Below are 114,593 nucleotides of genomic sequence, written 5' to 3' on the forward strand. Positions count from 1 at the left end.
TCGCCCGGCGCCAGTTCATTCACACGGCGACCGCCGATGCGCAGCTCTCCACTGGTGATCGTGTCCAGGCCGGCGATCATCCGCAGCAGGGTCGACTTGCCACAGCCCGACGGGCCGACAAACACGCAGAACTCCCCTTCGGCAATGTCCAGCGACACTTCATGGACCGTGGGCACACCGCCTTCGACATAGGTCTTGCCAATGCGGTCGAGTTGAACCGATGCCATGTCTTCAGCTCCCCGCCAGCGGCGATACGCGGTCCGTGCGTGACAGGCTCAGCTGCGCTGCGCGCAGCACGGCGCCCCCACCGGCTGCACGGGCGGCGGGTTCGAGGAACACCGGCAGGTCCGCAGCGATGGGCAGCAGGTCGATCTCCAGCGTCGGCGCCTGACCGGCCCCGACCCAGCGGTCGATCGCGATCCACCAGCGGCTGCCGTCGCAGAAGCGGTCGTCCACGATCTGGCCGTCCACCCGCAGGCGGGCCACGTCGCCGACCAGGTCCAGCGTCAGCCAGAGGCGCTGCTCCGGTGCGCTGCGCCAGGCGTCGAGCGCGGCCGGCGGCAAGGTCAGGGTCCAACGGGCCTCCGCCGCATGCGCTGCTTCGTCCGGCACGAGGGGCACCGGACCGTCGCGCCAGCTGATGTGCGGCCCCCACTGGATCTGCGGCGGCTGTCCGGGCGCCTGGGCCAGAGACGGCTGCAAGGTCCAAGTGCGCGCGGACTCCGCCGCCCACGTCCACGCCGCCCAGGTGACCCCGGCGGTGTGACGCAATCCACCCAGATCGTCCGCCGGATAGATCCACAAGGCGCCAGCTTCGCTGGCCGACCGCTGCAGGCGCAAAAGGCGAGGCGCTTGCCCGCCAGCGGACGCATCCGCCGGTGTGTTCGCGTCCTTGTTTGCCGCTTCGATGAATGCGGCGTGGCTGCTGCGGACCAACCGGGGGCGTCCGCCCAGCGTCACCCACTGAGTTTCCGCAGCCATCGCCTGCGACAGCACCAGCACGCGATGCACGCAGCCGTCCTCGGCCGTCACTTCCAACAACTGCGGCGCCTCCATGGCCACGAGACGCACGCGGGTCGCGCCGTCGTCCAGCGTCTCCACCTTCGCACCGAAGGCCTTGACGGCGGAGAGGCCCGCCGCGTCGAACACCACCTCCGCCGCCACACCTTCGATGGCAAAGCCCACCCAGGTGACCGAGCCGTCGGTGTCGGTCCAGCGCGTCAACGGCTGCACCGTCGCCTGCCGCATGCGCAGCGATCCAAGCCGCTGACCCACCGGCCAGATGAAAGCCATACCGGGCTGCAGATCGACACTGCCGGTGGATGGCAGACGCAGACTGTCGCCGCCGGCCGTCTGCAGCCTCCAGTGGCGGCCCGGCATGGCCGGCAGCGGATGGTGCCGCACATGGTGATTCACAAACACAAAACCTTCCAGCGACGCGGCCTGCGCACCGACCGCCCGCACGGACACCCGTGGATGGCTGCGATCCGCCGGATCCAGCGGACCCGCCTCTGGCAAAACGGCCACCAGCGGCGCCAGGGTGTCGCCAAACGCCTGCATGAACTGATGCAGCAGACGCAGACGGCCCCACGACGGACGCACCTGCCCGTACTGGCCCAGCGGCGCATGGAAGTCATAGCCCCACTGCGGCACATCGTTCGGATAGCCACTGGCCTGGGTCTCGTTCAGCGGCCCGGTCTCGCAGACCGGATTGGTGCCGCCGTGGTACATGTAGTAGCCGTAGAGATTGGCGCCAGAGCCCAGTTGCACCAGTGTCGTTGCATAGACGTCTTCGGTGCTGATCACGGGACGGCGGTGGTAGCTCTGATGCATGCCGCCACCCGCTTCCGCCAGGCAGAACGGATAGTGTTCGGTGTCGATCAGGCCGGCGGCGGGGGTGCCGTCGACATTGCCCATTTCGCCGATCACGCGGCGGGTGTTGAACAGGAACACACCCGACGGCGGCAGCGCCTCGCGCGAGCCCTGCCAGAAACCATCGGCATAGGCGCCGGAGACCGGCAGCACCTCGGTGGGCGGGATGTCCAGCGTCGGCCATCCGGTGACGGTGTAGATCGGCACCGTCATGCCGGCCTCGATGGCCAGGCGCTTCAACTCGGCGATGTGCTCCTTGCCGGCGCCGGGCCCGGTCAAGCCGTATTCGTTCTCCAGCTGCAGGCCGACGATCGGCCCGCCGTCGCACCACAACTGGCCCTGGATTTGCGCGCCGATCTGATCGTAGAAGCGCTTCACATGCCCGAGGTACACCGGATCATTGCAGCGCAGCGGACCTGTTCCGGGCAACCAGTCGGGGAATCCGCCCAGCCGCACTTCCGCATGCACCCAGGGGCCTGGACGCAGGTACACCAGCAGGCCGGCTGCCGCCGCCAGCGCGATGAAGCGCGACAGGTTGCGCTGCCCCTGCCAGAGCCACTGCCCCTGGACAGGCTCGTGGTGATTCCAGATCACGTAGCTGGCGACGATGTCCACGCCGCCGGCCTTCATCTTGGCCAGCTCGGTCGCCCATTCAGATTCCGGGAAGCGGCTGTAGTGGAACTCGCCCATCACCGGCATCCAGGGCCGACCGTCCAGGCTGAGATACCGGCTGTTGACCTCCATCCGGCGGGTGGGATGCTGATGGTGGCCGAGGTTCAGGAAGCCGGATTCAGGCGCAGCCAGGGTGGCCGGCACAGGCACGACCACCGAAAGGGATGTCTCACTCACGTGTTTTGAGCTGCCCCCAAAACTTGGGTCTGGCAGGTTAAGCGATTAATTCGAAGAAGTAGACCAAGCGGACCGACCCGGGGCAATGAGGGTTAGCACCAAGAAGCGACGGGAACCAACGGGTATGAAAGCGCTGAAAACCCCGCGTGAATGGCGCAGAACGCCCGTGGTTCCGGCGCTGGCGATTGTACGCGGCTGAGCGCGGCCGTATCCCGGCGCCCTGACGCAGGTGCGCAGTCTGTACCTCACTTGTCGTTGACATCGCTCCGGCTGCTTGCTCCAATCGAGTTAATCGCTTAACTGAGCTTCCCACTCAGCTTTTCACTGAGCCACACATGTCTTCCAGCCCTCCTGCGAACCCGATGAATGCGCCCCTGCGCCTGGGCGTCTGCTACTACCCCGAGCAATGGCCGCGCGAGCGATGGGCCGAAGACGCCCGCGCGATGCGTGAGATGGGTCTGAGCACCGTCCGTATCGCCGAATTTGCCTGGTCGCGCATGGAGCCCTCCGCGGGTCGATTCGAGTGGGAATGGCTCGACGCTGCCATCGACACCCTGGCGTCCGCCGGACTGCAGATCGTCCTGGGCACACCGACGGCCGCGCCGCCGCAGTGGCTGGTGGACGCCCATCCGGACGTGCTGCCGGTGGATGCCCACGGACGTATCAAGGCCTTCGGTGCGCGTCGCCACTACTGCTTCTCCAGCCCCTCGATGTGGGCCGCCAGCGAGCGCATCGTCACCGCAATGGCCCAGCGGTATGGCCAGCATCCGGCGGTCGTAGCCTGGCAGACCGACAACGAGTACGGCTGTCACGACACCACGCTCTCCTACAGCCCCGCTGCCCTCAGTGCCTTCCGGCGCTGGCTGGCCGAGCGCTATGGCAGCATCGAGGCGATGAATGAGGCCTGGGGCACCGCCTTCTGGGGCGTACAGTTCCTGAGCTTCGAGCATGTCGGCTTTCCGGTGGGGCAGCCCACCAGCGCCCTGCCGACCCATGCCATGGACTTCCGCCGCTTCACCTCCGACCAGGTGGTGCGCTACAACCGCATGCAGGTGGGGTTGCTGCGCCGCCATGCGCCGGGCCGTCCGGTGCTGCACAACTTCATGGGCCTGTTCGGGGAGTTCGACCAGCATGAGATGGGCCAGGACCTGGACATCGCCGCCTGGGACAGCTATCCGCTGGGCCACGTCGACACCGCCGCGACCTTCCTCTCCGAAACCGAGCGCCAGCAATGGGCCCGCACCGGCCATCCGGACATCAGCGCCTTCCATCACGACCTCTACCGAGGCATTGGCCATGGCCGCCTGTGGGTGATGGAGCAGCAGGCCGGCCCGGTCAACTGGGCAGACTGGAATGCGCTGCCGCTGCCGGGCATGGTCCGCGCCTGGACCTGGGAGGCCTTTGCGCATGGGGCCGAGCTGGTGTCTTACTTCCGCTGGCGCCAGCTGCCGTACGGCCAGGAGCAGATGCACTCGGGCCTGCACCGGCCCGATGGCGTGCGCGACGTGGGCGGTGAGGAAGCCGCGCAGGTCGCGAAGGAGATCGACCAGCTCACGGCGGCGCTGTCCGCGACGATGCTCGATACGGCCCGCGCCGACGTCGCCCTGGTGCTCGACTATCCGTCGCTGTGGATGGCCCAGATCCAGCCGCAGGGCAAGGACATGGTCGGCTTCGGCGTCGCCATCCGCTATTACAGCGCGCTGCGCCGGCTGGGGCTGAATGTGGACGTGGTGAGCCCGGACGCCGACCTGTCGGCGTATGCGCTGGTCGTGCTGCCGCAATCGCTCCATGTCTGCGACAGGCTGACCGAGCGGCTGCAGGACTGCCGCGGTGTGATCGTCGCCGGCCCCCGGGCCGGCAGCAAAACGGCGGGCCTCGCCATTGCCACCCCACTGCCCCCGGGCCCGCTGCGCTCCCATCTGCCGGTGCGGGTCCGCGCGGTGGAGTCGATGCGACCGGGCCGCGCGTACGCCGTCCGGACCGACGCCGGCGTGACCGTGGGCCACAGCCTGCAATGGCGCGACCTGATCGACCTTGACCCCACCCCGCAAGGACAGGAGGTGCAAGTGCTCGAGCGCTGCGAGGACGGCTGGCCCGCCCGCGTGACGTCGGGCCGCACCGACCTGCATGCCACGCTGGTCAACGACGACCTGCTCCAGCAGTGGATGCAGGACGCCGCCCACCGGGCCGGACTGCAGACGATGGCGCTCTGCGCACACGCGCCGGGCCTGCGCCTGCGCCGCCGTGGCGCCTTGCAATTCGCCACCAATCATGGCCCAGGTGCCGCGAAGCTTCCTGTGCCGGCGGGTGTGCCACTGGTGCTGGGCAGTGCGACACTCCCGCCGGGCGGCGTGGCTGCCTGGGTGGTATCGCCCTGATGTGCTTGTCCCCGCAGCGTTGAGGCCGCACCGCCCCTCGACTTCGATCCGACCCTTCTTCTGATCACGATGTCCTTCGACCGCAACCAACATTCGCACCGCCGCTACAACCCGCTCGCCGGACGTTGGGTGCTGGTATCTCCGCAGCGCAGCCAGCGGCCCTGGCAGGGTCAGACCGAAAGCCCGGACACGGCGGTGCGCCCGTCGCATGACCCGTCCTGCTATCTGTGCGCCGGCAACACCCGCATCAATGGTGAGAAGAATCCGGACTACACCGGCACTTTTGTCTTCGAGAACGACTTCGCCGCGCTCATGGCCGATGTGCCGGCGCCGGACGGCCTTGGCGCGGACGCGAACGGCGGTCTGTTCCAGGCGATGCCGGCCCGCGGCACCAGCCGGGTGATCTGCTTCTCGCCCGACCACAGCCGCAGCCTGCCGGAACTGGACGACGCGGCGCTGCGCGGCGTGGTGGATATGTGGTGCGAGCAGACCGAGGAACTGGGTCAGCGCTGGCGCTGGGTGCAGGTCTTCGAGAACAAGGGCGCGATGATGGGCTGCTCCAACCCGCATCCCCACGGCCAGATCTGGGCCTGCGACTTCATGCCCGAGCTGCCGAACCGCGAAGACCAGCAGCAGCGCGACTGGCTGCAGCAGCGCGGGGAGCCGATGCTGCTGGCGTTGGCCCACGCCGAAGCGCAGCACGGCGAGCGCGTGGTCGTGCAGAACGACGACTGGCTGGCCATCGTCCCCTACTGGGCCGAATGGCCCTTCGAAACCCTGCTGCTGCCGCGCTTTGCGGTGCAGCGCCTGCCGCAGCTGACCGCACAGCAACGCCAGAACCTGGCCCTGGCGGTGCGCGAGCTCACCACCCGCTACGACAATCTTTTCCAGTGCAGCTTCCCGTATTCGATGGGCTGGCATGGCGCGCCGACCGGCGCCGAGGGACTGCAGGGCGCCGGCACGGCAGGCGACCCGAATGCCCACTGGCAGCTGCATGCCCATTTCCATCCGCCGCTGCTGCGCAGCGCCACGGTGCGCAAGTTCATGGTCGGCTTCGAGTTGCTGGCCGAATCGCAACGTGACCTCACGCCCGAGCAGGCCGCCGCACGGCTGCGCGAGCAATCCACTGTTCACTATCGTCAGCGCTGATTTCCGATGGTCACCTCTGCTTCCCCCTCCGCATCGTCCTCGTCCGCGCTCTCCAGCGCGGCATCGAGCGCTCTGCCCTCCCCGCTGCCGCCCACGGCCGAAGCGGTGGTGCGCGCCTATACCGAACGTCACGGCACGGCGCCCACGGTCCTGGCGCGCGCGCCCGGCCGGGTCAACCTGATCGGCGAGCACACCGACTACAACGATGGTTTCGTGCTGCCCGCCGCCATTGATCGCGACACCTGGATCGCCGCCGGCCCGCGCACCGACCGCGACGTCGATGCCCTGGCGCTGGATGAATCCGGCGCCGAGGACCGCTTCACCCTGAGCGCCACGCCGCCCCACTTCGAAGGCGGCGGTTGGCGGGACCATGTCCGCGGCACGCTGGCGCAACTGGTGCCGCTGATGGCGCAGCCGGTGGGCCTGAACCTGGTGATTGCCGGCGACGTGCCGATGGGCGCGGGCCTGAGCTCATCCGCGTCGCTGGCGCTCGGACTGCTGCGTGCCGCCCAGCAGATCACCGGCGATTCGGCACTGAACGGCAAACAGCTGGCGCGGCTGGCCCAGCAGGCCGAGAACCGCTTTGTGGGCTGCCAATGCGGCATCATGGACCAGCTCGCCAGCGCCGAAGGCCGTCCCGGCCATGCGCTGCTGATCGACTGCCGCTCGCTGGACACCCGCCCCGTCTCGTTGCCGGCAGGCACGACGCTGCTGATTGCGCATTCACGCGTCAAGCGCGGTCTGGTCGATTCGGCCTACAACGAACGCCGCGCGCAATGCGAGCAGGCGGCCCGCGCGCTGGGCGTGCCGGCGCTGCGCGATGCGACGCTGGAGATGCTGGCGGGCGTGCAGCTGGAAGACAAAGTGTTCCGCCGGGCTCGCCACATCATCACCGAGAACACCCGCGTGCTGGAGGCCACCGAGGCCTTGCAGGCCGGTGACCTGGTACGCCTGGGCGCGCTGATGAAGCAGTCTCACGCCTCGATGCGTGACGACTTCGAAATCACCGTCCCGGCCGTGGATCAGCTGGCAGCTTTGCTGCAGGACGTGGCCGGCGACCAGGGCGGCGCCCGCATGACCGGCGGCGGCTTCGGCGGCTGCTGCATTGCGCTGCTGAAGAAGGAACTGGTGCCGCAAGCCCTGGAGGCTCTGGAGCGCGGTTACCGCTCGCCGGAAGGTCTGCCGGCGCTGGTCTACCTCTGCGAAGCCGGCCCGGGCGCCCAGGCGCAAGCCTGGCCGGTAGGCACGGCCGCAGCGGGTACGATCGCGGCATGACAACACTGGTTGAGGTGGCGCGGGCCGCCGGGGTGACCGCGGCCACGGTGTCCAATGTGCTCCGCAATCGCGGCAAGGTCGGCGAGGAGACCCGTCGCCGGGTGCTCGCGGCCGTGGAAAGCATGGGCTACCGGCCCAACCTCATGGCCCGGGCGCTGGTGGAGGGCAAGCCCCACACCATGGCCCTGGTGGTGAGCAGCATTGCCAACCCGTTCTATCCGGAGTTCGCGCTCGAGGTGGAACGGGCCGCCCGCAAGCTCGGCTACTTCCTGCTGGTCTGCAACACCAATGACGATCCGGCGCAGGAGCGCGCCTATCTGGATGCAGTGGGCGGCGCCCTGGCCCAGGGCGTGATCGTCATGAATGCGGACTTCGTCCAGCTCGACGCCCTGCAGGACCTCCGACGCCGCGGCGTGCCGGTGGTGCTGTGCATGTGGGAGCGTCCGCAGGAGCCGCCGCCCCTGCCCTGCGTGGCGGTGGATCTCTACCAGGCGGGCGTGCTGGCGGCAGAGCATCTGCTGCGCCTGGGGCACAAACAGCTGGGCGCCGTCTGCGGCAGCGAGCCGACGGGCAACCATCAATGGCGGCTGCGCGGCTTCATCGACACGGTGCAGAAGGCAGGTCTGGACTTGCCGGCCAGCCACCTGCGTTATGGCCACGACACCATCGACGAAGGCCGCAATGCGGCGCACAGCCTGCTGGCCGGCGTGCCGGGGCTGACGGCGGTGTTTGCCACCAATGACCTGCCTGCCCTCGGCGTGCTGCAGGCCGCAGCGGAACTCGGGCTGGAAGTGCCGCGGGACCTGTCCGTCATCGGCGTGACCGACATTCAGCTGGCGCATCAGATGCGGCCAGCGCTGAGCACCGTCGCCATGCCCACGGCAGAAGCGGCCATGCTGGCGGTGCAGATGCTGCAATCCGAAATCACGGCCCAGCCCGATCATCCGCTGCCGATCTCCATCACCGAGCCGCCCCGGCTGGTGGTGCGGGCCTCCACGGGCAAGCCGCGGGCGTGAACCCGCGGCCGCCGCGCTCAGTAGTAGCGCGGGATCGGTCCCTTTTGCGGCGTGGTGTCGCCTTCCAGATCCACCATCACCTTGTCCGCGAAACACCAGCCCCAGCCCTCGGGCGGGTCATAGCCCTCGATGATCGGATGCTGGGTCTCATGAAAATGCGCCCGCGCATGCCGGTGCGGCGACTCGTCGCAGCAACCGACATGGCCGCAGGTGCGGCAGATGCGCAGATGGACCCATTCACTGCCCAGCTTCAGGCATTCCTCACAGCCTTTGGCGCTGGGCTCGACCTGCCGGATACCGGCCGCATGTGCACAGCGGTATCCCATGATCAGCTCTGGTGCGAGACGCGGCTGGCCTCGAAGAGGAACCAGGTGCGGCGCTCGGATTCGTCAATCCAGTTCTCCAGCAGGCTGGAGGACGCGATGTCGCGATGTTCGTCCGTCACGTTGTGGGCTTCGCGCAGGCGGGCGGCCAGTTGCTGGTTGTCCTCGCGCAGTTCGGCCAGCATGTCCAGCGGGTCGACATAGTCGGCGTCGTTGTCCTGGATGCGCTGCAGGCGGCTGATGTGGCCGATGGAACGCAGCGTCGTGCCGCCCACCTTGCGGATGCGCTCGGCCAGCGGGTCGGTCATCGCGTAGAGCTGGTCGCCCTGCTCGTCGAGCAGCAGGTGGTAGTCCCGGAAGTGCGGGCCGCTCATGTGCCAGTGGAAATTCTTGGTCTTGAGGTAGAGCGCAAAGACGTCCGCCAGGATGCCGTTCAGGGCGGCGCCGATGTCGGCAGTGGCGTCGGAAGGCAGGTCGCTCGGCGTGGCGAGCGGCGCCTTGCGGCGGGTTTTCAGGTCAGACTTCTTGGTGTCGCTGAGTTTGGCCATGACGGACTTTCGGGTTGAGGCACCGGCACCCCATCCGCGCAGACCGCGAGGCGGGTGCCCGTACCAGTGGCTCTTGAACATCGGACGTGCCGACGGTCTGGCGGATGTTGCCGCCGCCGGCCGCCCGCCAACACTCCCATTCGGAGGATGGGCACATCGACGAGGCACGCAAGCGATGGCAAGCGGCGCTCCAGGGGACACGTCAAGGAAGCGGCCAAAAAAATAACCGCCGCCCGGCATGACACCGGGCGGCGGCCCTCACGCGCGCTCTAGCGCGACGGGGTTACTTCCAGGGTGCGGTCTGCAGGGCCGGGTCGTCCACCAGGCCCAGCGAGCCCGACACCTTCTTGCCGATGCTGCCGGGCGAGGCCAGCGGCGCACTGCCGCAGCTGCCGGAAGCCGTCTTCAGCGCCTGCCAGAGCATCGCGCCGTCACGGGCATTGCGGTTGGACAGCGTGCTGCCGGTCACCGCGTTCAGGTAGCGCTCCACCGAATACGGCTGGTTGATGTTGGCGCCGTAGCTGTTCTGCAGAATGACCGAGCCGGTGCATTGCGCGTCCTCATTGTTGACCACCAGCTGACCGCCCGCCCAGCCTTCCGGTGCCGTCTCAAAGCCGATCGACACGATGGTGCTGCTCGGGAACAGCTTGCGGTATTGCTGCCACGCGGTCACGCCGTCGTAGTGTTCATAACGAGCGTCGTAGCTCATGATGTTCACCAGGTTGAAGGCATTGGCCAGCGCGGGATAGCTGTTCACCAGCTGCCGCTCCAGACCGGCCTTGCCGCCCCAGTAGCTCACGCCGACGCCCGCGCATTGCGCGTCATTGGCGGTGGCGGCGGTGCAGTCCGCCCCGGTCGACCAGGCGGCCACGCTCAGGATGCGATTGCCGCCGGCGAGGTCCACCGCCTTGCGCATGGCCTTCACCGCACCGGCATAACCGTCCAGCCCTTCGATCTCATAGTCCACATCCAGACCGTCGAAACCGACGTCCTTCAGGATGTTGGCCAGCGCCGTGATGGTCGGTCCGCTGCCGGCATGACCTTCCGCCGACAAGCTGCCCCAGCTGTTGTAGGTGGCACCGCCCACCGCCAGCAGCACCTTGATGTTGCGAGCATGCAGGACGTCGATAGCAGCCTTGATGTCCGACGGACGGCCGTTGAAGTTGATGCCGGTGCCCGACCAGTTGTTGGCGCTCATGCCGCCCCAGCTGAAATTGGGCTGCGCAAACGCCGCCACCACATGGGTGTAGTTCGCCGGGATGCGGGCGAAGTTGCTGGCCTTGAACACCTGGTTCTTGTCCATGCCGGTGGCATCGAACCAGTTGTCACTCCACGAGGGGTAGTAGACGGTGTACACGCGGCCCGATTGCGATGCGGACTTGGCGGCCGGGTCGGTCAGGTCGGGGGACGGCGAAGGCGCCGGGCTCGGCGAAGGACTCGGGCTTGGCGAGGGGCTGGGGGACGGACTCGGCGACGGCGACGGCGACGGCGACCCCGAGCAACTCCCCACCACGGTCCACGGCTGGCCAGAACCGGCAGCGCCGCTGCTGGTGGTGGGGTTGTTGTTCTGGGTCCACCAGTTGGCCTTGTAGTTCGTGGTGGCCACGCTGGCGAGGTCACCACCGTTGTAGGTCTTGCTGCTGGACCACACCGGAGCGCAGCTGCCCGAGGGAGACGGGCTGGGGGACGGCGACGGCGTGGGGCTCGGCGTAGGGCTGGGCGTGGGACTGGGCGTGGGACTGGGGGTGGGACTGGGGGTGGGCGATGGCGACGGTCCCGCCGTGGCGCCCAGATCCGTCCACAGCGCTGCATTGGTCGGGTTCCAGCCGGTGCTCGCGTAATCGGTCTGGTTGACCAGTGCCCGATACAGCTTGCCGTTGTAGCTCACCACGGTGCCCGCGGCGTAATACACGTCCGGCGCCCACGCGGCGTAGGACTGCGCGCCGGCGTGCAGCGCAAACGCCGCTGCGCTCAGCACGGCCAACTTGCGCAGCTCGCGCAGTGGAATGCCGTAGCGGCTGGATGAGGAGAGGGAAGGCTTCATTCAAGTGCTCCTGGTAGACGACGTCAGCGGCCGCGCCTCCACGCCCTCGCGGAAGAACGGCCTGCTGGGCGTCGCTGCCCGACGCGCGCCCAGATGGCCAAGGGGTTTCAATGGCCTAGTGGTATTTTGTTGGTCTTTTGTTTGCCTCAGAAAGGCAATACCACTTTGCTCCCAGTTGCAAGCACTGTGATGAGGGAAATCCCGGATTCGTGTCAGCAATCGTTGCGGGACGGCGGCCATTGCTCCAGCCCCGCCATGCTTTGCATCACCTGTTACGGACGCAGAAAAGAACGGGGCCCCCGAAGGGACCCCGTTCGTCCGAGCTGAAACCGGCCGCCCGCGCGGCTGCGGTTCACGCCCTCACGCGCTGAGCCGAAGCTCAGTAGCGGGGCGTATGCGTCGTCTCGAACTCCGGCGCATATCCCGAGTCGCTCCACATCTTCTGCAAAGAGCCGTCTGCCTGGGCCTGTGCCAGCTCATCCATGACCTGGGCACGGGACTTGCCACCCGCAGCAGGCGGCGCAAAGGTCAAGTCGCGGGACGTGTCCATACTGACCGACACGTCCACATCACCCTGGGTGTTGGAATAGCGGACGGGCAGACCCATCGCCTCATCGAAATCAGGCGCGTAGCCGGCCTCGCTGTTGATCTTGGCGAGGGAGCCGTCTGCCTGGGCCTGCTCCAGCTCGGCAACGACTTGTTCACGGGACTTGGGGCCCGAGGCGATCTCTTCCTCGACCTGCGCGAAAGCGGGAACGCTGATCGCGGCGGCCAGGGCCAGAACACCCAGGGGAGCAGAGATTTGAGGGAATCGACGCATGAAAATTCTCCTTGTTGAAAGTCGGTCCATGGCGGTCGTTGCCGGAGGCTTCGACCGTTGCGGCGGTGTTTTTCAACGCCATGGAATGCACTCTAGTCCCCGCGTCCCGACGACAGCCCAACCGCAGGATTACGTTTTGGTCATCTACGCCGGAGGCGCATGCACGTGACGGCCGAGCTGCGGAATGCAGAGTCGTCCTCCCCCGGGGAGACGCCTGCCCATCGCCGACAACGGGCCTGGTTGCGCTGGCGCATTCCCGACGGTGTCGGCCCTCGCCTCTCGCTGTGGCTTGCAACGCAGACGTTCACTGGCCTGGCGTTGATGTCACTGGCCGTGTATCTGCTGACGGCCTCCGACCTGCGCACCCGCCAGGACGAGACGCTGCAACAGAACCAGGCGCTGTTGCAGCATCTGCTGGACGAGCATGAAACCCTGCCTGCACCACAGCTGCGCAAACGCCTGGATGAGTTCCTCGACGTGCACCGGGACCTTCGCCTGACGCTGCGGGCGGACGACGGCAGCACTCTGTACGACCGGGCCGTTCACACCGGCGCCCGTGGCCTGGACGTTCGCACCGACACCGGCCGCACCCTGGACTTCCCTACGACACAAGGCCCGATGGCGACGCTGCGTCTGGACACCCGCGCCGACGACGAATTCGTCAGACGTCTGGGCATGACGCTGATGGCGGCCTCGCTGATTGGCGCGCTGCTGGTGTCGGCGGGCAGCATGGTGCTGGTGCGTATGGCACTCGCGCCGGTCCGGTCCCTGGTGGACCAGACCCGGCGGCTGGCCGCCCATACCCTGCACGAACGACTGGACGGCAGCGATCAGCCGGAAGAACTGCGACCGCTGGTGCAGCAGTTCAATGCACTGCTGGAGCGGCTCAATCGCAGCTATACGCAGCTGGAAGGCTTCAACGCGGACGTCGCGCACGAGCTGCGCACACCCCTGGCCACCTTGATCACCGCCACCGAACTGGCGATGCGCCAGCCCGGTGTGCCCCCTGCGACGCTGGATCAGCTCGGCTCCAATCTGGAAGAGCTGCGGCGCATGGCCGGCATCATCAATGACATGCTCTTCCTCAGCCATGCCAACAGCGGCGCCACCGCACGCCGGCAGCGGGTGCAGAGCCTCGCCGCCCTGGCGCGCGATGTGGCCGACTATCACGAAGCCGCCATTGCCGAAGCCGGGCTGCATCTGACGGTGGACGGGGACGCGGCGGGCGACGTCGATGCCGCCTTGCTCAAACGGGCCTTGTCCAATCTACTCGGCAATGCCACCCGGTATGCGCACACCGGCAGTCTCGTTCGCATCTGCATTGAAGCGATGGGCGGCGGCTTGCTGCGCATGTCGGTGACCAATGTCGGTCCGCCGATCCCGCGCGAGCATCTGCCTCGACTCTTCGACCGCTTCTACCGGGCCGATCCCTCCCGCACGCGGGGGGCCGATCACCACGGGCTGGGGCTGTCGATTGTGGCGGCGATTGCCCGCATGCATGGCGGCGCGCCCTTCGCCACGTCCACACCGGATCAGACCCGCGTGGGGTTGACGGTGATGGGCGGCGAGCTGCCCACCTCGCCCCGGCGGCGCTGGCGCAGGAGGCGTCTCTCTCCTTCGCCGTCTCGATGAGACCTACACTGCGCCGCGCTGCGAAAGCCCGCCGGCGTCCCCTTCTCCCACCCGACGCGCCCGACGCGCCCGAGCGCATTCCCTGTCTGCCCGCCTCCCCGCCCCACCATGACCGACCGACTGCTTCAATTGACCCAGCACCCCTGGGGCCGCCAACTGCTGACCACGCTGGGCTTGCCCCAACCGCGCCGTCTGCCCCGACGCGACGGCCCCTTCATGCCGGAGGAACTGGCCGGACGGCCGGTGCACCTGATCGGCATTGGCGACGCGCCGCTGCTGAGCGTCCTCACCCAGACCGTGTCGGCCGAAGGCGCCACGCTGGTGAAGGACGCGCAATCCGCAGCGTCCACCCTGATCGTGGATGCGACGGCCGTGGCGACGCTGGAGCAGCTGCGGGACGTGTTCCGGCAGGTGCAGGCGTCGCAGGCGCGGCTGAACACCGGCGCGCGCGTACTGATCTTTGCGGCCCGACCGGAGACCGCCGGGAACGCACGTGCCAGCGCGCTGGCGCAGGCGCTGCAGGGCTTCGTTCGCGCCATGGCCAAGGAGATGGGTCGCCGGGGTGCCACCGTCAACCTGCTGCACATCGACCGGGGCACCCAGCCGTTGCTGTCGGGTGCGCTCCGCTTTTTTGGAGGCGACCGATCCGCCTATGTGTCCGGACAGGTCCTGCACTGGCGCAGCGATGCCGCCGCGCTGCACATGCCGGATGTCGCGCCGGCCCGGCGTCTCGCGGTCGTCACCGGCGCCGCTGGCGGCATTGGCGCCGCCACTGCCCGCCGGCTGAATGCGGACGGCTTCCGGGTGCTGTGCGTGGACGTTCCTGCGGCGTCCGACGCACTGCAAACCCTGGCGGCTCAGATTCAAGGGGAAGCATTGCCGCTGGACCTGACCGCCGAGTCCACACCCGCGGCGCTGACGGCGGCAGTGGCCGCGCACGGCCTGCTGGACCTGATGGTGCACAACGCGGGCATCACCCGGGACCGCACCCTCTCGCGCATGAGTGCCGCGGAATGGGACGCGGTGATGAGCGTCAATCTGGCCGCCATTCTCGCCATGGATGAAGCGCTTGACGCCCAGTCCCTGTGGCGGGACGGTGCCCGGGAGGTCTGCCTGTCCTCCATCAGCGGTCTGGCGGGCAATGCAGGCCAGACCAACTACAGCGCCAGCAAGGCCGGCGTGATCGGCTATGTGGCCCACCGCGCGCGTGAGTGGCGCGAGCAGGGCCGGACCATCAATGCAGTCGCGCCGGGCTTCATCGAAACGGCCATGACCCGCCGCATGCCGATGATGATTCGGGAAGCCGGCCGACGTCTCAACGCATTGAAGCAAGGCGGACAGCCGGAAGACGTGGCGGAAGCGATCGCGTTCCTGGCGTCACCGCAGGCGCAGCCGCTGTCCGGCGCGGTGCTTCGGGTGTGCGGGCAGTCATTGATCGGCGCCTGAGTCCCCCTTCCCACACGCATAGACCACCCGGTGCGCTTCCGTCGGCACCGGCACCTCCCACTTGCGCAGCATGCCCAGCAGCGACTTGTTGGACAACGAGGTGTCCCGCCGATGATTGCGCCGCAGGAGTTCGGTCCGGGACTGTTCGAGATAAACGATCTCCACCTCCGCGCCATAGGCAAACAGCAGGTCCAAGGTCTTGTCGCGCATGGACTGACTGAGGTGGGTGGCATTCCAGACGAATGGCGAGCGGCTGCGCAGCAGTGCCTTGGCCTTGTCCACCGCCGCATGGGCCACCATGCCTTCATTGCGTCCATGCGCCAGGCCCAGCTCGGCACGCGCATCATCAAAAGACACCACCGGCAGGCCAGGCCGGTGCACCGCCACCCAGGAGTCCTTGCCTGAGGCGGGTAAGCCGCACATCACCGTCACCCGCGACCCGGGCTCCTGGAAGAGCGGGTAATCCGGATGCACATCGGCGCCGCGAAAGTAACTCACCCTCGTATGCGCGTCGGCAAAGGCGCGCGCCTGACCATAACAGCCCTCCTCCCGCGCCAGCTCACGAAAGAGCTCGATGTTGTCCAGCAAGCGCGAGGAGTCCTCGCAGAGACGTCCACGCATGTCGGCCTCCGCCAGCGTCGCCAGCACAGGCAGGCTCAGCCGACAGGACAGCTGACGCACGATGAACTCGGGCGGCCGCGGCCCGCGCAGATCCGCCATCGCGTAGAACGGCAACTGATGCACGGCAATCAGCCGGCACACCGCCTCGCGCTGCGCAAAGGGCATGCCGCTCTCCCACAGCAACCCACGCGCATCGATGGCGCCCATGCGTGAATGGCCCGGCTGTCCGATGGCGCCTGTGACCGGATCCACCACCGTGGTCGCGTGTTTGGACACGTCATGCAGCAAGGCGGCAAAGAACAGCGTTTCCTGATCTTCGCGGCTCGCGGCGCGATAGTCGGTCAGGTGCAGCAGCTCGTCCAGCACCATGAGGGTGTGGGTCCAGACGTCGCCTTCGCCGTGATGGCGAGGATCCTGCGGTGTGGTTTTGGCGTGTTCCAGCACCGGAAAGGCGGCGAGGCAGGCCGCTTCGTCCGGGGCCTTTCCGGCGGCGGGCACCAGGGCCCGTAGCTCATTCCAAGGGGACATGATCGTCTCCAGTTCATTCTTGATGAGGCGTGGGGAGTCCGGGCTCAACGTGGCGCGCAGTCCCTGCCCCTGACGGTGTTTCGGGCCAGCGCGACCAATGCGTCCAGAGAGGTCAGCGTCACCAGCCCAAGGTCTTCCCAGCTCAGCGTCGGCCGCTCGGCATACAGGTCGGCGCCGTCGGCCAATGCGTTCGGCAGCAAGGGTCGCTGCACATGGTGGTCGCCCGCATCCAGCAAGGTCTGCGTGAAGGAGGGCCGCACCAGCTTGTAGCGCCCCAGCACCTTCTCATCGTCTTCCACCTTCAGGTACAGGCCTTCGGAGGTGTCATGCCGGTCGGTCTGTTGCCAGGTCAGCGCCAGTGGCAATTGCTGGCGCGCAACCGCGGCTTCGAATGCCTCCCGCCATTGCGCCGACCTGGCCAGGGATGGACGCACCAGCGCCTGCAACTGCGCCAGTCGCGTCGGCATCGGACCGGCATACAGCACCGGCACCGACATCACCGGCGATCCGGAGAGCAAGGCCTGCCGGCGCGGCGTCGACAGGAAGTGCCCCGTCTGCCGGTCGTAGATGTCGAACTCCTGAAACCAATGGGGCAGCCGGTCATACCAGATGCTGTGTTTGGCGTAGAGCCATTCGCCGTACATCACATAGCGATCTTCCAGCCGCGACAACAGCCGGGCCTCCTGCGCCGCGGCAAAGCGCTTGAAGAGATTGAACTGGCGCTCGCCATATCCGCCGCTGAGGTAATGCCCCCGCGACTGCAGCAGCAGCTCGCCGCCCGCCGTGAAGGACAGGCCGGCATTGGCCCCATCGAGTTTTTCCTCGATCACGACGTGACAACCGGCCAATGCCGTCAAGGGGGTCTGATCGTGGTCGGAGTCTCCGTCCTGCAGACGGCTGCCTGCGAGATGCGCGGTGCGGGGATACCGCAGCAGCGGCAAGGAATGAAGGTCGTGCGAATGCATCGTCGTCAGCCGTCGCGTTCTTGGCGCGGACAGGCTCATTCTGGGAACAGAACCGACGAACGTGTGGGGCGCAGACAGGTCACCGCCTCCAGGCTCAAAGCCGGAAGACAGAGTCGCGGGAGAAAGAAGCGGGAGGTTCAGGCTTCGTCCGCTTCATGGCAAGCGGGCGGGAAACAGGAACGTGTGCCGCGGCCTTCATGGGCGCAGACGGCGCCGACACGATGGCTGCCACGATGGCTTCAAATGGCAGTCGTCGGCGATTAGCGGGTGACGGACATGCGGGGCACGGAGCGCTCCAGGCAAGGTAAGAGGGCGAAAGCGCGCGATTGTTCATAGGAATGCGCGCCGCGTCAATACGAGAGCGGCGCCGGGCCGCGCTCACTCACGCCCTCAGCGCCGGAATGCGCGGCATCAGGAAACCGCAGCACTAACACCATCCGCCCGGGCACCGGCTGCCGGACCTCCGCGCTGCCCCCGTGCAGAGCCATGATCGCCCGCACAATCGCCAGGCCGAGTCCGCTGCCGCCGGCATCACGGTGGCGTGACTCGTCGGCCCGGTAGAAGCGGTCGAAGAACCGCGCCACCAGCTCCGCGGCCACCGGTGCCCCTTCATTGACGACCTCCAGCACCACCCAGCCCTGCCCCTCCGCGGTGTCCTCGCGCCGGGCACGAAGATCGACCCGACTGCCCGGCCGGGCATGCCGCAAGGCATTGGAGATCAGATTGGCCAATGCGCGGCGCAGCAATTGCGGCTCGGCTGACAGCGCAGCGTCTCCGTCGACATGCAGCTGCAGATCACGCTCCTCGGCCAGATCCGAAAAGTAATCCACTTGACGCGCCAGCTCCGCACCCGCGGACAAGGCCTCCTTCGGCAGATCGCCGGACAGCGCCTGATGCTCGCTGCGCGCCAGGAACAGCAGGCTGTCCACCATCCGGTTCAAACGATCCAGCTCCAGCAACTGGGCTTCCATCAGCGCGGCATATTCCGCTTCGGTCCGGGTGCGGCTCAACATCACCTGGCTCTGACCGGTGAGCGTGGCCAGTGGCGTCCGCAGTTCATGGGCGAGGTCGGCGGCGAACTGATTCAGCTGCGCGTAACCCTGCTCCAGCCGCGCCAGCATCTCATTGAGGCTCTCCACCCAGGCTTGCAACTCCTGCGGCGCATCGGCCGGCTGCAGCCGCAGGCCGAGGCTGCCGGGGCCGATGGCGGCGGTCTGCGCACGCAGTCGGCGCAGCGGGGACAGGCCCTGCCAGATCAGTGCGAGCACGAGACCCGCGGCGAGCAGGCCGGCCGCCAGGCTGGCCGCAGTGATGCGCAGCCGATAGTCCGCCAGCAGGGCGCGCCGCTCCGGATACAGCCGAGCCAGTCGGACCTCGACGTCCTTGTCTGCCAGTCGGGCCCAGGCATTCAGTCCGGCGGCGGGCACACCGTCCGGCGTGGTCCAGTGCGTCAGATGCTGCAGGCCGGGCTCTTCGCTCAGCAAGAGCGGCGCCGTGGTCAGCAGCGGCAGGTGCGGCGGATTGATGGACAACAGCACAGCGCCCCCCTGCCCTGGAGCCTCACGGATCTCGATCAGCGCATTGCTTTCGCCGCTCATGGTGTCCCGCAGATAGTCGGCCTGCTGTGCCAGCAGCTCGGCGGTGCCACTGCGGCTGAGCAGTTGCCGCAGCTGCCGCATCTTGCCCAGCAGCTGCACGTCATCCCGGCGCACCAGTTGCTGTTCAAAGGAGGTGAACAGATAGCCGCCCAGCAGCGCACTCGCCCATGCGGCCACCAGCGCGCCGGACAGGCCCAGCCGCCAGCTCAGGGACTTCGGCCCCTTCATTCCCGCAGCTCGCAGACATAACCCATGCCGCGCACCGCATGGATGAGGCGGCCGGGCACCGGGTCGTTGATGCGCAGCCGAAGCCGGCGCATGGCGACATCCACCACATTGGTGTCGCTGTCGAAATTCATGTCCCACACCTGCGAGGCGATCTCGCTGCGGGACAACACCTCGCCCTGCCGACGCATCAGCAGATGCAGCAGATTGAACTCGCGCGCGCTCAGGTGCAATCGCTGTCCGGCGCGGGTGACGGTGCGGGCCGGCACGTTCATGCGCAGATCATCCATTGCCAGCACATCGTCTTCCCGTTGCGGACCTCGCCGCAGCAGGGTGCGAATGCGGGCGAGCAGCTCGGCGAAGGCAAACGGCTTCACGAGATAGTCATCCGCGCCGAGCTCTAGCCCCTGCACCCGGTCGGCCAGCGCATCCCGCGCGCTGAGGAAGAGCACCGGCACCTGGCGCCCGGTGGCCGTCTGGCGCAGGCGGCGCAGCACCGTCCAGCCATCGAGTCCCGGCAACATCACGTCCAGCACGATCAGGTCATAGGGCTGCGCCATCGCCAGGTGAAGTCCCGTGTGGCCGTCTGTGGCCACATCCACGACAAAGCCGGCTTCTCCCAGCCCCTGCTTCAGGTAGTCGCCCGCGCGGGCTTCGTCTTCCACCACCAGAATGCGCAACTCAGTCTCCTTGTGTGCCAGGGCGTGAGAATGCCTGAAGCGCACAGGAGGGTCGATGGCAAAGATGTCATCGAAGCGTCAGCGTCCGGGCAGCGCCGCCTTTCTACAGTGGCGGCATGCCTTCTCACTTCATTTCCGCTTTGTTGCTCGCGGCCAGCGCTGGTGCCGCCGCTGCCGCCGCTGACGCGCCCTTGACGCTCGATCAGGCCGATGCCCTGGCTCGCGCCGCCCGCGTGGCCTGCCACTCGCTGGAGCGCGATGTGGCGGTGGGCGTGGTCGATGCCAGCGGTCAGACCCTGCTGCTCAGCCGCAGCGCCACCGTCGGCCCCCACAACCTGGAGGCCGCCCGTCGCAAGGCGTTCACCGCCCTGTCCACCCGGCAGGCCACCCTGGCGCTGGGCCGTCAGGCCCGCAGCCAGCCGGATACGGCGGCGCTCCAGTACCTGCCTGAGCCGTTGCTGCTCGGGGGCGGAGTGCCCCTTCTGCATGGATCGACGGTGTGGGGCGCGGTCGGCGTGGCCGGTGGCGGCGGACCAGACAACGATGACCGCTGTGCACAGGCAGCCGCAGCCGCGCTGCCCGCCGTGCTGAAGGCGGCGCCCTGAGGCCGTTGCTTCGAACCCCTGCCCACCCCTTTTCTGGAGTTAGATATGCGTCTCTCGTTCGTCGTTTCCACTCTCCTGGCTGCAGGCCTCATCGGCGCTTCGCTTCCTGCCTTGGCGCAGGACACGGGGGGAGCCCAGACACAGCCGCAAACGCCGACACAAGCGCCGGCGCAGAACCCGTTGAGCGTCCATGTGCTGGATCTGCAGACCGGGCAGCCGTCGCCCGGCATCCATGTCGACCTGGAGCGGCGCGGAGAACGTGGTGAATGGCTGCCTCTGGGCAGTGGCGTCACGGATGCGCAAGGCCGCATCCGCGCGCTGGTCCCTGCCGCTGCATTGAGCCAGTGGGTGGCGGGCGATTACCGCGTCATTTTCCGGACCGGAGAGTTTTACGCCAGGCAGCGTCTGTCCAGCTTCTTCCCGGAGATTCCGGTGGTGTTCCATGTGGAGAGCGCGCAGCAGCACTACCACGTGCCGCTGCTGCTGAGCCAGTACGGATTCTCGACCTATCGCGGCAACTGAAGCACTGAGGTGCTTCGTTCACCGAGGGCAAGACGCCGTCCAACAGGACGCCGATGACCTTGCGCAAACGCAAGGTCATCGAAGGAACGGACGTCTGGCGCCTGGCTTAGATATAGCCGAGCAGCAGCAGGACCAGCAGGATCACCACCACCAGACCCAGGCCGCCGCTGGGGCCATAACCCCATTGGCGGCTGTGCGGCCAAGCCGGCAGCGCGCCGATCAAGAGCAAGATGAGGATGACGAGCAGGATGGTGCTGATCATGGGTGGACTCCGTTTGAGTTGTGGATGAGTTCGGGGATCCCTCCGGGACCCCCACCGCCCTTGGGCAACGGCTGTGCCCAGTCCCCTGACTGTGGGAGGCCCCTCGCAGGCGCGAGGTTTGCCCATTCAGCGGCATGGCCACACACGCTTCCCGCGCCTCCCGCGCTTCCGCACGTCCGCAATCCCTGCCCTCCGCCCGTCAATTGCAACAGCAGTTGCGGCGCTTCGGCTTGCAGGGGTGGCGACCGGGGCAGGAGGAGGTGGTGGACCGAGTCTTGCGCGGGCTCAACACCTTGTCCGTCATGCCCACCGGTGCGGGCAAGTCTCTCTGCTTCCAACTGCCGGCCAGTCTCATGGCGAATCGCACGCTGGTCGTCTCACCGCTGATTGCGTTGATGCAGGACCAATGCGAGCGCCTCAATGCATTGGGCGTTCCGGCGGTGCAGTTGCACAGCAACCTCGACGCCGCCACGCTGCGCCAGCAGAACGAAGCCGCGCTGGACGGGTCCGCCAAGGTGGTGCTGGTCACCCCCGAACGCCTGAGCGACGACGAATGGCTGACCGCCCTCGCCGAGTCCGGCCCGACCGATCTGCTCGTGGTTGATGAAGCCCATTGCATCTCCGAATGGGGACATGATTTCCGCCCCGCCTTCCTGAAGATCGGCGAGGCGGTGCAGCGGCTGGGAAAACCCACGGTCCTGGCCTTGACCGCCACCGCCTCCGACGAAGTCATGGCCGACATCGCCGAGCAACTGCGGATCCCACGCAGCGGCTGCCTGGCCGCCAGCAGCTTCCGCGAGAACCTGCGCTACCGCGTCGAGCCCCTGGCGGATGAAGAAGACAAGCGCCAGCGACTGCTGCAGCGCGTCGCCGAGCGGCAAGGCCCCTCCATTGTCTACACCGCCACGGTGAAGGCCGCGGAAGCGGCTCATCAGGCGCTGCGGGATGCCGGGCATGATGCCGTGCTCTATCACGGCCGTTTGCGTGCTGCGCAGCGGCAGGAAGCGCAGGAGGCCTTCATGTCCGGCCAGTCGCCGGTGATGGTGGCGACCAACGCCTTCGGCCTTGGCATCGACAAGGCCGACATCCGGCAGGTGGTGCACTACCAGTTGCCGGCGGGTCTGGATGTCTACTATCAGGAGTCCGGGCGCGCCGGCCGCGATGGGCAACCCGCCGACTGCACCCTGCTGTTCGTGCACAGCGACAAGGCTGTGCAGCAGTTCTTTCTGAATGGACGGTATCCGCGTCCGGAAGATGCGACGTCATTGCAGGAGGCCCTGCGTACTGCGCCACCGCTGCCCGACGAGGGGCCGGCCGCCTGGACCCTGGACGCCCTGCATGAACGACTGCAGCGCCCGCTCAACAAGCTCAAGGTCTTGACGGGCCTGCTGGAACGCGAAGGCTGGCTGGATCGCGATGAACACGGCGGCCTGCGGCTGGTGGATCCTCCACCCGGCGATTCGAACGAGTTGGCGGAGACACTGCACCGGTACGAAGAGAAGGAAGAACAGGACCGCAAACGGCTGGAACAAATGGTGTTCTACGCGCAGACGGGCCTGTGTCGATGGCAGGTGCTGCTGGAAGCGTTTGGCGAAGGCCAGGACTTCCAGCGTTGCCATGGTTGCGACAACTGCCTGCGGATGGACAGCCATCAGCAGGAACTTCGGCTGCGTGAAGCGGTGGCGGAAGCGGCTGAAGAGGTGGACCAGGAAACAGCAGCGGCCGGACGCGCTGCGTCCTCGGTGGTATCCGGCAGCAACGTGACGCCGATTCAACCGAATCAATCGAGTCAACCGAATTCATCCCGTCAGCCGGGGGCGGGAGAGGCGCAGAAGGCGGCGCCTGCGCCGTCTTCCGGATCCGCCCCATCGGGCTCTTCAGCCCCTTCAGCCCCTTCGACCCCTTCCGCACCGGCCTTGCACCCCGGCGACATCGTGCGTGTGCCGCGGTACGGCATTGGCGAAGTCGTCACGGCGTCGGCGGAGAGCGTGACGGTGGCATTCGGGCGGGAGAAACGCAACTTCCTGCCCTCGTTCGTCCGCAAGGCCAAGATGCCCAAACCGCGCAAGGCGGCCTGAACCTCTACCCGCTGCGGTCCAAGGGCGGTGGTTGGCGCTTTGCAGACCTCTGCGCGACGCTCGTCAAGGTCAGCCTATACGCCACACAGCGGGTCACCCGCCCATCTGCGCGGCCACCCGCTCCGCCAGCGCCAGCGCGGACGTCAAGCCAGGCGACTCGATGCCAAAGAGGTTCATCAACCCCGCCTGGCCATGCACGGTCGGTCCCTGAAGGATGAAGTCCTCGGCGGCCGCCCCCGGGCCGCTGATCTTCGGCCGGATGCCTGAATAAGCGGGCTGCAGCGCCTCGTCCGGCAAGCCGGGCCAGTAGCGGCGGATCTCCGCATAAAACGCATCCGCCCGCCGCGGGTCGACGCGGTAGTCTTCGGACGCCACCCATTCCACGTCCGGGCCAAAGCGTGCCTGGCCGCCGAGGTCCAGCGTCAGGTGCACGCCGAGGCCGCCGGGTTCGGGCACTGGATAGATCAGCCGCGCGAAAGGCGCGCGGCCCTGCAGGCTGTAGTAGTTGCCCTTGGCCAGATACAGGGGCGGCACCAGCGAGGCGGGCATGCCCTGCAGGGCCAGGGCGATGCGTTGCGCGCCCAGCCCGGCCGCATTGATCACCCGGTCAGCGCGGATCTCCATCGGTTCGGCTCCGCCGACCTGAAGCAGGATGCCTTGCGCAGAACAGTCACCGGCCAGCACCGGCGCTGCAAAGGCCACCATGCCGCCCGCGGCCTCGAAATCGCCGCGCAGCGCCAGCATCAGGCCGTGGCTGTCCACGATGCCGGTGGACCCGCTGTTCAGCGCCGCGACGCAGCGCAGGGCGGGTTCGCGCGCCATCGCGGTGTCCCCGTGCATCAGCACCAGATCATCCACGCCATTGCGGCGGCCGGTCTCCGCCAGCTGCTCCAACCGCCCCACCTGCTCCGCCGACGTCGCGACGATGAACTTGCCGCAACGTTGATGCGCCACGCCCCGCGCGGCGCAGTATTCATACAGGAGCGCCTTGCCACGCACGCACAGTTCGGCCTTCAGCGACCCTGTCGGATAGTAGATGCCGGCGTGGATCACCTCGCTGTTGCGCGAGCTGGTGCCCGTGCCGATGTCCGTCGCCTGCTCCAGCACCACGGTTTCCAGGCCGCGGCGGGCCATGTCGCGCGCCACCGCCAGGCCCACCACGCCGGCGCCGATCACGATGCAATCCACCTGCTCCATCCGGGTTCCGTCCTTGGTTGCTGATTGAGGTCGGGGCCATTATGTGCACGGCGGGAGCGCCGTCGGGCTCACCATGCGCAGCCAAGAACGGGAGCGCCCGCTGAGCGGATGCGACATCAAGGAATGATGCCCATGCGAACCTTCGTGCGAACGTTGCCGAGGAAGGCCGCACCGTGCACTTCGTCAAGCCTCTTGAGCTTGTGCGCACTGACGCTGCAGACGCTGAGCAGCTCCTCCAGGCTGATCAATTGGTCCAGCCATCCCAACTCACCGGCGCGAACCACCACGCCTTTATCCGCGCTGCTCACCACGATCAGAGGCGGCAACGGCTGGGGCGTTGAAAAAAGATACGCGAACAAGTGTTGCTCGCCAGGATCCATATCGACGCACGCCGGGTGCTTGTTCAAGAGCGCATTGCGCGGAGACCGGTCAACACCATGAACCGCTTGGAGGCCGCCCCGCATGGCTGTCGCATCGACAATCACACGTCCGTGGCGCCCGCTGTCACCGGTCAACGCTTCCCGCTCGACTTCCTCGACAGTCTCCAGGAGACACCCGTTGGAGAGCTCCTGCCAGACCGGAACGCGGAACGCCTCAATGATCACATTGGCGTCCACAAAGACCCTTCGACGCTTCATTCAGTCTGTGTCCAGGAACTGGATGGGTCCGACAGCTGGTACGCGGCGAACAGTTCAAGAAGCTGTTCCTGGGACAGGCTGAGGGTCGATGCCGCCTTGCGCATCGTGAGCCGCCCCTTGTCCAACGCGGCATGCAGATCGCGGACAAACGGAGCGGAAAAGAGCTTGGGGGTCTCGCCCACCGGGTCGGGACGGGTGATCTGGCTCAGTGCCACGCGAATGGGTTCGTCAATCCGACCCAGGCTACGCAAGCGCCAGCCGAGCGCGGTGGTGGAAACTTGCAGTTCCGCGGCGACGTCTGCGAGATGCACCACCTCGTTCGCCCGTGCTGGATGGATCAGTGAATCCAGCGATGCCCGGGGCATCAATAAGGCACTCGCGAAATTGTCTGCCAGCTGCTCCACTCGCCTCGTCCTCTTGCGCTCCTCCATGGAATTTGACTCGCGATGCTGGATCTTCACACGGCCCCATGTGAGCGTATGGAAGAGCTCATGGGCGAGGTCGAAGTTGCGTCGCACCGAGGGCTCTTGCCGATTCACAAGCACTGCACCGAGTTCCGCCAGATGGCAGGCAGCGCCGGAGATCGATCCCCTTTTGAGACCCTGATCCATGTCGACGAACAGCACTGGGATGTCCAGTCGGCTTTCGATGCAATCGGCGAGCGACGCAGCAGGCATCAAGCCAAGCGCCAGCTTCTCCACGAGTAGCTCCGCAGCCTGCTGCGCCTGTTCAAACGTGCTGTTTTCGTTGAGACGAAGCGAGAACCCTAGTGGGTCATGAGGCACTGTTGACTGCGCCCGCAACCAGCGCAGCATGCCGATCCATCCTGACGCCTTGATCTCAAAACTGTCCAGGGCATCCTCTGTCACGTCGCTGCTGGCACGCCAGGAGTATTCGGCTTCGCCGACCACGCTGAAGGGGCTGATGAAGTATTCAAGGTCCTGGTCCAGAGCGTTGCTCAGCTGCAGCAATTCGTCCGACTTCACGGCTCTCTTGCCGGTCTCGATGTCTGAGACGGTCTGTCGATCGTTGAAACCCATGGCAGCTGCCAACGCGTCCTGGCTCATCCTGCGCAGGTTCTGCCGCGCGTGCTTGACCCGCAGGCCGACGTTGACGGGAGAGGATGGCGTCATGGGATTAATCCAGCGGAATCTGTGGGTGGCAAGACTCGATGCTAATCTTGCAACTTCGTATTTGCAAGATTAACCCGCAGATTCGTCTTCGCAACCTCCTCGCGGCGCGTGGCCTATCAGCGCGTCGCCGGCTGAGACGCCGTGTGGCTGATGTCCGGCGACAGCTTGATGAGGCCACGCACCGGTGGCGGCTGGAAGAAGTCCTCACCAGCCCAGGCCGGGACCGGAATGTCGGACCCCGCCACCGCACGGAAGCTGTCTGCACTGTGGATGTCACCCTTGCCCTGATACCGGGCCACTTGCGGGTAGGGATAAACCGGTCGGGTGCGCTGCACCACCGGGCCAGACCTTGCAAGGTCCAGCACTCCGGAAGGCGGCTCTTGCGGCGCGCCGTCCGGAGGTCCGGAAGGAGGTCCGGATACCGTGGGCCCAGAGGGGCCGGCCATCGGTGGCGCCGGGCGGGCTTCGGGTTGTCCAAAGCCATTGCCACGCTGCCGCGGCTCCGGCGTGCGAGTCAGCACCGCGTCCGGTGCAATGCCGCGCTCGACCCAGGCCATCATCGGGGTCAGCAGATCGATCGCGCTGGGGCCCTCACCGCCGGAGCAGTGATAGACCCCCGGCAGCAGATACAGGCGCTCAAACGCCCGGGCCGCGCCCTCCCCCATGCGCTTGCGCACGGCCTGGTGATAGGCAATGCTGTTCAGGGGCGAGATGTGCGGGTCCGACCAGCCATGCCAGATCACCAGCTTGCCGCCCCGTGCGGCAAAGCGCGAGAGGTCAGGATCCGTCGCATCCATCAGCGGATGGCGTGCGCGGAGCTGATCCAAGGTGGCACGGTCAAATCGCAGATCCGCCAGCTTGAAATCCGCCGGCGGGTCCGTCTCGAAAACCAGATGCTTCAGCGCCTGCATCGCAATGCGCTCACTGAAAATCGGGGACTGTGCATCCGCCGGGACGAACACGCCAGCCCAGCCCAGTTCGGAGCCAGGCTGTGGTCCACCCGCCGTCAGCCGCTCCCCGGTCTGCGGGTCGCGCGGCCCTTCATACAGCTGGCGGGCTGCGTCAACTTCCCGACGGCTCAGGCATTCCGGCCCCGGCGCGTCGCCATCTCCCGGGCAGGCAACGGTGGCCGGATCGAACTTGCACAAACGCGGATCGCTGATCAAGCCGTCCACCACGCCATCCAGCGCGTCGCATTGCTTCAGCACCGCCTGATGCAGCACCGGCAGGCGCGCCGCGGTAAGGATGGCGCCGCCGTCCGGCGCCGTGTTCGCGCGGGCCTGCCAGCCGTGATAGAGGCTGTTCTGCACCTGGAAGTTCAGCGCCGCCGCTCCTGCGAGGATGCCGTCGAAGTCCTCCGGATGGCGCTGGGCTTCGATCAAGGCTTCGCGCCCACCGTCGGAGCAGCCGCTGAAATAGGCAAAGCGCTGCGGCCGTCCATAAAACCGCTGGATCAGCCGCTTGGCTGCCACCGCCGTCAAGTGCACCGCACGATGGGCGAAATCTTCCCGCTGGGCCGCATTCCGGCCAAAGCTGCCGTCGTTGTCCTGATGTCCCATGTCGGTGGCGGCCAGCGCAAAGCCGCCCTGCTTCAGGTCCAGGCAGCCGTCTGCCGCGCCGACCTCCATGCCGATGCGTCCACACAGGCCGCCACAACCGACCTGCAGATAACGCTGGGTCCAGCTGCCCAGCGGCAGTTCCACACGGAACTGGATGCTGGGCGCCAGCAGGCCTTCCACAATGCAGGCAGGAAGCCCCTGGCTGGTCGCTTTGCTCGTCTTCAGCACCCGGCTGCCGGCGCCGCCGATGTCCACGAGGGACGTACTGCCCAGCGCCGAGCAATCCGCGATGGGCGTGATGATCGGCAAGGCTTGGCCCTGCGCCACCGGCCGCTCTGCTGCCACCGCGAGGGAGGGCATGGCTGCCATCAGCACGAAGGCAGCCCATGCCATCAGCGCCCACCAGAGCAACGCCCGCCACCGGCTGGGGCGTTGACGACGGGTGGGACCGAAAGAAATCGAAGGCTTGGCGTTCATCCGATGATCTTCCCCAGCGCCCCCGGTGCCGTCAACGAATCTCCCGGGGGAGCGCCCCTCCTTCAGGGGGCGCCTGTCGGGATGTGCGCCACAGCGCTACCGAAGCTTTACCTGATGACGCACAGCCATTGCCTCCGCTTCACTGCCCTGCGTCTTGACCGCGCTTCCCCTTGGCATTGGAATTGCCGCAAGAACGGCAAATTCCACGAGGTGTCCCATGTCTGATGCTCCGCGTTCGTCCTCTTCCACCCCCACACCGGGTCACGCCGGCCCTGCCAAGGCGGGCACTCCCAACGTGGCCAAGCCGGACGCCGGCCATCCGGCCCCCGTGCCGGATCACGCCTTTGATGAATCCGTCGCGGGCGAAGAGGATCCTGGCGCCAGCCTGGACAACAACGCCAACGGCGTCCCTCCACCAAAGGACACCACGCCCAGCGCTGCCAACGCCAACGCCAACGTCAACGCCAACGCCAACGCCGACGCGAACGCCAGTGCCGGCGCACGCGCCGCAACCGCCACGCGCGCCCGCAACCCTGCCGCGCCGGATGCGGCGCGCTGACCGTCACCGGAGGCCCTCATGCCCGACGATCTCAGCAACACCCACGGCTCTGACCACCACCGCGTCAGCCTCAGCGAAGACTATGAGCTGCGCTACTGGGGGGACCGTTTCGGCGTGTCCCACGACCTGCTGAAGCAGGCAGTCGATGAAGTCGGCACCAGCGCCCTGCGTGTCGAGGAGTGGCTCCAGCATCACCGCTGAACGTCCTGCGCACCGTCCGTCCCAACGCCCCCCACCGCCTGCCATCGCAGGCACATGCCTTGCCATCTCCCGGCAGCGCCAACGTCGGCCAGCCAGGAGTTCCCCAGCATGGATGCAGCGTCCCGACCCTCTTCAGCGACCCCGGGGTCGCCCACGCATGCGGACGGTTCGTCCGTTCCCACCGCCACCCTGGGCGACGCCCTGGCACTGGACCTCTGCCGCGACATTGCCGACGCCGGCAGCGATGACATCGCCAGCGGCGTGCGCCGCCGGACGATGCTGATTGCCGGCAGCGCCTGTGCCGCCGGCTCGGGTTTCGCGCTGGAGGCGCAGGCCCAGGTGCCCAATCCCCGTCCGCCCGCTTCGCAGGAGGCCCTGATGGCCACGTCCCAAGTGACCCTGACCGTCAATGGTCAGAGCCAGACCCTGACCCTCGACAACCGCACCTCCCTGCTCGACGCCCTGCGCGAGCACCTGCGCCTGACCGGCACGAAAAAGGGCTGCGACCACGGCCAGTGCGGCGCCTGCACGGTGCTGATGGACGGTCGCCGCATCAATTCCTGCCTGACCCTGGCGGTGATGCACGAGGGCGCGAAGATCACCACGATCGAAGGTCTGGGCAACCCGGAGCAACTGCATCCGCTCCAGGCCGCCTTCATCAAGCATGACGGCTACCAGTGCGGCTACTGCACGCCCGGCCAGATCTGCTCGGCATCGGCGGTGCTGGACGAACTCAAGGCCGGCATGCCCAGCCATGTGACCCGGGACCTCAACGTCCGTCCGCTGCTGTCCGCCGAGGAATTGCGGGAACGCATGAGCGGCAATATCTGCCGCTGCGGTGCCTATTCCAACATCATCGACGCGATCACCGAAGTCGCCGGGAGGACCGCATGAAGCCCTTCACCCTGGAACGGCCGGAGACTCCGGCGCAGGCCGCCGCCGCGGCAGCACGCCAGCCCGGCGCCCGATTCATCGCCGGTGGCACCAACCTGCTGGACCTGATGAAGCTGCAGGTGGAAACGCCCACCCATCTGATCGATGTGAACCGCCTCGCGCTGGACCGCATTGAGCCGACGCAAGAAGGCGGCCTGCGCATCGGCGCCCTGGTGCGCAACGCCGACCTGGCAGCCGACGCGCGTGTACGCCGTGATTACGGCGTGCTCTCGCGCGCCCTGTTGGCCGGCGCCTCGGGCCAGTTGCGCAACCGCGCCACGACCGCCGGCAACCTGCTGCAGCGCACCCGCTGCCCCTACTTCTACGACACCCAGCAGCCCTGCAACAAGCGACAGCCCGGCAGCGGCTGCAGCGCCATCGACGGTCGCAGCCGCCAGCTCGGCATCGTCGGCGTGAGCAGCGCCTGCATCGCCACCCATCCCAGCGACATGGCTGTGGCCATGCGCACGCTGGATGCGGTGGTGGAAGCGGTGCGACCCGATGGCCAGACGCGCAGGATCCCGATCGTGGACTTCCACCGGCTGCCCGGCGACACGCCGCACATCGAAACCACCCTGACCGCGGGTGAGCTGATCACCGCCGTCACCCTGCCCCGCCCGGTGCCGGGTGTCCACATCTATCACAAGGTCCGCGACCGCGCGTCCTATGCCTTCGCGCTGGTCTCGGTGGCGGCGATCGTGCAGTCCAACGGACGCGGTCGCATCGCCGTGGGCGGTGTGGCGCCCAAGCCCTGGCGCGTGGATGCAGCCGACGCTGCCCTGCCGCAAGGCTCTCAAGCCATTGCCACCCGCCTGCTGGCGGATGCCCACCCCACGTCGGACAACGCTTTCAAGATCCCGCTGGTGGAGCGGACCATCGCCGCCGCCCTGGATGAAGCCCGGCAATCAAGGACACGCGCATGAAGTTCGATCAACCCGCGACCCAGAACCCCATCGATCAGCTGCGTGTCGTCGGCAAGCCGACCGACCGTATCGATGGCCCCCGCAAGACCACCGGCACCGCGCCCTATGCCTACGAGCGGCATGACGTGGCGCCGCAAGCGGCCTATGGTGTGATCGTCGGCGCCGGCATCGGCAAGGGCACCATCACCCGCATGGATCTCACAGCCGCGCAGGCCGCACCCGGCGTGCTGGCAATCGTCACGGCCGAGAACGCCGGCAAGCTCGGCAAGGGCAAGTTCAACACTGCCAAGCTGTTGGCCGGACCCAAGGTGGATCACTACCACCAGGCCGTGGCCGTGGTGGTGGCCGAAAGTTTCGAGCAGGCACGTGCCGCCGCGGCGCTGGTGCAGGTCGACTACCAGGCCGAAGCCGGTGCCTACAGCCTGGCCAAGGCGATGGACAGTGCCAAGCTGCCCAAGGGCGATGAGCAGACCCCACCCGAAACCAAGGTCGGCGATTTCGACGGCGCCTTCGGACAGGCCGCGGTGAAGATCGACTACACCTACACCACGCCCGACCAGTCGCACGCCATGATGGAGCCGCATGCGTCCCTGGCGCTGTGGGAAGGCGACAAGCTGACCGTCTGGACTTCCAACCAGATGATCGACTGGGGCCGGGGCGACCTGGCCAAGACGCTGAACATGCCCAAGGACAAGGTGCGGCTGATCTCGCCGTTCATTGGCGGCGGTTTTGGCGGCAAGCTCTTCCTGCGGGCCGATGCCGTCATGGCCGCTCTCGGCGCCAAGGCCACCGGCCGACCGGTGAAGGTGAGCCTGCAGCGTCCGCTGATCATGAACAACGCAACGCACCGCCCGGCCACCATACAGCGCATCCGCATCGGCTGCGGCGCGGACGGCCACATCACCGCCATCGCGCATGAAAGCTGGTCGGGCGACCAGCCCGATGGCCAGCCGGAAACCGCCGTCGCGCAGACCCGTCTGCTGTACGCCGGGGCCAACCGCTACTCGGCCATGAAGCTGGCGGTGCTGGACCTGCCCGAAGGCAATGCGATGCGTGCGCCGGGCGAGGCGCCGGGCCTGATGGCGCTGGAAATCGCGATCGACGAAATGGCGGAGAAGGCCGGCCTGGATCCGGTCCAGTTCCGCATCCTCAACGACACGCAGGTCGACCCGGAGAAGCCCGAGCGTCCCTTCTCGCAGCGCCGTCTGGTCGAATGCCTGCGCACCGGCGCCGACAAGTTCGGCTGGCAACAGCGCATGAAGCCGGGCCAGCGCCGCGAAGGCCACTGGCTGGTCGGCATGGGCATGGCGGCGGCCTTTCGCAACAACCTGGTGATGAAGTCGGCCGCCCGCGTGCGGCTGGACCAGCGCGGCGTGGTGACGGTGGAAACCGACATGACCGACATCGGCACCGGCTCCTACACCATCGTGGCCCAGACGGCTGCCGAAATGATGGGCGTCGGGCTGGACAAGGTGGTGGTGCGCCTGGGCGACTCGAACCTGCCCGTCTCCTGCGGCTCTGGCGGCCAATGGGGCGGAAACAGCTCCACGGCAGGCGTCTATGCGGCCTGCATGCAGCTGCGAGAGATCATCGCCCGCAAGCAGGGCATGGATCCCGAGAAGGCCGTGTTCGCCGATGGTGCCGTGCGGGACGGCGGCAAGTCCGTCACCCTGGGCGATGCCGCAGGCCATGAGGGCCTGGTGGCCGAAGACAAGATGGAATACGGCGACCTGGACAAGAAGTATCAGCAGTCCACCTTCGGCGGCCATTTTGTGGAGGTGGCGGTGAATGCCTTCACCGGCGAGATCCGCGTGCGCCGCATGCTCGCCGTCTGCGCGGCCGGACGCATCCTGAATCCGAAGTCAGCCCGCAGCCAGGTCATCGGTGCAATGACGATGGGCGTCGGCGCTGCCTTGATGGAAGAGCTGCAGGTGGATGAGAAGCGCGGTTTCTTCGTCAATCACGACCTGGCCGGGTATGAGGTACCGGTGCATGCCGACATCCCGCATCAGGAGGTCATCTTCCTGGATGAGACTGACCCGATCTCTTCTCCGATGAAGGCCAAGGGCGTGGGCGAGCTGGGCATCTGCGGCGTGGGTGCCGCGGTGGCCAATGCCATCTACAACGCCACCGGCGTGCGGGTGCGCGAGTACCCGGTCACCCTGGACAAGCTGCTGGCCAAGTTGCCGCGCGTGGCGTGATCAGTCTGCCGCCACCGGGGGCAGGACCCCCGCGGGCGGCAGCGTGCTGCGCGCCAGGTCCATGGCTGCGGCCAGTTGCGCGGCCAACTGGTCGGTGTCGTAAGGCTTGGCCACCAGCGGTACATCCGGCGCCTCTGCGATGCGGTCCGGATAGCCGCTGGCCAGCACCACCGGCAGCGTCGGCTTGAGCACCTTCAAGGTGCGGGCCAGGTCCACACCGCTGCGGGTGCCGGGCATGACGATGTCCGACAGCACCACATCCACCTGGGCGCCGCCGCGCAACAGGTCCAGCGCGTGATCGGCCGTGGGCGCGGTGACCACCTGGAAGCCAAGGTCCTCCAGCGCCTGTGCGGTCAGCTCACGCACCGAGGCTTCATCTTCCACCAGCAGAACCGTTCCCTCATACCGCCGGTCGGCGGCGGGCGGCGGTGTGTCCAGTGCGCGTGTACGGCCCAGTGAACGGGGCAGCCACAGCGTCACCTCGGTGCCGAGGCCGATCTTGCTGTTCAGGGTGGCCGTACCGCCAGTGGCCCGCGCGAGCGCGTAGACCTGAGCCAGGCCCAACCCTGTCCCCTGACCCAGCGGTTTGGTGGTGAAGAAGGGTTCGAAAGCATGGGTCATCTGCTCCTGGGTCATGCCGTCACCGTCGTCGATGACGCTGATGCAGACGTAGTCTCCCGCCATCAGCTCCGGCACTTCGCCGCTCAGCATCTGTCGGTTGCCGGCGCGAACGGACAACTGGCCCCGGCCATGGAGCGCGTCCCGGGCATTGAGCGCCAGGTTGAGGATGGCCAGCTCCAGCTGGACCGGATCCGTCCTCACCGGCCAGACGCCCTCCTCCATGTCCAGCGTCGTCTGAATGGCGCTGCCGACAGCACCGCGGACCAACTCCATCAGCTCCGGCAGTTGCTCGCGCAGATCCAGCACCGATTCGTGCCCGACCTGCTGGCGACCAAAGGACAGCAACTGCCGGGTCAATTGAGAGGCCTTGGCGGTGGCGCGCTGGCAGGCGGCGAGCGCCTGATCGCCACGTGGGTCACTGCTCAGCTTGCGCGCCAGTTGCAGCCCGGTGGTCATCGTCTGCAGCAGGTTGTTGAAATCATGCGCAATGCCGCCGGTCAGCCGACCGAGGGCCTCCAGCTTCTGGCTGCGCAGGGCGGCCTCCTGCGCCTGACGGGCCTGGGCCACCGCCGCTTCGATCTCGCCGCGCATGCGCTGGTCATGTCCGGTGCGCTCCTCGCTGGCCTTGACGAGCGCCCGCTGCACGATGTCCACATCCTGCAGACCGCTGGCCGACGCCTGCACCAGGCCACCGCTGCCCAGGGCCAGCGCATCGTCCCGGAGTCGCTGCAGCGGCAGCACGATCGACCCGCCAATCCGGCGCGCCACCAGCGTGGCCACGACAATGAAGACAAAGGACACACAGAGCGTGACGCCGAAGGCGAGCCAGGCCGTCTGGGCCAGCTCGCCCCGGCTCAGGCCAATCAGCACCAGCCAGCCGGAGTCCGGCGCGCGTGCAAAAACGGTAAAGACGCCGACCCCGTCCAGCGTCTTGGTTTCGACCACCCCGCGGTTGGCCTTGGCCATCGCTTCCAGCATTTCAGGACTGGCGCGCTGCCCGGCGCGTTTTTCAGGATCGAGGGTGCGGGCTGCGACGTAGCCCTGGCTGTCCAGCACCACCCCGAGCCAGCCCTTGGGCAGCGGCTGCTGGCGGAAGATGTGCTGCAGGTCGGTGACCGGACTGCCCAAGCCGAGCTTCATCGGCTGACCGTTGACCGTCACCGGAACGCGGACGGCGAAACTCAGCCGTTTGTCATGAGGACCGGTGTAGAGGTCCGACACGATCAGCGGCCGCTGCGTCGCGATGGGGATGGGACGGAAGATGCTGGTTTTGGGCAGTGGCTGGCCAAAATCCAGCCGGGTATTGACCATCTGCTGGCCATCTTCCCGAGTCAGGGCGATGGTGCTGGCTGAATTTGCCACGAGTCGCCGGGCTTCGGCGTGAAACTGGTCCAGCCGCCCCTCCGCCAGGCTGGGGGAAATGCTCAAGGCTTGCAGCAAGGCGGTGCGGACCGCCATTTCCCGGTCGGTCACCAGGCTCAGCGCCTCGGCGGTTTCCATGGCCGCGCTGATGGCGGCGCGTTGCTCCGTCTGGAAAACCGCCACCCCGGCGATCATCGACAGAAGCAATGTCGGCAACACCATCAGCCACACCATGGCCTTCAATTTGCCGCTAATGGAGCTGGACCTCAATGGCGGGGCAATGGCGGCGGTTGAGGACATCGGCGGATTCTAGAGGCGGGACGTTTCCCGGGGTCACCGGCCCGCCGTGGGACAAACACCCAAGGAGGTCGGGAATCGCCCCTCTCCACGGGGGGGACGTCCTGATTTCACCAACTGATGATCACCCGTCATTCATTCCTGTCGCCCGTACGCCCCGCGTGGCGGACATGACAAAACGGTAAGCCATTGTCAGAAGTCGTTTATGCAGAATCACTCCCATGAAGCTATTGCTGGTTGAAGACGAAATCAAATTGGCGGATTACCTGCGGCACGGACTGACGCAGGAGGGATTCATCGTGGATGTCGCCCACGACGGTCTCCAGGGATTGCATCAAGCCTGTGAAGGTCAATATGACCTGATGGTGCTGGACGGCATGCTGCCGGGGCTGGACGGCCTGGCCGTGCTGGCCGCGCTGCGTCAGCACAAGCAGACCCAGGCGCTGCCGGTGCTCATGCTGACGGCGCGCGGCGATGTGGAAGACCGGGTCAAGGGCCTGCAATCCGGCGCGGATGACTATCTCGTCAAGCCCTTTGCCTTTTCGGAGTTGGTGGCACGCCTGCATGTGCTGATGCGCCGAAGCCAGGGCCAGCATGGCGGCGACGCGACGGTGCTCAAACTGGGCGACCTGGAACTGGACCTGCTGCGGCGCAAAGCCCAGCGCCAGGGCCAGCGGCTGGACCTGACGGCCAAGGAATTCAGCCTGCTCACCCTGCTTTTGCGTCGCCAGGGCGAGGTGCTCTCACGGACCGAACTGGCCGAGCAGGTCTGGGACATGAATTTCGACAGCGAAACCAATGTGGTGGAAGTGGCGGTCCGGCGCTTGCGGACCAAACTGGATCTGCCGTTTGAGCTGCCATTGATCCATACCGTGCGTGGCATGGGGTATGTGCTGGAAATGCGGAGCTGACACAAGGCCCAAACGCCGATTCCATCGGTGATCCATCCCCCGGGAGGGGGAATTTGGGCATTGCCATGAAATTGCAATCGGTTGCACGCAGGCTGTCCACCTTGCAGGACACTTCTGCGCTGGCTGCACGGATGAAGTGCAAGCCACGTCGTTCAAAGCGACACCCGGGCACAACCCTTGCTCTAAGCATCGGGTACCCGATTGCCGTTCAACTTTCCTGAAGTTGGGCATCGATGAAATCTCTCGTCCCAGGACTTGGGCACGCGGCTTGCCACTGCTCTCTCTTGGAACACGTTGGAGCGAATTCATGGTCATGTCCTCTACAACCCTTGGTGCCACGGTCCCCCGCGGCAACTACCTCCTGGCTCAATGGCCCCAGGAGGAGCTCGCTCGCGTGCTGCCCCATCTTGAAGCGGTGGAGTTGCTGAAGGGCCGTGTGCTGTTTGAAGCCGGCGCACCTTCCCCGCATGTATTTTTTCCCGCCAGTGCCATTGTGTCGCTGATCTACACGACGCATTCCGGTGCCTCATCGCAAGTGGCGATGATCGGTCCGGAAGGTCTGGTGGGGGTCTCGTCGCTCCTGGGCGGTGAATCGCCCGCCTCGCGCGCGGTGGTGCAGCGGGCCGGACTGGCGTACCGCCTGCGGCTCAATGTGCTGAAGGAAGAATTCCTGCGCGGTGGACTGGTCACTCACACGGTGCTGCGCTATGTGCAGTCGCAGATGACGCAGATGGCACAGACCGCGGTCTGCAACCGCCATCATTCACTGGAACGTCAGCTGTGCCGGTGGCTGCTTCAGGTGCTGGATCGTCAGCACGGCCTGCAGGAGCTCTCCGTGACACAGGAGCTCATCGCCAACATGCTGGGGGTACGCCGTGAAGGGGTGACCGAAGCGGCACAACGCCTCCAGGCCGCCGGCCTGATCCGGTATACGCGAGGTCATATCGCGGTCCTGGATCGGCCGGGGCTGGAAGCACGGGCTTGTGAATGCTATGCCCTGCTGAAGCCGGACTTCCAGCGGCTGCTGCCTCAAGCTGTGACTGAAACTCACGCGACCACCTCTGCCGCCTTCGCGCCAGTTGCTGTCCAAGCCTGAGACGGAACCACTCCGTCACTTCAACAAACCCGTTCACTACCAAAGACTGCAGCCGGGCGGCTGCGGTCGGAATGGGTGACAAGAAAACGGCCGATGCCAGAGGCAACGTCCGCGGTCCTTCTCACATCCATTCAAAGGCTCATGGGCACATGCCGCATGGGCTTTTCTTTTGGCGTTTCTCCATCACTGTCACTTCCCGGTGATGCATGACCTGCCTTGAGAGGCAGCCACACAACACCAAGAAGCCGGTGTCGTGGGCCCTCCGAAGAGGACCCGACCACACCTTTGCGGCATTCCTGGCCACCTGACGGTGACCTTCAAGGAAAACACCTTGCGGCGCATGTCCCTCGGGTCACCTTGCGGTGCTTCGGAGTGCCTGGCCACCCCGGAGGTCGAACCCCCTGGGGCAGCCGTTACATCACTTCTCGCCGCGGTTGCGACGACGGGCCACGAAGCCCACAGCAGCCAGGCCGCTGATCAGCATGGCGTAGCTGGCGGGTTCCGGCACCGGCGAAGCGAAGTTGATCGAACCACCGCCTTGGCTGATGACGAAGCCGTTGTCGGTGACCGTCACTTGCGACGTGGTGTTCGAGAACGAGGTCAGGCCCAGCTGATAGGTGGGGCTGGAGAAGCCGCCCACCAGCCAGTCGATGTTCAGACCGGCGTTGGCCGACGGATTGAACGAGCCATTGCCAGCCGGAACGGTGGCCACATTGCCCCAGCTCAGGGTGCCGGTCGCCAGCGCCACTTCGCCAGAAGCGGACTCATTCCATTGAGTGCCGTCATAGGAGAAGCTGGAGGTGCCGTTGAAACCATACAGCGTGTAGTTCAGCGAGGTCAGTTGACCCAGCGTCACGCTCGTTGTCGGGTTGCCGGCGCTGATGGTGCCGGTGCCGTCAAACTTGATGTACATGCCGTAGGTGCTGTTCAGGCCAGCAGGCAGCACGGAAGCACCGCCCAGCTGGGCAGCGCTGACAGCCAGGTAACCCGACTCGGTGAACGTGTTGTCGGCACCGAAGGTGATCTTCGAGTAGTTCGAGATCAGCAGGTTGTCAGCCGTGAAGGCTTCACCGGCGAGACCAGCCTTGGAGGGGTCCCAGGTGAAGGAAGGAAGTGCAGAAGCACTGGCGCTAGCGGCAGCCAGGGCGAGAGCCAGCAGGGTACGCTGGAACGCCGGAGACTTCCGGGAGAGCAAAGGCAGGGTCATGGTGGTTGCTCCGATATAAAGATGTCCGCACCTCGCGGACCAACGGCATTTCGCCACCGTGAGAAATTCACGTCTGTGCGCCCACCCACAGTGTTTGCTCCCTTGTCACCTCCAGGGGGGACTACAGGCCTAGCGTTTCTATGGTTGCCCCCGCATTCACGGGGGACCGAATCGCATCTTCACAACACGATCTGAAAACCGGTCCCTGTGCGAATTACTGCGGACTCCTTTCAGTTTTCCACGTCATGAAAGTCCAGGGGTCGGCCGACAATTCTTTTTGTTGTTGTACCCCCTGTGAGTGAAGCCCATGAGCAAGTCTTCTGCCACCTCCGCTGCCCTGTCGTCCACCGCGGCTTCGGGCATCGCCGGACTGATGCTGGGCCAGGTCGTGCTGGCCCTGGCGATTCACCATGGGCGTACGGTGGAAGGTCTGGGCTTTGCGCTCGTCTTCCTGCTGGCGGGTGCGGCATCCGTCGCCTGCTTCCTGGGCCACCGGCACCAGCAGCGCCGCCCCCGCACCGAGCCGGCACCGATGCAGCTGTGGCTGGCGGCGCTGGCCGGCGGTGTCCTGCTGTCCATGTGGCAGTCGGGCGCCTTCGGCGGCTGACGAACAAAGACCTCACGCCCCTGGGCGTTCATGGCCCTGGGCGTTGATGGCGCGGGTGCGGCGCCCGGCGCCCGACCCGTAGCGCCTCAGTGCCCGTTGGACGCTGCCTGAATGCCCCAGCGCGCCAGCGCTTCGTCATCGGTGACCCGGGCATCCACCCAGTGCGCGCCTTGCGGCCCGTGTTCCTTCTTCCAGAACGGCGCCTGGGTCTTGAGATAGTCCATCAGGAATTCGCAGGCCTGGAAGGCCTGGCCGCGGTGCCGGGAACTCACCAGCACCAGCACGATTTGCGCGCGCGCCTCCAGCGGGCCGACCCGATGAATCACGCGGGCGCCGAGGATGTCAAACCGCCGGAAAGCCTCGTCCACCATCGCCTCGATCGAGGCTTCGGTCATGCCCGGGTAATGCTCCAGCTCCATGAGCGACACGGGCGTGCCATCCGCTGCATCCCGCACCGTGCCGACAAAGCTGACCACCGCCCCCACACCGCCGTCATCCGCCCGCAAGGACAGGGTTTCGGCACTGAGGTCGAAGTCTTCGGTCTGGATACGGACGCGCGGTGAGTTCATGGGCTGCATTTTGCATCGCCGGCCGGACGTGCTGCTCCACCGCCGTACGGCGCCCGCCCGTCTTGACGGTGCCTTGACGACTTCTTGACGCCCGCCCCGAAGGTCTTGCCACCATCTGGACAGGCCGTTACCTACCCTGCGGGCATCGTCACAACGCGTCCCGGAGACGCTCCTCGCATGAGACCCGTGTTGATCCTCCAGCACGAACCCGCCCAGGGCCCTGGATTCCTGCTGCAGTGCCTGCGCGAGCACGGCCTGCCCCTGGAACTGCTGCGCCCCGATCTGGGCGACCGCCCGCCGGCCTATGCGGGCGACTTCAGCGGCGTGGTGCTGCTGGGCAGCGACCATTCCGTGCGGGACCGCCTGCCCTGGATCGACCGCGAACGGCTGCTGCTGGCCAATGCGCTGCGGCTGGGACGCCCGGTGCTGGGCCACTGCTTCGGCGCGCAGCAACTGGCGCGCACCCTGGGGGCGACGGTGAACCGGAACCCACGGCCGGACATCGGCTGGCGGGAGTTGTGGGTCACCCCCGCCGCTCGTCATCTCTTCGACGGGCAGGAACGGCTGCTCAGCTTCAACTGGCACCACGACAGCTTCCAGATGCCGCCCGGCGCTACCCGGACGCTGTTTGGCCTGCATGGGCTCAACAAGGGCTTCGCCTTCGGCCCACACCTCGGGCTGCAAAGCCATCTGGAGGTGACCGACGAAGGCTTGCGGCAGTGGTGCGCGCACGGCAGGGCCGAGTTGGCGACTGGCCAGGGGCCGACGGTGCAGTCCGAGCAGGACATCCTGTCCGACCTGCCGGAGCGGCTGGCCCGTGTGCGCCGGGCGGCGCGGGCGCTTTATCACCACTGGATCGGCCACCTGGACCGTCGGCCGGTGGCGGCGCGACCGCGCGCAGCCTGAATTCAGCCCTGCATCAGCCGGTAGCCGACCGCCGTTTCCGTCAGCAGATGCTTCGGACTGGCCGGCTCTACCTCCAGCTTCTGCCGCAGGTTGCCCATGTACACCCGCAGGTAGTGGTTCTGCTCGACATGCGCCGGGCCCCAGACCGCCTTGAGCAGTTGCCGATGCGTCAGCACCTTGCCGGCATTGGCGATCAGGTGGCTCAGCAGCCGGTATTCGATCGGCGTGAGGTGCACGTCTTCTCCGCCGCGGCGGACCCGCCGGGCGGCCTGGTCCACCTCCACCTCCCCAAAGCGGAACACCGGATCCTGCTGCTCGCTGGCGCGCGCCTGGCTGCGGCGAAGGGCCACCCGCACCCGCGCCATCAGCTCCCCCACGCCGAAGGGCTTGGAGAGGTAGTCATCCGCGCCGCTGTCCAGGGCGGCGATCTTGTCCTCTTCCGCCCCGCGGGCCGACAGCACGATCACCGGCACCGAGGACCAGCCGCGCAGGTCGCGCAGGAAGTCCAGCCCGTCGCCATCCGGCAGGCCCAGGTCGAGCACCACCAGGTCCGGGCGGCGGGTGCCGGCATCGATCAACCCCTGCTTGACCGTCGTGGCGTCATGAACCGACCAGCCCTCGCCTTCCAGCGCCAGGCGCACGAATCGGCGGATGTTGGGTTCGTCTTCGACAATCAGCGCCACCGGTTGCGGCTCACTCACGACGGTTTCTCCTGGTCGGCATCAGAGCGCCCCACCGGCGTTGGCGCCGGTGGACTCATCCTCATCAAAGCTCGGCACGGCCGGCGGCGTCCCCAGCGGCACGGCAAAGCTGAACCGCGCGCCGCCTGATGGGCCTGCACGCTCGGCCCAGATGCGCCCGCCATGGGCCTGCATGATGGCACGGCTGATGGCCAGCCCCAGACCGACGCCGGGCAGGTGGGACTCGTTGTGTCCGCGGGTGAATTTTTCGAACAGCGCTTCTTCGCGCCCCGGCGGCAGTCCCGGCCCGTTGTCCTCGACAGACACCCAGAGTTCCTCCTGCCGCGCGCGCGCCACCACCCGCACCTCGCTGCCGGGGGGCGTGTATTTGGCGGCGTTCTCCAGCAGATTGGCCAGCACCCGCTCCAGCAGCGCCGCATCCACCTCCACCAGCGGCAGAGTGGCCGGCACGTCCAGCACAATCCGGTGCCGGGCGAGTGCGCTGCCCATCAGTTGAAGGCTGCTGCCCACGACCTCGTCAATGGGCTGCCACTGGCGGTTGAGCTTGAGCGCCCCACTCTGCAACCGCGCCATGTCCAGCAGGTTGTGGACCATGGCATTGATGCGCAGCGACTGCTGCTCAATCGCGCGGGCCGCCTCCAGCGCACGGTCCTGGGGCGCCTGCTCTGCCAGCGAGGCCGACAAGGTCTCCGCCAGCCCCTGCAAGGCCGCCAGCGGCGTGCGCAGATCGTGCGACAGCGCCGACAGCAGCGAATTGCGCAGCCGCTCCGATTCGATCTGCAGCAGGGCCTGCTGCGCCACCTCCACGTAATGCACCCGCTCCAGCGCCTGGCCGATGATCCGCCCGGCCGTGTCCAGCTGGGCGCGGCGCTCGGGCAGCATCAGGGTACCGCCGTCGCCGGTCCTCAGCGCCAGTACGCCGCGGCTGCGCATCGGCGCCCGCAGCGGCAGGTAGAACCAGGCGCTGCCGGGCAAGGTGTCCGTCCCCTGGCCGGCGGGCTGTTCATGGTCCAGGGCCCAGCGTGCGGTGCCGGCGTCCGGCGCCTCGGCCAGACTGTGCGACGACTGCGCGGGGGATGGCTGCAGATGGTCGTCATCGTCCAGTACATAGATGAGCGCACGTCCGCCGAACTGCTGCGCGAGTTGCTGCTCGGCCGTCACCACCACCTGCTCGACCTGCAGCGCCCCGGCCAGCTCACGTGTCAGCTCGAAGAGACCGCGCGCCCGTGCTTCCCGTTCGGAAGAGACACGGGCCTCATAGCGCAGCCCCGCGGTCAATTGCCCGGTCACCAGCCCCACCGCCAGCATCACGCCGAAGGTGATGAGGTACTGCACGTCGCTCACCGCAAAGCTCAGCCGCGGCGCGATGAAGAAGAAGTCGAAAAAGGCCACGCTGAGGAAGCTGGCCAGCACCGCCGGCCCGCGCCCCAGCCGCATCGCCACCGCCACCACGCCCAGCAGGAAGAGCATGACGATGTTGTCGCTGGCGACCAGCCGGCTCAGGGGCCAGCAAACCGCCGCCACCAGGGCGCAGGCCAGCGTGGCCTTCAGATAACGCACCGGGTCGGTCAGCAGCGGAGGCGTGAGGTCGTCGGAGATCCGCTGGGTGCGGGAGGCGCCCACCTGGACCAGATCCAGCTCCGACGCGGCGGTGCGCAGCCAGGTGGCCAGGTCCTGGTGGCGACGCCACCAGGGACGAGGCTCCCCCCGGCCCATCACCAGCTTGGAGAGGTTGTGCTCCCGCGCGTAGCTGCGCAGCACGGTCGCGGGCTCCTGCCCCGCCAGCACCGCCGTCGTGGCGCCCAGGTCCTGGGCCAGCCGCACCGTTCGCAGCACCCGCTCGCGGTGGGCATCGGGCAGGCGATGGAGCCGCGGCGTTTCCACGAACACCGCATGCCAGCTTACCGCCAGCTGCTGGGCCAGCTGGGCCGCACTGCGCACCACGCTTTCCGCTTCGTCGCCGGGGCCGATGGCACAGAGGATGGCGGACTCGGTCTTCCACACCTGCGCAATGCGCTCATTGCTGCGCCAGGCCTGGACGTCGTTTTCCACCCGGTCTGCCGTGCGCCGCAGGGCCAGTTCCCGCAGCGCCATCAGGTTGCCCTTGCGGAAGAAATGCTGCCCCGCGCGTTCCGCCTGGGCGCCCTGGTAGACCTTGCCCGCCTTCAGCCGCGTCAGCAGCTCGTCCGCGGGGGTATCCACCAGGACCACTTCGTCAGCGCGGTCGAAGAAGGTGTCCGGCAGCGTTTCCTGCACCCGTACGCCGGTGATGCCGCCGACGACGTCGTTGAGGCTCTCCAGATGCTGCACATTCAGCGTGGTGTAGACGCTGATGCCATTGGCCAGCAGCTCCTCCACGTCCTGCCATCGCTTGGGATGACGGGAGCCGGCGACATTGCTGTGTGCCAGCTCGTCCACCAGGATCAGCGGGTCCGCTTCGCCCTTGAGGCGCTCCAGCGCACCGTCGAGATCGAACTCCGGCAGGCTGCGTCCCCGGTACGGCACCTGGCGCAGCGGCAGTTGCGGCAGGCGGGGCTGGCCGTCCAGCAGGGCCAGGGTGTCCGCGCGGCCATGGGTTTCCACCACGCCCACCAGCGGCGCCCGCCCCTGCGCCTGCAATTGCCGCGCTGCCTGCAGCATGGCGAAGGTCTTGCCCACGCCCGCCGAGGCGCCGAAGTAGATGCGCAGCCGGCCCCGCTGCTCGGCCTGGGCCTGCTCGCGCAGGTGGGCCAGCAGGGCATCGGGATCCGGGCGGTCGTCGTCGACGGTCATGGGTGGATTGTCGCCAAGTTAAAACGACTTGCTGAGGCTGACGAGGAGCCCGGTGCTGCCGAGGCGTTTGGCCTGCTGGCCAGCGGCGTTGCCAGCTTGATAAAAGCGCTTGTCGGCATCGGTGCCAACGACAGCGGCGCTCAGCGTCAGGCCGCCCAGGCGCTCCAGCGGCTGGCTCAGCGCCAGCTTCCAATCGAGATAGGACAGGTCACCGTAATGCCGCACCCACAGGTGGCCGACATGCGCGGTGGCCATCAGGCCCTGCCCCAGATCGACACCGTAGTTCAGGTCCAGATAGGCGCTGCCCCTGGAGCTGCCGGCCGGTGTCAGTGCATTGAAGTAGGCATAGCCGGCGGACTGGGCATCCAGGCCGAAATAATCGGTCGCGGCGACTGACAGCTTGCCGGAGAAATTCCCGGCTGTGATGGCCGCATAGACATCCACGTTGTCATACCTGTAGCCGCTGGGCACGCCCGGGGCGCTGTTCATCCGGGCGCTGGGATAGACATAGGCCAGGGCGCCGATGTCCAGCGTCACGCCCTCGGCCACTGCCGTCTTGAAACCGCCATAAAGGTCGAGCTCCAGACCGGCGCCATTGTTGTAACTGTTGCCAGAGACGTTGGACGCCCAGGTGCCGAGGTAGAGGCCGCTGGCGTGAGCATAGTCAAAACCACCTTGCACGGCGGGACGCTTCCAGGTCTGACTGATGCCGCGGAAGCGGTAGTCGGAGACCAGGGCAATATTGGCAGTGAGCGGCGCCGGTGCTGGCGCGGCCGCATTGGCATTGGCGTTGGATGCCGCCTCCGCCTCCTGGGCGCGCGCGGCGGCGTGCAGCAGGCAGGAAGACATCAGGAACAGCGTGAGAAGACGGGTTTTCATAGCGGAATGACAAGGTCATGCGGCGGCCTGCCGAGCCTGCATGCCGCAGCAGCGGCGGCTCGGACAGTCCGTGTCGCGGGAGGTCCGCCACCGGACGGTGGGGACGGAGGGCGCAGCGTTCATGGCCCGCGGGACGGCACCTGGAAGGCGCGCGGCAGCGGGTGCATGAAGCTGCGAGGGAGATTCAACGGTGGTTCAACAAGGTCCCGAGTCCGGCGATCGGGCTCGGAGACGAAACCGCGCGGGCCACTCGCTGCTTTATGCGGTGAACACTTGAATCGGCGCGGCGGTGGCTGAGGTGGCCGAAGTCGTCGAGGTGGCCCAAGTTGTCGAGGAATTCGACGCGAGCGGCATGGCCAGTCGCCCCTGCAGGGCAGTGGGAGCCGAGGCGGACGAGGCAGCCGGCGGATGGGTGACAGCCGGCACGGCCTTCTGCCCCGGGGCCTTGTCCAGCGCCAGATTCAGCATCAGCACGTTCACCCGGGGTTCCCCCAGCACCGCCAGATCGCGGCTCTCGGTGTTGGCCTGGATCAGGCGTTGCACCGCCTCCACCGGCAGCCCCCGTTCACGCGCCACACGCGCCGCCTGGTAGCGCGCCGCCGCCATGCTGATGTGCGGATCCAGGCCGCTGGCCGAGGCGCTCACCAGATCCACCGGAATGGTGTCCGTGTTGCCCGGGTCGGCGGCCTTGAGCGCCTCGATGCGCGCCTTCACCGCATCCACCAGCGCGGGATTGGTCGGCCCCTGGTTGGAGCCGCCGGAGTTGGCGGCGTTGTTGGCCATCGGCCCGGTGGCGGACGGGCGGCCCCAGAAGTAGCGCGGCGAGCTGAAGTTCTGACCGATGAGTTCGGAGCCGACCACCTGGCCGTTCGCCTCCACGAGACTGCCGGCCGCCTGCCGGGGGAACAGGCTCTTGGCCAGCCCGGTGACGGCCGCCGGATACAGGAGCCCGGTCAGCCCGCTGAGCAGCACGAACACCACCAGTGCGGGACGCAGCAATTGCAGGGTGGAGGGCCGCTCCGCAGAGGCGGAGGCAGCGTCGGGCACCGAGCCCGGTTCTGTGCCCCGCTGCTGGTTGCGCAGGCTCGAAGTGGAAGACGTTGACGATGACATGATGAAATCCTTGATGCTGATGCGTGACCGCATCACTGCCTGACGCAAGGTCGGCGCCCTGCCGCACCGATGGCGGCTCGCGGGTCCGGCCTCGCTTGACTCAAAACCTGGTGGGCGGACGTCGGTGCGGGCCCTCAGACCAGCTGCAGCGCCACCAGCAGCAGATCGATGATCTTGATGCCCACAAACGGCACGACCAGCCCGCCCAGTCCATAGATCCAGAGGTTGCGGCGCAGCAGTGCGCTCGCGCCAATGGGCCGGTAGGCCACGCCCTTGAGCGCCAGCGGAATCAGGGCCACGATAATCAGCGCATTGAAGATCACCGCCGACAGGATGGCCGACGCCGGGCTGTGCAGCTGCATCACGTTCAATGCGGCCAGCTGCGGGTAGGCCCCGAGGAACATCGCCGGAATGATGGCGAAGTACTTCGCCACGTCGTTGGCGATCGAGAAGGTGGTGAGCGACCCGCGGGTCATCAGCAGCTGCTTGCCGGTCTCCACGATCTCCAGCAGCTTGGTGGGGTTGGAGTCCAGATCCACCATGTTGCCGGCCTCCTTGGCGGCCTGCGTGCCGCTGGCCATCGCCACGGCCACATCGGCCTGAGCCAGTGCGGGCGCGTCGTTGGTGCCGTCGCCGGTCATCGCCACCAGGCGGCCTTCGGCCTGATAGTCCCGGATCAGCTGGAGCTTGGCTTCCGGCGTCGCCTCGGCCAGGAAGTCGTCCACACCGGCCTCCGCGGCAATCGCGGCTGCGGTAAGGCGGTTGTCCCCGGTGATCATCACCGTCTTGATGCCCATGCGACGGAGCTGCGCGAAGCGCTCCTTGATGCCGCCCTTGACGATGTCCTTGAGCTCCACCACGCCCAGCACCCGGGCACGGCCGGCTTCCAGGTCCGCCACCACCAGCGGCGTGCTGCCGCGCCGCGCGACCTCATCCGCGGCTGCGGAGACCTGGGCCGGCATCTGGCCGCCGTTGGCCTCCACAAAGCGGCGGATGGCATCCACCGCCCCTTTGCGCAGCTGGCGATGCGGGGCGTCGTCGGGTCCGAAGTCCACACCGCTCATCCGCGTCTGGGCGGTGAACGGCACGAAGTGCGCCTGCAGGCTGGACAGCTCCCGCTCCCGCAGATTGAACTTCTGCTTGGCCAGCACCACGATGCTGCGGCCTTCCGGCGTTTCGTCGGCCAGTGAGGCGAGCTGGGCGGCATCGGCCAGCCCCTGCTCGGTGATGCCGGGCGCACCCAGGAAGGCGCTGGCCTGGCGGTTGCCCAGCGTGATGGTGCCGGTCTTGTCCAGCATCAGCACGTCCACGTCCCCAGCGGCTTCCACCGCGCGGCCCGAGGTGGCCACCACATTGGCCTGCATCAGGCGGCTCATGCCGGCCACACCGATGGCAGACAGCAGCCCGCCAATGGTCGTGGGAATCAGGCACACCAGCAGCGCCACCAGCGCGGTGATCGACACCACCGTGCCCGCACCCGCCGCCGACACGCTGTAGAGCGAGAACGGCAGCAGCGTCACCGTCACCACCAGGAAGACCAGCGTCAGCGCCACCAGCAAAATGGTCAGTGCAATTTCGTTGGGCGTCTTCTGGCGCTTGGCCCCTTCCACCATCGCGATCATGCGGTCGAGGAAGGCTTCGCCGGGATTGACCGCGATCCGCACGACGATCCAGTCCGACAGCACCCGGGTGCCGCCGGTCACCGCGGAAAAGTCACCACCCGATTCGCGGATCACCGGTGCCGATTCGCCGGTGATGGCGCTCTCGTCCACCGAGGCCACGCCTTCGATCACCTCGCCGTCCAGCGGCACCAGATCACCGGCCTCCACCAGCACCACATGCCCCTTGCGGAGCTCGTCCGAGTTGACTGGATGCCAGGAGGAGCCGTGACGCGGCTGGTCCAGCTTCTTGGCCCAGGTCTTGGCCTTGAGGCCGCGCAGCGAGGCCGCCTGGGCCTTGGAGCGGCCTTCCGCCAGTGCCTCGGCAAAGTTGGCAAACAGCACGGTGAACCACAGCCACAGGGCGATGCCCAGCATGAATCCCGGGCCCTCGGCACCGGCCAGGGCGGGCTGGGCAAAGCTGGCCAGCCACAGGCCGGTGGTGAGGATGCTGCCCGCATAGACAACAAACATCACGGGGTTGCGCAGCTGCACCGCCGGCGCCAGCTTCGCGAAGGACTGGCGCAGCGCCGGCTTCATCAGCGCCGGGTCCCACAGGCTGCTGTCGCGACGGACACGCGGACCGGGGCCGCCGGCCGCACCGCCCGGCGAGCCGTTCGGAGCGTCGTTGGGAGCGCCGACGGTCGCGCCGTCAGCGCCGTTAACGCCATTGACGCCGGCAGTGCCGGCCCCACCGACTGCGGCGGCAGCGGGCGCCAGAGGAGAAGAGGTCTTGAGTTGTGTGGTCATGATCAAGCTCCGGCGTTTAATGGGCCAGGAGCATCAGGTGCTCCACGACCGGGCCGAGCGCAAGCGCGGGGACATAGTTCAGCAGGCCGACCAGCAGCACGGTGCCGATCAGCAGCACCACGAACAGCGGGCCGTGGGTGGGCAAGGTGCCCTCGCCCACCGGCACCTTCTTCTTGGCGGCCAGGCTGCCGGCAATGGCCAGCACCGGCACGATCATCAGGAAGCGGCCCAGCCACATCGCCATGCCCAGCAACGTGTTGTAGAACGGGGTGTTGGCGGACAGGCCGGCAAAGGCGCTGCCGTTGTTGTTGGCGGCGGAGGTGAAGGCGTAGAGGATCTCGCTGAATCCGTGCGCGCCCGGGTTGGCGACGCTGCCGGTGCCCAGCGGCGTGAGCACCGCCACCGCGGTGCCGGCCAGCACCACGATCGGCGTCACCAGCAGCGCCACGGCGCTCATCTTCATCTCGAAGGGTTCGATCTTCTTGCCCAAGTATTCAGGCGTGCGGCCGATCATCAGGCCCGCGATGAACACCGCCAGGATCGCAAACACCAGCATGCCGTAGAGGCCGGTGCCGACGCCGCCGAAAACGACCTCCCCCAGCATCATCATGACCATGGGCACGGCGCCGCCGACCGGCGTGAAGGAGTCGTGCATCGCATTGACCGCGCCGCAGGAGGCGGCCGTGGTGACGACGGCGAACAGCGAGCTGGCCGAGATGCCGAAGCGGGTCTCCTTGCCTTCCATGTTGCCGCCGGCCTGCAGGTCGCTGGCCTGGATGTCCACGCCCTGCGCGGCCACCAGCGGGTTGCCCGCCTGCTCCGCCGGGGTGGCCACCAGCACGCCGGCGACAAACAGCACCATCATGGCGGACAGCACGGCCGCGCCCTGCCGCCAGTCCCCCACCCACTGACCGAAGCTCATGCACAGGGCGGCCGGGATCAGGAAGATCGCCATCATCTGCAGCAGATTGGTCAGCGGCGTCGGGTTCTCGTAGGGATGCGCCGAATTGGCATTCAGGAAGCCGCCGCCGTTGGTGCCCAGCATCTTGATCGCTTCCTGCGAGGCGATGGGGCCCATGGCCAGCGTCTGGGTGGTGGTGCGCTGCGCCTCCATCACCGGCTGGCCCTTGTCGTCGTTGACGGGCTGGCCGTCGGCGCCCAGGCGCGGCGTCTGGTAGTCCGTGGCTTCCAGCGTCTGCACCGACCGGTAGGCGTCGAAATTCTGGATCGTGCCCTGCTGCACGAAGACCATCGCCAGCACCAGCGACAACGGCAGCAGCAGCCACACGGTGATCCGGCTGAGGTCCGACCAGAAGTTGCCCACCTGACCGCTGCGCTTGAGCACAAAGCCGCGGATCAGCGCGAACACGACCGCGATGCCGGTGGCGGCAGACACAAAGTTCTGCACCGTCAGCGCCAGCATCTGGGTGAGGTAACTCATGGTGGCTTCACCGCCATACCCCTGCCAGTTGGTGTTGGCCACGAAGCTGACCGCGGTGTTGAAGGCCGAGTCCGGGCTCACCGCAGGCATGGCCTGCGGATTCAGCGGCAGCAGCCCCTGGAAGCGCTGCAGGGCATACACCGCGAGCAGGCCGATGAAGTTGAAGATCAGCAGCGCGAGCGCGTACTGCTTCCAGTGCATGCCCTGCGCCGGCCGGACGCCGGCCAGGCGGAAGAACGGGCGCTCCACGGCCTGCATCCAGGCCGGCAGCTGGCCGGTGGCCAGACGGGTGATCCAGCGGGACAGCGGCCACGCCAGCAGCAGCACGAGGCCCAGGAAGAGAACAAGATTGAGGGTTGCCAGGCTGTTCATGGCCAGCTTTCAGAACCGCTCGGCGCGCCACAGCGCGACCAGCAGATAAACAAACAGGGCGGCCGAGATCAGGCCGGTGAGCCAGTAGAGGACCGTCATCACTCGCCCTCCGCGAGCCGGTGGCTGGCCACGGCCAGCCCGACGGCCACCAGGAACAGCAGCGCACTCAGTCCAAGAAACAGTGCATCCATGAGAGTCAGCCCCGTGCGACGGGGACGTTTTGGGATGACTGAACTCTAGAAAGCCGCCCGTCAAAGGCGTGTAGAAGCTCAAGGCCGGGGTATCAAGATTCCGTCAAGACGGCGGGCCGCAGCAATTTCCTCCCGGGGCGTCTGGTTCTTCCGACGTCCCTGGGGCTTCCCGCCCCCTCCCGGCGACCACCTCCGCCCCCTTGGGGGGAGCGACGCCCCGGGTCGGCTGAGGGATACTCCGTTCCGCGACCAACAGGGTCGTATTTCTCTCGGAGCAGCGCCATGGGCCTGATGGACTTCATCAAGAAACAGTTCATAGACATCATCCAGTGGACGGAGGACGACAACGGCGTCCTCGCCTGGCGCTATCCGATGCAGGATTTCGAAATCCAGTACGGCGCTTCGCTGACGGTGCGTGAGTCCCAGGTGGCGGTGTTTGTGAACGAAGGCAAGGTGGCCGATGTCTTCGGCCCCGGCATGTACAAGCTCACCACGCAAACCCTGCCGGTCCTGACCTATCTGAAGAACTGGGACAAGCTGTTCGAGTCCCCGTTCAAGAGCGACGTCTACTTCTTCAGCACCCGCCAGCAGGTGGACCAGCGCTGGGGCACCACCCAGCCGGTCACCATCCGTGACAAGGACTTCGGCGCGGTACGCCTGCGCGGCTTTGGCAACTACAGCTACCGCGTCGCCGACGCCAAGCGCTTCCACACCGAGATCTCCGGCACCCGCGAGCGCTACACCGTCACCGAGCTGGACGGCCAACTGCGCGGCCTGATGCTGCAGCACATCAGCGATGCCGTGGCCCAGTCCGGCATCCCCTTTCTCGACCTGGCCGCGAACCAGGTGGAATTTGCCAAGGCCCTGCAGGCGGCCACCGCCCCCGCTTTCGAAGCCCTGGGCCTGAAGCTGGAGTCGGTCACGCTGCAGAACGTGTCCCTGCCGGAGGAACTGCAGAAGATCCTCGACCAGAAGATCGGCATGGGCATGATCGGCCAGAACATGAACCAGTTTCTCCAGTACCAGACCGCGCAGGCCATCCCCAAGCTGGCCGAAGGCGTCGGCTCGGGCGGCGGCGGTGTGGCGGGCGACGCGATGGGGCTGGGCGCCGGCCTGGCGCTGGGTCAGACCCTGGCGCAGCAGCTGCAGAGCGGACTGAACCCGAACGCCGGGCAGGGTCAGGGCCAGCCGCAAGGCCAGGGAGCCGGTCCGGCCGGCGCCACACCGGCCGCCGCCATGCAACCCGTCAGCCAAAGCGCCGACGAAGTATTGCTGCTGCTGGAAAAGCTGGGCGACCTGAAAGCCAAGGGCATCCTGACCGACGAAGAGTTCGCGGCCAAGAAGGCGGATCTGCTCAAGAAACTCAGCTGATTCCGAGCGCCTGATTGGCCACCGCAGCCCCCCAACGCCGCTGGCAGGCGCTCTGCCCCAATTGCGGCGGCCCGGTCGAGTTCGCCTCACCGGCCTCCGCAAGCACGGTCTGCAGTTACTGTCGCTCCACGCTCCTGCGTGAGGGCGACACGCTGCGCCGCATCGGGCAGAGCTCAGAACTGTTCCAGGATTATTCGCCGGTCCAGCTGGGCGCGGCGGGCCGATTTGCGGGCACCGGTTTTGTGGTGGTCGGCCGTCTGCAGATGGCCTATGACGAAGGCGGCTGGAATGAATGGCATGTGCTGTTCGATGCCGCCGCCGATGCCACTCCGCGCAGCGGCTGGCTTTCGGAGGACAACGGCCAGTTCGTGATGAGCTTTGAGGCGCCGCTCAAGGAGCGCGCGCCGGCCGCCGAGTCCCTGGTGATCGGCGGGCTGCAGATGCTCAACGGCACGGCGTGGCAGGTGGCCTCCCGCTTCAGTGCCACCATTGCCGCGGCCGAAGGCGAGCTGCCTCACCCGCCGCGCATGGACAGCGCCTACTGGGTGGCGGACCTGCGCAGCACCCAGGGCGAGGTCGCCACGCTGGAGTACAGCGACCCGGTCGCCCCGAGCTGGTCCGTGGGCCGCTCGGTCAAGCTGGCGGACCTGGCGATGACCGGCCTGCGGCAGGAGAGCACGGCGGGCGTGAAGTCGCGATCCCTGCCCTGTCCCAACTGCGGCGCCTCGCTGGAACCGCGGCTGGAGAACACGCAGTCCATCGTCTGCCCCCAGTGCAAATCGGTGGTGGACATTTCCAAGGGCGCCGGCGCGGAACTGGCCGCCTACCACCAGAACAACGGCGGCGAACCGCAGATTCCGCTGGGCACCACCGGTTCCCTGGCCCTCAATGGCGGCACGCCCAAGCCCTGGCAGGTGGTCGGCTACATGGAGCGGGTGGACCTGCCGGAAAGCGCCGAAGACGAACAGACCTTCTGGCGAGAATACCTGCTGTTCAACCAGATCGAAGGCTTCGCCTTCCTCGTGGATACGGAAGAAGGCTGGAGCGTGGTGCGGCCCATCACTGGCGCTCCCGCCAATGCCGGCAAGGACACGGTCACCTACCAGGACAAGCCGTTCAAGCGCCGCTGGACCTACACCGCCAAAGTCACCTGGGTGCTCGGTGAGTTCTACTGGCGCGTGCGCCGGGAAGAACGCGCGCGGGTGCGGGACTATGAATGGCGCAACGGCGCCCGGCTGGAACTGCTCAGTTCGGAGCAGACCGGCCAGGAAGTGACCTGGAGCCACGGCCGCGCCCTCGACGCCGCGGAGGTGCAGAAGGCCTTCGCCCTGCCCGGAGACCGGATGCCGGCCCTGCAGCGCGACGTGGCGTCCAATTCTGGCGGCTCCGGCCTGCTGGTCAAAATCGTGGTGGGCCTGCTGGTGCTGGCCATCCTTTTTGCCCTGCTGCGCGCCTGCAGCCGGGACGATTGCCAGGACTACAAAGACACCTATGGCGCCAGCAGCGCCGAATATCAGCAGTGCAAACGCAACGCCGGCAGCGGTGTGATCTATTCCGGCTCCGGCGGTGGCTCCTATGGGGGCTACAGCAGCGGAGGCGGCGGCCACAAGTAGGCAGCTACACATCCCAAGGAGACTCCCATGGAAGGTTTTGACTACCTCAAACCTGGCATCGTGCTGGGCAGCATCCTGTATGCGGTGATCGGCGTGCTGGTCTTCTGGATCAGCTTCATCATCATCGACAAGCTCACCCCCTACAAACTGTGGGAAGAGATCATCGAGCACAAGAACATGGCACTGGCCGTGGTGGTGGCGGCCATGTGCATCTCCATCGGCCAGATCGTCGCGGCGGCCATCCACGGTTGAGCGGCCGGCTCAGGGCGCGCTGAGGAGCGATACCGGCGCCGCCCGGCCGCGCTTCGCCGCCGGACCGACCCGCGCCCATCGCCCCCGCCAGAGGAAGGGTCTTGCGTGAATTCGCTCAGGCCCTGCCACCGTCGGCCGATAACAAGGCCATGGACATCACCTCTGCCTCCACCGTCTCCGCTGCGGTCAGCAGCGCCTCCAACGCCGCGCCGGGCACGACCGCCCAGGCCGCCAGCCTGCTGGTGCTGCGCAAAGCCCTGGACGTGCAGCAGGCCGGTGCGCTCGCCCTGCTGGACGCCCTGCCCCCGCAGCCGGCACTGGCCACCGAAGGTCCGCTTGGACGGAATCTCAACGTCTACGCCTGACCGCCATCCGCCCGGCCGGCCCTGCCGACCGAGGCATTTGTCACAGAGTCGTGAGCCCCTCGGTTCGAGGCTGTGACGGCCGGTAACTTTCCCTGGCCCGCGGAAACCCTGCCTTCTAGACTCGCGCACCTGCGGCACCCCAACCGGTGTGCCGGGTGACGCGCTGCTGCAGCATTGGGCAGCGCACAAGTGATTGCTGATCCGACACATGACTTCGCCCACTGTGCCCGGCGCGCTGCACGACACGCTGTCTCCCGAGACGGAGGCCCCCGCGGAAAGCGGCCGGGAATTTCCGATCGCCCTGAAGGTGATCGGCGCGCTGCTGCTGATTTTTGCGCTGGCCATCCCGATGCTCGCCGGCGCCGCGCCCCCGTGGGACACCCGTCCCAAGCCGCTGGCCATAGCGCCCCGGACCCAGGCGCCGGTGCCGGCGTCGGACCCGGCCCGTGGGAATGACGCCGCCCTCGTCGGCGCCAACGTCGCCTCGTCCGCCACTGCCGACGACGGTTCCGACGAAGCCTTCCGCGCCCAGGCCGAAGCCGTGGTCCTGCGCAAGGTGGGCGCATCCGCACGGCGTGAAGGTCAGCGCCTGATGCTGTTTGTGGAGCAAGGCCGCCCGGTGATGCTGGACAGCCGCCACCCTGAGCCCGACGATGGCGGGCAGACGCCCTATGTGGACTATCGCCTTGATGGCCTCTCGCCTGACAAGCGCTTCTACGTGGTCCGTGTCACCCTGGCCTTTGGCACCGAAGTGCTGTGGATCTCCCGCAAGGACGGTCAGCGCTACGAGATGCATGGCAACGTCAATCCATCCCCCGACGGTCGTTTCCTGGTCGTGACCCACGCATCGCCTGGTGTTGAGTTCAACGGCGTGGTGATCTGGTCGCTGGAGGAAGACCGGCTGGTGGAGCGCTACAAGTTCGAGGCGACGCCCGAGCAGCGCGGTGTCAGCTTCCGTTTCATGCGCTGGCGAGACGCGAGCACCATCGAGCTGGAGCAGTTCGCCGAGGTGGATCCCGGCACCTGCCGCACGGGCACCCTCTCCTCGCTGGCGCTGCTGGCCCGCAAGTCCGACCGCTGGATTCTGCGGAGCAACTCCAGTCCCCGCTGCGACGCCTGAGATCGTTCGCGCTTGTTACCACCAAGCGCTTCTCTCCGTCAGCGGATATAGGCAGCGTCCGACAAGGTTCGTGGTCCGGGCGGGCTACCGTGCAGGTATACGGAAGCTTCAGGCTCATTCATGCCCTCGACCGCCACCCACGCACCCGACTCCGCCGGCACAGCCGCGCCCACGCCAGGCGCCGCGCCAGGCAAAGCTCCCAAAAAACGCTTTCGTCGGCCGCCTGGCCTCTCCATGGCCGCATGGCGCCAGTTCCTCCAGCTGGCCAAACCCTTCTGGATGGGCGACCAGAAGCGCTCGGCCTGGGCCTTGCTGGCGCTGCTGATCGTGCTGATGCTGTGCGAGACCCAGCTGGCCGTGCTGCTCAATGACAAGACCGGTGAGCTGACCTCCGCCCTCGCCGCCCGTGAGCACAGCCGGTTCTGGCAATCGGTGCGGGACACGCTGCTGGTGCTGGCCTTCGCCGTGCCGGTCTACGCGTTCTATTACTACATGCGGGACGCGTTCTCCAATCACTGGCGGCGCTGGCTCACTGGCCGTTTCCTCGACGGATATCTGGACGGTCGCAAGTACTACGAGATCGGCAACGGCGGCGACATCGACAACCCCGACCAGCGGATCAGCGAAGACATCAACACCTTCACCGGCCGCTCCACCCACTTCCTGCTGATGCTGACCGGCTCGGCGATGCAGCTGGTGGCTTTCTCGGCGGTGTTGTGGTCGCTGTCCAAGGCGCTGGTGGCGTTCCTCGCCGTCTATGCGGTCGTTGGCACCTTTCTCGCGCTGTATGTCTTCGGATCACCGCTGATCCGCCTGAACTTCTGGCAGCTGCGCCGTGAGGCCGACTTCCGTTTCGGCCTGATGCGACTGCGGGAGAACGCCGAATCCATCGCGTTTTATCGCGGCGAGCCGCAGGAGCGGGCCAACATTGAGCAGCGGTTCGAAGAGGTGTATCAGAACTACGGGAAGTTGATCAAGAAGCAGCGCTCGCTCAACCTCTTCCAGCGTGGCTTCAGTCAACTGACGCTGGTGGTGCCTGCCGTCATCCTGGCGGATCGGGTGCTCTCCGGCGAACTCGAAGTGGGCGCCGCGGTGCAGGCGGCGGGTGCATTCGCAGCCGTGCTGACGGCCGTGTCTCTGATCGTGGAGAACTTTGAGAGCCTCTCGCGCTTCGTGGCCGGCATCGACCGCCTGCATGCGCTCTCCGAGCTGATCATCAAGCGCAAGGCCCGCGCCCTGCGGGAGCAGGAAAAGATCCAGACCAGCCAGGCCGAACAACTCGCCATGCGGGATCTCACCCTCTTCACCCCGCAATTCGATCGCAAGCTGGTCGAGAAGCTGGATATCTCGCTGAAGCCGGGGGAGAGCCTCTTGATCACCGGCGTGAGCGGCTGCGGCAAAAGCTCGCTGCTGCGCGCGATTGCGGGCCTCTGGAAAACCGGCTCCGGCACCATCGAGCATCCGTCGATCGAAAAGATCTTCTTCCTGCCGCAGAAGCCCTATCTGCAGGAAGGCACGCTGCGCAGCCAGCTGATCTACCCCGATACGCAGACCTCGCTCAGTGACGAGGAACTGCAGGAGATCCTGAAGGAAGTCGCCTTGCCCGAACTGTCCGAGCGTGTCGGCGGCCTGGATGCCGTTCAGGACTGGGACAAGGTGCTCTCGATGGGCGAGCAGCAGCGACTGGCCTTTGCCCGCGTGCTGGTGCGCAAACCGCAGATGGTGATCCTGGACGAAGCCACCAGCGCGCTCGACGGCGTCAACGAGAACCGCCTCTACCAGCGGCTGTGCGGCGACGGCGTCACCCTGGTGAGCATCGCCCACCGACCCGCCGTGCTGAAGCATCACAGCCATGTGCTGCATTTGAAGGGCAATGGCGCCTGGGCGCTGCATCCGGCGGAGGGCTTCAGTTTCGAAGACGGCGGAGCGCCCGCATGAGCGCCGACGGTATGTCAGGACTCGACGCGGTGATGGAGACCCTGCGCCAGGAATTCTCCGACGTGCCGGATGCGGCGCAGGCCACCCGCATCATCGTGCGGCTGATGCTGGCTGCCCTGCTCGGCGGCATCCTGGGCTACGAGCGCGAAAGCCACGGCAAGGCCGCCGGTCTGCGAACGCACATGCTGGTGAGCCTGGGCGCCGCGATGTTCGTGCTGGTGCCCCAGCAGGCCGGCATGGCCACGCCGGACATGAGCCGCGTGCTGCAGGGCATCATTGCCGGCATCGGCTTTTTGGGCGCGGGGGCCATCATCAAGCACAAGGAGGAACCAGGCCGGGTGCAGGGCCGGGTTCAGGGTCTGACGACCGCCGCCGGCATCTTCATGACGGCCGCCATCGGTGTCGCCTGCGGCCTGGGGCGCGAAGCCACCGCCGTGCTCAGCATGCTGATTGCCCTGGCAATTCTGACCTGGGTGCCGCACCTGCTGGAGGGCCGACGAACCGCCCGTTCCCGGACTCAGGACGGAGACGATGAATGAGCGCACGGCGTCGCCGCGTCCCTGCCAGCAGCGACACCCCTGCATCGGGCGCGTCCGTCGGGACGGGCTGCGATAGTCTGGAACTCTGGCGCGCTCGGGCACGGTCCGCCCCGGTGCGCCGGCTGCGGAGCGCCACCATGGATCTCGACATCGTCTCCTATGTCTTCCAGGGGCCTGAGGGCACCTTTTCAATCAAGCCCCGTCTGTCCCGGCGATGGCGGGTCAAACGCGACAGCGCGCCCTGGGGCGACTCGTTCGCTTCGGCGGAAGAGGCGGCATTGGCCCTGTCCCAGGCGTTCGACGTGCCGGCCGATCTCAGGGACTGGACGGAGATCGGGGACTTCCATACCGACGTTGGCGGCCTCCTGCCATGAGGGCCGTGGGTGGGGCGACGGCTCGGGCCCTGGGTCAGACCCTGGGTCAGACCCGGAGACGGCCCGTCGGTCGGGCCGTTGTCGTTGGGCGTTGAGGCTTCAAGCCAGGATCGGTCCCAGCACCTGATCGGCTGCGATGGGATAACACCTGGCCGCCTTGGGCAGCCCTTCCAGCGTGGTGCCGGTGAAAGCACCGAAGGCGGGCAGGATCAGCTGATCCTGCGTCAGGCAGAAGCACGGCAGGCGATGCCGGTCATGCGCGGGCCCGCGCAGCGCCACAGCCGGATGCAGATGCCCCGCCAGCACCAGTCCCCCGGGCCGGGCGCCCGGATGATGGCAAGCCAGGAACGGTCCCATCGGGCTGGGCTCGTCCACCACTTCAAAGCGCAGGGACGGCGGCGGATCCCCGGCATGGCTGTCGTGATTGCCGCGGACCAGCACGCAATCGAGCCCGTCATGCAACTCGCGCCAGACCTGCACCTGCTCCACCACCTGCGCCTGCTGCGCGGTGGCCGCGTGAAGGAAGTCGCCCAGCACCACCAGCCGCTGTGCCTGGCATTGCGCCACCAGTGCGGTGAGCCGGCGGAGGTTGTCCTGGGTCGTGCCCGAAGGCACCGGTTGCCCAAGCGCTCGAAAGCTGGCGGCTTTGCCGATGTGCACGTCCGCCACGAAGAGGGTGCGGTGCGATGGCCACCAGGCGGCGCGGCCGGGCAGCAGGTCCAGGACATCGTCGCCCACGGTGAGACGCCGCGCACCGGCCGGCAAGGTGAAATTCTCTACGGTTGACATGCCCACATCATCGCCGAGCGCGACCCGCCGCCGCCGCATCGCTCAGCCGGACCTGTGAAGAACGGCAGTGACATCCTGGAATGGCGTTGTCCCCGCACCCACGCACCCACGCTCACGCTCACACGTTCACACGCTCACTAGACGCAACCGCGGCCTGCGCGGACTCGCCCTGGCCTTCGCCTTGGCCCGCTCCCGCGCCGAATTCCGCTTGCGTCCACCCGCCGAGGGCGAGCGGTCCCCCGAGGTATCGCCGCGCGTTTCCAGCGCCAGCGACTGTCCCACGGCCATGTCCGGTGCATCGGGCCGTGCGAACACCTGATCAGCGCGCTCATGCGCGGTTCCTACCGTCTCCCCGCCCGCGCTGCGCTCCAGCGCCGACACCATGCGCGCAATACGGTCCGCGAGCGACTCATTGCTCAGCTTCTCCCGGAAGCGCTCCACCATCAGCGGAAATGCCAGCGGCGTCGGCTTCTTCAGGGCGTGGATGCGCAGCGTCTGTCCCTGCATGCGGCCGAGGGCCTGCGCCAGGTGCTGCACATCCAGCTCCTGGGTGAGCAGCTCACGCTCCGCCTGTTTGAGCAGCTGGTTGTTGGGGTCGTACTGCTGGAACACCTCGAAGAAAAGGCTGGCGGACGCCTGCAACTGCCGGTTGCTGCGGCGCTCGCCGGGGTGGCTCTGGAAGATCAGACCGGCCACCCGGGCAATCTCGCGGAAGCGCCGTCGGGCCAGCTCGGTGGCATTCAGGCTGGCCAGCACCTCGGCCAGCAACTGCTCCATCGGCGGCAGGCCCAGCAGGCCTGGCAGCCGTTCCTGCCAGTCGATCGGCTTGGCACTGAGCAGCTCGATGCCGTAGTCATTCAGGGCGATGGAGAAGGTACCCGTCTCCGGCTGCGCGGCCCGCCAGGCCAGCAGACCCGCCAGCCCCAGATGGACCTGACGTCCGGCAAACGGATAGAGGAACAGATGCCAGCCCTCGCGGGACTTGAAGGTCTCCGCCAGCAGCACCTCCGGTGTCGGCACGCCCGACCAGCGCTTCTGGATGTCGACGAGCGGTCGCACGCAGGCCATCTCCGGACTGTCGAAGTGGCCTTCGTCGGCCGCCTGCAACTGGCGCAGCACCGCATCGGCCAGCGTGCTGGACAGCGGCATGCGTCCCCCGTTCCAGCGCGGCAAGGCCACGCGGCCCGCCGTCGCGCGGCGCACCAGCGCCGTCATCTGCTCCACCCGCACCAGCTCCAGCAGCCGCCCGCTGAACATGAAGGCATCCCCGGGCTTGAGCCGGGCAATGAAGCCCTCCTCCACCGTGCCGAGTCGGCCGCCGCCCAGGTACTGCACCGTCATCGCCGCATCGCTCACAATGGTGCCGATGTTGACCCGATGCCGCCGCGCCAGCCGCGCGTCCGGCACCCGCCAGAGGCCCGCCTCGTCCGGCACCACGCGGTGATAGTCGGGATAGGCGGCCAGGGACGGCCCCCCCTGGCGGACGAAGTCCAGGCACCACTGCCAGGACTCGGCGCTGAGATGCTCATAGGCGACGGTGCTGCGCACCTCGCTCAGCAGCTCGTCCGGCCGGAATCCACCGCCCAGGGCCACGGTGACGAGATGCTGCACCAGCACATCCAGCGGCTCGCGCGGGCTGCGGCGGGCCTCCACCTGACCGGTGAACACGGCTTCGCGCGCAGCAGCGGCTTCCACCAGTTCCAGACTGTGGGTCGGCACCAGCGTGATGCGGGACGGCCGCCCCGGCGCATGGCCCGAGCGCCCTGCCCGCTGCACCAGCCGCGCGACACCTTTGGCCGACCCGATCTGCAGCACACGGTCCACCGGCAGGAAGTCCACGCCCAGGTCCAGGCTGGAGGTGCAGACCGCCGCCTTGATCCGGCCTTCCTTCAGCCCGACTTCGACCCATTCGCGCACTTCGCGGTCCAGCGAGCCGTGATGCAGCGCCAGCACGCCGGCCCAATCGGGCCGCGCTTCCAGCAGCGCGCGATACCACCGCTCGGCCTGCGACCGCATGTTGGTGAAGACCAGGCAGCTCTCGCTCTCTTCGATCGCCTGGACCACCTGCGGCAGCATGCGCAGGCCCATGTGGCCGGCCCAGGCAAAGCGTTCAGCAGTGGCGGGCAGCAGCGTGTCAATGATCAACGTCTTGTCGGTATAGCCCTGCACCAGCGCCGGCGGCACCGGCTGCGGTGCGGCGCCCAGCAGCGTGCGCAGCGCTTCGTCCAGATTCCCCAATGTGGCGGACAGCCCCCAGGACATCAGCCCCGGCTGGAAATGCCGCAGACGCGCCAACGCCAGCTGCGTTTGCACGCCGCGTTTGTTGCCCATCAGCTCGTGCCATTCGTCGATCACCGTGAGCCGCACGTGCCGCAGGAGCTCCGGTGCATCGGCCTTGGACATCAGCAGCGACAGGCTTTCCGGCGTCGTCACCAGCACGGTCGGCAGGCGCCGGTCCTGGGCGGCGCGCTCACCGGCGGTGGTGTCACCGCTGCGCAGGCCGATGGTCCAGTCGGGATGCAGGTCCCGCAGCGGCTCCTGCAGCGCGCGGAAGGTGTCCGCGGCCAGCGCCCGCATCGGCGTGATCCAGACGACCGAGAGCGGGGGCGGCTTGTCACCGCGCCCTTCCACCCCCTGCGCAGGCAATGCCGCCAGCGCACCGAGCCACACCGCGAGGGTCTTGCCGCTGCCGGTGCTGGCATGCAGCAGGCCACTGCGGCCTTCGGCCATCGCGGCCCAGACCTCACTCTGGAAGTCGAAGGCGGTCCAGCCGCGCCGGGTCAGCCACTCTGCGGGGGCGGTCATGCGTCTGCCCCCGGTAGCAGCGCTTGGAGGGTGTCGAGCGAATCGGCCTCCGCCACCGGCTTGTCGGTCCGCCAGCGCAGCATGCGGGGGAAGCGCACGGCAATGCCGCTTTTGTGCCGGCTGCTGCGCGAGATGCCTTCAAAGCCAAGCTCAAAGACCTGCGTCGGCTGCAGGCTGCGCACCGGCCCGAAACTCTCGACGGTGGTCTTGCGGATGATCGCATCCACCGCGCGGATCTCTTCGTCGGTCAGTCCGGAATAGGCCTTGGCGAAGGGTACCAGCTGCCGCGCGGGATCATCCGGCGGGCCGTTCCAGACGGCGAAGGTGTAGTCGGTGTAGAGGCTCGCACGGCGGCCGTGGCCGCGCTGCGCATACAGCAGCACCGCGTCCACCGAGATCGGGTCGATCTTCCATTTCCACCAGACGCCGACGTCCTTGGTGCGGCCAACGCCATATTTCGCGTCCAGACGCTTGAGCATCATGCCCTCCACGCCGCGGTCCCGGGCTTCCTCCCGCACGGCGGCAAGGTCCGCCCAGGTGTCCGCCGTCACCAGCGGGCTGAGGATCAGGGCCGGATGCGCCTGAGCCCCCACGAGTTGCTCCAGCCGCTGACGCCGCTCATATTGCGAATGGTCCCGCAAGTCCTGGCCCTGCTGCTCCAGCAGGTCGTAGACCACCAGCACCGCCGGCAGCTCTCGCAGCAGCTTGGGTCCCAGCAGCTTGCGGCCGATGCGCCGCTGCAGCTCGACAAAGGGCTGCACACGGTCGTCGCGCCAGATGAGGATCTCGCCATCGAGCACGGTCCCGTCCGGCAGCGTCTCACCCATCGCCTGCAGCTCGGGGAACCGGTCACTGATCAACTCCTCGCCCCGTGACCACACCCACACCCCGCCGGCCCGTTTGACCAGCTGGGCGCGAATGCCATCCCATTTCCATTCGACCAGCCAGTCCTGCGGGGGCCCCAGCTGGGCGTCGAACTGGGCCACCGGCTGGGTGAACGGATGCGCAAGGAAGAAGGGATAAGGCTGGCCACCGCGGGTCTGGCCTTCCGGGTGGGCATCCTCCGGCGCGATCAGCGTCTGGAAGTCCTCCGCGGTGGGTCGGGCGCCGATGTGGGTATAGCCCATCAGCCGCTGGGCAATCTGACGGGCATCCACGCCGCTGACGGCGGCCAGTGCCTGCGTCACCTGCAGTTTGGAGACGCCTACCCGGAAGGCTCCGGTGATGAGCTTGAAGTAGGCCAGCCGCTGGTCCGCGGCGAGCCACTGCCATTGCTGCTGGAGGCGCTCGATCAGCGACTCGGGCGGCAGGCCACGCAGCGGCAGCAGATGATGCTCCATCCAGTGGGACAGCGGAAACTCGGTCACCTGCGCGGGGTCCGGCAGCAGCAGCGAGAGGGTTTCGGCGAGGTCACCGACCGCTTCATAACATTCGTCGAACAGCCATTCGGGCAGGCCGGCAGCCAGGCGCGCCTGCTCCCGCAGCAGCTTCACCGGGACCAGCTGGCGGGGCTTGCCGCCAGCGAGGAAGTAGACCGCCCACGCGGCGTCCGCCGGCGGGGCCTCACGCAGATAGGCCTGCAGCGCCGCCTGTTTGGCGAGGCTGCCGGTGGAGGCGTCCAGGGCGCGGTAGAGCGCGGCGAAGGCTTTCATGGCGCGGCTCCGGGGCCGGCGCTTCCGCCCGATTCGCCAGGTTCGCCCGATTCGCCCGATTCGCCCGATTCGCCCGATTCGCCAGGTTCGCTACGTTCGCCACCTTCGCCCGGTTGGCCGGTTTCGCCAGGTTTGCCACATCCGCTGCGTTCGCCTGCTTCGGCAGCGTCGCTGGACTGGCGGGACTCCCCCCCTGTCTCCGGCATGCCCGGCTCGCTGTCGTCCTCATGGCCGTATTCGGTAGCAAACGCCTGCGCCTGCAGACCCTGCTCACACAGCCACCTCACCATCACCGGCACGCTGCCATGGGTCACGAACACACGTTCAGCCCCGGTGGCGCGAATCGCCGTTTGCAGACCCGGCCAGTCGGCATGGTCGGACACCACAAATCCGCGGTCCACGCCGCGGCGGCGTCGCGTGCCCCGCAATTGCATCCAGCCGCTGGCGAAGGCATCCGCCAGATCCGGACCAAAACGGCGCAGCCAGGTGGACCGTGCTGCCGACGGCGGCGCGATCACGATCGATCGCCCCAGGCTCGCCTTGTCCAGCGAGGGATCAGTGGCCATCACGGTCGGCGGCAGCTGGACCCCCAAGTCACGATAGACCGCATTCAGAGGCTCCACCGCGCCATGGCAGACGATTGGCCCGATCGATGGATCGAGCCCATGCAGCAACCGTTGCGCCTTGCCCAGCGCATAGGCATAGAGCACGGACGCCCGCCCCTGCGCCGCATTGGCCTGCCACCAGGCATTGATGTCCTGAAACAGCTCAGGCTGGGACGGCCACCGATAAATCGGCAGCCCAAAGGTCGATTCGGTGATGAAGGTATGGCAGCGAACTGCTTCAAACGGGGGGCAGGTGCCATCCGATTCCAGCTTGTAGTCGCCCGAGGCCACCCACACCTCCCCGCCCACCTCCAGCCGCACCTGCGCTGAGCCGAGCACGTGCCCGGCCGGATGCAGCGACACCCGTACGCCGTGATGGTTGATCCCCTCGCCGTACGGAAGGGTTTGCAGATGAATATCGGCGCCCAGGCGCCGTCGAAGGATCGCGGCGCTGTGCTCATGCGCGAGGTAGTGGCCATGGCCCCAGCGCGCATGGTCACTGTGAGCGTGGGTAATGACGGCCCGCGCCACCGGGCGCCAGGGATCGATGTAGAAATCGCCCGCCGGGCAATACAAACCTTCCGGCCGGGCGACGATCAGGTCGGATGCCGGACTCGTACGCACTGTCATGCACCGCATCGTAGTGCGGGGGCCTTATCCCCGGCTGTAGGACGACAACCTTTCCGGGGCCCCCCAGGCGCTCACCCCCTGACCCCACTGCGAGCCTGCCCTGCTCCACGAAGGACGCTGCGCGGCTACTATCGAGCCTGCCCGCCGGGCCATTGGCGACCTCGGCGGGCACACATCACAAGTGGATTCCACCGGCCTGGACGCATCAACGTCAGACCGGCCTCAGCCACCCAGGGAGCGCCCCTATGACATTGCACGAGAACACGGCCGGCGCGCCGCGTTCAACGATTCTGGTCGTCGACGACACGCCCACCAACCTGGCCCTGATGAGTGCCCTGCTGGACATGCACTATCACGTGGTGACGGCGGCAGACGGGTATGAAGCGTTGCGGCTGCTCGCCACACCGCCGCTGCCTGACCTCATCCTGCTCGATGTGATGATGCCCGGCATGGACGGTTACGAGACCTGCCAGGCCATCAAGGCGCAGCCGTCCACGCGCGACATCCCGGTGATCTTCCTGACCGCCCGCGCCGACACACAGGACGAAGCCCGAGGCTTCCAGCTGGGAGCGGTGGACTACATCACCAAACCGATCAGCCCGCCGCTGGTGCTGGCGCGGGTGCACACGCATCTGCAATTGAAAGCCAGTGCCGATTTCCTGCGGGACAAGGCCAGCTTCCTCGAACATGAAGTGCAGCGACGCACAGCGGAACTGGCCGCCATCCAGGACGTCACCATCCATGCGATGGCGTCCCTGGCCGAGACGCGGGACAACGAGACCGGCCAGCATCTGCGCCGCACCCAGTTTTATGTCCGGACCCTCGCGGAAGCGCTGCGCCATCACCCGCGCTTTGCCTCCCTGCTGACCGACGACTACATCGCCACCCTCTTCAAGTCAGCACCGCTGCACGACATCGGCAAGGTGGGCATCCCGGACCGCATTCTGCTCAAGCCGGGGCCGTTCGTGCCGGAGGAATTCGAGGTCATGAAGACCCACACGACCCTGGGCAAGGACGCGATCGAGCAGGCGGAACGTCAGCTCGGCACCCCGGTGAAGTTCCTGCAGACCGCCAAGGACATCGCCTACGGTCATCAGGAAAAGTGGGACGGCAGCGGCTATCCGCGGGGCCTGCGGGGTGAGGACATCCCGCTGCCCGCGCGGCTGATGGCGGTGGCCGATGTCTACGATGCGCTGATCACCCGCCGGGTCTACAAACCCCCAATGCCGCATGAGGACGCGGTGCAGCTGATTGCGCAGGGCCGGGGCAGCCATTTCGACCCGGATGTGGTGGATGCGTTCCTGCATCTGCAGCAGCAGTTCAAGGAGATTGCGCGTGAATACCGGGATCCGGATCCAACCGATGAGTCAGCACATCCTTAGCAGTGGGGGCGACGCTTCCTCAGGTTGAGGGAGATCAAGGGGGACGGTCTACCCATTGATGCCATAGGCGGCAGCGGCAAGGCGTCGGAGGATGGCGGCATCCTTCATCACGTGCGCCACCACGCACTCCTGTCATGCCATCACGCTTGTCAGAACGCCCGTCCGAAAGGCTCTTCTCACCCTCCACCTGCCTGCGTCCGACCCCGCAGCACCTCTCCCAGGTACTTCCGCAGGCCCAGACGCGGCGACGCCGAAGCGCCGCGGGCGCACGTTCCCGCGCTCGCGGTTTCACGTTGGTGGAAACCGCCATCTCCGGCATCGTGGTCGCCGGCATCACCGCCAGCGTGATGCTGGCCGTGCGTTACTCGCAGATGGTCAGCCAGGGCAAGGCCGTGGGCCAGCAGCTGACGACCATCAGCGAAGGCGCTGCCCGCTACATGCGGCAGTACAACAAGCAGATTTTGGCGCTGGATGCACGCTGTGCCGAATCCACGCTGGAGATTGACGAAGGCGGCACCACGCCGCCCCCTGGCGCGTCTGACACCGGTCCTGACTGCAAGCTCGTGCTGGGGAGCGTCACCGTGGCCAACGGGTTCCAACCCACCGTGCGGGAACTCCAGGATCTGGAACTGGTGCGGGCCAATGACGCGCTGTTGCTGCCGTTCTCGCCCGGCATCGCCGTGGACAAGCGCAGCGGAGAAGCCGCCCTGGCACGGATTGCGGTGGCCATTCGGCCGGTGCGTCATGAGCAGTCGGCCGTGGATCCGGCGACCACCGGTGGGACGACCGGTGGGACCGGCGCCGGCACTGGCGCGGTGATCCCCGCGGGCTTTGTTCCAGGCATCAATGACAGCCTGGGTGGCCCGATTGCCGAATTCAAAGGCTTTCCCTTTAGGGTGGGGACCGACGCCGCCCGGGATATGCCGCCCACGATCAATGGGGTCAGTTGCTACAACGGGAAAAGCGACCCGCCCACCCTTGTCATGGCCGACCGCCTCATCGTCGATAGCAAAAACGAGCTGAAGCTCATCCAAGGCTACACGGATACGTTCCTCTCAGCGGCTGTCAGCTCGTTCCAAAACGGCAGGACCTATTGCCGCTATCTGCAGCAACGGTACGGCATGGGCCTGATCGGTGGCTCTGGCACCACACCCGGCGGCGGCACGCCCGGCTCGCCCGACACTGGCGGCACCCCTGGAAATGCCTGGACGCTGGAGTCGGTGGTCTTCAATACGCAGCCTTATTACTTCGGGTCCACGTCCCTCCCCCTGGGTGCCGCGGCGCAGATGGGCGCTGCACTGCAGGAGGCCGGTTACGCCGGACGGATGTCAATGCTGAAGAGCGGCCTGGCCGAAAGCAAGACGCTGCGCGGTGTCTTCGGGCATTCCCAGTCCGAGAATCCAATTCAGTCGAAGGACGGCGCGCGCGGCCTGCCCGGCATCCTGGCGGCCGTCAATCTGCTGGCGGACAGCACCGCGGCTTCGGCAGGCTCTGGGTCGGGCTCCGGGTCCGGCATTCCGTCCTGGGACGCTGCTGGCAACGACATCACCAATGCGGGCCTGATTCAGGGCCAGCAGATCGCTACGAACAGCGCAGTCATCGGCGGCGCAGGCAAGGTTCTGCAGACGAAAGGGCGATCGGCCGTGCTGGCGGTCAATGGGAATCTGGTCATGGGGCAATCCAGCACGCTGATGGCCGCAGCCGTGGAAGCTGCGCGCATCAACGTCGAGCAGAGCCAGGCGACGAATGTGTTTTCTGAGGCCCTGAATGCGCGCTCGTTCCGCACGACGCCTGCCTACACCACAGTGGGAAAGGCTGGAGTGCCTCACAGCCTGATCATTGACAACGGGACGCAGGTACGACTGCCCCGTGTCCAGATCGGCGCGTTCTGCAGTTCGTTCGGCGATATCGGCGTCACGCAGGCCGTGAGCATCCAGACGCCCAGCGGCAACAGCCATGTGATGACGCGCTTTATTGCGGTCTGCCAACCCGATATCACCCAGACCCGGTCGATATCTAGTCCCGATACCGTCGTTTCCAAGTGGTCCAGCGCCGACTATGACGCCCTGTTGCTGAAGTTTCCGACCAAAACGTACACGTGGAATTGGTTCCCTGCCACGGCGGCGGACACCTACAAGAGCCTGCCCGCGGACGCCGCTTACCCGGAGGTGCCCAACCCGATCCTTGGAACGGAGACAGCGCCGCCTCTAGGGCAATAGCAGCCGTATTGGCCCCCATCCCGATGGGGGCCCATCCAATAGCCTTGCCACCAACGCGTCTGTCCGCCCCGTCCTAGACTGGCGACATGTCTGCAAAACTCTCCATTCTTGATCTCGCATTTGTTGTGGAAGGCGGCTCCCCCGCCCAGGCCCTGCGGGACAGCATTGCGCTGGCCCAATGGACCGAGAAGCTCGGTTACGAGCGCTTCTGGGTGGCGGAGCACCACAACATGGAGGGTGTGGCCTCTTCGGCCACGGCGGTGCTGATCGGGCAGATTGCTGCCGCCACCGAGCGCATCCGCGTCGGCTCCGGCGGCATCATGCTGCCCAATCACGCCCCGCTGACCATTGCCGAGCAGTTCGGCACCCTGGCCACCCTCTTCCCTGGTCGCATCGACCTGGGTCTCGGCCGTGCCCCCGGCACGGACGGGCCCACCATGCGCGCCCTGCGCCGGCATCTCTCCACCGCCCATGAAGACCGCTTCCCGGAAGACGTCCTGGAACTGCAGGCCTATCTGGGTCCGGCCAAGTCGGGCCAGGTCGTGCGGGCAGTGCCAGGACAAGGCACGGAAGTGCCCATCTGGTTGCTCGGCTCCAGCCTCTACAGCGCGCAGTTGGCCGCGTACATGGGCCTGCCCTTCGCCTTTGCCTCGCACTTCGCTCCGGCCATGCTGATGCAGGCGCTGGAGCTGTATCGCGCCCAGTACCGCCCCAGCGAGAAGCATCCCAAGCCGTATGCGGCGGTGGGCTTGAACATCATCGTGGCGGAGACGGACGCCGAGGCGCGTCACCTGTTCACGTCCATCCAACAGCGCTTCCTGGGCATGCAGCGCGGTCAGCGCGGCCTGTTGCCGCGACCGATTCCGCAGATGGAGGATGTGTGGACGCCGTCGGAGCAGTTCCAGGTGGAACGCATGCTGGCCGAGTCCATCGTCGGCTCACCCTCGACGGTGAAGGCCGGCCTGCAGGAAGTGCAGGAGCGCACCGGCGCGGACGAATTCATCGTCGCGTGCGCGGTCCATGATGCCAAGGCCCGACGCCGGTCCTACGAGCTGCTCTCCGGCCTCGCCTGAACAACAGCAGTCCTTCCTGCCACCCGCAGTCGGTGCCTGGACCGACTTGCGCTGGCGCCGGGCCGTCCCAAGCCGGCCGCATTGCCCCTCGCCGAGGGCCGCTGCACTCGGCGAGGGTCTCCCCCTGGGGGGGCGGCTCCGCGCACCCACGGAGCCGGGGGCTCACCCCACCCAGACCCGTGCATTGCGGAACATGCGCATCCAGGGACTGAAGGTCGACGTATCGCCCCCCGTCCAGCTCATCTGGATGTTGCGGAACACCCGCTCCGGATGCGGCATCAGCGCGGTGAAGCGGCCGTCGGCCGTCGTCACCGCCGTCAGGCCGCCGGGGCTGCCGTTCGGATTCAGCGGGTACTGCTCGGTCGGCTGTCCGCTGCCGTCCACATAGCGCATCGCGCGGATCACCTGACCGGCATCGCCGCGCTGTGAGAAGTCGGCAAAACCTTCGCCGTGCGCCACCGCGATCGGCAGGCGCGTGCCCGCCATGCCGCGGAAGAACAGGCTTGGCGACTCCAGCACTTCCACCTGCGCCAGACGCGCCTCGAACTGCTCGCTGCGGTTGCGCACGAACTTCGGCCAGTGCTGCGCGCCGGGGATCATCGGCGACAACGCCGCCAGCATCTGGCAGCCGTTGCACACGCCCAGCGCGAAGCTGTCCTGCCGCGCGAAGAAGCCTTCAAAGGCGTCCTTCAGACGCGGATTGAACAGGATGGACCGCGCCCAGCCTTCGCCCGCGCCCAGGGTGTCGCCGTAGCTGAAGCCGCCGCAGGCCACGAAGCCCTTGAACTGGCTCAGATCGACCGCACCCGCCTGCAGGTCGCTCATGTGCACGTCGTAGCTGTCAAAGCCGGCCTGCGACATGGCGTAGGCCATTTCAACATGCGAGTTGACGCCCTGCTCGCGCAGGATGGCCACCTTCGGCCGCACGCCCGTCTGGATAAAGGGCGCCGCCACATCCTCGTTCACATCAAAAGTCGGCTGCCAGTGCAGACCCGCGACCGGCGCACCCGCCAGCGCATGTTCCTGATCGGCGCAGACGGGGTTGTCACGGTCCCGCGCGATGCGCCAGGACACCTGGTCCCATTCCTGATACAGCTGCTGCAGCGGGGCCGCAAACACCTTCTTGGCATCGCGCCACACTTCCACCTGTGCCGCCTCGTTGGTCTTGCCGACCACGTGCGACAGCTTGGAGAGACCATGCGCCCGCAGCGTCTGCAGGACGGCATCCCGGTCGCCGGTGGCCACCTGCAGCACCACGCCCAGTTCTTCGTTGAACAGCGCCTTGAGCGTCAGCTCGTCGCGGCGGCCGCTCACCTGGCTCGCCCAGTTCTTGGAGTCACCGGTATCGGCACGGCTGTCGGAGATGCCGTCGCCCTCCATCACGAGCAGGTCCACATTCAGGCTGACACCGCGCTGGCCCGCGAAGGCCATTTCGGCGGCGGCGGCAAAGAGGCCGCCGTCACTGCGGTCGTGATACGCCAGCAGCTTGCCCTGGCCGCGCAGGTCGTTGACGGCATCCACCGTCTGCTTCAGCAGCGCCGGGTCGTCCAGGTCCGGCACTTCCGGGCCGAATTGATTCAGGGTCTGCGCCAGGATGGAGCCGCCCATGCGCTGGCGCCCTTGCCCCAGGTCGATCAGCACCAGGGTCGTGTCGCCTGGCTGCAGCTGCGGCGTCAGCGTGCCGCGCACATCCGGCAGCGAGGCAAACGCGGACACGATCAGCGACACCGGCGCAGTGACCTGACGGGTCTCGCCGTTGTTGCTCCAGCGGGTGCGCATGGATAAGGAATCCTTGCCCACCGGAATCGACACGCCCAGCGCCGGGCACAGCTCCATGCCCACCGTCTTCACGGTGTCATACAGCGCAGCGTCTTCACCGGCTTCGCCGCAGGCGGCCATCCAGTTGGCGGACAGCTTGACGCGGGAGAGCTCGATGGGCGCGGCGAGCAGGTTGGTGATGGCCTCGGCCACCGCCATGCGGCCCGACGCGGGGGCATCCACCGAGGCCAGCGGCGTGCGCTCGCCCATGCTCATCGCTTCGCCGGCAAAGCCTTTGAAGTCCGCCAGGGTGACGGCGCAGTCCGCCACCGGCACCTGCCAGGGGCCGACCATCTGGTCGCGGTGGCTGAGGCCGCCCACGGTGCGGTCACCGATGGAGATCAGGAAGCGCTTGGACGCCACCGTCGGGTGACGCAGCACATGGGTCACGGCCTGGGCCAGATCAACACCGTCCAGCTTCAGCGCGCCGCCGGAGCGGGCCACCCGCTTCACATCGCGATGCACCTTCGGCGGCTTGCCCAGCAGCACGTCCATCGGCATGTCGATGGCGCGATCACCGCCCTGCCCGTCCTCCAGCACCAGTTCGCGATCCGCGGTGGTCACGCCGACCACCGCGAACGGGCAGCGCTCGCGCTCGCACATGCTCTGGAACAGCGGCAGGCTCTCCGGGGCAATGGCCAGGACGTAACGCTCCTGGCTCTCGTTGCACCAGATTTCCTTGGGGGCCAGGCCGGACTCTTCCAGCGGGACCTTGCGCAGGTCGAAGCAGGCGCCCCGGCCGGCGTCGTTGACCAGTTCGGGGAAGGCGTTGGAGATGCCACCGGCGCCAACGTCATGCACCGCCAGGATGGGGTTGCGTTCCGCCAGGCCCCAGCAATGGTTGATCACTTCCTGCGCGCGGCGCTGGATTTCCGGGTTGCCACGCTGCACGGAGTCGAAGTCCAGGTCAGCGGTGTTGGTGCCGGCCGCCATCGAGCTGGCCGCGCCGCCGCCCATGCCGATGCGCATGCCGGGGCCGCCCAGCTGGATCAGCAGCGTACCGGCCGGGAATTCAATCTTCTTGGTCAGGTCGGAGCGGATGGCCCCCACGCCGCCGGCGATCATGATCGGCTTGTGATAGCCGCGATGGATGCCATCCACCGCCTGCTCATAGACGCGGAAATAACCGCCCAGCGCCGGACGGCCGAATTCGTTGTTGAAGGCCGCGCCACCCAGCGGGCCTTCGGTCATGATCTGCAGCGGGCTGGCGATGTGCGCCGGCTTGCCGATCGGGTTCTGTTCCCAGGGTTCGCTCAGGCCCGGCAGGTGCAGATTGGAGACGGAGAAACCGGTCAGGCCGGCCTTGGGCTTGGCGCCGCGGCCGGTGGCCCCTTCGTCGCGGATCTCGCCGCCCGCGCCGGTGGAGGCGCCCGGGTGCGGAGAAATGGCGGTCGGGTGGTTGTGCGTTTCCACCTTCATCAGCACATGGGCGGTTTCGCTGCGGGCCTCGTACCTGGGCGCGCGCTGGTCACCGGCGGCCATCCAGCGTTCGATGGGATGGCCCTCCATCACCGCTGCGTTGTCCGCATAGGCAATGATGGTGTGCTGCGAATTCAGCTTCTCGGTGTTGCGGATCATGCCGAACAGCGAGAGCGGCTGCGCTTCCCCATCGATGGTGAACTGCGCATTGAAGATCTTGTGACGGCAGTGTTCGCTGTTGGCCTGGGCGAACATCATCAGTTCCACGTCGCTGGGGTTGCGGCCCAGGCGCTGGAAGGCGGTCACGAGGTAGTCGATTTCGTCGTCGGACAGGGCCAGACCCCAGGCGCCGTTGGCTTCGTCCAGGGCAGCGCGGCCACGGCCGATCACGTCCACATGGGCCAGCGGCTGGGCCTGCTTGTCGTCAAAGAGATGCACCGCGTCCTCACGGCGCAGCAGCACGCTTTCCGTCATGCGGTCGTGCAGCAGCTCGGCGCAGGCCAGCAGTTCCTGCTCGGTCAGCGGCTTGGGGCCGCCGGTGAGGCCCGCGGTGACGGTGCTCAGCAGCCCGCCCTTGAGGGTCAGGCGGTATTCGGTGACACGCTCCACGCGGTGGATGTCCAGACCGCAGTTGTGGGCGATGTCGGTGGCCTTGGAGGCCCAGGGGCTGAGGGTGCCCAGGCGCGGAGCGGTGACGATCAGGGCGCCATCCGTCGGGCCTTCGTAGGCGTCGCCGTAGTTGAGCAGCGCTGCGAGCTTGCCCTGGCTGGCGTCGTCCAGGGCGGTGTCGGTCCACACCCAGTGCACATGGCGGGCGTGCACGGCGGTGATGCGGTCACTCACGGCCTGCAGGCGCGCCAGCAGCGCCGTGGCCCGGAATGCCGAGAGGGCATTGCCCCCCTCGAAGTGAATCAGATGCTTGGAGGAGGTGGTGCTGGCCATGAAGCTGGTCTCTGAAGGTCTGGCGCCGTGGGGGGTCGCGGCGGAGAACTGTCGATTGTAGCCAGGGCGGGAGGGTTCTCCCCTAGCGCATCGAAGTGGACGATGCCCGCGCCCGGCGCGGAATGAAAAAAGGCCATCCGTGGAGGATGGCCTTCTTGCGCGATTCAGTCGATCAGCGCAGCAGCATCAGCGCAGGAAACGTCCCCGCGGATCGATGATGGCGATATCGGCATAGGTGGCGCCGGTGTGGTCGTTCGGACTGAACGAGATCTCCAGGCCGCCCAGGTCGTACTTGCCCATGCCGTTGAGGGCGCGCGTCACGCTGCCGCGGTTCACGTCCTTGCCGGCACGCTTGAGCGCTTCCACCAGCACCTTGGCCGAGGCAAAACCTTCCATGATGGCCGGGGTGACGACGCCGCCGCTTTCCGGCGCTTTCTTCACCAGCTCGGTGATCTCACGCACCATCGGCATGGACATGGTCCGCTCGTTCGGGAACACCTGGGACACGATCACACCCGCGGCGTTCTTGTCCAGCAGCTGCAGGAAGCCGGCGGATGCATTGTTCGACAGGGTCGAGACCATCGCCCGCGAGCCAGCGGTGCGCATGCCGTTGATGCAGTCCGCCACCAGTTGCTGGGAGCCGATGAACAGCACGACCTGCGGGTCGGCGGCCATCACCTGCTTGATCAGGTTGGGCACGTCCGGCTTTTCGCGGTCGAAGGTCAGGTGGGCGACCGGCTTGACCTTCTGGTCGGCCAGGCCCTTGAGTGCGCCGGAGGCCGCGTCGGTGCCGAAGGTATCGTTCACCTGGACCAGCGCAATGCGCTGATTGCCCATCTCCAGCAGCAGCTGCACCGCACGCTCGGCTTCACGCTGGTAGGTGGAGCGGACGTTGAAGATGTAGGGATGCACCGGCTTGTGCAGCAGCATCGCACCCGTGGACGGTGCCACCAGCGGGATCTGGTATTTGTCCAGCAGCGGCATGACCGCCTGGGTGTGCGGCGTGCCCCGCGTCAGGAACAGCGCGACGGCATTCTTGTCGATCAGCGTCTGGGCGTTGGCGGCGGTGCGCTTCGGATCGAAGGCATCGTCCAGGGCGACCAGCTCGATCTTCTGGCCATTGACACCGCCGGTGGCATTGACATGGTCGATGTAGAGCTTCGCGCCCAGGTTCAGTTCCTTGACGCTGGCCGCCACCTGCCCGGTGATGCCATTGGTCTGGCCCACGACGATCTGGGCCTGCGCGCTGAAGGCAGCGCCCATCAGGCCCGCCACCAGGGCGGTGGTCGGAAGCACGGAGGCCAGCAGACGGCCGAAGGATGAACGGTTTTTCATTCTGATAGTTCCTGCCAACGGGCCAGCCTCTTTTGTAGGCTACCTCGCGGCGAGTGTCCCCGAATGCCGACCGTCCCCCTTCTTGTGGAAGGCGGATCCCGGGTCGGCGCCTAGCGCTAACCCGGTCCCTCAAATGAGGGGGTTAACGCCCCGCGCGCATCTTATCCACGATGCCCTGCACCCGTCCCATCAGAGCCCCGGTATCGATCGATGTATTGATGCGATTTTTCAACAATTGCCGCCCTGCCACCCAGACATCTGTGACATGTTCACGACCCGCCACATACGCCAGTTGCGCGTCCGCGTGATAGACCGGCTGGCATTCCAGTGCCTCCAGCGACACCGCCACCACGTCGGCCTGCTTGCCGGCTTCGAGCGTGCCCAGGTCGTGGGCGCGGCCCATGGCCTTGGCAGCACGCACCGTGGCCATCTCCAGCGCTGTACGGGCGGAGACGGTCAGCGGGTCTCCGGTGGAGCCCTTGGCCAGCAGCGCAGCGGCCCGGATTTCGGTGAACATGTCCTGGCGGTTGTTGGACGCTGCGCCATCCGTACCGAGCACCGTGTTCACGCCGGCCGCTTCCAGCGCCTTGACCGGGGCGATGCCCGACGCCAGCTTCAAGTTGGAGCTGGGGTTGTGCACCAGGTGCACGCCCTTGGCGGCAATGAGCTCGATCTCCTGCGGGGACAGATGCACCATGTGCACAGCGATCATGCGCTCGTTGAGCAGACCCAGCTTGTCCAGGCGCTCCAGCGGACGCATGCCGTACTGCTTGACGCTGCCGTCGATCTCGTCCTGCGTTTCGTGGATGTGGCAATGCACCTGCAGGTCGTACTTCTCCGCCAGCTCGCGCAGCTGGGTGAAGGTGTCGTCCGAGACGGTGTAGGGCGCGTGCGGTGCGCTGGTCCAGTCCAGCAGCGGCTCACCCTTGAACTGCTCATAGGCCGCCAGCCCCTTCTGGATGTAGTCCTGGGCGTTGGCGGCGTAGCCGGTGGGGAAGTCGATCACATTGATCGACACGCCGGCGCGCAGGCCGCTGTCCACCGCGGCGCGGGCCATGGCGGTGGGGAAGAAATACATGTCGTTGAGGTAGGTCACCCCGCCGCGGATCGCTTCCGCGGCCGACAGCATCGAGCCCTGGTAGACCCAGTCCTCGCTCACCCACTGACGCTCCAGCGGCCAGATGTGGTTGTTCAGCCAGTCCATCAGGGCCAGGTCGTCCGCCACGCCGCGCAGCAGCGACATCGCCGAATGGGTGTGGGCGTTGATCAGGCCCGGGATCAGCACATGGTGCGGCAGCTCGACGCGCTCGGCACTGGCGTAGCGCTGCAGCGCTTCCTCACGCGGCAGCACGGCGGCGATGCGGTCGCCTTCCATGGCCAGCGCATGCTGCTCCAGCACCGGGCTGCCCGGCGTCATCGTGATGAGCCAGCGCGGCAGCAGCAGCTTGACGCCAGCGGACGCTTGGGAGGCTTGTGCGGTCATGGGGAATCTCCTCAGAAAATCTCGTCGAACAGGGCCAGCACTTTGGGGGCGTCCACCGCCACGCACACCTGCTGGGCCGGGTGGCCGGTCCACGGCGTGGGCTGCGACTGCTCGCCGCGCCAGTCCTGGATGGTCTGGCCGGTGGCAATGCCTTCCAGCGCCACCCGCACCGGGCCGCGGCGCAAGGTGAAGGCTTCGGGCACCAGCAGCACCGCGGCGGCGCTGGCATCGTGCGCATAGATGCCGCCGATGCTGTCGCGTGCATCGTAGAACTTCTGGTAGTGGCGGGTGGCCTGCCACAACAGGTCGCCGGCGCCATCGCCGCGGCCACACAGGCGGGCCAGGTCGGCCTCGCGCATGATGACTTCCTGCGTCACATCCAGCCCGACCACGATGACCGGCCAGGGGGCGGTCAGTACTTCGTCGGCTGCTTCCGGGTCGGCCATGATGTTGGCTTCCGCCACCGGCGAGACGTTGCCGCTGTGGCCCTTCAGGCCGAAGGCGCCGCCCATCACCACCACCTGCTTCACCTTGCCGGCGATGCCGGGGTCCTGGCGCAGAGCGAGGGCCAGGTTGGTGAAGGGGCCGACGGCCACCAGGGTCAGTTCGCCCGGGCGTTCATTGACCAGGTCGCAGATCAGTTGATGCGCCGGGCGCGGATCGGCCGGACGGGTCGGCTTCGGCAGCTGATGGGCAATGCCGCCCAGTGCATCGTCGCCGTGCACATGCAGGGCTCCGTCGCGGCGGCGGCTGTCCAGCAGCGGACCGGCCGCGCCCACGGCCACCGGAATGTCCAGCTTGAACAGAGCCGCCAGGCCCTGCGCGTTGCGGGAGGTCAGGTCGACCGACGCATTGCCATGCACCGAGGTGATGGCGACCAGGTCAAAGCGTGGATGGGCCGCCAGCAGGGCGAGCGCGAGCGCGTCATCAATGCCGGGGTCGGTGTCGTAAATAACGGGAATCTTGGGGCTGTCCATGGTGGATACGGCTTCCAGGTCAGGCGGGAGTCATGCTGTCGGCCAGGGCCGGCAGCTCGGAACGGTAAGGCATGGCGTGCTGCACCCCGGAGCGGCTCACGGCCAGGGCGGCCGCCGATTGGCCCAGGGCGGCGGCCTGCAGCGCATCCAGCCCTTCGGAGAGGCCAACGGCGAGGCCACCCACCAGCGTGTCGCCGGCGCCGACCGTGTCGATGGCGGTCACCCGGGTGGCACGCAGGTGGCAGCCGTCGGGCTGCGAGTCGCCCAGCAACCAGGCGCCCTGCCCGCCCAGCGTCACCAGGATGTGACGGGGGCCGAGGGTGCGCAGATGGCGCGCTGCTTCGCGGGCCAGGGTCAATTCGTCGCTCAGCGCGGCGGCGTCCAGCGCTTCGCCGCACAGCTGCGCGGCTTCGGTTTCATTCACCACCAGCCAGTCGGTCAGTGCGAGCAGCGCGGGCGGCAGCGTCTGGGCCGGGGCGGCGTTGAGCACGGTGGTGACACCGGCCTCACGGGCGATCTCGAAGGCGCGCTGGATGGCCGGCACCGGCACTTCGAGCTGAGCCACGACCACCTTGGCCGATTGCAGCGGGCCTGCAGCGGCCTCCACATCGCCGGGCGTCAGATCGGCATTGCTGCCGGGCACCACCACGATGGCGTTCTCACCGCCCTCCTTCGCGACCATGATGACCGCCACGCCGGGCCAGGTGGCCTCGTCACGCACGATGTGGTGGGTGAGGACCTGTTCCTGCTCCAGCGCCGCCAGCAGCTCCTGCCCGTGCTGACGCAACCCAACCCGGCCGATCAGCGCCACCTCCGCACCCAGGCGCGCCGCAGCCACCGCCTGATTGCCGCCCTTGCCCCCCGGCGTGCCGGCAAAGGCCTCCCCGATCAGCGTCTCACCGGGTGCGGGCAGCCGACGGGCATGCGCCACCAGGTCCATGTTGATGCTGCCGACCACCACCACGGTGGCCGCAGCCTTTTCCAGATTCATGCTTGCTCCGAAGACAAAGGCGCGGATGTGCTTTCACGCAGCACCAGCTGCGGCGTGAGCTGCAGGTCCTTGAACGGCGCCTGCGGGTTCTCGATGCGCTCGATCAGGGCGCGGCCGGCCTCCCGGCCCAGGTCGCGGATCGAGCATCCCACACTGGTGATGGCGGGATAGATGTAGCTGCCCAGCTCGATGCCGTCAAACCCGACGACGCTGAGCTGCTGCGGAACGCTGCGACCCGATTCGGCCGCAGCGCGCAAGGCGCCCATGGCCATCAGGTCGTTGCTGGTGAAGACAGCGGTGAGTTCGGGGGCACGAGCCAGCAGTGTCTTGACGGCTTCATAACCGCCGGCGGTGCTGAAGTCGCTTTCAATCAGCCAGGCGTCATCGGGCTGCAGGCCTTCATCCTGCAAGGCCGCACGCCAGCCGGCCACCCGCTCCTGCGTGACCTCGAATTCGGCCGGTCCGCTCACACAGCCGATGCGGCGATGCCCCAGCGACATCAGGTGCCGCACCGCGGCCATCGCGCCGACTTGATTGTTGACGCTCACGCGGTCTGCACGCGCCCCCGGCACCAGTCGGTCCACCGTCACGACCGGCACGCTGGCGTGGCGGAAGGTGGTGGCCAAGGCATCGGTGTCGCCCGCGGAGCTGAGCAGCAAGCCATCGATGCGCTTTTCCAGCAGCGTGCGCAGATAGGATTGCTGGTGCTTCGGATCATTGTCCGAATTGCAGAGGAAGACGGAGTAGCCCGCCTGCCGGCACCACTCTTCCACGCCCACCACCAGCTCGGCGAAGAATGGATTGCGCACATTGGGCACTAGCACGCCGACGATCTTGGTCTCGCTGCGCCGCAGTGAGCGCGCCACTGCGCTGGGCAGATAACCGATCTCATCCACGGCGGCCAGCACCCGCGCGCGCGCCTGCGCACTCACCGGCCGCGTGTTGTTCAACACATGCGAGACCGTGGTGAAGGACACCCCCGCCAATGCGGCCACATCCTTGATGGTGCTCATCCCTGTGATCGGCTTTCTTCAGAAATGGGTTGGCGGAAGGTGCATCGTGCAGCGCTTCGAATCATTGCGCTTGCAAACGTTTGCAAGACCGCGAAGCATATCGCAAGGGCTCGCGGCGCAGTCGTCGCGCGCCTCCGAAATTCCCCGGGGGGAACGAAAAAAAACCCCTGTGCCCGAAGGCTCAGGGGTTGGGTCGGCGGGGCGGTCGCTTCACTCAGCGAGGCCGAGCGATGCGCAACGCCTCACGCGCTCAGCGCTGTGCGATCGGCTTGACGTCGCGCTTGGTGGCGCCGACGAACAGCTGACGCGGACGGCCGATCTTGTATTCCGGATCGCCGATCATTTCGTTCAGCTGGGCAATCCAGCCGACGGTGCGGGCCAGCGCGAAGATCGCGGTGAACAGCGGCACGGGGATGCCGATGGCGCGCTGCACGATGCCGGAGTAGAAGTCCACGTTCGGGTAGAGCTTGCGGGCGACGAAGTATTCGTCTTCCAGCGCGATCTTCTCCAGTTCCATGGCCAGCTTGAACATCGGGTCGTTTTGCAGACCCAGTTCGTTCAGCACTTCATGGCAGGTTTCGCGCATCAGCTTGGCGCGCGGATCGTAGTTCTTGTAGACGCGGTGACCGAAGCCCATCAGCTTGACGCCGCTGTTCTTGTCCTTCACCTGCTTGATGAACTCGCCGATCTTGGCCACGCCACCCTGCTTCTGGATGTCGCCCAGCATGTTCAGTGCTGCTTCGTTGGCGCCGCCGTGTGCCGGTCCCCACAGGCAGGCCACGCCGGCGGCGATGGCTGCGAACGGGTTGGTGCCGGACGAGCCGCACAGGCGCACCGTCGAGGTCGACGCATTCTGCTCATGGTCGGCATGGAGCGTGAAGATACGGTCCATGGCGCGGACCAGCACCTCGTTGGGCTTGTACTCTTCGCAAGGCGTGGCGAACATCATCCGCATGAAGTTGCCTGCATAGGACAGGTCATTCTTCGGATAGATGTACGGCTGGCCGATGGTGTACTTGTAGGCCATGGCCACGAGCGTCGGCATCTTGGCGATCAGGCGGATCGCGGCGATTTCACGGTGCTCGGGGTTATTGATGTCGGTGCTGTCGTGATAGAAGGCGGACAGCGCCCCCACCAGACCCGTCATCACGGCCATCGGGTGGGCATCGCGACGGAAACCGCGCAGGAAGAACTGCATCTGCTCGTTGACCATCGTGTGATGGGTCACGCGGCCGACGAACTCTTCCTTCTGCGACGGAGTGGGCAGCTCGCCGTACAGCAGCAGATAGCAGGTTTCCAGGTAGTCGCAGTTCACTGCCAGCTGTTCAATCGGATAGCCGCGATACAGCAGCTCGCCCTTGTCACCGTCGATGTAGGTGATGGTGGAGTTGCAGGAGGCTGTCGACAGGAAGCCGGGGTCATAAGTGAACTTGCCCGTCTGCGCATACAGCTTGCGGATGTCGATGACATCCGGGCCGATCGTGCCCTTGTACAGGGGCAGATCCATCTGCGGGCTGCCGTCCGAGAACGACAGTGTGGCTTTGACGTCAGAGGGGGTCATGGGCATTCCTTATGACTTCTGTGGGGTTCTTGTCTCGTATTGCGGCGTCCGGAGCATCGCCAGCACCGCTTGCACATCCGGCCGTGCCAGATCGTCCGCGGGCTCCTTGCGGGCCAGCATCAGATCCAGCAGGTCGTTGTCGGAGAGGTCCATCAGTTGCCTGAGGCCTTCCGCGTGGAACTCGGTCAGCTGGCTTTCATGTTGCCGGAAGAACCGCTCGATGAAGAGGTCATTCTCCAGCAAGCCGCGCCGGCAGCGCCACTTGAGCTTAGAGAGATCCCTCTCGTTGATGAGGTCGTTCGGGCGGACAGTCATGGCGGGCTCCGGCACGGCGTTCAACGCACCGTCAGACGGCGCGACGCACCATCAGTTCCTTGATCTTGCCGATGGCCTTCGTCGGGTTCAGACCCTTCGGGCAGACATCGACGCAGTTCATGATGGTGTGGCAACGGAACAGGCGGTACGGGTCCTCGAGGTTGTCGAGGCGCTCCGCGGTGCCTTCGTCGCGGCTGTCGGCGATGAAGCGGTACGCCTGCAGCAGGCCGGCGGGACCGACGAACTTGTCGGGGTTCCACCAGAAGCTGGGACAGCTGGTCGAGCAGCTGGCGCACAGGATGCACTCGTACAGGCCGTTCAGCTCGTCACGCTCTTCCGGCGACTGCAGACGCTCCTTCTCGGGCGGCAGCGTGTCGTTCAGCAGGAAGGGCTTGATCGAGTGGTACTGTTTGAAGAACTGGGTCATGTCCACGATCAGATCGCGGACGACCGGCAGACCCGGCAGAGGCTTGAGCTTGATGACATCCGGCAGCGAACGCAGGTTGGTCAGGCAGGCCAGACCGTTCTTGCCGTTGATGTTCATCGCGTCCGAACCGCACACGCCTTCACGGCAGGAACGGCGGAAGGACAGCGTCGGATCCACGGCCTTGAGCTTGAGCAGGGCGTCCAGCAGCATGCGCTCGTTGCCGGCCAGCTCCAGTTCGATGGTCTGGATGTAGGGCTTGGCGTCCTTGTCCGGGTCGTAGCGATAAATCTCGAAGGTGCGCTTCATCATGTTTGCTCCTGCGTCCTCAGAAGGTACGGACCTTCGGCGGCACGCTTTCAACGGTCAGCGGCTGAAGGTTGACCGGCTTGTAGGTCAGGGTGTTGCTGGCGCTGTGCCACAGCGTGTGCTTCATCCATTCCTTGTCATTGCGACCCAGCGGGAATTCCGCATCGTCGGCACCGCGCTCGTAGTCGTTCACGGTGTGGGCGCCGCGGCATTCCTTGCGGGCTGCGGCGGAGACGATGGTGGCCTGGGCGGCTTCGATCAGGTTGTCCACTTCCAGCGCTTCCACGCGGGCCGTGTTGAACACCTTGGACTTGTCCTTCAGGGTGATGTTGTTCACCCGCTCGCGGATGGCGGCGATGGCCTTCACGCCTTCGTCCAGCAGCGCCTGAGTGCGGAACACACCGGCGTGGGACTGCATCGCGGCGCGCATGTCGTTGGCGACGTCCTGGGCGTATTCACCGCCGTTGTTGCTTTCCAGACGGTTCAGGCGAGCCAGGGTCTGGTCGGCCGCGTCCTTGGGCAGCGGCTTGTGCGAGGCGCCCTTCTTGTGCGCTTCGACAATGTGGTTGCCGGCCGCGCGACCGAACACCAGCAGGTCCAGCAGCGAGTTGGTGCCCAGACGGTTGGCGCCGTGCACCGACACGCAGGAGCATTCGCCCACCGCATACAGGCCATTGACCACGCTCTTGTGATCGTCGCCCTTGGGGACCACCACCTGGCCGTTGATGTTGGTGGGGATGCCACCCATCTGGTAGTGGATGGTCGGCACCACCGGAATCGGTTCCTTGGTGATGTCGACGTTGGCGAAGTTGTGGCCGATCTCGAAGACCGACGGCAGACGCTTCAGGATGGTGTCGCCACCCAGGTGGGTCATGTCCAGCACGACGTAGTCCTTGTTGGGACCACAGCCGCGACCTTCCTTGATTTCCTGGTCCATGCAGCGCGAGACGAAGTCACGCGGCGCAAGGTCCTTCAGCGTCGGGGCGTAACGCTCCATGAAGCGCTCGCCGTTGGCGTTGCGCAGGATGGCGCCTTCGCCGCGGCAGCCTTCGGTCAGCAGCACGCCCGCACCGGCGACGCCGGTCGGGTGGAACTGCCAGAACTCCATGTCCTGCAGCGGGATGTCCGCGCGGGCGGCCATGCCCAGGCCGTCACCGGTGTTGATGAAGGCATTGGTGGAGGCGGCGAAGATGCGCCCTGCCCCGCCGGTGGCCAGCAGCACCGTCTTGGCTTCCAGGATGTGGATCTCGCCGGTTTCCATTTCCAGCGCGGTCACACCGACCACATCGCCATCGGCGTCGCGGATCAGGTCGAGCGCCATCCACTCCACGAAGAAGTTGGTGCGGGCGCGGACGTTCTGCTGATACAGCGTATGCAGCATGGCGTGGCCGGTCCGGTCAGCCGCTGCGCAGGCGCGTTGCACCGGCTTTTCACCGTAGTTGGCGGTGTGGCCGCCGAACGGACGCTGATAGATGGTGCCGTCGGGGTTGCGGTCGAACGGCATGCCGAAGTGTTCGAGCTCGTACACCACCTTCGGGGCTTCACGGCACATGAACTCGATGGCGTCCTGGTCACCCAGCCAGTCCGAGCCCTTGACGGTGTCGTAGAAGTGATAGTGCCAATTGTCTTCCGACATGTTGCCCAGGCTGGCACCGATGCCGCCTTGTGCGGCGACAGTGTGCGAGCGGGTCGGGAAGACCTTGGACAGCACAGCCACATTCAGGCCGGCGAGCGACAGTTGCAGCGACGCGCGCATGCCGGAGCCACCGGCACCGACGATAACGACGTCGAACTTGCGCTTGGGGAGCGAGGTTCCGATTTGCATTTCTTACAGCCTCCAGAGCACTTGGATCGCCCAACCCGCGCAACCCGTCAACCACACCAGCGTGAACACATGCAGCACCAGCCGCACGCCCACCGGCTTCACGTAATCCATCCAGATGTCGCGCACACCGACCCATGCATGCCAGCACAGGGAGATGATCAGCGCGAAGGTCAGGAACTTCATCCATTGCTGGCTGAAGATGCCCGCCCACAGGTCATAGCCCAGCGGACGCCCCGGCCACAGCACCTGCACCAGCAGCGCGATGGTGAACAGCGCCATCAGCAGGGCCGTGGCGCGCTGGACCATCCAGTCACGCAGGCCGTAATGCGCACCGACGACGATGCGCTTGGATCCATAAGTTGTCATTTTGATTCGCCCCTCGGGTCAATCAGGAGTCAATGAGCCATTCATCCAGCCTTCTCCGGTGCAGCACCGGGCGAGGCCGGGAGAAATGATCAGTACAGGCCGAACAGCTTGGCGCCGAGCAGCACGGTCAGGGCCAGGCTCAGCACCAGCGTCACGATGGCGCTGATACGACCCTGTTCCTTGGTCACGCTGTGGGTGGCGTCCATCCACAGGTGGCGGACACCGGCGATGAAGTGATGCAGGTAGCCCCAGATCAGTCCGAGCGTGGCCAGCTTGACGAACCAGGCGGGCACGAAGCCGATGCCGCCGAGGTAGGCGCTGGTGAAGGACTCATAGGAGATTTCCGACGTCAGGCTGTTGTCGAACATCCAGACGACGAAGGGCAGCAGGAAGAACATCAGCAGGCCGCTGATGCGATGCAGGATCGACACGATGCCCGCCGGCGGGAGCCGGTAGCCAACGATCTGCGTGACATGGATGTTGGTGTAGACCGGTCGTTTCTTGGTGGTGGCTGAAGTGGCGTCCGTCATGTCCGACCTTGTAATCGATGTGAAACCCAATGATTTTAGAGCAATGACTTGTGTTCGGCAGGCATCAAGGGCGCATGTCGTTCAACAGCAGCCCTCTCGACCCTTCATTGAAGATCGTTGCGGTAAAAGTGATGGGCTGTGTTGTAGAGACCGCGGCGCAATTCCACCGGCTTGTCGCCGTAGGTGAAAGAGAGCCGCTCCACGCTCAGCAGCGGACTGCCGGGCGACACCTGGAGCAGTTCAGCGACTTCTACGTCGGCTGCAACCGCCCGGATTTTTTCCTGTGCACGAATCATGTGCACACCGAATTCTGTTTCGAGGAGGCCGTAGAACGGGCCGCGGTGTTCCCGCAACCGCTCGGCGGTCAGGCCTTTGAACATGGCGCCGGGAAGCCAGATGTCGTCCAGCACCACCGGCTGACCGCCGCTGTGCAGCAGGCGGCGGATTTCAATCACCGGATCGCCGGCACGCAGATTCATCTGACGGGCGATCCAGGCGGGCGCGCGCTGGCGGCGGCAATCGAGCAGTTGCCGGCCGAGCGTGGCCGACGCGCCGGCATCAGGCGTCAGGCGCAGGAAGCGGAACTGCTGCTGCTGCTCGGCATGGGTGGCGACGAAGGTGCCCTTGCCCTGACGGCGGACCAGCAGGTTCTCGGCAGCCAGCTCATCCACGGCCTTGCGCACGGTGCCCTGGCTGACGCCAAAGCGGCTGGCCAGGTCCATTTCGCTGGGAATCGTGTCGCCGGCCTTCCACTCCCCGGCCTGCAGACCGGCCAGGATCAGGCCCTTGATCTGGCGATACAGCGGGCTGAAGGCCGGTGTCGCTTCGGCACGCGCCAGCTCATTGAGCGGCGTGACCGGATGGGGCGACGGAACGGGGGGCGACATGGGGCGGCATTCGAGCACAAAGCGGGGCGCCGCGTCCATCAAAACCGGGAGACCCAGCTGGTTAGTCTTATATAAGACACAAGAGTGTCAGATTCTTGCCATGTTTCAGAGGCGTTTGAGGGTCATGGGGTCGTCCGGAAGGGCGAATAAGACCGCTCGCTCCACACGCGCCGTGCCTGATGGGCCTACACTTGTCGCCGCTGGCGCCGGCTCGAGACCGCGCGCACTGTCTTGGCTTTTGCCAATTGCTTTCGTTTTGCCTTTTCACTTTCGGAGACCTCGTGATGAGCAAGAAACCCGTTCGCGTCGCCGTGACCGGCGCCGCCGGCCAGATTGGCTATGCCCTGCTGTTCCGCATCGCTTCTGGCGAGATGCTGGGCAAGGACCAGCCTGTGATCCTGCAGCTGCTGGAGATCCCGGACGAGAAAGCTCAGAACGCGCTCAAGGGCGTGATCATGGAACTGGAAGACTGCGCCTTCCCGCTGCTGGCTGGCATTGAAGCCCACAGCGATCCGATGACCGCCTTCAAGGACACCGATTACGCCCTGCTGGTGGGTGCACGTCCGCGTGGCCCGGGCATGGAGCGTGCGGACCTGCTGGCCGCCAACGCCCAGATCTTCACGGTGCAGGGCAAGGCGCTGAATGCCGTGGCCTCGCGCAATGTGAAGGTGCTGGTGGTGGGCAACCCGGCCAACACCAATGCCTACATCGCGATGAAGTCGGCCCCGGACCTGCCGGCCAAGAACTTCACCGCCATGCTGCGTCTGGACCACAACCGCGCTGCTTCGCAGATCGCCGCCAAGACCGGCAAGCCGGTGGGCAGCATCGAGAAGCTGGCGGTGTGGGGCAACCACTCGCCGACGATGTATGCCGACTACCGTTTCGCCACCATCGACGGTCAGGCCGTGAAGCCGCTGATCAACGACGAAGAGTGGAACCGCAACACCTTCCTGCCGACCGTGGGCAAGCGTGGCGCCGCCATCATTGCAGCGCGTGGTCTGTCGTCGGCTGCTTCGGCCGCCAACGCAGCCATCGACCACATGCGTGACTGGGCCCTGGGCACCAACGGCAAGTGGGTCACGATGGGCATTCCGTCGGACGGCTCGTATGGCATTCCGAAGGACGTCATGTTCGGCTTCCCGGTCACGACCGAGAACGGCGAATACAAGATCGTGCAAGGCCTGGAGATCGATGCCTTCTCGCAAGAGTGCATCAACAAGACGCTGGCCGAGCTGACCGACGAGCAAAACGGCGTGAAACATCTGCTCTGATCGGCGATCAGTAGCCAAGCAAAGGCCGGCCCAGTGGGCTGGCCTTTTTCATTTGTACGGCGCACAGCGGCAGCGGGCCATTCAATATCCTGTCCTCACGATGATGATTGAGGGACACTTGGCGTGAGCCGCGCTGTCGGCAGGTGGGATGGGGTTACGCGCCCTGCCCTTCGGTTTCGCTGGTTATCTGAGATGTCATGAGCAGCACTTCGCTTCATCCCGCACAAGCGCTTTTTGAAGAGGGCCAGGCGCCGGGCGTCCTGCCGGTGGTCGATCACTATTGCGGCGTCGAGTCGCGGATGATCAAGAGCCTGGAGATGCAGGCCCAGATGGGACCGGTCTTCGACATCACCCTGGACTGCGAAGACGGGGCGCCCGTAGGCGGCGAAGCGGAGCACATGCTGCTGGTGCTGCACCTGCTCAATGGACCGCTCAATGTGCATGGCCGGGTCGGCGTGCGGGTGCATCCCTTCCAGCATCCGGCCTTCGAGGCCGATGTTGAAGCCGTCATTGCCGGCGGCGGCGAAAAGCTCGCCTACCTGATGATCCCCAAGCCGGAGGGCCTGCAGGATCTGCAAGGCGCCATCGATTTCATTGACGACAGCCTGCGGCGGCATCACATCCAGAAGCCCCTGCCGCTGCACACGCTGATTGAAACGCATGGGGCGCTGCGGGATGTCATGGCCATCGCCGCCCTGCCTCGCATCGAATCCCTGTCCTTCGGACTGATGGACTTCGTCTCCGCGCATCGCGGCGCCATCCCCCGCTCGGCGCTGACGGTCGACGGACAGTTCACCCATCCGCTGGTGGTCCGCGCCAAGCTCGACATCGCAGCGGCTTCCCACGCCTACGGGAAAACCCCTTCCCACTGCGTCGTCACTGAGTTCAAGAGCGAGCGCGCCATCCAGTCCGCTGCAGAGCGCGCGGCGCGGGAGTTCGGGTACACCCGTATGTGGAGTATCCATCCGCAACAGATTCGACCGATCATCGAAGCGTTTGCACCCAGTGTGGCGGAGATCGACGAGGCCATCGACATCCTCCAGGCCGCCCAGGCGGTGGACTGGGCCCCTATCCAACATCGTGACATGCTTCACGACCGGGCCAGCTACCGACTCTTCTGGCACTTGTTGCAGCGTGCATACCGCACAGGCCAGCAAATCCCGGCGGAAATGGAACAAGCGTGGTTCAGCGCTCCTTTGTCGGGCGCCAGCAGTACAAGTGCACGTTAAAAGACCTACCCTTTGAAACAAACCCTGTGTGCATGCGGCTTGCCGAGCGCGAGAATTCGATCGCCGTCGCGCCAGAGGTCATCGAGCTCCTGGGACGACTCACCAGCACAGCCCTCTTCAAAGACACAAGACGACTCCCATGAAAACCTCCTTCGCTCTGTCCAGCACTGTTGCCGCCGCCCTGATGCTGGCTGCCGGCCTTGTTTGCGCTGAACCTTCGGTGCAGGGCAACAACACCAAGGCCGCTCCGGCGAAGGCCGCCACGGCCAAGACCACTGCCAAGAAGGGCGCAGCCAAGCCGGCCGGCCCGGCTCCGCTGGCGGAAGCCGGCCCTGAGCAGCTGGCCGCTGCGGAGCAGGCTTACATGGGCCACTACGACTGCGAATTCAAGCAATCGGTGGACATCCAGCCGAATGCCAAGCATCCCGGCTACATCGACGTTTCGTTCCTGAAGCAGGTCTTCACGATGAAGCCGGTGCTGTCCTCCACGGGCGCGCTGCGTCTGGAAGACGTGACGGGTCGCACCCTGATGGTCCAGATTGCCAACAAGTCGATGCTGCTGGACGTCAATGCCGGCCGCCGCCTGGTGGACGAGTGCATTCACCCGACCCAGCGCGCCGCGATTGAAGCTGCACGCGCCTCGTCGGCCGTGCCCGTCAGCAGCCTGGGCATCACCCCTGCCGGCCACTGATCCACCGCACACCAAGAAAAGCGCGCCACGGCGCGCTTTTTTTCGCCCCTGCACCAGCGCCGCCCCGGCCCTTCCCCCGCCCGACGCGACGCGACCGGACGCCACGCGCCACGCCTCGCCTTGCCACGGTGTATCGCATCGGAGGCCAGGGGTGCCCTGTTCCCGTAAGTATTAGAGGAAGCCCCGAAGGGGCTGGGGGACATGGAGGGAACAGGGTACCCCTGGCCTCCGATGACGCTCCACCTTCGCAGACAGAAGCCCCAACTGTTCCCTCCCGCACCCCAAGTATGTAGAATCCATACATACTTTCCGTTCCATACCACCCCCGGGAGCCCACCATGGAAGCCACCGTCGCCGAACGCGGTCAGATCACGCTGCCCAAGGCCGTCCGCGACGCGCTGGGCCTCACCAAGGGCACCACGTTGAAGGTGGAACTGGACGGCGCCCGCATCATCCTCCGCAAGAACGTGGACGACGCCATTTCCCGCGCCCGCGGCCGGTTCAAGCTCCCCGACGGCACCACCACCGACGACGTGATGCGTGACCTCCGCGGCCGCGCGCCCACCGACCCCACGCAGGCCTGATCGTCCATGATTGCTGTTGACAGCTCCGTCCTCATCGACCTCCTGGGCGACGCGCCCGGCGCCGATGCGGCTGAAGCTGCGCTGCGCCTGGCGCTCTCCTCCGGCCCGGTGGTGCTGTGTGATGTGGTCCTCTCCGAAGTCACCGCCGGCCTGGGCCACGGCTCCGAAGTGATGGACGCGCTGGAAGAGATGGGGCTGAGCTTCTCCCCCATCGACCAGCGCGCCGCCATCCGTGCCGGCGAGATGCAGCGCAAGTTCAAGCAGCGCCTGCTTGACACGCCCTCCCGCAAGACGGCCCAGGCCCCCGAGCCTGCCCCCAGCACCCGTGCCCTCGCCGACTTCCTCGTCGGCGCCCACGCCATGCTGCAGTGTGACGGCCTCATCACCCGCGATCACGGATTTTTCCGCGACTATTTCAAGGGACTCAAAGTCATCGTGCCCAGTGCGCCCTGACACCAAGATCCCGCTTCACTGACCCAAGCCAGAGACCTACAGAGACTGGAGTTCGCAATGCTGCAAGCCTACCGCCAACATGAAGCCGAGCGCGCCGCGCTGGGCATCCCGCCGCTGCCGCTGGATGCCAAGCAAGTCGCCGAGCTGATCGAGCTGATCAAGAACCCGCCTGCCGGCGAAGGCGAATTCCTGCTCAACCTGCTGACGCACCGCGTGCCTCCGGGCGTGGACGATGCAGCCAAGGTCAAGGCCAGCTTCCTCGCGGCGGTCGCCCACGGTGACCTTACCGTCGCGCTGATCTCCAAGACCAAGGCCACCGAGCTGCTGGGCACCATGGTGGGCGGCTACAACGTCAAGCCGCTCGTCGATCTGCTGGACGACAAGGAGGTGGCCTCCGTCGCTGCTGCCGGTCTGAAGAAGACCCTGCTGATGTTCGACGCCTTCCACGACGTCGCCGAGAAGGCCAAGGCCGGCAACGCCCAGGCCACCGCTGTCATCCACAGCTGGGCCGATGCCGAGTGGTTCACCTCGCGCCCGGAAGTCGAAAAGAAGATCACCGTCACCGTCTTCAAGGTGCCCGGCGAAACCAACACCGACGACCTCTCCCCCGCTCCGGACGCCTGGAGCCGCCCGGACATCCCGCTGCACTACCTGGCCATGCTGAAGAACACGCGTCCGGACGCGGCCTTCAAGCCGGAAGAAGACGGCAAGCGCGGCCCGATGCAGTTCATCGAGGACCTCAAGAAGAAGGGCCACCTGGTGGCCTACGTCGGTGACGTCGTCGGCACCGGCTCCTCGCGCAAGTCCGCCACCAACTCGGTGATCTGGGCCACCGGCCAGGACATCCCGTACGTGCCGAACAAGCGCTTCGGCGGCGTCACCCTGGGCACCAAGATCGCTCCGATCTTCTTCAACACCCAGGAAGACTCCGGCTCGCTGCCGATCGAAGTCGATGTGAACAACCTCGAAATGGGTGACGTGATCGACGTCTACCCCTACGACGGCAAGATCGAGAAGAACGGCGCCATCGTCGCCGAGTTCTCGCTCAAGAGCGACGTGCTGCTGGACGAAGTCCGCGCCGGCGGCCGGATCAATCTGATCATCGGCCGCTCGCTGACCGGCAAGGCCCGCGAATTCCTCGGCCTGCCCGCCTCCACCCTGTTCCGCCTGCCCAAGCCGCCGGTGGACAGCGGCAAGGGCTTCACCCTGGCGCAGAAGATGGTCGGCCGTGCGTGCGGTCTGCCCGAGAACCAGGGCATCCGCCCCGGCACCTACTGCGAACCGAAGATGACCACCGTCGGCTCGCAGGACACCACCGGCCCGATGACCCGGGACGAGCTGAAGGACCTGGCCTGCCTGGGCTTCTCGGCTGACCTCGTCATGCAGTCGTTCTGCCACACCGCCGCCTATCCCAAGGCCGTGGACGTGAAGATGCATCGCGAACTGCCGCACTTCATCAGCGACCGTGGCGGCGTGGCCCTGCGCCCGGGCGACGGCGTCATCCACAGCTGGCTGAACCGCCTGCTGCTTCCCGACACCGTCGGCACCGGTGGCGACTCGCACACCCGCTTCCCGATCGGCATCAGCTTCCCGGCCGGCTCCGGCCTGGTCGCCTTCGGCGCCGCCACCGGCGTCATGCCGCTGGACATGCCGGAATCGGTGCTGGTGCGCTTCAAGGGCCAGATGCAGCCCGGCGTCACCCTGCGTGACCTGGTGCATGCCATCCCCCTGTACGCCATCAAGGCCGGCCTGCTGACCGTCGAGAAGAAGGGCAAGAAGAACATCTTCTCCGGCCGCATCCTCGAAATCGAGGGTCTGCCTGACCTGAAGGTGGAACAGGCCTTCGAGCTGTCCGACGCCTCGGCCGAACGCTCGGCGGCCGGCTGCACGATCAAGCTGAATCCGGAACCGATCAAGGAGTACCTGACCTCCAACATCGTCCTGATGAAGAACATGATCGCCGACGGTTATGCCGACAAGCGCACCCTGGAGCGCCGCATCAAGAATGTGGAAGCCTGGCTGTCCAACCCGAACCTGCTGGAAGCTGACAAGGACGCCGAGTACGCCGCCGTGATCGAGATCGATCTGGCCGACATCAAGGAACCCATCGTCTGCTGCCCGAACGATCCGGACGACGCCAAGTTCATGTCGGAAGTGCAAGGCACCAAGATCGATGAAGCCTTCATCGGCAGCTGCATGACCAACATCGGCCACTTCCGTGCCGCGGCCAAGCTGCTGGGCGGTGCCCGCGACATTCCGGTCAAGCTGTGGGTGGCACCGCCCACCAAGATGGACCAGAACGAGCTGATCAAGGAAGGCCATTACGCCACCTTCGGCACGGCCGGTGCCCGCACCGAAATGCCGGGCTGCTCGCTGTGCATGGGCAACCAGGCGCAGGTGCGTGAAGGCGCGACGGTCATGTCGACCTCCACCCGCAACTTCCCCAACCGTCTGGGCAAGAACACCAACGTGTTCCTGGGCTCGGCCGAACTGGCCGCCGTCTGCTCCAAGCTGGGTCGCATCCCGACGCTGCAGGAGTACCACGAGGCGATGGGCATCATCAACAAGGATGCCGCCAGCGTCTACCGGTACATGAACTTCGACCAGATCGAAGAGTACGCAGAGACCGCGAAGTCCGTCTCGGTCTAACTTCCGGACTTCTCGGTATCAGGCCCCTCGGCGAAAGCCCTGGGGCCTTTTTCTTTTCTTCTATTTCTGTATTGACAGAAATTTCTGTAGGAATACAGTCGGCTCCATGGAACTCAGCACCACCGCCCAACGATTCGTTCTGCACTGGGGAGAAATGGGCAGCGCCTGGGGTGTGAACCGTACTGTCGCGCAGATCCATGCCCTGCTCTACTTCCACGGTCATCCGCTCAATGCGGAGCAGATTGCGGAGACCTTGTCGGTCGCCCGGTCCAACGTCAGCAACAGCCTCAAGGAGCTGACCAGCTGGAACCTGGTGCGCGTGACCCACCTGATGGGGGATCGTCGCGACTACTTCGAGACCTCCGTCGATGTCTGGGAACTGTTCCGCACCGTGGTGCGAGAACGCAAGCACCGCGAATTCGACCCCACCGTCCGCATGCTGGCCGAACTGGTCGAGGGGGACGGCTTCCGGGACGAAGCGCCCGACACCCAGGAACGGGTCCGCGAATGCCTGCGCCTGATGCAGACACTCGGCGCATGGTCGGAAGAAATGATGCGCTTGTCTCCCTCCACGCTGGAGAAGGTGCTCAAGCTGGGTGCCAGCGTGCAGCGCTTTGTCCGGCGGGACGAAACCTGATTCCAGCCTCCCGGTTGCTCGCAAGACCTCACCCGATTGGAGCCTTCATGCGATTCCCTCGTCCACGCTTCAGCGCTCCGGCCGGTGCAGCCGCCGACGGCGTCTATCCGCTCACGGTGTTCTATGACGGCCAGTGCCCCATCTGCCTGGCGGAAATGACCAACCTGATGCTGCGCAACACCGCCGGCCTGATGCGCTTTGAAGACGTGTCCAGGCCCGGATTCAGCAGCTTTCCGCCCGGTGCCGACATGCCCGCCCTGATGGCCCTGCTCCATGTGCAATGCGCCGATGGCCGCGTCATCAAGGGTGCGGAGGCACTCCGGCTGGTGTATGCCGGCGCCCGTCTGCGGGGCCTGGCCTGGCTGATGAGTGCCCCAGGGTTGCGGCAACTGGCGGATTGGAGCTACCCGATCCTGGCGCGCAACCGCTATCGCATCCCCAGGCCGGTGGCCCGCATCCTCTTCGAAACCGGCTTGCGCCGTGCTGCCGAGCGCCGCGCCGGAGCCTCGGCTTGCCGGTCCGGTCAGTGCGAGCTGCCTGCCCATCAGCCGCACGTCCAGCCACACCCCAATCCGCACCCTAATCCCCATCAGGAGTGACAACATGCCCGGTTCCATCCTCGTTTGCGGCGCCAGCGGTTTCATCGGCCGACGCATCGTCCGCGCCTTGCGTGATGCCGGCCTGACGGTCACCGAAGCCAGCTCCGCCACCCACAACTTCAGTCAGAACCTGCAGGCCTCGGACTGGTTGCCGCGCCTCCAGGGCTTCGACGCGGTGGTCAATGCGGTGGGCATCCTGCGCGACACGCGCCAGCGCAAGCTGGTGGCGCTGCATCACCGCGCCCCGGCCGCCTTGTTCGAAGCGTGCGCGCAAGCGGGCATCCGAAAGGTGGTGCAGATCTCGGCCAATGGCGTGACGCAGTTCAACACCCGCTACGCCAGCACCAAACGCGCCGCTGATGAGGTGCTGCTGCGCCTGCGTGCCGAGGGTCGGCTGGACGGCACCGTGGTGCGTCCGAGCATCGTGTATGGCCGCGGCGGCGCCAGTTCCGCCCTCTTCATGAATCTGGCGCGCCTGCCGGTGATGGTGCTGCCCGCAGCAGCGCTGAAAGCCCGCATCCAGCCGGTGGCGGTGCAGGATGTGGCGCAGGCGGTGGTGAAGCTGATCCAGAACGGCGGGCCGGAGGTGGTGACGGCGGTCGGGGCGCAGGCGCTGTCGCTGTCCGACTTCATCGCCGAACTGCGCCGTCAGCTGGGCCACGGCAAGGCGATGGTGGTGCCGCTGCCGGAGGCGCCGAGCCGCTGGAGCGCCCAGCTGGGGGACCACTTCTCCTTCCAGCCGTGGAGCACCGAAAGCCTGGCGATGCTGCAGGAAGACAACGTCGGCGATGCTGACGCCTTTGCCCGGTTGCTCGGTCGCAGCCCGCTGCCGCTGGAGCGGTTCGTGGAGGCCGCATGGCAATCGGCCTGACCCCTTTCCGCCATCGTCGTACCCGTCGGCTGGCGCGGGCGAGCCTGGTCTTCCTGTGGCTGCTGACCGCGCTGGTGAGCGTGCTGGAACTGCAGGGACAAGGCCGCCACTTGCTGGAGACCGCGCATCTGCCCGGCGCGTGGATTGCGCCGGTGATCCTGGCGGGGGCGGCTCTTGACCTGGCGCTGGGGTTGGCGATGTGGCGCTGGCATCGCCGCTGGGTCTACCTCGCCGCCGGGCTTGCGATGCTGGGCATGACGGTCGTGGGGACGCTGCTTCTGCCGGAGCTCTGGCTGGACCCGCTCGGCCGACTGTCCAAGAACATTCCGATTGCCGCGCTGCTGCTGATCCTGCATGAGGATGCGCCAGCCTGAGCGGCTCATCAACCATGAACACCTATCTGGTCATCAAGTGGCTGCACATCCTCTCCAGCGTCCTGCTCGCTGGCACCGGATTCGGCACGGCCTTCTATCTGTTTTTCGCCAATCGCAGCGGCTCGGTCGCGGCCCAGGCGGTGGTCGCACGCCTGGTGGTGAAGGCGGACCTGTGGTTCACCACACCGGCCGTGATCATCCAGCCGCTCAGCGGCCTGTGGCTGGTCACCACGGCGGGCTGGCCGTTGACGGCCCCGTGGCTGGTGCTCTCCATCGCGCTGTATCTGCTGGCCGGCGCCTGCTGGCTGCCGGTGGTGTGGCTTCAATTGCGACTGGCCCGCATGGCCCAGCAGGCGGTGGACACGCAGCAACCGCTGCCGGCGCTCTACTGGCGGTATGCCCGCTGGTGGGAGGCGCTGGGCTACCCGGCGTTCACTGCGGTGGTGGTGGTCTTCTTCCTGATGGTCAACAAGCCGGCCCTGTGGGGATGAGCGACGCGTCCATCGGAGGCGCTGCGCCCCACTGGACGGCCCCTTCCAGGTGATGTCCGGGTGATGTCCGGGTGATGGAACGGTCATGGGCCTTGAAGGACAATCCGCCCATGAGTTTCGAACACACACCGATGCTGGACATGTCCAGCGCCGAGGCCAAACGCGTCTCCTACACCACCCTGCTTGAACAGACCCAGGCCATCCTGCATGGCGAACGGGATCGCATTGCCAACCTCGCGCAATTCGCGGCCCTGGTCTACAACAGCGTGCCTCAGCTCAACTGGGCAGGCTTCTACCTGGTGAATCCGTCCAACGACCGGGAACTGGTCCTGGGCCCGTTTCAGGGCAAGGTGGCCTGTGTACGGATCAGCTTCGAGCGCGGCGTCTGCGGCGCGGCCGCCCGCACGCAGGAAGTCCAGCTCGTGGAAGATGTGCATGCCTTCCCTGGCCACATCGCCTGTGATGCCGCCTCCCGGTCCGAACTGGTGGTGCCTGTTGTGGCCGGTGGTCGCCTGCAGGCCGTGTTCGACCTGGACAGCCCCGAACCGTCTCGCTTCGATGTGGAAGACGCCGCGGGCTTCCAGGCCATGCTGGCCGCCCTGATCGACGGTACGGACTGGTCATGAGCCTGCCGCTGTCGGGCGCCCTGGCGCGGCTGGGGTGGGTGGCGCTGGCCTGTGCGGCGCAGACGTGGGGGCTGGTGGGATCCGCAGAAGCGGCGGAGGTCCGTCTGCGGGTGATGCAGACCAGCGACATCCACATGAATCTGCTGAACTACGACTACTACCAGGACCGCGAGTCCCAGGAGTTCGGCCTCGCCAAGACCATCACCCTCATCCACCAGGCCCGCGCCGAGGCGCCCAACAGCCTGCTGTTCGACAACGGTGACCTGCTGCAAGGCAACCCCCTTGGCGACCTGGTGGCCCGCGTGCACCCGCTGAAGGCCGGCGATGTGCATCCCGCCTACAAGGTGCTGAACCTGCTGCAGGTGGATGCCGCCAACATCGGCAATCATGAATTCAACTATGGCCTGCCCTTTTTGCGGCAGGCCATCGCCGGCGCCAACTTCCCCTCCCTCAATGCCAATGTGATGGAGGCCGATGGCCGTCGGCATGCCTTTGTGCCCAGCGTGATGCTGGTACGCGAAGTGACCGATGAACAAGGCCGTGTCCACAAGCTCAAGATCGGCGTGATGGGCCTCACCCCGCCGCAGATCTTGGAATGGGATCGCCAGAACCTGGCCGGCCGCGTCCAGGTGCGGGACATGGTCGAGGTCGCCCGGGAGACGGTGCCCGCGCTGCGCCGCCAGGGCGCGGACCTGGTGGTGGTGATCGCCCATACCGGCATCGAAAAGAGCGAGCTGCCGCGTCTCTCCGAAAACATGGCCGCCCAGTTGGCCCGGGTGCCGGGTGTGGATGCCCTGCTGCTGGGCCACGCCCATACCGAGTTCCCGGGACCCGGCTTCAAGGGCTATCCCGGCGCCGATCTGGACAAGGGCCGCCTGTTCGGCGTGCCCGCGGTGATGCCGGGCCGCTGGGGAGATCACCTCGGCATCGTGGACCTGCGTTTGTCCGACCAGGGGGGCCGTTGGCATGTCATCGACAGCCAGGCCTCGCTGCGCCCGATCTTCGACCGCAGCGCGCGCCAGCCCTTGGTCGCCGCAGATCCGATGCCGGCCACCGTCATTGCGGCCGAGCACCAGGCCACGCTGGACCATGTCCGCAGCCAGGTGGCCCACACCGACACGCCGATCCACAGCTACTTTGGCCAGACGGTGGACAGCCTCGCCGTGCGCCTCGTGGCGCAGGCCCAGCTGCGTTACGCCCAGCGGGCGGTGCAAGGCACGGCGCTGGCGCAGTTGCCCATGCTCTCCGCGGCCGCACCGTTCAAGTCCGGCGGGCGTCAGGGCTGGACCCAGTACACCGACATCCCGGCCGGCCCTATTGCTATCAAGCATGTGGCCGACCTCTACGTGTATCCCAACACCATCAAGGTGGTGAAGCTGACCGGCGCCCAGGTCCGCAACTGGCTGGAGATGTCTGCCGGCCAGTTCCGCCGCATCGACCCCGCCGGCCCGGCGCAGCAGGCGCTTCTGGACACCAGCTATCCCGGCTTCAATTTCGACATGATGTGGGGCGCCGGTGATGCGCTGCGCTATGAGCTGGACCTGACCCAGCCCGCACGCTTGGACAAGGAGGGCCGGCAGGCCGCGGACAGCCACCGGGTGGTGAACCTGAGCTGGAATGGCCGGCCATTGGACGACCGCGCGGAATTCCTGGTGGTCACCAACAACTATCGGGCCTATGGCGGCGGTCACTTCCCGGCGCTGGGGGCGGACAAAGTGGTGGTGGATGCGCCGGATGAAACTCGGGAGGCGCTGGCGCGGGATCTGGCCTCACAGCCGTCCGCAGATCGGGGTGGCCTGGCACCGTCCTGGAAGATTCGGCCGGTACCGAGGGTGAAGCTGCAGTTCCTGTCCGGCGCGGGCGCCATTGCACGGCTCGGCAACGGGTTGCCGGTGCGGCTGGTCAACGACAACGAAGACGGGTCCGCCCTGTTCGAGCTGGCGGATTGATCAGAGGTGATGCTGGGCGAGTCCGGTCTTGCGTCGGGTCTGGCGTCCGCGATCTGGCGCCGTGGCGTGCGTCCGGCCCTCAGACCCGGATATCCAGCAAGGCGCCCTCAGCGCGCACCTGCGTCTGCAGCACCTTCAGATTGGCAATGAAAGTGTAGGCAGCGGCCTGCTGATCGACCACATCGGTGGCCAGATCCTGGCCGGGCGTCGGTAGCTTGGTCACCGTGGTGCTCACCCCGCCGTTGTCGGTGGTCTGGGCCTCCACCCGCTCGCGCCGGTAGCCTTCGGTGTTGAGATTGGCGATGTTGTTCGCAGACGCCCGCAGCCGCTCGTTGGCGGCGGAGATTCCGGACAAAACCGTCGAAAGGCTGTTGGTGGACATGATGGTGCGTCGATTGGCGAGGGCCTCAAGTGAGGACTCTATCCGTCGCTATCGGCCAGCGCCCGCCGAACTTGAGAAAAGAATGGGAATTCCCGTCCAATTTCTCGCTTTCAACGTGCGCTGATCGCACTTCAAGCCCCAGCCAGCTCTTCGAACGAGCCGTTGGAGACAAAGACGCGGACGCTGTCGCCCCCGGCCGCCTTGGCTTCGGCACAGGCCAGATTGGCGGCGGCCAGCACGGATTCCACCGTGTCCAGGGCCGGTTGCAGCTGGACCACGCCCACGCTGGTCTTGACCCGCGTGCGGTGCAGACCCCAGCGCAGCCGGAACGAGGCCACGGCGCTGCGCACCTTCTCCGCCACGATCTGGGCATAGTGCTGGTCGCAGTCCGGCAGCAGCACCACAAAATGATCGGCTTCCAGGCGGGCCACCACATCCGAGGCGCGCACCTTGGTGACCAGCATCTGGCCCAGTCCGTACAGGAAATGGTCGGCCACCTCGGTGCCCATGCCCTGCACCACGGCACTGAACTTGTCGATATCCACCAGCAGCACCGACACCGGTTCATGTCGACGGCTGCCCACGTGATCCGCCAGGCGGCGCTCCATCTCCCGGCGATTGGCCAGTTCCGTCACCACGTCATGTTTGGCGGCCCAGGTGGGCTGCAGACGCTGGGCGCGGGCCGCGGAGACATCCTCCACCACCCACATCGCTTCCCCGGCGGGCTGCTCCCACTGGACCGGCGAAGCCTGCAGACGTCCCCAGAAACGGGAGCCGTCCCGCCGGACGAATTCGACTTCTTCATCCACCGGACGGCCACCGCCGAAGGCCGCGCCCAGACGGGCGTGCAGCGCCTGATTTGCCGCTTCGGAGACGACCACGGAACTCACATCGGCGCCGGCCAGGTCGGTCTCGTCTCCATGGCCGAACAGATGGTTGAACTGCTCGCTGGCCACTTCAAACCGTCCGGCCGCGGTAAAGGCCACCGCCAGCGGCGCCCTCACCATCAAGGCCCGCATGCGGGCCGCGCCACGTTCATGGTCAGCCGGCGTGCCGGCAGCTTCGGGGGTCTGCATGTTGTCTCCGTCTCTGCGCCGCCGCGGCGCCCTGATGCTCAGGTGAATGTGTACCTGTTTTGAGCGAATCAGGGAAGCCCGGTGATGGGCGCCTGGCTCCCCCTGCCCTCAGGGCGCCGGCGGCGCGATTTGCTCCGCCCAGTCGTACAGCGCCGCCAGGATCTCCTGGGCGCGCTCGTCGTCATTGGCTTCCGCGGTCTCGGCCAGGGTGTCGATCCGGTCAAAGAACTCCGCCAGGGTCTGGGCACCACCGGCCCCAAGGTGCAGACGGTCGGCGCAGTGCTTCTCCCAGCGAGCCTGCTCTTCCTCGCTCAGCAGGTCCGGCCAGTTGCGGGCGCGGTAGCGGAACAGCAGTTCTTCCAGCCGGCGATCCTCGAAGGCCACCTTGCCTTGCGCCACCCGCTCGGCCAGCGCTTCCGGAGACAGGCCCCGCAGGCGCTCCATCGTCCGGCGGTCGTCATTGCCCAGGAAGCCACCGTAGAGGTCTTCGTCGACATCGACTTCGGCGCTCGAAGCGGGACGCTGGAACACCTCGCCCCAGCGCCCCATCATCTCGCCCCCGCGCTGGGCCAGCAGTTCGGCATGGGCGAGCCCCTGCGACAGGTCCAGACCCCAGCGCTGCGCCATCTCCGGCGAGAGGATCTTGAGCGACGAGATGACGATCGGCGACTTGTTCACATGCACCGTCTTGATCGGCAGGCGGGTCACCCCCTCCGGCAGTTCGTCCTGACGGGTGTAGAGCCGCTGCCGAATGGTTTCGGCGTCCAGATCCAGCAGTTCGCGCGGATCGTGGGCCAGATCCCAGACGATCAGCTCATTCTTGTTGGTCGGATGCGAGGCCAGCGGCCACACCAGCGCGAGGCAACCCTTCTCCACCCCATACATGCCCGAGACATGCAGGAACGGGCGCTGGGTGCCGATTTCCTGCCACACCGCTTCCTTGCGCCGCAACTTCAGGCAGAAGTCCCACAGGCGCGGCTGGCGCTGGCGGATCAGGCGGGCCAGCGCAATCGTGGCGCGCACGTCGGAGAGCGCGTCATGGGCCGCTTCGTGTGCCAGCCCGTTGGCCTTGGTGAGATGCTCCAGCTTGAACGACGGGCGTCCGTCGTCATGCGTGGGCCACTCGATGCCTTCCGGTCGGAGTGCATAGGCGCAGCGCACGACATCCAGCAAATCCCAGCGGCCGCAGTCGTTCTGCCATTCGCGACCGTAGGGATCGATCAGGTTGCGCCAGAACAGGAAGCGGCTGACCTCGTCGTCGAAGCGGATGGTGTTGTAGCCCAGGCCAACGGTCCCCGGTTGGGACAGCTCCGCATGGATGGCGGCGGCAAAGGCATGCTCCGGCACCCCCTGCTCGGCGCAGGTCTGAGGCAGGATGCCCGTCAGGAGGCACGATTCCGGATCGGGCAGGCTGTCGGTGGCTGGCTGGCAATACACCATCAGCGGATCGCCGATCTCATTGAGCTCCGCATCGGTGCGGATGCCGGCAAACTGGGCCGGACGGTCGCGGCGGGGCACGCGACCGAAGGTCTCGTAGTCGTGCCAGTAGAAAGTCAGGTCATGCATGGGGCGGCACGATACCTCACCGCGAGCGGCTGGCCGAGCCCGGACGTTCGACTCCATGCGGGGAACGGCGGCACGTTCCCCCTTCAGACGGCCGAGCCACCGCCCTACGGGGGAGCTCAGCCCTTGCCGGCCAGGCCCATGCGAATCACCGTCGCCCGTTCCGCTTCGAAGGTGCGGGACGCATACCGGGTGTAGGCGTCCGTACTCATGTAGATCACCGGCTGGTAATAACGCTCCAGCGTCTCCAACACCTTGGGGTCATCGAGCGTGCGGTGGAAGGCGTCATGCAACACACGAACCACCGCCGGATCGGTCCCTCGCGGGGCACCGATGCCGAAGGGCGACTCGCTGACCGTCTCCCAGCCGGACTCCCGTACCGTCGGCACCTCCGGGAAGGCCTTGTTACGGTCCCGCCCCAGCGTGGCCAGCAGGCGCAGCTTGCCGGCCCGCACATGCGGGACAAATTCCATGGTGCCGCACATCACCGGCACGTGGCCCCCGAGGATAGCTTGAAGGATTTCGGCGGATCCTTTGTAAGGCACATCCTGCGTCGTGAACCCCGCCTTGTGGGCGAATTCTTCGAAGGCCAGATGGGGCGTCGTCCCCGTGCCGGTATGGCCGTAGGTCAGCTGGCCGGGACGGGACCGCGCCCAGGCCACCATCTCCTGCAGGCTGCGGAACGGCGCGTCCGGCGTGCAGACGATGCCGAAGGTGTAGCCCGTCAGACCGACGACATGCTGAAGATCCCGGATGGGATCAAACGGCATCTTCTGCATGTGCGGCAGGCGATACACGCCCAGCGGCAACTGCGTGATGGTGTAACCATCGGGTTTGGCGGTCACCATGGCGGAAGCGCCCAGGGTGCCGCCGGCCCCGGGCCGGTTTTCCACTACCACCGGCACGCCGAGCTGGCGGGACAGGCTGTCGCCGAAGGCACGCATGACTGCATCGCTGGAGCCGCCGGCCGGCCAGGGGCAGATGAGCACGATGGGGCGAGAGGGAAAACCGCCAGGAGTGCGAGGCTGAGCCTGGGCCTGGCCCACCGCCGGGAGGCCCACCGTCACGCCGCTCAGCAGCGCGGCGGCCCCCGCCATCCATTCACGACGCTGCATGACGCGCCTCCCCGGCTCCGTCGGATCGCCATTTGCCACAGCGCCCCACCCGACGCGCTCGCAGGGCTCGCAGGCCCGTCTGGCACCGGACGCTCGTAATCAGGGGCCAGGAGGACTGCGCGGACCGCGCCGAGCACGATCGGAGCGACAGGGACGATGAACGATGCGTCGGCACCAGCCGCTGAACGGGCGGTGCGCCGGACGGGCGGTTGACCGCTGGTCGGCGCCAGCGCAATAAGTCGGACATTTGTTCTGAATTTGTATGGAGTTCGTGTCCGCCTGTCTCCCCGGGGGGAGATCGGGCGGGGACTGAGGATAATCCCCCGACCCTTGATTCGTGCCCCCCGCATGCAGCTTCTACAAAAATTCCTCCGCCAACTGCTGGACGTCCTGCGGGCCGCCTGGGCCAAGACCGCCCCTCTGCGCCGCTCACTCGCCCGGCTGCCGACCTGGAAACGGGCACTGGTGTGGGGCGGTGCGGCCATGCTGTCGTTCGTGCTGATCATCGGTGGGGCCGCCGCCATCGTCTGGCCGGGCCTGCCGGATCTGTCCCGGCTGGTGGACTATCAACCCAAGCAGCCGCTGCGGGTCTATGCCGCCGACGGGGAGTTGCTGGCCGAATACGGCACCGAGCGCCGTCACTATCTGCCGCTGGACCAGATTCCCAAACAGATGCGCCAGGCGCTGCTCGCGGTGGAAGACACCAACTTCTATGAGCATCAGGGCGTCTACATCCCGGGGATGATCCGGGCGTTTGGTGTCAACCTGTTCTCGTCCTCCCGCAGCCAGGGCGCGTCGACCATCACGCAGCAGCTGGCCCGGGACTTCTACCTGACCAAGCGCAAGCTCTACACCCGCAAGTTCGTCGAGATCCTGCTGGCGCTGAAGATGGAAAGCCAGCTCTCCAAGGACAAGATTCTGGAGGTCTACATGAACCAGATCTATCTGGGTCAGCGGGCCTACGGATTTGAGGCGGCGGCAGAGGCCTATTTCGGCAAGCCGCTCAAGGCCCTGTCCACCGCCGAAATCGCGATGCTGGCCGGTCTGCCTCAAAACCCTTACCGCGCCAATCCGATCAACAACTTCAAGGCGGCCAAGCGGCGCCAGCTGGTGGTCATCAGCCGGATGCAGGACGTCGGCCTGTTGACCGCCGAGCAGGCCCAGGCGGCGCGGGATGAGAAGCTGCAGTTGCGCACCGCCCAGGAACAGCGCCTCCCCTACGGCCAGTATGCGGCCGAGATGGTGCGCCAGCAGATCCACGCCCAGTACGGCGAAGACGCCTACACCCGCGGCATCAATGTCACCACCACCATCCGCATGGACAACCAGGTGGCTGCCTACAAGGCGCTGCGCCGCACCCTGCTCGACTATGAACGTCGCAAAGCCTGGCGGGGCCCGGAAGATACGGTGGATCTACCCACCGACCTGACCGACACCGAACTGGACAATGCCGTCACCCAGGCGCTGGCCGATCATCCGGACAATGACGACCTGCGGGCCGCGGTGGTGACCGAGGTCACCAGCAACCGCATCCGCGCCACCTTGCAGGATGGGGAAGACATCGACCTGAAGGGCGATGGCATCCGCAGCGTGCTGTCCGCCCTGTCCGAGAAGGCCAAACCGAATCTGCGGATCCAGCGCGGCGCCATCATTCGGGTGCTCAAGGGCGCGCCGACCAAGGAATTCCCCAAGGGGGCCTGGGCGGTGACCCAGCCGCCGGAAGCCGAAGGCGCCCTGGTGTCGGTCGAACCCGAGACCGGCCGCGTGCTGGCGCTGGTCGGCGGCTTCGATTTCGCCCGCAACCAGTTCAACCATGCCACCCAGGCCTGGCGCCAGCCGGGGTCCAGTTTCAAGCCTTATTTGTATTCGGGCGCGCTGGAGATGGGTGCCAGCCCCGCCACGCTGGTGGACGATGCGCCGATCACCATCGGAGACTGGTCGCCGCGCAATTCGGACGGTCAATACGACGGCCCGATCACGCTGCGCCAGGCGCTGGCCAAGTCCAAGAACATGGTCACCATCCGGCTGCTGGAGCAGCTGTCGCCGGAGCGCGGGCGCGCCTGGGCCGGCAAGTTCGGCATCGACGTGGACCGTCAGCCGGCCAACCTGACGCTGGCCCTGGGCTCCGGCTCGGTGACGCCGCTGCAGATGGCCAGCGGGTATTCGGTGTTTGCCAATGGGGGCTACCTGCTCAAGCCCTTGCTGATCACCAAGATCACCGACTCGCAAAACCAGGTGCTGTTCCAGGCCGAGCCGGAGAAGCTGACCGAGGACCACCGCGCCATCAGTGAGCGCAACGCCTTTGTCACCAGCACGCTGCTGCATGAAGTGGCCGTGCGGGGCACCGCCTACCGAGCCAGCGCCTCCCTGAAGCGTTATGACCTGTACGGCAAGACCGGCACCACCAACGATGCGGTGGACGCCTGGTTCGCCGGCTTCCAGCGCAAGGTGGCGACGGTGGTGTGGATCGGCTATGACCAGCCGCGTAGCCTGGGTGACCGGGAAACCGGCGGCGGCATCGCCCTGCCCGCCTGGATCGACTACATGCAGGTGGCCCTCAAGGGGGTGCCGACGGCCGAAGTGCCGCCGCCCACCGATGGCAGCGTGGCGCAGATCGAAGGACCGAACGGGCCGGATTGGGTCTTCCAGGAATTCGCCGCGGGCGACACCTGGCTGAAGACGCTGGGAACGATCAGTGAAATGACCACCGATCCGGCGACCGGCGCCCTCCTGCCCGCCGTGCCGGCGTCTGGAGCGGCCTCGGGGGTGCTGGTGCCAGGAGCGGCGAGTGCGGCCGGGCCGGCGCCTCCGGCGCGCCGGAGTTCCGGACCTCCGTCCTCCTGGTTCTCCGGGGACGGCGGCTGAGGCGCCGCACACAGGCGCTCAGCAAAACGGGCGAGTGGCCATGCGGCACTCGCCCGTTTCTCACTGGCTCTCTGGATGAAAAGCCCGGTCCGGTCTGGATCGGGTCAGCGCCCAGCGCTCACCCTCAGCGCTTTTTGACGATCACGCTGCCCACCGAGTAGCCGGCGCCGAAGGAGCAGATGACGCCCAGGTCGCCCGAGCGCAGGTCGGCCCGATGCTCATGGAAAGCGATGATCGACCCGGCTGAGGCCGTATTGGCATAGGTATCCAGGATCAGCGGCGCGATCTGCGCCCCCGCCTCTCCCCCCACCAGCTTTTTGATCACCAGCTGGTTCATGCCCAGGTTGGCCTGGTGCAGCCAGTAGCGGCTGACATCCGTCGGCTGGATGTGCTGGGTGGCCAGATGGTTCTCGATATGAGCCGCGGCGATGGGCACGACTTCCTTGAACACCTTGCGGCCTTCCTGACGGAAGGTTTTGTCCCGGGCGTCCGGATCGCTGTCTTCGGCCTTGTTGGTGAAGCCGAAGTTGTTGCGGATGTTGTTGGAGAACTGAGTGGCCAGATGCGTCCCCAGAATCTCCCACTGCTCAGGACTGACGGCCGTGTCGGCACGTTCCACCAGCACGGCGGTGCAGACGTCGCCGAAGATGAAGTGGCAATCCCGGTCCTTCCACTCCAGATGGGCGGAGGTGATTTCCGGATTCACCACCAGCACGCACTTCGAGGCGCCGGAGCGGACCGCGTTGTAGGCCTGCTCCAGAGCGAAGGTGGCGGACGAACAGGCGACGTTCATGTCAAAACCATAGCCGCCCGCACCGAGGGCGGCCTGGATTTCCACCGCCATGGCAGGGTAGGCGCGCTGCATGTTGGAGGCGGCGCAGAACACGGCGTCCACGTCTTCGGCCTTGCGACCCGCAGCGGCCAGGGCCTTGCGGGCGGCATCGACGGCGATCTCGGCCATCAGCGACAGCTGATCGTCCGCGCGTTCCTCGAAGCGGGGATACATGCGGGCGGGATCCAGCACGCCCTGCTTTTCGATCACATAGCGCTGCTTGATGCCGGAGGCCTTCTCGATGAACTCGACGCTGGAATGGGCCAGCGGCTCCCGCGTGCCGGCGGCAATGGCCTCGGCATGCTGGGCGTTTTGCAGGTCCACATAACGATTGAAGGACTCCACCAGTTCGGCATTGGTGATGACATGGGGCGGCTGATAGAGGCCGGTACCGCTGATGACGACGGAGTACATGGTGGGTGCTGTAGGTCGGCCTTTTGGGGCCCAAGGGTGTTGATTTTAGCGAAGCTGGCTGATCACCTCGCCAGGACCGCCCCATGATGCCTCGTCATCATGGTTCATCCGGGTGGATGACGGTGCACGTTGCACCTTGCGCAGGCTTGTTGCACCGCCATGAAACCAAGGGCAAACCATGACGCGTAGAATGGGTCACCGGGCCCAAATCTTGGGGCCGGGGTTTCCGGTTCCAAGTCAAGCGCTCGCAGCTCAGGGCATGCACTGCATCAACGCATCCCGAATTTGCGACTTTGGACCATGGAAATTTTTGACTACGACAACATTCTGCTGCTGCCCCGCAAGTGCCGGGTAGAAAGCCGCAGCGAATGCGACCCCTCGGTGGAATTCGGCCCCCGGCGCTTCAAGCTGCCGGTCGTGCCGGCCAACATGAAGACGGTGGTGGACGAATCCATCACCGAATGGTTGGCCGCCAATGGCTATTTCTACGTGATGCACCGCTTTGACCTGGACGCCGTGGCCTATGCCCGTCACATGCGCGAGCGGGGCCTGTTTGTCTCCATCAGCGCCGGCGTGAAGGCCGCGGATTACGCGCTGATCGACCGTCTGGCGGCGGAAGGCCTGGGGGCGGACTACATCACCATCGACATTGCGCACGGCCACGCGGACAGCGTGCAGCGCATGATCGCCCACATCAAGCACAAGCTGCCCCAGACCTTTGTCATTGCCGGCAACGTCGGCACGCCGGAGGGCGTGATCGACCTGGAAAACTGGGGCGCAGACGCCACCAAGGTGGGCATCGGCCCCGGCAAGGTGTGCATCACCCGCCTGAAGACCGGCTTCGGCACGGGCGGCTGGCAACTGTCCGCGCTCAAGTGGTGCGCACGGGTGGCGACCAAGCCGATCATTGCGGACGGCGGCATCCGCCATCACGGTGACATCGCCAAGAGCATCCGTTTTGGCGCATCGATGGTGATGGTCGGATCGCTCTTCGCCGGGCATGAAGAGTCTCCGGGCAAGACGGTGGAAGTCGATGGCAAGCTGTACAAGGAGTATTACGGCTCCGCATCCGACTTCAACAAGGGCGAATACAAGCATGTGGAAGGCAAGCGCATTCTGGAGCCGGTGAAGGGCAAGCTGCCGGACACGCTGCGGGAGATGGAAGAAGACCTGCAGAGCTCGATCTCGTACTCGGGCGGCACCTCGCTGACGGACCTGCGCAAGGTCAATTACGTGGTGCTGGGTGGTGAGAACGCCGGCGAGCATTTGTTCATGTGAAGCTGCTGACTTGACGGGTGGGCGGCACCCGCAGGTTGACCACGGACGCAAGCGGGGCTTGCGTCCCTTTTTTCATTGGGCGTGGCCGGCTCGCGCGATGGGTGTGACCCTGATGCCTTGATTCAGTGAGCAGCCGCCGATCAGCGCTCTGAAAAAGTCACCGCCGCTTCCAGGCCGGGCTCGGCATTGCGCAACACCAGGGCGCTGCCGTGCGCCCGCGCCACCAGACGGCACAGCGACAGGCCCAGGCCGACCCCGCCTTCCGCGCGGGTGCGCGCTTCATCCGGGCGGAAGAAGGGCTGGCCCAGCTGCGGGAGCACGTCGGGCGGCACGCCGGGGCCGTGGTCGCGGACCGTCAGGCGCTGGGCTCTCGGGGATCTCGGGGCACTCGGGGCGCTCGAGACGTCCGAACCGCCATCGGCCCCAGTCATGCCGGCCGTCACCGCGGACAGCCGCACCACCACCGGCCCGCGTGCGGCATCGTTGTGACGTAGCGCGTTATGCACCAGATTGCGCAGCAGCAGCTGGACCCGCATGCGATCGACCGGCACCGCGGGCAGCCCCGGCTCGATCTCCAGCACCACCCCAGACTGCGCCTGCTCCTGCACCACAGCGGCGAGATCGCAGGGTGACAGTTGCAGGGCCGAATGGCCACGATCCAGGCGCTCGCTCTCCAGCAGTGCCGAAATCAGATCCCGCATCTGTCCGAGTTCATCCAGCAGCGACACCTTGGAGCTGCCCTCCTCCACCATTTCCGCATGCAGACGCGCCCGCGTGAGCGGACTGCGCAGTTCGTGGCTGATGGCCAGCAGCAAGGCGCGTTTACCGTCCAGCATGGCCTGGATGTCGTCAGCCATCTGGTTGAAGCGGATGGCCAGGTCGCCAATCTCGTCGCGATGAATGACGGGGACGCGGAAGTCCAGTTCCCCGCGCCCGAAGGCTTCCGCGCCGGCGGCCAGCGCACTGATCGGCCGCACGATGTGGCGGATGATGCCGTAGGCCACCCAGGTGAGCAGCATCAGCAGCGCCACCGCCGTCAGTGAGCCCAGCCCCTGGCGGATGACGCCCCAGACCACCAGGCTACTCAGCAGTGTCAGCACCACGAACACCGCAATCAGGCGCGCACCCAGGGAATGCTTGAAACGTGCATGCTGCTGATGCCAGCGGCGATGCCATCGCTGATGCCACCGGTGCCGGGCGCGCATCTGCCAGTGCCACTGACGCCGCCAGTCCGCGCGGCGGTACGCCGGACCTCGACCCTCAGGCCCGGGGAACTCCGGTCCCAGGCCCCCGCGTCCTCCGCCGGGTCCAAAAAACTCAGGCCCGCCCGGTGGCCAGGGGGGGCGTTCGCCGTCCTGTCCCTCCAGATGGCGCATACGGGCCATCCAGGCCAGCTCCCGCATCCGGTGTGCACGCACCTGCTGAGCGCGCCGGCGCGCCTCCCGCTCTTCCCGTCGGCGGTCGCTCACGACATCCGCTCCGGCAGCGCAAAGCAGTAGCCCGCATTGCGCAGCGTCTTCACCGGCTCCACCGGTTCCAGCTTCTTGCGCAGGCGGCTCACCAGGATGTCCACCGCCCGGGTGTACAGGTCGGCCTCCTGCCCGCGCAGGCGGTTCAGGATTTCGTCGCGGGTGAACACCCGTCCCGGCTCCCGCGCCAGCAGGGCCAGCAGTTCGTATTCGGTGCTGGTGAGATCGATCACCCCGAGGTCGGTCCGCACCTCGCGTCGGCTGGCGTCGATCTCCAGGCCATCGAAGCGCAGCACGCCGGGGACCGACGAAGCTGCCGCCGCGGGCGCGGACGCCGGTCCCAGCCGCGTGCGGCGAAGAATCGTCTGCAAACGCGCGGCGAGTTCCCGCGGTTCGAAGGGTTTGGCCAAATAGTCGTCGGCGCCCAGTTCAAGGCCCACCACCCGGTCGGTCAGATCCCCACGAGCGGTCAGCATCAGAATGGGAATCTCCCGCCACCGGTCCTGGCCCGCGCGGATCTGCCGACAGAAGGCGAAACCGTCCATTTCGGGCAGCATGCCGTCCAGGATGATCGCGTCGTAAGGCTCCTGCGCCAGACGCTGGAGCGCCATACTCGGTCGGGTGACCGCGCTCAATTCAAAATCGAAGCGGGCCAGGTATTGGGTCAGAGGCCCGGCCAGGGCCTCGTCGTCGTCGATCAGCAGCAAGCGGTGCATGGTGGGTCCATTGTCCTGTCAAAAGCGGCTAGATCGGCGGCGACCAGGGCTGCCCGGCCGCCCGCGGCTCCCGGCGCACCAGGGTGATGGCCCGCTCCGGGCAGGCGCTCACACAATGGCCGCAGGCCCGGCAGGCGTCCGCATTGGGGGTGAAAGCCTGCTGCCAGCCATGCGCCAGGCCCTTGAGCTTGCCGATCAGAGAAAGAGCGGAACGTTCGTCCCGCGGCAGCACACCGATCTCGAAAACTCCGTAGGGGCAGACCGCCAAACAGTCGGCCTTGCCCTCGCAGCGGTTGCGATCGATGGCCGGGACCAGACGTCCGGGCGGCTGGCGGCAGCTGTCGCCGGCCAGCAGGGCACTGACGCCGGACGGACGCTGGGAGCGATCGGTCTCCCCGGATGACCCAGATGGCACGGCTTGCCTGGATGCTCCGGCAGACCCAGAGGGCTCGGAGCCCCCTGGCGGCAAGGAGGTGTTCGATCCGCCCATCTCAGAACGGCCCCATGGCCGCACCCTCGTCCGAGGCCGGCGTCTGGGGCCGACGCCCGCCGCGGTGACGCAGCCGCCGCATCATGAATCGCAGCGCCTGCTGCTGATCGAAGTCCAGCGCGTCGAAGAAGTCCCCGAACGCCTGGACCAGGGCGGGCACCGCGGTCCGCAGCGCCTCGATCTGGGCTTCCAGCACCTGCTGGGCGGCTTCGCGGGCAAAAGTGTCCGCCTCCACCAGCCGGGCCACCTCCTCGCCATGCATCAGGCCGCGCAAGGCGCGCCGACGGGTGCGGAGCTGGTCCAGCACCTGGGCCAGCGCGGCCTGCTGCCGGTCGCTCAGGTCCAGGAAGGCGGTGACGTGGGCCTGCAGGCGCTCGCCGTGTCGGCCATCGGCGCCAAGGCCCAGGCCTGCACCGAAGCCGGCCCCACGACCCGGGTGGTGGCCTCGCCCATGGCGCGCCCCATGTCCGCCTCCAAAGCCGCCTCCATGAGCCGGGCCGGAGGCAGCCCAGGGGCCGAAGCCACCGTAGCCTGCGAAAGGCCAGCCCCCGGGAGGCAGGGGGCCGTAGGCGCCAGCGTGAGGGTGAGCGCCGAAAGGATCGAACCGGCCATCAAAGCCGTGGTGGTGACGGTGATGTTCATGGTGACGGCTCCAGCGACGAAACAGATGCATGGTGAGAGTCCTTGGTAAAGCCCGGGTGTCCGGGCAGTGAAAACATGTCTGCATGATTCCCGTCGCAGGCGCCGGGCGCATCTCACCGCCGTATCGCTGTTTTTCGTTTTGTATCGCTGTCATCGGCCAAGGCGCGCGCCGTATCCCACCCGTTTGGAGGACTGCGCCGGACCACCTTCCGGCGGGGGTGCGCCCAGGCCCTGCAGCGGCGCCCTGCCCTCTACAATGGCGGTCCACCCGAATTCCTCACTTTCACGTCCGCCTGCCCCTGCTGGCAGGCGCCAGGCCTCATGACCGAACTCGCGAAGTCCTTCGAACCCGCCGCCCTGGAAGCCCATTGGGGACCCCTGTGGGAGTCCAAGGGCCTCTACAAGCCCACGCTGGACCCTGCCCGCGACTCCTTCTGCGTCCAGTTGCCGCCGCCCAATGTCACCGGCACGCTGCACATGGGCCATGCCTTCAACCAGACCATCATGGACTCGTTGACGCGCTATCACCGCATGCGCGGGGACAACACGCTGTGGGTGCCGGGCACCGACCACGCCGGCATCGCCACCCAGATCGTGGTGGAGCGGCAGCTCCAGGGCCAGGGCCAGAGCCGTCATGACCTGGGCCGCAAGAACTTCGTCGCCCGCGTGTGGGAATGGAAGCAGCAGTCCGGCAGCACCATCACCCAGCAGATGCGCCGCATGGGTGACTCGGTCTCGTGGGACCACGAATACTTCACCATGGACGAGAAGCTGTCCAAGGTGGTGGTGGACACCTTCGTCAAGCTCTATGAAGAAGGCCTGATCTACCGCGGCAAACGTCTGGTGCCGTGGGACCCGGTGCTGAAGTCCGCCGTGTCCGACCTGGAAGTGGAGAGCGAAGAGGAAGAAGGCTCGCTCTGGCACATCCGCTATGAGCTGGCGGAAGGTGACGAATCGCTGGTGGTGGCCACCACCCGTCCCGAAACCATGCTGGGCGACACCGCCGTCATGGTTCATCCGGAAGACGAGCGTTATCGCCACCTGATCGGTCGCCAGGTCCGTCTGCCCATCACCGGCCGTCTGGTGCCGGTGATCGCTGACGATTATGTGGACAAGGAATTCGGCACCGGCGTGGTCAAGGTGACCCCGGCGCACGACCCCAACGACTATCAGGTCGGCCTGCGTCACAAGCTGCCGATGATCACCATCTTCACGCTGGACGCGACGGTGGTGGACAGCCTGCCGGAGATTCCCGAGGCCTACCGCGGCCTGGACCGCTTCGTGGCCCGCAAGCAGCTGGTGGCCCAGCTGGAGGCCGACGGCCTGCTGGTGGAGACCAAGAAGCACAAGCTGATGGTGCCGCGCTGCACCCGCACCGGCCAGGTGGTGGAACCGATGCTGACGGACCAGTGGTTCGTCGCCATGAGCAAGCCAGGTGCGGACGGCAAGAGCATCGCCCAGAAGGCCATCGACGTGGTGGCCGACGGCGAAGTGCGCTTCGTGCCGGACAACTGGGTCAACACCTACAACCAGTGGATGAACAACATCCAGGACTGGTGCATTTCGCGTCAGCTGTGGTGGGGTCACCAGATTCCCGCCTGGTTCGGCGAGTCCGGCCAGATCTTCGTGGCCCACAACGAAGATGAAGCGCGCGCCAAGGCCGAGGCCGCTGGCTACACCGGCCCGCTCAAGCGGGACGACGACGTGCTGGACACCTGGTACTCCTCCGCCCTGGTGCCCTTCTCCACCCTGGGCTGGCCCGAGCAAACGGTGGAGCAGGACCTGTTCCTCCCGTCGTCGGTGCTGGTGACCGGCTACGACATCATCTTCTTCTGGGTCGCCCGGATGATCATGATGACCAAGCACTTCACCGGCAAGGTGCCCTTCCGCCATGTGTACATCCACGGCCTGGTGCTGGATGCGCAGGGCAAGAAGATGAGCAAGTCCGAGGGCAACGTGCTGGACCCGGTCGACCTGATCGACGGCATCGCCCTGCCCGAGCTGCTGGACAAGCGCACGCAAGGTCTGCGCCGCCCGGAAACCGCGCCCAAGGTCCGCAAGGCCACCGAGAAGGAGTTCCCGGAAGGCATTCCCGGCTACGGCGCCGACGCCCTGCGCTTCACCTTCGCCGCCATGGCCACGCTGGGCCGCAGCGTCAACTTCGACAGCAAGCGCTGCGAGGGCTACCGCAACTTCTGCAACAAGCTCTGGAACGCCACCAAGTTTGTGCTGATGCAGACCGAGGGGCATGACTGCGGCCTGATGGAGCACACCAAGGAGCAATGCGCCCCGGGCGGTGCAGCGCACGGCTACCTGCAGTTCAGTCAGGCGGACCGCTGGATCGTGAGCGAGCTGCAGAAGCTGGAACAGGTCGTGGCGCAGGGCTTTGCGGACTACCGCCTGGACCTGGTCGCCAACGCCATCTACTCCTTTGTGTGGGATGAATACTGCGACTGGTATCTGGAGATCTCCAAGGTCCAGCTGCAGACCGCGCAGGCCGAAGGCAACGAAGCCGCCCAGCGGGGCACCCGCCGCACGCTGATCCGTGTGCTGGAAACGGTGCTGCGCCTGCTGCACCCGATCGCCCCGTTCATCACCGAAGAGCTGTGGCAGACGGTGGCCCCCATCGCCGGCCGCAAGCAGACCGACTATCTCGTGACCGCCACTTATCCGGTGGCCGCGCCTGACCGCATCGATCCCAAGGCGATGGCGTGGGTGGAGCAGCTCAAGTCGGTGGTGGGCACCTGCCGCAGCCTGCGCGGCGAGATGGGCCTGAGCCCGTCCGACCGCGTGCCGCTGCTGGCCGCCGGTCAGCTGGACTTCCTGCGTGAAGCCGCCCCGCTGCTGCGGGTGCTGGCCAAGCTGGAGAAGGTCGAGCTGATGGACGACGAAGCCGCGTTCGACCAGGCCAGCGCCACCTCACCGGTGCTGGTGCACGGCCAGGCCCGTCTGGCGCTCAAGGTGGAAGTGGATGTGGCGGCCGAGCAGGCGCGTATCGGCAAGGAAATCGCCCGACTGCAGGGCGAGATCACCAAGGCCGAAGGCAAGCTGAACAACGAAAGCTTCGTGGCGCGCGCCCCGGCCGCGGTGGTGGAGCAGGAACGTCAGCGCATTGCCGACTTCACCGCCACCTTGGCTCGACTGCAAGATCAGGCGGCACGTCTGGCAGCGTCGGCCTGAACGCTGGCGGCTGAGGGCTGGGCACGGACAGGATCTCCGAGATCCGCCGTGCCACGCTCCAGGCGGCCCGCATGCGGGACTCCCGCGTGGTGGCCGCCAGCCGCGGCGTCACCTGCAGCCCCGGCACCCCGTGCAGGGGCCGGCCGGGCTCCAGCAGCCCCGGCTCCATCAAGTCCAGCCACGCGGCCAGCAGACGGCCGCCGCTCAGCGCATCCGCCAGCGCCTGTTCATCGAACAGCGCGGAGTGCGAGGTGGACACCAGCACCTGCTCCGGCTTGCAATAGCCCAGCACCCGCTCCCCGATCAGACCGCGATAGCGCGGGAAGTAGCCCAGCTGCACGCTCACCGCGTCCGAGGCCTGCATCAGCTCGCGCAGGCCATAGGGCTCGATGCCCCACTGCGCCCACAGCGGATCAGCATGGTGCAGGCCGGGGTCATAACCGATCACACGCGCACCAAAAATGGGGAGCACTGTGGCCAGTTGCCGGGCGGACGGCCCCAATCCCACCAGGCCC

The 114,593-nt window shown here is 66.7% G+C and carries 97 protein-coding genes and 1 pseudogene (2 of these 98 cut by a window edge); 46 read left to right on the top strand and 52 right to left on the bottom strand.

The genetic code is table 11. From position 1 onward, the window contains the following. Both FHS28_RS03300 and FHS28_RS03305 read right to left on the bottom strand, forming a co-directional pair. Positions 1-227, bottom strand: the start of a protein-coding gene (locus tag FHS28_RS03300; RefSeq protein ID WP_088449100.1) for an ABC transporter ATP-binding protein. 934 nt of this gene lie to the left of the window's left edge; only the first 227 of its 1,161 coding nucleotides appear in the window; it begins with the start codon at positions 225-227; its stop codon lies off the left edge, out of view. Between the two features lie 4 nt (positions 228-231). Continuing rightward, entirely contained in the window at positions 232-2,721 is a 2,490-nt protein-coding gene (locus tag FHS28_RS03305; protein WP_184294085.1) for a beta-galactosidase, read from the bottom strand. Positions 2,722-3,095: 374 nt separating this feature from the next. On the opposite strand from FHS28_RS03305, the gene FHS28_RS03310 reads away from it, so the two are divergent. From FHS28_RS03310 to FHS28_RS03325, 4 genes are all read left to right on the top strand, one after another. After that, the gene (locus FHS28_RS03310; protein ID WP_184294266.1) at positions 3,096-5,099 is read left to right on the top strand and encodes a beta-galactosidase; all 2,004 of its coding nucleotides are present in this window, start codon (positions 3,096-3,098) and stop codon (positions 5,097-5,099) included. A 69-nt stretch (positions 5,100-5,168) separates the two neighbouring features. Beyond that, positions 5,169-6,248 carry a UDP-glucose--hexose-1-phosphate uridylyltransferase gene (locus FHS28_RS03315; protein WP_088449097.1) on the top strand — a complete coding sequence of 360 codons (1,080 nt, stop codon included), beginning with the start codon at positions 5,169-5,171 and terminating at the stop codon, positions 6,246-6,248. A gap of 6 nt (positions 6,249-6,254) precedes the next feature. Continuing rightward, entirely contained in the window at positions 6,255-7,523 is a 1,269-nt protein-coding gene (gene galK / locus FHS28_RS03320) for a galactokinase (RefSeq protein WP_088449096.1), read from the top strand. Next, a complete protein-coding gene (locus FHS28_RS03325) occupies positions 7,520-8,539 on the top strand; it encodes a LacI family DNA-binding transcriptional regulator (protein WP_088449095.1) in 1,020 nt (339 codons plus the stop codon). Before galK ends, FHS28_RS03325 begins: the two co-directional genes overlap by 4 nt. A 17-nt stretch (positions 8,540-8,556) precedes the next feature. On the opposite strand, the gene FHS28_RS03330 is transcribed toward FHS28_RS03325, so the two are convergent. The 4 genes from FHS28_RS03330 to FHS28_RS03345 form a co-directional block, all read right to left on the bottom strand. After that, entirely contained in the window at positions 8,557-8,865 is a 309-nt protein-coding gene (locus FHS28_RS03330) for a UBP-type zinc finger domain-containing protein (protein ID WP_088449094.1), read from the bottom strand. Between the two features lie 2 nt (positions 8,866-8,867). Next, entirely contained in the window at positions 8,868-9,410 is a 543-nt protein-coding gene (locus tag FHS28_RS03335) for a Dps family protein (protein ID WP_088449093.1), read from the bottom strand. Positions 9,411-9,693: 283 nt separating this feature from the next. Further along, the gene (locus tag FHS28_RS03340; protein WP_184294088.1) at positions 9,694-11,454 is read right to left on the bottom strand and encodes a glycosyl hydrolase family 18 protein; all 1,761 of its coding nucleotides are present in this window, start codon (positions 11,452-11,454) and stop codon (positions 9,694-9,696) included. 379 nt (positions 11,455-11,833) lie between these two features. Further along, positions 11,834-12,274, bottom strand: a complete 441-nt coding sequence (locus tag FHS28_RS03345) for a DUF4148 domain-containing protein (protein WP_184294090.1) — start codon at positions 12,272-12,274, stop codon at positions 11,834-11,836. A gap of 159 nt (positions 12,275-12,433) precedes the next feature. On the opposite strand from FHS28_RS03345, the gene FHS28_RS03350 reads away from it, so the two are divergent. Together FHS28_RS03350 and FHS28_RS03355 are read left to right on the top strand one after the other, a co-directional pair. After that, positions 12,434-13,906: a heavy metal sensor histidine kinase gene (locus tag FHS28_RS03350; protein WP_088449091.1), complete on the top strand. Its 1,473-nt coding sequence runs from the start codon at positions 12,434-12,436 to the stop codon at positions 13,904-13,906. Positions 13,907-14,014: 108 nt separating this feature from the next. Then, the gene (locus tag FHS28_RS03355) at positions 14,015-15,352 is read left to right on the top strand and encodes a 3-oxoacyl-ACP reductase (protein WP_088449090.1); all 1,338 of its coding nucleotides are present in this window, start codon (positions 14,015-14,017) and stop codon (positions 15,350-15,352) included. On the opposite strand, the gene FHS28_RS03360 is transcribed toward FHS28_RS03355, so the two are convergent. The 4 genes from FHS28_RS03360 to FHS28_RS03375 form a co-directional block, all read right to left on the bottom strand. After that, a complete protein-coding gene (locus FHS28_RS03360; RefSeq protein WP_088449721.1) occupies positions 15,335-16,501 on the bottom strand; it encodes an AAA family ATPase in 1,167 nt (388 codons plus the stop codon). The two genes, FHS28_RS03355 and FHS28_RS03360, sit on opposite strands and share 18 nt — an antisense overlap. Before the next feature lie 44 nt (positions 16,502-16,545). Then, positions 16,546-17,466 carry an RNA ligase family protein gene (locus FHS28_RS03365; RefSeq protein WP_221193690.1) on the bottom strand — a complete coding sequence of 307 codons (921 nt, stop codon included), beginning with the start codon at positions 17,464-17,466 and terminating at the stop codon, positions 16,546-16,548. Between the two features lie 350 nt (positions 17,467-17,816). Then, positions 17,817-19,292, bottom strand: coding sequence for a heavy metal sensor histidine kinase (locus FHS28_RS03370; RefSeq protein ID WP_088449088.1), 1,476 nt, complete (start codon positions 19,290-19,292; stop codon positions 17,817-17,819). Then, entirely contained in the window at positions 19,289-19,969 is a 681-nt protein-coding gene (locus tag FHS28_RS03375) for a heavy metal response regulator transcription factor (RefSeq protein WP_088449087.1), read from the bottom strand. The genes FHS28_RS03370 and FHS28_RS03375 overlap by 4 nt, the downstream gene beginning before the upstream one ends. Before the next feature lie 116 nt (positions 19,970-20,085). On the opposite strand from FHS28_RS03375, the gene FHS28_RS03380 reads away from it, so the two are divergent. Next, positions 20,086-20,574 (top strand): GlcG/HbpS family heme-binding protein, encoded by a 489-nt coding sequence (locus tag FHS28_RS03380; protein ID WP_088449086.1) that lies wholly within the window; start codon positions 20,086-20,088, stop codon positions 20,572-20,574. 45 nt (positions 20,575-20,619) lie between these two features. Next, positions 20,620-21,096 carry a hydroxyisourate hydrolase gene (uraH, locus tag FHS28_RS03385; protein WP_088449085.1) on the top strand — a complete coding sequence of 159 codons (477 nt, stop codon included), beginning with the start codon at positions 20,620-20,622 and terminating at the stop codon, positions 21,094-21,096. A 106-nt stretch (positions 21,097-21,202) separates the two neighbouring features. Here the strand turns inward: uraH and FHS28_RS03390 are convergent, their stop codons facing one another. After that, positions 21,203-21,358, bottom strand: coding sequence for a DUF3309 family protein (locus FHS28_RS03390; protein WP_088449084.1), 156 nt, complete (start codon positions 21,356-21,358; stop codon positions 21,203-21,205). Between the two features lie 134 nt (positions 21,359-21,492). Between FHS28_RS03390 and FHS28_RS03395 the strand changes: the two genes are divergently transcribed. Then, positions 21,493-23,436, top strand: a complete 1,944-nt coding sequence (locus FHS28_RS03395) for a RecQ family ATP-dependent DNA helicase (protein ID WP_088449083.1) — start codon at positions 21,493-21,495, stop codon at positions 23,434-23,436. Between the two features lie 93 nt (positions 23,437-23,529). On the opposite strand, the gene FHS28_RS03400 is transcribed toward FHS28_RS03395, so the two are convergent. From FHS28_RS03400 to FHS28_RS03415, 4 genes are all read right to left on the bottom strand, one after another. Beyond that, positions 23,530-24,633 carry an NAD(P)/FAD-dependent oxidoreductase gene (locus FHS28_RS03400; protein WP_088449082.1) on the bottom strand — a complete coding sequence of 368 codons (1,104 nt, stop codon included), beginning with the start codon at positions 24,631-24,633 and terminating at the stop codon, positions 23,530-23,532. 116 nt (positions 24,634-24,749) lie between these two features. Beyond that, positions 24,750-25,250, bottom strand: coding sequence for a hypothetical protein (locus tag FHS28_RS03405; RefSeq protein ID WP_184294092.1), 501 nt, complete (start codon positions 25,248-25,250; stop codon positions 24,750-24,752). 17 nt (positions 25,251-25,267) lie between these two features. Continuing rightward, entirely contained in the window at positions 25,268-26,404 is a 1,137-nt protein-coding gene (locus tag FHS28_RS03410; protein ID WP_088449080.1) for a helix-turn-helix domain-containing protein, read from the bottom strand. 116 nt (positions 26,405-26,520) lie between these two features. After that, positions 26,521-28,440 (bottom strand): tannase/feruloyl esterase family alpha/beta hydrolase, encoded by a 1,920-nt coding sequence (locus FHS28_RS03415; protein WP_221193691.1) that lies wholly within the window; start codon positions 28,438-28,440, stop codon positions 26,521-26,523. Between the two features lie 217 nt (positions 28,441-28,657). On the opposite strand from FHS28_RS03415, the gene FHS28_RS03420 reads away from it, so the two are divergent. The 5 genes from FHS28_RS03420 to paoC all read left to right on the top strand — a co-directional run bounded on the left by FHS28_RS03420 (position 28,658) and on the right by paoC (position 33,257). Next, on the top strand, positions 28,658-28,999 hold the full coding sequence (locus FHS28_RS03420) for a hypothetical protein (protein ID WP_088449079.1): 342 nt from the start codon (positions 28,658-28,660) through the stop codon (positions 28,997-28,999). An 18-nt stretch (positions 29,000-29,017) separates the two neighbouring features. Continuing rightward, a complete protein-coding gene (locus FHS28_RS03425; RefSeq protein ID WP_088449078.1) occupies positions 29,018-29,200 on the top strand; it encodes a DUF3606 domain-containing protein in 183 nt (60 codons plus the stop codon). Between the two features lie 108 nt (positions 29,201-29,308). Then, positions 29,309-30,094, top strand: coding sequence for an aldehyde dehydrogenase iron-sulfur subunit PaoA (gene paoA, locus FHS28_RS03430; protein ID WP_246409455.1), 786 nt, complete (start codon positions 29,309-29,311; stop codon positions 30,092-30,094). Then, on the top strand, positions 30,091-31,056 hold the full coding sequence (locus FHS28_RS03435) for an FAD binding domain-containing protein (protein ID WP_088449077.1): 966 nt from the start codon (positions 30,091-30,093) through the stop codon (positions 31,054-31,056). The genes paoA and FHS28_RS03435 overlap by 4 nt, the downstream gene beginning before the upstream one ends. Continuing rightward, complete coding sequence (paoC, locus tag FHS28_RS03440) at positions 31,053-33,257, top strand: aldehyde oxidoreductase molybdenum-binding subunit PaoC (RefSeq protein WP_088449076.1); 2,205 nt, start codon at positions 31,053-31,055, stop codon at positions 33,255-33,257. Before FHS28_RS03435 ends, paoC begins: the two co-directional genes overlap by 4 nt. Here paoC and FHS28_RS03445 read toward each other — a convergent pair whose 3' ends face one another. Continuing rightward, positions 33,258-35,378: a hybrid sensor histidine kinase/response regulator gene (locus FHS28_RS03445; protein WP_184294094.1), complete on the bottom strand. Its 2,121-nt coding sequence runs from the start codon at positions 35,376-35,378 to the stop codon at positions 33,258-33,260. Here FHS28_RS03445 and FHS28_RS03450 point away from each other — a divergent pair. From FHS28_RS03450 to FHS28_RS03460, 3 genes are all read left to right on the top strand, one after another. Then, the gene (locus tag FHS28_RS03450; protein ID WP_184294096.1) at positions 35,377-35,553 is read left to right on the top strand and encodes a hypothetical protein; all 177 of its coding nucleotides are present in this window, start codon (positions 35,377-35,379) and stop codon (positions 35,551-35,553) included. The genes FHS28_RS03445 and FHS28_RS03450 overlap by 2 nt on opposite strands. 205 nt (positions 35,554-35,758) lie before the next feature. Further along, complete coding sequence (locus FHS28_RS03455; RefSeq protein ID WP_088449074.1) at positions 35,759-36,448, top strand: heavy metal response regulator transcription factor; 690 nt, start codon at positions 35,759-35,761, stop codon at positions 36,446-36,448. Between the two features lie 313 nt (positions 36,449-36,761). Beyond that, positions 36,762-37,544 (top strand): Crp/Fnr family transcriptional regulator, encoded by a 783-nt coding sequence (locus FHS28_RS03460; protein WP_088449718.1) that lies wholly within the window; start codon positions 36,762-36,764, stop codon positions 37,542-37,544. A gap of 418 nt (positions 37,545-37,962) precedes the next feature. Here the strand turns inward: FHS28_RS03460 and pepA are convergent, their stop codons facing one another. Further along, the gene (gene pepA / locus FHS28_RS03465) at positions 37,963-38,751 is read right to left on the bottom strand and encodes a flocculation-associated PEP-CTERM protein PepA (RefSeq protein ID WP_088449073.1); all 789 of its coding nucleotides are present in this window, start codon (positions 38,749-38,751) and stop codon (positions 37,963-37,965) included. 307 nt (positions 38,752-39,058) lie between these two features. Between pepA and FHS28_RS03470 the strand changes: the two genes are divergently transcribed. Then, complete coding sequence (locus FHS28_RS03470) at positions 39,059-39,358, top strand: hypothetical protein (RefSeq protein ID WP_088449072.1); 300 nt, start codon at positions 39,059-39,061, stop codon at positions 39,356-39,358. Positions 39,359-39,444: 86 nt separating this feature from the next. Here FHS28_RS03470 and FHS28_RS03475 read toward each other — a convergent pair whose 3' ends face one another. After that, positions 39,445-39,927, bottom strand: a complete 483-nt coding sequence (locus tag FHS28_RS03475) for a molybdenum cofactor biosynthesis protein MoaE (RefSeq protein WP_088449071.1) — start codon at positions 39,925-39,927, stop codon at positions 39,445-39,447. A gap of 177 nt (positions 39,928-40,104) precedes the next feature. On the opposite strand from FHS28_RS03475, the gene FHS28_RS03480 reads away from it, so the two are divergent. Beyond that, on the top strand, positions 40,105-40,833 hold the full coding sequence (locus tag FHS28_RS03480) for a type 1 glutamine amidotransferase (protein ID WP_184294099.1): 729 nt from the start codon (positions 40,105-40,107) through the stop codon (positions 40,831-40,833). Positions 40,834-40,835: 2 nt separating this feature from the next. Here FHS28_RS03480 and kdpE read toward each other — a convergent pair whose 3' ends face one another. The 7 genes and pseudogenes from kdpE to kdpF all read right to left on the bottom strand — a co-directional run bounded on the left by kdpE (position 40,836) and on the right by kdpF (position 50,618). Continuing rightward, positions 40,836-41,534 carry a two-component system response regulator KdpE gene (kdpE, locus tag FHS28_RS03485; protein ID WP_088449069.1) on the bottom strand — a complete coding sequence of 233 codons (699 nt, stop codon included), beginning with the start codon at positions 41,532-41,534 and terminating at the stop codon, positions 40,836-40,838. Positions 41,535-41,555: 21 nt separating this feature from the next. After that, on the bottom strand, positions 41,556-44,306 hold the full coding sequence (locus FHS28_RS03490; RefSeq protein ID WP_088449068.1) for a DUF4118 domain-containing protein: 2,751 nt from the start codon (positions 44,304-44,306) through the stop codon (positions 41,556-41,558). An 18-nt stretch (positions 44,307-44,324) separates the two neighbouring features. Continuing rightward, positions 44,325-45,185 carry a TorF family putative porin gene (locus FHS28_RS03495; protein ID WP_088449067.1) on the bottom strand — a complete coding sequence of 287 codons (861 nt, stop codon included), beginning with the start codon at positions 45,183-45,185 and terminating at the stop codon, positions 44,325-44,327. A gap of 435 nt (positions 45,186-45,620) precedes the next feature. After that, a pseudogene (gene kdpC / locus FHS28_RS03500) lies at positions 45,621-46,301 on the bottom strand (potassium-transporting ATPase subunit KdpC); the annotation flags it as partial. Positions 46,302-46,432: 131 nt separating this feature from the next. Next, positions 46,433-48,706, bottom strand: coding sequence for a potassium-transporting ATPase subunit KdpB (kdpB, locus tag FHS28_RS03505; RefSeq protein ID WP_088449716.1), 2,274 nt, complete (start codon positions 48,704-48,706; stop codon positions 46,433-46,435). Positions 48,707-48,722: 16 nt separating this feature from the next. Continuing rightward, entirely contained in the window at positions 48,723-50,519 is a 1,797-nt protein-coding gene (gene kdpA / locus FHS28_RS03510) for a potassium-transporting ATPase subunit KdpA (RefSeq protein ID WP_088449066.1), read from the bottom strand. 9 nt (positions 50,520-50,528) lie between these two features. Next, a complete protein-coding gene (gene kdpF, locus FHS28_RS03515) occupies positions 50,529-50,618 on the bottom strand; it encodes a K(+)-transporting ATPase subunit F (RefSeq protein ID WP_083525627.1) in 90 nt (29 codons plus the stop codon). 374 nt (positions 50,619-50,992) lie between these two features. Here kdpF and FHS28_RS03520 point away from each other — a divergent pair, with 374 nt between their 5' ends. The 8 genes from FHS28_RS03520 (at position 50,993) to FHS28_RS03555 (ending at position 58,282) form a co-directional block, all read left to right on the top strand. Beyond that, the gene (locus FHS28_RS03520; protein ID WP_088449065.1) at positions 50,993-52,081 is read left to right on the top strand and encodes an SPFH domain-containing protein; all 1,089 of its coding nucleotides are present in this window, start codon (positions 50,993-50,995) and stop codon (positions 52,079-52,081) included. A 14-nt stretch (positions 52,082-52,095) separates the two neighbouring features. Beyond that, positions 52,096-53,694 carry a DUF4178 domain-containing protein gene (locus FHS28_RS03525; protein ID WP_088449064.1) on the top strand — a complete coding sequence of 533 codons (1,599 nt, stop codon included), beginning with the start codon at positions 52,096-52,098 and terminating at the stop codon, positions 53,692-53,694. 27 nt (positions 53,695-53,721) lie between these two features. Beyond that, entirely contained in the window at positions 53,722-53,946 is a 225-nt protein-coding gene (locus FHS28_RS03530; RefSeq protein ID WP_088449063.1) for a DUF350 domain-containing protein, read from the top strand. A 101-nt stretch (positions 53,947-54,047) separates the two neighbouring features. Continuing rightward, positions 54,048-54,311, top strand: coding sequence for a putative motility protein (locus FHS28_RS03535; RefSeq protein ID WP_246409457.1), 264 nt, complete (start codon positions 54,048-54,050; stop codon positions 54,309-54,311). A 208-nt stretch (positions 54,312-54,519) separates the two neighbouring features. Then, positions 54,520-55,431 carry a hypothetical protein gene (locus FHS28_RS03540; protein ID WP_088449062.1) on the top strand — a complete coding sequence of 304 codons (912 nt, stop codon included), beginning with the start codon at positions 54,520-54,522 and terminating at the stop codon, positions 55,429-55,431. A gap of 234 nt (positions 55,432-55,665) precedes the next feature. Continuing rightward, positions 55,666-57,369, top strand: coding sequence for an ABC transporter ATP-binding protein/permease (locus FHS28_RS03545; RefSeq protein ID WP_088449061.1), 1,704 nt, complete (start codon positions 55,666-55,668; stop codon positions 57,367-57,369). Beyond that, on the top strand, positions 57,366-57,908 hold the full coding sequence (locus tag FHS28_RS03550) for an MgtC/SapB family protein (protein WP_246409460.1): 543 nt from the start codon (positions 57,366-57,368) through the stop codon (positions 57,906-57,908). Before FHS28_RS03545 ends, FHS28_RS03550 begins: the two co-directional genes overlap by 4 nt. A 137-nt stretch (positions 57,909-58,045) precedes the next feature. Further along, positions 58,046-58,282: a hypothetical protein gene (locus tag FHS28_RS03555; protein WP_184294101.1), complete on the top strand. Its 237-nt coding sequence runs from the start codon at positions 58,046-58,048 to the stop codon at positions 58,280-58,282. A gap of 99 nt (positions 58,283-58,381) precedes the next feature. On the opposite strand, the gene pdeM is transcribed toward FHS28_RS03555, so the two are convergent. From pdeM to FHS28_RS03575, 4 genes are all read right to left on the bottom strand, one after another. Continuing rightward, a complete protein-coding gene (pdeM, locus tag FHS28_RS03560) occupies positions 58,382-59,071 on the bottom strand; it encodes a ligase-associated DNA damage response endonuclease PdeM (RefSeq protein ID WP_088449713.1) in 690 nt (229 codons plus the stop codon). A gap of 126 nt (positions 59,072-59,197) precedes the next feature. Continuing rightward, on the bottom strand, positions 59,198-61,876 hold the full coding sequence (locus FHS28_RS03565; protein ID WP_088449059.1) for a ligase-associated DNA damage response DEXH box helicase: 2,679 nt from the start codon (positions 61,874-61,876) through the stop codon (positions 59,198-59,200). Then, on the bottom strand, positions 61,873-63,528 hold the full coding sequence (locus tag FHS28_RS03570) for an ATP-dependent DNA ligase (protein WP_088449058.1): 1,656 nt from the start codon (positions 63,526-63,528) through the stop codon (positions 61,873-61,875). Before FHS28_RS03570 ends, FHS28_RS03565 begins: the two co-directional genes overlap by 4 nt. Further along, positions 63,525-64,763, bottom strand: a complete 1,239-nt coding sequence (locus tag FHS28_RS03575) for a ligase-associated DNA damage response exonuclease (protein ID WP_184294103.1) — start codon at positions 64,761-64,763, stop codon at positions 63,525-63,527. Before FHS28_RS03575 ends, FHS28_RS03570 begins: the two co-directional genes overlap by 4 nt. 245 nt (positions 64,764-65,008) lie before the next feature. Between FHS28_RS03575 and FHS28_RS03580 the strand changes: the two genes are divergently transcribed. The 3 genes from FHS28_RS03580 to FHS28_RS03590 all read left to right on the top strand — a co-directional run bounded on the left by FHS28_RS03580 (position 65,009) and on the right by FHS28_RS03590 (position 69,437). After that, positions 65,009-66,145, top strand: a complete 1,137-nt coding sequence (locus FHS28_RS03580) for a response regulator (RefSeq protein ID WP_088449057.1) — start codon at positions 65,009-65,011, stop codon at positions 66,143-66,145. 344 nt (positions 66,146-66,489) lie between these two features. After that, positions 66,490-68,364: a hypothetical protein gene (locus FHS28_RS03585; protein ID WP_184294105.1), complete on the top strand. Its 1,875-nt coding sequence runs from the start codon at positions 66,490-66,492 to the stop codon at positions 68,362-68,364. An 86-nt stretch (positions 68,365-68,450) separates the two neighbouring features. Beyond that, complete coding sequence (locus FHS28_RS03590; RefSeq protein WP_088449055.1) at positions 68,451-69,437, top strand: LLM class flavin-dependent oxidoreductase; 987 nt, start codon at positions 68,451-68,453, stop codon at positions 69,435-69,437. 162 nt (positions 69,438-69,599) lie between these two features. On the opposite strand, the gene purL is transcribed toward FHS28_RS03590, so the two are convergent. The 13 genes from purL to FHS28_RS03655 all read right to left on the bottom strand — a co-directional run bounded on the left by purL (position 69,600) and on the right by FHS28_RS03655 (position 85,632). After that, positions 69,600-73,616: a phosphoribosylformylglycinamidine synthase gene (gene purL, locus FHS28_RS03595; RefSeq protein WP_088449054.1), complete on the bottom strand. Its 4,017-nt coding sequence runs from the start codon at positions 73,614-73,616 to the stop codon at positions 69,600-69,602. Between the two features lie 186 nt (positions 73,617-73,802). Beyond that, positions 73,803-74,951, bottom strand: coding sequence for an ABC transporter substrate-binding protein (locus tag FHS28_RS03600; RefSeq protein ID WP_088449053.1), 1,149 nt, complete (start codon positions 74,949-74,951; stop codon positions 73,803-73,805). A gap of 142 nt (positions 74,952-75,093) precedes the next feature. Then, a complete protein-coding gene (locus FHS28_RS03605; protein ID WP_088449052.1) occupies positions 75,094-76,434 on the bottom strand; it encodes a TRZ/ATZ family hydrolase in 1,341 nt (446 codons plus the stop codon). Positions 76,435-76,445: 11 nt separating this feature from the next. Next, positions 76,446-77,411 carry a nucleoside hydrolase gene (locus FHS28_RS03610; protein WP_088449051.1) on the bottom strand — a complete coding sequence of 322 codons (966 nt, stop codon included), beginning with the start codon at positions 77,409-77,411 and terminating at the stop codon, positions 76,446-76,448. 19 nt (positions 77,412-77,430) lie between these two features. Beyond that, positions 77,431-78,402, bottom strand: coding sequence for a ribokinase (locus FHS28_RS03615; RefSeq protein ID WP_184294107.1), 972 nt, complete (start codon positions 78,400-78,402; stop codon positions 77,431-77,433). After that, positions 78,399-79,415 (bottom strand): LacI family DNA-binding transcriptional regulator, encoded by a 1,017-nt coding sequence (locus FHS28_RS03620; RefSeq protein ID WP_088449050.1) that lies wholly within the window; start codon positions 79,413-79,415, stop codon positions 78,399-78,401. The genes FHS28_RS03615 and FHS28_RS03620 overlap by 4 nt, the downstream gene beginning before the upstream one ends. A gap of 250 nt (positions 79,416-79,665) precedes the next feature. Next, positions 79,666-80,976 (bottom strand): citrate synthase, encoded by a 1,311-nt coding sequence (gene gltA, locus FHS28_RS03625; RefSeq protein ID WP_088449049.1) that lies wholly within the window; start codon positions 80,974-80,976, stop codon positions 79,666-79,668. Between the two features lie 9 nt (positions 80,977-80,985). Beyond that, positions 80,986-81,291, bottom strand: a complete 306-nt coding sequence (locus FHS28_RS03630; protein WP_088449048.1) for an FAD assembly factor SdhE — start codon at positions 81,289-81,291, stop codon at positions 80,986-80,988. A 31-nt stretch (positions 81,292-81,322) separates the two neighbouring features. After that, a complete protein-coding gene (locus FHS28_RS03635) occupies positions 81,323-82,024 on the bottom strand; it encodes a succinate dehydrogenase iron-sulfur subunit (protein WP_088449711.1) in 702 nt (233 codons plus the stop codon). A 19-nt stretch (positions 82,025-82,043) separates the two neighbouring features. After that, positions 82,044-83,849, bottom strand: a complete 1,806-nt coding sequence (sdhA, locus tag FHS28_RS03640) for a succinate dehydrogenase flavoprotein subunit (RefSeq protein ID WP_088449047.1) — start codon at positions 83,847-83,849, stop codon at positions 82,044-82,046. 3 nt (positions 83,850-83,852) lie between these two features. After that, a complete protein-coding gene (sdhD, locus tag FHS28_RS03645; protein WP_088449046.1) occupies positions 83,853-84,215 on the bottom strand; it encodes a succinate dehydrogenase, hydrophobic membrane anchor protein in 363 nt (120 codons plus the stop codon). An 89-nt stretch (positions 84,216-84,304) separates the two neighbouring features. Continuing rightward, complete coding sequence (gene sdhC / locus FHS28_RS03650) at positions 84,305-84,745, bottom strand: succinate dehydrogenase, cytochrome b556 subunit (RefSeq protein WP_088449045.1); 441 nt, start codon at positions 84,743-84,745, stop codon at positions 84,305-84,307. A 104-nt stretch (positions 84,746-84,849) separates the two neighbouring features. Further along, complete coding sequence (locus FHS28_RS03655; RefSeq protein WP_088449044.1) at positions 84,850-85,632, bottom strand: GntR family transcriptional regulator; 783 nt, start codon at positions 85,630-85,632, stop codon at positions 84,850-84,852. 284 nt (positions 85,633-85,916) lie between these two features. Here FHS28_RS03655 and FHS28_RS03660 point away from each other — a divergent pair, with 284 nt between their 5' ends. The 13 genes from FHS28_RS03660 (at position 85,917) to FHS28_RS03720 (ending at position 98,056) form a co-directional block, all read left to right on the top strand. After that, on the top strand, positions 85,917-86,903 hold the full coding sequence (locus tag FHS28_RS03660) for a malate dehydrogenase (RefSeq protein ID WP_088449043.1): 987 nt from the start codon (positions 85,917-85,919) through the stop codon (positions 86,901-86,903). Positions 86,904-87,100: 197 nt separating this feature from the next. Then, positions 87,101-88,132: an HpcH/HpaI aldolase/citrate lyase family protein gene (locus FHS28_RS03665; RefSeq protein ID WP_088449042.1), complete on the top strand. Its 1,032-nt coding sequence runs from the start codon at positions 87,101-87,103 to the stop codon at positions 88,130-88,132. A 139-nt stretch (positions 88,133-88,271) separates the two neighbouring features. Then, entirely contained in the window at positions 88,272-88,823 is a 552-nt protein-coding gene (locus FHS28_RS03670; RefSeq protein WP_088449041.1) for a hypothetical protein, read from the top strand. Between the two features lie 338 nt (positions 88,824-89,161). Further along, positions 89,162-89,407, top strand: coding sequence for an AbrB/MazE/SpoVT family DNA-binding domain-containing protein (locus tag FHS28_RS03675; RefSeq protein ID WP_088449040.1), 246 nt, complete (start codon positions 89,162-89,164; stop codon positions 89,405-89,407). Between the two features lie 6 nt (positions 89,408-89,413). Continuing rightward, a complete protein-coding gene (locus tag FHS28_RS03680; protein WP_088449039.1) occupies positions 89,414-89,860 on the top strand; it encodes a type II toxin-antitoxin system VapC family toxin in 447 nt (148 codons plus the stop codon). Positions 89,861-89,917: 57 nt separating this feature from the next. Continuing rightward, positions 89,918-92,509 (top strand): bifunctional aconitate hydratase 2/2-methylisocitrate dehydratase, encoded by a 2,592-nt coding sequence (gene acnB / locus FHS28_RS03685; RefSeq protein ID WP_088449038.1) that lies wholly within the window; start codon positions 89,918-89,920, stop codon positions 92,507-92,509. 106 nt (positions 92,510-92,615) lie between these two features. After that, entirely contained in the window at positions 92,616-93,146 is a 531-nt protein-coding gene (locus FHS28_RS03690; RefSeq protein WP_088449037.1) for a GbsR/MarR family transcriptional regulator, read from the top strand. 47 nt (positions 93,147-93,193) lie between these two features. Next, positions 93,194-93,745, top strand: a complete 552-nt coding sequence (locus FHS28_RS03695; protein ID WP_088449036.1) for a thiol-disulfide oxidoreductase DCC family protein — start codon at positions 93,194-93,196, stop codon at positions 93,743-93,745. Between the two features lie 4 nt (positions 93,746-93,749). Then, complete coding sequence (locus tag FHS28_RS03700) at positions 93,750-94,616, top strand: NAD-dependent epimerase/dehydratase family protein (RefSeq protein WP_088449035.1); 867 nt, start codon at positions 93,750-93,752, stop codon at positions 94,614-94,616. Next, complete coding sequence (locus tag FHS28_RS03705; RefSeq protein WP_088449034.1) at positions 94,601-94,990, top strand: DoxX-like family protein; 390 nt, start codon at positions 94,601-94,603, stop codon at positions 94,988-94,990. The genes FHS28_RS03700 and FHS28_RS03705 overlap by 16 nt, the downstream gene beginning before the upstream one ends. A 14-nt stretch (positions 94,991-95,004) precedes the next feature. Further along, the gene (locus FHS28_RS03710; protein WP_088449033.1) at positions 95,005-95,481 is read left to right on the top strand and encodes a DUF2269 family protein; all 477 of its coding nucleotides are present in this window, start codon (positions 95,005-95,007) and stop codon (positions 95,479-95,481) included. Between the two features lie 110 nt (positions 95,482-95,591). Further along, complete coding sequence (msrC, locus tag FHS28_RS03715; protein WP_221193692.1) at positions 95,592-96,107, top strand: free L-methionine (R)-S-oxide reductase MsrC; 516 nt, start codon at positions 95,592-95,594, stop codon at positions 96,105-96,107. Continuing rightward, positions 96,104-98,056: a bifunctional 2',3'-cyclic-nucleotide 2'-phosphodiesterase/3'-nucleotidase gene (locus FHS28_RS03720; protein WP_088449031.1), complete on the top strand. Its 1,953-nt coding sequence runs from the start codon at positions 96,104-96,106 to the stop codon at positions 98,054-98,056. Before msrC ends, FHS28_RS03720 begins: the two co-directional genes overlap by 4 nt. A 79-nt stretch (positions 98,057-98,135) precedes the next feature. Here the strand turns inward: FHS28_RS03720 and FHS28_RS03725 are convergent, their stop codons facing one another. From FHS28_RS03725 to FHS28_RS03740, 4 genes are all read right to left on the bottom strand, one after another. After that, positions 98,136-98,438: a flagellar basal body protein gene (locus FHS28_RS03725; protein ID WP_088449030.1), complete on the bottom strand. Its 303-nt coding sequence runs from the start codon at positions 98,436-98,438 to the stop codon at positions 98,136-98,138. Positions 98,439-98,569: 131 nt separating this feature from the next. Then, positions 98,570-99,514 (bottom strand): GGDEF domain-containing protein, encoded by a 945-nt coding sequence (locus tag FHS28_RS03730; protein ID WP_088449029.1) that lies wholly within the window; start codon positions 99,512-99,514, stop codon positions 98,570-98,572. A 108-nt stretch (positions 99,515-99,622) separates the two neighbouring features. Next, a complete protein-coding gene (sbcB, locus tag FHS28_RS03735) occupies positions 99,623-101,080 on the bottom strand; it encodes an exodeoxyribonuclease I (RefSeq protein WP_088449028.1) in 1,458 nt (485 codons plus the stop codon). Positions 101,081-101,196: 116 nt separating this feature from the next. Then, positions 101,197-102,192 carry a tripartite tricarboxylate transporter substrate binding protein gene (locus tag FHS28_RS03740; protein WP_088449027.1) on the bottom strand — a complete coding sequence of 332 codons (996 nt, stop codon included), beginning with the start codon at positions 102,190-102,192 and terminating at the stop codon, positions 101,197-101,199. A 348-nt stretch (positions 102,193-102,540) separates the two neighbouring features. On the opposite strand from FHS28_RS03740, the gene FHS28_RS03745 reads away from it, so the two are divergent. Then, entirely contained in the window at positions 102,541-105,057 is a 2,517-nt protein-coding gene (locus FHS28_RS03745; RefSeq protein ID WP_221193693.1) for a penicillin-binding protein 1A, read from the top strand. Positions 105,058-105,181: 124 nt separating this feature from the next. Here the strand turns inward: FHS28_RS03745 and FHS28_RS03750 are convergent, their stop codons facing one another. Beyond that, the gene (locus tag FHS28_RS03750) at positions 105,182-106,303 is read right to left on the bottom strand and encodes a beta-ketoacyl-ACP synthase III (protein ID WP_088449026.1); all 1,122 of its coding nucleotides are present in this window, start codon (positions 106,301-106,303) and stop codon (positions 105,182-105,184) included. Positions 106,304-106,603: 300 nt separating this feature from the next. Here FHS28_RS03750 and FHS28_RS03755 point away from each other — a divergent pair, with 300 nt between their 5' ends. After that, positions 106,604-107,581 carry a GMP reductase gene (locus FHS28_RS03755; RefSeq protein ID WP_088449025.1) on the top strand — a complete coding sequence of 326 codons (978 nt, stop codon included), beginning with the start codon at positions 106,604-106,606 and terminating at the stop codon, positions 107,579-107,581. A gap of 140 nt (positions 107,582-107,721) precedes the next feature. Here FHS28_RS03755 and FHS28_RS03760 read toward each other — a convergent pair whose 3' ends face one another. From FHS28_RS03760 to FHS28_RS03775, 4 genes are all read right to left on the bottom strand, one after another. Continuing rightward, complete coding sequence (locus FHS28_RS03760) at positions 107,722-109,050, bottom strand: sensor histidine kinase (RefSeq protein ID WP_310736731.1); 1,329 nt, start codon at positions 109,048-109,050, stop codon at positions 107,722-107,724. Continuing rightward, a complete protein-coding gene (locus tag FHS28_RS03765) occupies positions 109,047-109,766 on the bottom strand; it encodes a response regulator transcription factor (protein ID WP_088449023.1) in 720 nt (239 codons plus the stop codon). The genes FHS28_RS03760 and FHS28_RS03765 overlap by 4 nt, the downstream gene beginning before the upstream one ends. 28 nt (positions 109,767-109,794) lie before the next feature. Continuing rightward, positions 109,795-110,121 (bottom strand): 4Fe-4S dicluster domain-containing protein, encoded by a 327-nt coding sequence (locus tag FHS28_RS03770; RefSeq protein ID WP_246409608.1) that lies wholly within the window; start codon positions 110,119-110,121, stop codon positions 109,795-109,797. Positions 110,122-110,257: 136 nt separating this feature from the next. Then, the gene (locus FHS28_RS03775; RefSeq protein ID WP_184294109.1) at positions 110,258-110,929 is read right to left on the bottom strand and encodes a Spy/CpxP family protein refolding chaperone; all 672 of its coding nucleotides are present in this window, start codon (positions 110,927-110,929) and stop codon (positions 110,258-110,260) included. Between the two features lie 290 nt (positions 110,930-111,219). Here FHS28_RS03775 and FHS28_RS03780 point away from each other — a divergent pair, with 290 nt between their 5' ends. Continuing rightward, the gene (locus FHS28_RS03780; RefSeq protein WP_088449019.1) at positions 111,220-114,078 is read left to right on the top strand and encodes a valine--tRNA ligase; all 2,859 of its coding nucleotides are present in this window, start codon (positions 111,220-111,222) and stop codon (positions 114,076-114,078) included. Here FHS28_RS03780 and FHS28_RS03785 read toward each other — a convergent pair. Further along, positions 114,020-114,593, bottom strand: the 3' portion of a protein-coding gene (locus FHS28_RS03785; protein ID WP_088449018.1) for an NAD(P)-dependent oxidoreductase. 404 nt of this gene lie beyond the right edge of the window; only the last 574 of its 978 coding nucleotides appear in the window; its start codon lies off the right edge, out of view; it ends in the stop codon at positions 114,020-114,022. The two genes, FHS28_RS03780 and FHS28_RS03785, sit on opposite strands and share 59 nt — an antisense overlap.

This window comes from Roseateles terrae (assembly GCF_014192155.1).
GTDB lineage: Bacteria > Pseudomonadota > Gammaproteobacteria > Burkholderiales > Burkholderiaceae_C > Roseateles > Roseateles terrae.

What these genes read in the sequence shown, in the direction of transcription:
- kdpB (WP_088449716.1), bottom strand. Translation starts at nt 48,706, where the DNA reads ATGACCACACAACTCAAGACCTCTTCTCCTCTGGCGCCCGCTGCCGCC.
- FHS28_RS03325 (WP_088449095.1), top strand. Translation starts at nt 7,520, where the DNA reads ATGACAACACTGGTTGAGGTGGCGCGGGCCGCCGGGGTGACCGCGGCC.
- FHS28_RS03480 (WP_184294099.1), top strand. Translation starts at nt 40,105, where the DNA reads ATGAGACCCGTGTTGATCCTCCAGCACGAACCCGCCCAGGGCCCTGGA.
- galK (WP_088449096.1), top strand. Translation starts at nt 6,255, where the DNA reads ATGGTCACCTCTGCTTCCCCCTCCGCATCGTCCTCGTCCGCGCTCTCC.
- FHS28_RS03425 (WP_088449078.1), top strand. Translation starts at nt 29,018, where the DNA reads ATGCCCGACGATCTCAGCAACACCCACGGCTCTGACCACCACCGCGTC.
- FHS28_RS03455 (WP_088449074.1), top strand. Translation starts at nt 35,759, where the DNA reads ATGAAGCTATTGCTGGTTGAAGACGAAATCAAATTGGCGGATTACCTG.
- FHS28_RS03540 (WP_088449062.1), top strand. Translation starts at nt 54,520, where the DNA reads ATGACTTCGCCCACTGTGCCCGGCGCGCTGCACGACACGCTGTCTCCC.
- FHS28_RS03330 (WP_088449094.1), bottom strand. Translation starts at nt 8,865, where the DNA reads ATGGGATACCGCTGTGCACATGCGGCCGGTATCCGGCAGGTCGAGCCC.
- FHS28_RS03780 (WP_088449019.1), top strand. Translation starts at nt 111,220, where the DNA reads ATGACCGAACTCGCGAAGTCCTTCGAACCCGCCGCCCTGGAAGCCCAT.
- FHS28_RS03450 (WP_184294096.1), top strand. Translation starts at nt 35,377, where the DNA reads ATGGCCGCGCTGATGGCGGCGCGTTGCTCCGTCTGGAAAACCGCCACC.
- paoC (WP_088449076.1), top strand. Translation starts at nt 31,053, where the DNA reads ATGAAGTTCGATCAACCCGCGACCCAGAACCCCATCGATCAGCTGCGT.
- kdpF (WP_083525627.1), bottom strand. Translation starts at nt 50,618, where the DNA reads ATGACGGTCCTCTACTGGCTCACCGGCCTGATCTCGGCCGCCCTGTTT.
- FHS28_RS03600 (WP_088449053.1), bottom strand. Translation starts at nt 74,951, where the DNA reads ATGAAAAACCGTTCATCCTTCGGCCGTCTGCTGGCCTCCGTGCTTCCG.
- FHS28_RS03570 (WP_088449058.1), bottom strand. Translation starts at nt 63,528, where the DNA reads ATGAAAGCCTTCGCCGCGCTCTACCGCGCCCTGGACGCCTCCACCGGC.
- FHS28_RS03445 (WP_184294094.1), bottom strand. Translation starts at nt 35,378, where the DNA reads ATGGAAACCGCCGAGGCGCTGAGCCTGGTGACCGACCGGGAAATGGCG.
- FHS28_RS03660 (WP_088449043.1), top strand. Translation starts at nt 85,917, where the DNA reads ATGAGCAAGAAACCCGTTCGCGTCGCCGTGACCGGCGCCGCCGGCCAG.
- FHS28_RS03355 (WP_088449090.1), top strand. Translation starts at nt 14,015, where the DNA reads ATGACCGACCGACTGCTTCAATTGACCCAGCACCCCTGGGGCCGCCAA.
- FHS28_RS03725 (WP_088449030.1), bottom strand. Translation starts at nt 98,438, where the DNA reads ATGTCCACCAACAGCCTTTCGACGGTTTTGTCCGGAATCTCCGCCGCC.
- kdpA (WP_088449066.1), bottom strand. Translation starts at nt 50,519, where the DNA reads ATGAACAGCCTGGCAACCCTCAATCTTGTTCTCTTCCTGGGCCTCGTG.
- sdhC (WP_088449045.1), bottom strand. Translation starts at nt 84,745, where the DNA reads ATGACGGACGCCACTTCAGCCACCACCAAGAAACGACCGGTCTACACC.
- FHS28_RS03730 (WP_088449029.1), bottom strand. Translation starts at nt 99,514, where the DNA reads ATGCAGACCCCCGAAGCTGCCGGCACGCCGGCTGACCATGAACGTGGC.
- paoA (WP_246409455.1), top strand. Translation starts at nt 29,309, where the DNA reads ATGGATGCAGCGTCCCGACCCTCTTCAGCGACCCCGGGGTCGCCCACG.
- uraH (WP_088449085.1), top strand. Translation starts at nt 20,620, where the DNA reads ATGCGTCTCTCGTTCGTCGTTTCCACTCTCCTGGCTGCAGGCCTCATC.
- FHS28_RS03615 (WP_184294107.1), bottom strand. Translation starts at nt 78,402, where the DNA reads ATGAATCTGGAAAAGGCTGCGGCCACCGTGGTGGTGGTCGGCAGCATC.
- FHS28_RS03590 (WP_088449055.1), top strand. Translation starts at nt 68,451, where the DNA reads ATGTCTGCAAAACTCTCCATTCTTGATCTCGCATTTGTTGTGGAAGGC.
- FHS28_RS03695 (WP_088449036.1), top strand. Translation starts at nt 93,194, where the DNA reads ATGCGATTCCCTCGTCCACGCTTCAGCGCTCCGGCCGGTGCAGCCGCC.
- FHS28_RS03390 (WP_088449084.1), bottom strand. Translation starts at nt 21,358, where the DNA reads ATGATCAGCACCATCCTGCTCGTCATCCTCATCTTGCTCTTGATCGGC.
- FHS28_RS03635 (WP_088449711.1), bottom strand. Translation starts at nt 82,024, where the DNA reads ATGAAGCGCACCTTCGAGATTTATCGCTACGACCCGGACAAGGACGCC.
- FHS28_RS03475 (WP_088449071.1), bottom strand. Translation starts at nt 39,927, where the DNA reads ATGAACTCACCGCGCGTCCGTATCCAGACCGAAGACTTCGACCTCAGT.
- FHS28_RS03490 (WP_088449068.1), bottom strand. Translation starts at nt 44,306, where the DNA reads ATGACCGTCGACGACGACCGCCCGGATCCCGATGCCCTGCTGGCCCAC.
- FHS28_RS03460 (WP_088449718.1), top strand. Translation starts at nt 36,762, where the DNA reads ATGTCCTCTACAACCCTTGGTGCCACGGTCCCCCGCGGCAACTACCTC.
- sbcB (WP_088449028.1), bottom strand. Translation starts at nt 101,080, where the DNA reads ATGCATGACCTGACTTTCTACTGGCACGACTACGAGACCTTCGGTCGC.
- FHS28_RS03620 (WP_088449050.1), bottom strand. Translation starts at nt 79,415, where the DNA reads ATGAGCACCATCAAGGATGTGGCCGCATTGGCGGGGGTGTCCTTCACC.
- FHS28_RS03335 (WP_088449093.1), bottom strand. Translation starts at nt 9,410, where the DNA reads ATGGCCAAACTCAGCGACACCAAGAAGTCTGACCTGAAAACCCGCCGC.
- FHS28_RS03765 (WP_088449023.1), bottom strand. Translation starts at nt 109,766, where the DNA reads ATGCACCGCTTGCTGCTGATCGACGACGACGAGGCCCTGGCCGGGCCT.
- FHS28_RS03380 (WP_088449086.1), top strand. Translation starts at nt 20,086, where the DNA reads ATGCCTTCTCACTTCATTTCCGCTTTGTTGCTCGCGGCCAGCGCTGGT.
- FHS28_RS03410 (WP_088449080.1), bottom strand. Translation starts at nt 26,404, where the DNA reads ATGACGCCATCCTCTCCCGTCAACGTCGGCCTGCGGGTCAAGCACGCG.
- FHS28_RS03655 (WP_088449044.1), bottom strand. Translation starts at nt 85,632, where the DNA reads ATGTCGCCCCCCGTTCCGTCGCCCCATCCGGTCACGCCGCTCAATGAG.
- FHS28_RS03700 (WP_088449035.1), top strand. Translation starts at nt 93,750, where the DNA reads ATGCCCGGTTCCATCCTCGTTTGCGGCGCCAGCGGTTTCATCGGCCGA.
- FHS28_RS03680 (WP_088449039.1), top strand. Translation starts at nt 89,414, where the DNA reads ATGATTGCTGTTGACAGCTCCGTCCTCATCGACCTCCTGGGCGACGCG.
- FHS28_RS03400 (WP_088449082.1), bottom strand. Translation starts at nt 24,633, where the DNA reads ATGGAGCAGGTGGATTGCATCGTGATCGGCGCCGGCGTGGTGGGCCTG.
- FHS28_RS03565 (WP_088449059.1), bottom strand. Translation starts at nt 61,876, where the DNA reads ATGACCGCCCCCGCAGAGTGGCTGACCCGGCGCGGCTGGACCGCCTTC.
- FHS28_RS03365 (WP_221193690.1), bottom strand. Translation starts at nt 17,466, where the DNA reads ATGCATTCGCACGACCTTCATTCCTTGCCGCTGCTGCGGTATCCCCGC.
- FHS28_RS03610 (WP_088449051.1), bottom strand. Translation starts at nt 77,411, where the DNA reads ATGGACAGCCCCAAGATTCCCGTTATTTACGACACCGACCCCGGCATT.
- FHS28_RS03550 (WP_246409460.1), top strand. Translation starts at nt 57,366, where the DNA reads ATGAGCGCCGACGGTATGTCAGGACTCGACGCGGTGATGGAGACCCTG.
- FHS28_RS03605 (WP_088449052.1), bottom strand. Translation starts at nt 76,434, where the DNA reads ATGACCGCACAAGCCTCCCAAGCGTCCGCTGGCGTCAAGCTGCTGCTG.
- FHS28_RS03745 (WP_221193693.1), top strand. Translation starts at nt 102,541, where the DNA reads ATGCAGCTTCTACAAAAATTCCTCCGCCAACTGCTGGACGTCCTGCGG.
- FHS28_RS03555 (WP_184294101.1), top strand. Translation starts at nt 58,046, where the DNA reads ATGGATCTCGACATCGTCTCCTATGTCTTCCAGGGGCCTGAGGGCACC.
- FHS28_RS03360 (WP_088449721.1), bottom strand. Translation starts at nt 16,501, where the DNA reads ATGTCCCCTTGGAATGAGCTACGGGCCCTGGTGCCCGCCGCCGGAAAG.
- FHS28_RS03350 (WP_088449091.1), top strand. Translation starts at nt 12,434, where the DNA reads ATGCACGTGACGGCCGAGCTGCGGAATGCAGAGTCGTCCTCCCCCGGG.
- FHS28_RS03520 (WP_088449065.1), top strand. Translation starts at nt 50,993, where the DNA reads ATGGGCCTGATGGACTTCATCAAGAAACAGTTCATAGACATCATCCAG.
- acnB (WP_088449038.1), top strand. Translation starts at nt 89,918, where the DNA reads ATGCTGCAAGCCTACCGCCAACATGAAGCCGAGCGCGCCGCGCTGGGC.
- FHS28_RS03630 (WP_088449048.1), bottom strand. Translation starts at nt 81,291, where the DNA reads ATGACTGTCCGCCCGAACGACCTCATCAACGAGAGGGATCTCTCTAAG.
- FHS28_RS03470 (WP_088449072.1), top strand. Translation starts at nt 39,059, where the DNA reads ATGAGCAAGTCTTCTGCCACCTCCGCTGCCCTGTCGTCCACCGCGGCT.
- FHS28_RS03415 (WP_221193691.1), bottom strand. Translation starts at nt 28,440, where the DNA reads ATGAACGCCAAGCCTTCGATTTCTTTCGGTCCCACCCGTCGTCAACGC.
- purL (WP_088449054.1), bottom strand. Translation starts at nt 73,616, where the DNA reads ATGGCCAGCACCACCTCCTCCAAGCATCTGATTCACTTCGAGGGGGGC.
- FHS28_RS03495 (WP_088449067.1), bottom strand. Translation starts at nt 45,185, where the DNA reads ATGAAAACCCGTCTTCTCACGCTGTTCCTGATGTCTTCCTGCCTGCTG.
- FHS28_RS03675 (WP_088449040.1), top strand. Translation starts at nt 89,162, where the DNA reads ATGGAAGCCACCGTCGCCGAACGCGGTCAGATCACGCTGCCCAAGGCC.
- FHS28_RS03530 (WP_088449063.1), top strand. Translation starts at nt 53,722, where the DNA reads ATGGAAGGTTTTGACTACCTCAAACCTGGCATCGTGCTGGGCAGCATC.
- FHS28_RS03420 (WP_088449079.1), top strand. Translation starts at nt 28,658, where the DNA reads ATGTCTGATGCTCCGCGTTCGTCCTCTTCCACCCCCACACCGGGTCAC.
- FHS28_RS03710 (WP_088449033.1), top strand. Translation starts at nt 95,005, where the DNA reads ATGAACACCTATCTGGTCATCAAGTGGCTGCACATCCTCTCCAGCGTC.
- msrC (WP_221193692.1), top strand. Translation starts at nt 95,592, where the DNA reads ATGAGTTTCGAACACACACCGATGCTGGACATGTCCAGCGCCGAGGCC.
- FHS28_RS03720 (WP_088449031.1), top strand. Translation starts at nt 96,104, where the DNA reads ATGAGCCTGCCGCTGTCGGGCGCCCTGGCGCGGCTGGGGTGGGTGGCG.
- FHS28_RS03755 (WP_088449025.1), top strand. Translation starts at nt 106,604, where the DNA reads ATGGAAATTTTTGACTACGACAACATTCTGCTGCTGCCCCGCAAGTGC.
- FHS28_RS03545 (WP_088449061.1), top strand. Translation starts at nt 55,666, where the DNA reads ATGGCCGCATGGCGCCAGTTCCTCCAGCTGGCCAAACCCTTCTGGATG.
- FHS28_RS03690 (WP_088449037.1), top strand. Translation starts at nt 92,616, where the DNA reads ATGGAACTCAGCACCACCGCCCAACGATTCGTTCTGCACTGGGGAGAA.
- sdhA (WP_088449047.1), bottom strand. Translation starts at nt 83,849, where the DNA reads ATGCAAATCGGAACCTCGCTCCCCAAGCGCAAGTTCGACGTCGTTATC.
- FHS28_RS03705 (WP_088449034.1), top strand. Translation starts at nt 94,601, where the DNA reads ATGGCAATCGGCCTGACCCCTTTCCGCCATCGTCGTACCCGTCGGCTG.
- FHS28_RS03575 (WP_184294103.1), bottom strand. Translation starts at nt 64,763, where the DNA reads ATGACAGTGCGTACGAGTCCGGCATCCGACCTGATCGTCGCCCGGCCG.
- pdeM (WP_088449713.1), bottom strand. Translation starts at nt 59,071, where the DNA reads ATGTCAACCGTAGAGAATTTCACCTTGCCGGCCGGTGCGCGGCGTCTC.
- FHS28_RS03665 (WP_088449042.1), top strand. Translation starts at nt 87,101, where the DNA reads ATGAGCAGCACTTCGCTTCATCCCGCACAAGCGCTTTTTGAAGAGGGC.
- FHS28_RS03395 (WP_088449083.1), top strand. Translation starts at nt 21,493, where the DNA reads ATGGCCACACACGCTTCCCGCGCCTCCCGCGCTTCCGCACGTCCGCAA.
- FHS28_RS03775 (WP_184294109.1), bottom strand. Translation starts at nt 110,929, where the DNA reads ATGCATCTGTTTCGTCGCTGGAGCCGTCACCATGAACATCACCGTCAC.
- FHS28_RS03670 (WP_088449041.1), top strand. Translation starts at nt 88,272, where the DNA reads ATGAAAACCTCCTTCGCTCTGTCCAGCACTGTTGCCGCCGCCCTGATG.
- gltA (WP_088449049.1), bottom strand. Translation starts at nt 80,976, where the DNA reads ATGACCCCCTCTGACGTCAAAGCCACACTGTCGTTCTCGGACGGCAGC.
- FHS28_RS03740 (WP_088449027.1), bottom strand. Translation starts at nt 102,192, where the DNA reads ATGCAGCGTCGTGAATGGATGGCGGGGGCCGCCGCGCTGCTGAGCGGC.
- sdhD (WP_088449046.1), bottom strand. Translation starts at nt 84,215, where the DNA reads ATGACAACTTATGGATCCAAGCGCATCGTCGTCGGTGCGCATTACGGC.
- pepA (WP_088449073.1), bottom strand. Translation starts at nt 38,751, where the DNA reads ATGACCCTGCCTTTGCTCTCCCGGAAGTCTCCGGCGTTCCAGCGTACC.
- FHS28_RS03315 (WP_088449097.1), top strand. Translation starts at nt 5,169, where the DNA reads ATGTCCTTCGACCGCAACCAACATTCGCACCGCCGCTACAACCCGCTC.
- FHS28_RS03750 (WP_088449026.1), bottom strand. Translation starts at nt 106,303, where the DNA reads ATGTACTCCGTCGTCATCAGCGGTACCGGCCTCTATCAGCCGCCCCAT.
- FHS28_RS03340 (WP_184294088.1), bottom strand. Translation starts at nt 11,454, where the DNA reads ATGAAGCCTTCCCTCTCCTCATCCAGCCGCTACGGCATTCCACTGCGC.
- FHS28_RS03370 (WP_088449088.1), bottom strand. Translation starts at nt 19,292, where the DNA reads ATGAAGGGGCCGAAGTCCCTGAGCTGGCGGCTGGGCCTGTCCGGCGCG.
- FHS28_RS03580 (WP_088449057.1), top strand. Translation starts at nt 65,009, where the DNA reads ATGACATTGCACGAGAACACGGCCGGCGCGCCGCGTTCAACGATTCTG.
- FHS28_RS03435 (WP_088449077.1), top strand. Translation starts at nt 30,091, where the DNA reads ATGAAGCCCTTCACCCTGGAACGGCCGGAGACTCCGGCGCAGGCCGCC.
- FHS28_RS03345 (WP_184294090.1), bottom strand. Translation starts at nt 12,274, where the DNA reads ATGCGTCGATTCCCTCAAATCTCTGCTCCCCTGGGTGTTCTGGCCCTG.